The 115343-nt window shown below is 72.5% G+C and carries 89 protein-coding genes (2 of these 89 running past the window's edge); 20 read left to right on the top strand and 69 right to left on the bottom strand.

All coding sequences use genetic code 11. The annotated features are described in order from the left end of the window. The 19 genes from leuA to hrcA all read right to left on the bottom strand — a co-directional run. Positions 1-1662: the 5' portion of a 2-isopropylmalate synthase gene (gene leuA, locus J2X26_RS08900; RefSeq protein WP_307491541.1), read on the bottom strand. Its footprint begins 84 nt before the window's first position; the window shows 1662 of its 1746 coding nt (coding positions 1-1662); its start codon is at positions 1660-1662; the stop codon falls past the left edge of the window. A gap of 188 nt (positions 1663-1850) precedes the next feature. Continuing rightward, entirely contained in the window at positions 1851-3338 is a 1488-nt protein-coding gene (locus J2X26_RS08895; protein ID WP_307491539.1) for an outer membrane protein assembly factor BamB family protein, read from the bottom strand. A 5-nt stretch (positions 3339-3343) separates the two neighbouring features. Beyond that, the gene (locus tag J2X26_RS08890) at positions 3344-4801 is read right to left on the bottom strand and encodes an outer membrane protein assembly factor BamB family protein (RefSeq protein ID WP_307491538.1); all 1458 of its coding nucleotides are present in this window, start codon (positions 4799-4801) and stop codon (positions 3344-3346) included. A 9-nt stretch (positions 4802-4810) separates the two neighbouring features. After that, a complete protein-coding gene (locus tag J2X26_RS08885; RefSeq protein ID WP_307491536.1) occupies positions 4811-5959 on the bottom strand; it encodes an RDD family protein in 1149 nt (382 codons plus the stop codon). After that, a complete protein-coding gene (locus tag J2X26_RS08880) occupies positions 5956-8214 on the bottom strand; it encodes a transglutaminase-like domain-containing protein (RefSeq protein WP_307491534.1) in 2259 nt (752 codons plus the stop codon). The genes J2X26_RS08885 and J2X26_RS08880 overlap by 4 nt, the downstream gene beginning before the upstream one ends. Beyond that, the gene (locus J2X26_RS08875; protein ID WP_307491533.1) at positions 8211-9359 is read right to left on the bottom strand and encodes a DUF58 domain-containing protein; all 1149 of its coding nucleotides are present in this window, start codon (positions 9357-9359) and stop codon (positions 8211-8213) included. Before J2X26_RS08875 ends, J2X26_RS08880 begins: the two co-directional genes overlap by 4 nt. A gap of 2 nt (positions 9360-9361) precedes the next feature. Next, complete coding sequence (locus J2X26_RS08870; protein ID WP_307491531.1) at positions 9362-10318, bottom strand: AAA family ATPase; 957 nt, start codon at positions 10316-10318, stop codon at positions 9362-9364. 52 nt (positions 10319-10370) lie between these two features. Further along, a complete protein-coding gene (locus J2X26_RS08865; protein WP_307491529.1) occupies positions 10371-16457 on the bottom strand; it encodes an Ig-like domain-containing protein in 6087 nt (2028 codons plus the stop codon). Continuing rightward, positions 16454-18013, bottom strand: a complete 1560-nt coding sequence (locus J2X26_RS08860; protein WP_307491527.1) for a serine/threonine-protein kinase — start codon at positions 18011-18013, stop codon at positions 16454-16456. Before J2X26_RS08860 ends, J2X26_RS08865 begins: the two co-directional genes overlap by 4 nt. Next, positions 18010-19350, bottom strand: a complete 1341-nt coding sequence (locus tag J2X26_RS08855; RefSeq protein WP_307491526.1) for an FHA domain-containing protein — start codon at positions 19348-19350, stop codon at positions 18010-18012. Before J2X26_RS08855 ends, J2X26_RS08860 begins: the two co-directional genes overlap by 4 nt. After that, entirely contained in the window at positions 19347-20252 is a 906-nt protein-coding gene (locus tag J2X26_RS08850; protein ID WP_307491524.1) for a PP2C family protein-serine/threonine phosphatase, read from the bottom strand. The genes J2X26_RS08855 and J2X26_RS08850 overlap by 4 nt, the downstream gene beginning before the upstream one ends. A gap of 113 nt (positions 20253-20365) precedes the next feature. Beyond that, positions 20366-21922 carry an alpha/beta hydrolase family protein gene (locus J2X26_RS08845; protein WP_307491522.1) on the bottom strand — a complete coding sequence of 519 codons (1557 nt, stop codon included), beginning with the start codon at positions 21920-21922 and terminating at the stop codon, positions 20366-20368. A 35-nt stretch (positions 21923-21957) separates the two neighbouring features. Then, positions 21958-22872 carry a GTPase Era gene (gene era, locus J2X26_RS08840; protein WP_055913356.1) on the bottom strand — a complete coding sequence of 305 codons (915 nt, stop codon included), beginning with the start codon at positions 22870-22872 and terminating at the stop codon, positions 21958-21960. Continuing rightward, a complete protein-coding gene (locus J2X26_RS08835) occupies positions 22869-24203 on the bottom strand; it encodes a hemolysin family protein (protein WP_307491520.1) in 1335 nt (444 codons plus the stop codon). Before J2X26_RS08835 ends, era begins: the two co-directional genes overlap by 4 nt. Then, complete coding sequence (gene ybeY, locus J2X26_RS08830; protein WP_055913350.1) at positions 24200-24652, bottom strand: rRNA maturation RNase YbeY; 453 nt, start codon at positions 24650-24652, stop codon at positions 24200-24202. The genes J2X26_RS08835 and ybeY overlap by 4 nt, the downstream gene beginning before the upstream one ends. Positions 24653-24659: 7 nt before the next feature. Continuing rightward, entirely contained in the window at positions 24660-25658 is a 999-nt protein-coding gene (locus J2X26_RS08825) for a PhoH family protein (RefSeq protein WP_307491516.1), read from the bottom strand. A gap of 97 nt (positions 25659-25755) precedes the next feature. Next, positions 25756-26514: a 16S rRNA (uracil(1498)-N(3))-methyltransferase gene (locus tag J2X26_RS08820; RefSeq protein ID WP_307491514.1), complete on the bottom strand. Its 759-nt coding sequence runs from the start codon at positions 26512-26514 to the stop codon at positions 25756-25758. A gap of 25 nt (positions 26515-26539) precedes the next feature. Further along, on the bottom strand, positions 26540-27667 hold the full coding sequence (dnaJ, locus tag J2X26_RS08815; RefSeq protein WP_307491513.1) for a molecular chaperone DnaJ: 1128 nt from the start codon (positions 27665-27667) through the stop codon (positions 26540-26542). Between the two features lie 58 nt (positions 27668-27725). Next, positions 27726-28748, bottom strand: coding sequence for a heat-inducible transcriptional repressor HrcA (gene hrcA / locus J2X26_RS08810; protein WP_307491511.1), 1023 nt, complete (start codon positions 28746-28748; stop codon positions 27726-27728). 147 nt (positions 28749-28895) lie between these two features. Between hrcA and J2X26_RS08805 the strand changes: the two genes are divergently transcribed. Further along, entirely contained in the window at positions 28896-29753 is an 858-nt protein-coding gene (locus J2X26_RS08805; RefSeq protein ID WP_307491509.1) for a DUF3097 domain-containing protein, read from the top strand. Positions 29754-29801: 48 nt separating this feature from the next. Here J2X26_RS08805 and J2X26_RS08800 read toward each other — a convergent pair whose 3' ends face one another. After that, complete coding sequence (locus J2X26_RS08800; RefSeq protein WP_307491507.1) at positions 29802-30917, bottom strand: hypothetical protein; 1116 nt, start codon at positions 30915-30917, stop codon at positions 29802-29804. A gap of 178 nt (positions 30918-31095) precedes the next feature. Here J2X26_RS08800 and J2X26_RS08795 point away from each other — a divergent pair, with 178 nt between their 5' ends. Further along, complete coding sequence (locus J2X26_RS08795; protein WP_307491506.1) at positions 31096-31476, top strand: DUF4870 domain-containing protein; 381 nt, start codon at positions 31096-31098, stop codon at positions 31474-31476. A gap of 16 nt (positions 31477-31492) precedes the next feature. Here J2X26_RS08795 and J2X26_RS08790 read toward each other — a convergent pair whose 3' ends face one another. The 3 genes from J2X26_RS08790 to lepA form a co-directional block, all read right to left on the bottom strand. Further along, positions 31493-32506 (bottom strand): hypothetical protein, encoded by a 1014-nt coding sequence (locus J2X26_RS08790; protein ID WP_307491504.1) that lies wholly within the window; start codon positions 32504-32506, stop codon positions 31493-31495. A gap of 77 nt (positions 32507-32583) precedes the next feature. Then, positions 32584-33798 (bottom strand): radical SAM family heme chaperone HemW, encoded by a 1215-nt coding sequence (hemW, locus tag J2X26_RS08785; protein ID WP_307491502.1) that lies wholly within the window; start codon positions 33796-33798, stop codon positions 32584-32586. 5 nt (positions 33799-33803) lie between these two features. Continuing rightward, on the bottom strand, positions 33804-35684 hold the full coding sequence (lepA, locus tag J2X26_RS08780; protein ID WP_307491501.1) for a translation elongation factor 4: 1881 nt from the start codon (positions 35682-35684) through the stop codon (positions 33804-33806). A 111-nt stretch (positions 35685-35795) separates the two neighbouring features. On the opposite strand from lepA, the gene J2X26_RS08775 reads away from it, so the two are divergent. Next, the gene (locus J2X26_RS08775; RefSeq protein ID WP_307491499.1) at positions 35796-36515 is read left to right on the top strand and encodes a maleylpyruvate isomerase family mycothiol-dependent enzyme; all 720 of its coding nucleotides are present in this window, start codon (positions 35796-35798) and stop codon (positions 36513-36515) included. A gap of 3 nt (positions 36516-36518) precedes the next feature. On the opposite strand, the gene J2X26_RS08770 is transcribed toward J2X26_RS08775, so the two are convergent. Genes J2X26_RS08770 through J2X26_RS08760 form a run of 3 tightly spaced genes read right to left on the bottom strand, consistent with a single transcriptional unit; the run spans position 36519 to position 39870 of the window. Beyond that, a complete protein-coding gene (locus tag J2X26_RS08770; protein ID WP_307491497.1) occupies positions 36519-37358 on the bottom strand; it encodes a transglutaminase family protein in 840 nt (279 codons plus the stop codon). After that, positions 37355-38284 (bottom strand): alpha-E domain-containing protein, encoded by a 930-nt coding sequence (locus J2X26_RS08765; protein ID WP_307491496.1) that lies wholly within the window; start codon positions 38282-38284, stop codon positions 37355-37357. Before J2X26_RS08765 ends, J2X26_RS08770 begins: the two co-directional genes overlap by 4 nt. Continuing rightward, on the bottom strand, positions 38278-39870 hold the full coding sequence (locus J2X26_RS08760; protein WP_307491495.1) for a circularly permuted type 2 ATP-grasp protein: 1593 nt from the start codon (positions 39868-39870) through the stop codon (positions 38278-38280). The genes J2X26_RS08765 and J2X26_RS08760 overlap by 7 nt, the downstream gene beginning before the upstream one ends. Before the next feature lie 114 nt (positions 39871-39984). Here J2X26_RS08760 and J2X26_RS08755 point away from each other — a divergent pair, with 114 nt between their 5' ends. Continuing rightward, complete coding sequence (locus J2X26_RS08755; protein ID WP_307491494.1) at positions 39985-40488, top strand: type II toxin-antitoxin system PemK/MazF family toxin; 504 nt, start codon at positions 39985-39987, stop codon at positions 40486-40488. A gap of 193 nt (positions 40489-40681) precedes the next feature. Next, entirely contained in the window at positions 40682-40942 is a 261-nt protein-coding gene (gene rpsT, locus J2X26_RS08750) for a 30S ribosomal protein S20 (protein WP_056026454.1), read from the top strand. Between the two features lie 195 nt (positions 40943-41137). Here rpsT and J2X26_RS08745 read toward each other — a convergent pair whose 3' ends face one another. Next, entirely contained in the window at positions 41138-42460 is a 1323-nt protein-coding gene (locus J2X26_RS08745) for a helix-turn-helix domain-containing protein (protein ID WP_307491492.1), read from the bottom strand. Between the two features lie 90 nt (positions 42461-42550). Further along, positions 42551-42694 carry a hypothetical protein gene (locus J2X26_RS08740; RefSeq protein ID WP_307491491.1) on the bottom strand — a complete coding sequence of 48 codons (144 nt, stop codon included), beginning with the start codon at positions 42692-42694 and terminating at the stop codon, positions 42551-42553. Between the two features lie 214 nt (positions 42695-42908). Here J2X26_RS08740 and J2X26_RS08735 point away from each other — a divergent pair, with 214 nt between their 5' ends. Both J2X26_RS08735 and J2X26_RS08730 read left to right on the top strand, forming a co-directional pair. Then, positions 42909-43637 (top strand): EAL and HDOD domain-containing protein, encoded by a 729-nt coding sequence (locus tag J2X26_RS08735; RefSeq protein ID WP_307491489.1) that lies wholly within the window; start codon positions 42909-42911, stop codon positions 43635-43637. A gap of 88 nt (positions 43638-43725) precedes the next feature. Beyond that, a complete protein-coding gene (locus J2X26_RS08730) occupies positions 43726-44349 on the top strand; it encodes an EAL domain-containing protein (protein WP_307491488.1) in 624 nt (207 codons plus the stop codon). Between the two features lie 18 nt (positions 44350-44367). On the opposite strand, the gene holA is transcribed toward J2X26_RS08730, so the two are convergent. From holA to leuS, 5 genes are all read right to left on the bottom strand, one after another. Continuing rightward, positions 44368-45387: a DNA polymerase III subunit delta gene (gene holA / locus J2X26_RS08725; RefSeq protein WP_307491486.1), complete on the bottom strand. Its 1020-nt coding sequence runs from the start codon at positions 45385-45387 to the stop codon at positions 44368-44370. A 19-nt stretch (positions 45388-45406) separates the two neighbouring features. After that, complete coding sequence (locus J2X26_RS08720) at positions 45407-46945, bottom strand: ComEC/Rec2 family competence protein (protein ID WP_307491484.1); 1539 nt, start codon at positions 46943-46945, stop codon at positions 45407-45409. Between the two features lie 80 nt (positions 46946-47025). Next, entirely contained in the window at positions 47026-47967 is a 942-nt protein-coding gene (locus tag J2X26_RS08715) for a ComEA family DNA-binding protein (RefSeq protein WP_307491483.1), read from the bottom strand. A gap of 110 nt (positions 47968-48077) precedes the next feature. Beyond that, positions 48078-49043: a DegV family protein gene (locus J2X26_RS08710; protein WP_307491481.1), complete on the bottom strand. Its 966-nt coding sequence runs from the start codon at positions 49041-49043 to the stop codon at positions 48078-48080. A gap of 5 nt (positions 49044-49048) precedes the next feature. After that, the gene (leuS, locus tag J2X26_RS08705) at positions 49049-51940 is read right to left on the bottom strand and encodes a leucine--tRNA ligase (RefSeq protein WP_307491480.1); all 2892 of its coding nucleotides are present in this window, start codon (positions 51938-51940) and stop codon (positions 49049-49051) included. A 78-nt stretch (positions 51941-52018) separates the two neighbouring features. On the opposite strand from leuS, the gene J2X26_RS08700 reads away from it, so the two are divergent. Beyond that, positions 52019-53761, top strand: a complete 1743-nt coding sequence (locus J2X26_RS08700; RefSeq protein WP_307491478.1) for a helicase HerA-like domain-containing protein — start codon at positions 52019-52021, stop codon at positions 53759-53761. On the opposite strand, the gene J2X26_RS08695 is transcribed toward J2X26_RS08700, so the two are convergent. From J2X26_RS08695 to J2X26_RS08675, 5 genes are all read right to left on the bottom strand, one after another. After that, complete coding sequence (locus J2X26_RS08695) at positions 53699-54922, bottom strand: MFS transporter (protein WP_307492243.1); 1224 nt, start codon at positions 54920-54922, stop codon at positions 53699-53701. The genes J2X26_RS08700 and J2X26_RS08695 overlap by 63 nt on opposite strands. Positions 54923-55030: 108 nt before the next feature. Then, positions 55031-55708: a metal-dependent transcriptional regulator gene (locus J2X26_RS08690; RefSeq protein WP_307491476.1), complete on the bottom strand. Its 678-nt coding sequence runs from the start codon at positions 55706-55708 to the stop codon at positions 55031-55033. 19 nt (positions 55709-55727) lie between these two features. Continuing rightward, complete coding sequence (locus J2X26_RS08685; protein WP_307491474.1) at positions 55728-57281, bottom strand: D-alanyl-D-alanine carboxypeptidase family protein; 1554 nt, start codon at positions 57279-57281, stop codon at positions 55728-55730. Positions 57282-57378: 97 nt separating this feature from the next. Next, positions 57379-59004: a metallophosphoesterase family protein gene (locus tag J2X26_RS08680; protein ID WP_307491473.1), complete on the bottom strand. Its 1626-nt coding sequence runs from the start codon at positions 59002-59004 to the stop codon at positions 57379-57381. A 40-nt stretch (positions 59005-59044) separates the two neighbouring features. Continuing rightward, positions 59045-59821 (bottom strand): LLM class F420-dependent oxidoreductase, encoded by a 777-nt coding sequence (locus J2X26_RS08675; RefSeq protein ID WP_307491471.1) that lies wholly within the window; start codon positions 59819-59821, stop codon positions 59045-59047. Positions 59822-59930: 109 nt separating this feature from the next. Between J2X26_RS08675 and J2X26_RS08670 the strand changes: the two genes are divergently transcribed. Next, positions 59931-60299 carry a VOC family protein gene (locus J2X26_RS08670; RefSeq protein ID WP_307491470.1) on the top strand — a complete coding sequence of 123 codons (369 nt, stop codon included), beginning with the start codon at positions 59931-59933 and terminating at the stop codon, positions 60297-60299. Here J2X26_RS08670 and J2X26_RS08665 read toward each other — a convergent pair. Next, the gene (locus tag J2X26_RS08665) at positions 60289-60723 is read right to left on the bottom strand and encodes a MarR family winged helix-turn-helix transcriptional regulator (protein WP_307491468.1); all 435 of its coding nucleotides are present in this window, start codon (positions 60721-60723) and stop codon (positions 60289-60291) included. The genes J2X26_RS08670 and J2X26_RS08665 overlap by 11 nt on opposite strands. A gap of 57 nt (positions 60724-60780) precedes the next feature. Here J2X26_RS08665 and J2X26_RS08660 point away from each other — a divergent pair, with 57 nt between their 5' ends. Then, positions 60781-60996, top strand: a complete 216-nt coding sequence (locus tag J2X26_RS08660; RefSeq protein WP_307491467.1) for a hypothetical protein — start codon at positions 60781-60783, stop codon at positions 60994-60996. On the opposite strand, the gene J2X26_RS08655 is transcribed toward J2X26_RS08660, so the two are convergent. Then, positions 60983-62713: a hypothetical protein gene (locus J2X26_RS08655; RefSeq protein WP_307491465.1), complete on the bottom strand. Its 1731-nt coding sequence runs from the start codon at positions 62711-62713 to the stop codon at positions 60983-60985. The genes J2X26_RS08660 and J2X26_RS08655 overlap by 14 nt on opposite strands. Positions 62714-62849: 136 nt before the next feature. Between J2X26_RS08655 and J2X26_RS08650 the strand changes: the two genes are divergently transcribed. Further along, entirely contained in the window at positions 62850-63725 is an 876-nt protein-coding gene (locus tag J2X26_RS08650) for a CHAD domain-containing protein (protein WP_307491464.1), read from the top strand. Here J2X26_RS08650 and J2X26_RS08645 read toward each other — a convergent pair. Genes J2X26_RS08645 through J2X26_RS08635 form a run of 3 tightly spaced genes read right to left on the bottom strand, consistent with a single transcriptional unit; the run spans position 63722 to position 67705 of the window. Further along, complete coding sequence (locus tag J2X26_RS08645) at positions 63722-64363, bottom strand: hypothetical protein (RefSeq protein WP_307491463.1); 642 nt, start codon at positions 64361-64363, stop codon at positions 63722-63724. The genes J2X26_RS08650 and J2X26_RS08645 overlap by 4 nt on opposite strands. Before the next feature lie 55 nt (positions 64364-64418). Further along, on the bottom strand, positions 64419-66965 hold the full coding sequence (locus tag J2X26_RS08640) for an ABC transporter permease (protein WP_307491462.1): 2547 nt from the start codon (positions 66963-66965) through the stop codon (positions 64419-64421). Then, positions 66965-67705 (bottom strand): ABC transporter ATP-binding protein, encoded by a 741-nt coding sequence (locus tag J2X26_RS08635; protein ID WP_307491461.1) that lies wholly within the window; start codon positions 67703-67705, stop codon positions 66965-66967. The genes J2X26_RS08640 and J2X26_RS08635 overlap by 1 nt, the downstream gene beginning before the upstream one ends. A 215-nt stretch (positions 67706-67920) precedes the next feature. Between J2X26_RS08635 and J2X26_RS08630 the strand changes: the two genes are divergently transcribed. From J2X26_RS08630 to J2X26_RS08620, 3 genes are all read left to right on the top strand, one after another. Further along, positions 67921-69309 (top strand): DEAD/DEAH box helicase, encoded by a 1389-nt coding sequence (locus tag J2X26_RS08630; RefSeq protein ID WP_307491458.1) that lies wholly within the window; start codon positions 67921-67923, stop codon positions 69307-69309. 138 nt (positions 69310-69447) lie between these two features. Then, entirely contained in the window at positions 69448-70050 is a 603-nt protein-coding gene (locus J2X26_RS08625; protein WP_307491457.1) for a sulfite oxidase-like oxidoreductase, read from the top strand. Between the two features lie 2 nt (positions 70051-70052). Beyond that, complete coding sequence (locus J2X26_RS08620) at positions 70053-70850, top strand: ferredoxin reductase (protein WP_307491455.1); 798 nt, start codon at positions 70053-70055, stop codon at positions 70848-70850. A 51-nt stretch (positions 70851-70901) separates the two neighbouring features. Here the strand turns inward: J2X26_RS08620 and J2X26_RS08615 are convergent, their stop codons facing one another. After that, positions 70902-73586, bottom strand: a complete 2685-nt coding sequence (locus J2X26_RS08615; RefSeq protein ID WP_439897830.1) for a phosphoenolpyruvate carboxylase — start codon at positions 73584-73586, stop codon at positions 70902-70904. Positions 73587-73703: 117 nt separating this feature from the next. On the opposite strand from J2X26_RS08615, the gene J2X26_RS08610 reads away from it, so the two are divergent. Beyond that, positions 73704-74702 carry a ketopantoate reductase family protein gene (locus J2X26_RS08610; RefSeq protein WP_307491454.1) on the top strand — a complete coding sequence of 333 codons (999 nt, stop codon included), beginning with the start codon at positions 73704-73706 and terminating at the stop codon, positions 74700-74702. 73 nt (positions 74703-74775) lie between these two features. Here J2X26_RS08610 and J2X26_RS08605 read toward each other — a convergent pair whose 3' ends face one another. The 4 genes from J2X26_RS08605 to J2X26_RS08590 all read right to left on the bottom strand — a co-directional run bounded on the left by J2X26_RS08605 (position 74776) and on the right by J2X26_RS08590 (position 78975). Beyond that, positions 74776-76182: an endo-1,4-beta-xylanase gene (locus tag J2X26_RS08605; protein ID WP_307491452.1), complete on the bottom strand. Its 1407-nt coding sequence runs from the start codon at positions 76180-76182 to the stop codon at positions 74776-74778. Between the two features lie 266 nt (positions 76183-76448). Further along, entirely contained in the window at positions 76449-76871 is a 423-nt protein-coding gene (locus tag J2X26_RS08600) for a DUF3237 family protein (protein ID WP_307491450.1), read from the bottom strand. After that, positions 76868-77794, bottom strand: coding sequence for an alpha/beta hydrolase (locus tag J2X26_RS08595; protein WP_307491448.1), 927 nt, complete (start codon positions 77792-77794; stop codon positions 76868-76870). The genes J2X26_RS08600 and J2X26_RS08595 overlap by 4 nt, the downstream gene beginning before the upstream one ends. 158 nt (positions 77795-77952) lie before the next feature. Continuing rightward, on the bottom strand, positions 77953-78975 hold the full coding sequence (locus tag J2X26_RS08590) for a LacI family DNA-binding transcriptional regulator (RefSeq protein ID WP_307492240.1): 1023 nt from the start codon (positions 78973-78975) through the stop codon (positions 77953-77955). 272 nt (positions 78976-79247) lie between these two features. On the opposite strand from J2X26_RS08590, the gene J2X26_RS08585 reads away from it, so the two are divergent. After that, complete coding sequence (locus J2X26_RS08585) at positions 79248-81761, top strand: non-reducing end alpha-L-arabinofuranosidase family hydrolase (protein ID WP_307491446.1); 2514 nt, start codon at positions 79248-79250, stop codon at positions 81759-81761. Positions 81762-81849: 88 nt separating this feature from the next. On the opposite strand, the gene J2X26_RS08580 is transcribed toward J2X26_RS08585, so the two are convergent. Beyond that, entirely contained in the window at positions 81850-82251 is a 402-nt protein-coding gene (locus J2X26_RS08580; RefSeq protein WP_307491444.1) for a DUF4406 domain-containing protein, read from the bottom strand. A gap of 44 nt (positions 82252-82295) precedes the next feature. On the opposite strand from J2X26_RS08580, the gene J2X26_RS08575 reads away from it, so the two are divergent. Then, positions 82296-83048: a DeoR/GlpR family DNA-binding transcription regulator gene (locus J2X26_RS08575; RefSeq protein WP_307491442.1), complete on the top strand. Its 753-nt coding sequence runs from the start codon at positions 82296-82298 to the stop codon at positions 83046-83048. Between the two features lie 210 nt (positions 83049-83258). Here the strand turns inward: J2X26_RS08575 and J2X26_RS08570 are convergent, their stop codons facing one another. The 3 genes from J2X26_RS08570 to J2X26_RS08560 all read right to left on the bottom strand — a co-directional run bounded on the left by J2X26_RS08570 (position 83259) and on the right by J2X26_RS08560 (position 90603). Further along, positions 83259-87854, bottom strand: a complete 4596-nt coding sequence (locus tag J2X26_RS08570; protein WP_307491440.1) for a multicopper oxidase domain-containing protein — start codon at positions 87852-87854, stop codon at positions 83259-83261. Positions 87855-88198: 344 nt separating this feature from the next. Then, complete coding sequence (locus tag J2X26_RS08565; protein WP_307491438.1) at positions 88199-89854, bottom strand: copper resistance CopC/CopD family protein; 1656 nt, start codon at positions 89852-89854, stop codon at positions 88199-88201. Continuing rightward, on the bottom strand, positions 89851-90603 hold the full coding sequence (locus tag J2X26_RS08560) for a YcnI family copper-binding membrane protein (RefSeq protein WP_307491437.1): 753 nt from the start codon (positions 90601-90603) through the stop codon (positions 89851-89853). Before J2X26_RS08560 ends, J2X26_RS08565 begins: the two co-directional genes overlap by 4 nt. A gap of 212 nt (positions 90604-90815) precedes the next feature. Here J2X26_RS08560 and J2X26_RS08555 point away from each other — a divergent pair, with 212 nt between their 5' ends. Then, a complete protein-coding gene (locus J2X26_RS08555) occupies positions 90816-91043 on the top strand; it encodes a tautomerase family protein (protein WP_307491435.1) in 228 nt (75 codons plus the stop codon). A gap of 70 nt (positions 91044-91113) precedes the next feature. Here J2X26_RS08555 and J2X26_RS08550 read toward each other — a convergent pair whose 3' ends face one another. The 8 genes from J2X26_RS08550 to kduI form a co-directional block, all read right to left on the bottom strand. Continuing rightward, positions 91114-96570, bottom strand: a complete 5457-nt coding sequence (locus J2X26_RS08550; protein WP_307491434.1) for a LamG-like jellyroll fold domain-containing protein — start codon at positions 96568-96570, stop codon at positions 91114-91116. A gap of 247 nt (positions 96571-96817) precedes the next feature. Then, a complete protein-coding gene (locus J2X26_RS08545) occupies positions 96818-98314 on the bottom strand; it encodes an aldehyde dehydrogenase family protein (RefSeq protein ID WP_307491432.1) in 1497 nt (498 codons plus the stop codon). A 36-nt stretch (positions 98315-98350) separates the two neighbouring features. Continuing rightward, positions 98351-99343, bottom strand: a complete 993-nt coding sequence (locus tag J2X26_RS08540) for an ABC transporter permease (RefSeq protein ID WP_307491430.1) — start codon at positions 99341-99343, stop codon at positions 98351-98353. Continuing rightward, on the bottom strand, positions 99340-100890 hold the full coding sequence (locus J2X26_RS08535; protein WP_307491428.1) for a sugar ABC transporter ATP-binding protein: 1551 nt from the start codon (positions 100888-100890) through the stop codon (positions 99340-99342). The genes J2X26_RS08540 and J2X26_RS08535 overlap by 4 nt, the downstream gene beginning before the upstream one ends. Next, positions 100887-101891: an ABC transporter permease gene (locus J2X26_RS08530; RefSeq protein ID WP_307491426.1), complete on the bottom strand. Its 1005-nt coding sequence runs from the start codon at positions 101889-101891 to the stop codon at positions 100887-100889. Before J2X26_RS08530 ends, J2X26_RS08535 begins: the two co-directional genes overlap by 4 nt. Next, positions 101888-102973, bottom strand: coding sequence for a sugar ABC transporter substrate-binding protein (locus J2X26_RS08525; RefSeq protein WP_307491424.1), 1086 nt, complete (start codon positions 102971-102973; stop codon positions 101888-101890). The genes J2X26_RS08530 and J2X26_RS08525 overlap by 4 nt, the downstream gene beginning before the upstream one ends. Before the next feature lie 106 nt (positions 102974-103079). After that, a complete protein-coding gene (gene kduD, locus J2X26_RS08520; RefSeq protein ID WP_307491422.1) occupies positions 103080-103838 on the bottom strand; it encodes a 2-dehydro-3-deoxy-D-gluconate 5-dehydrogenase KduD in 759 nt (252 codons plus the stop codon). Next, positions 103835-104653, bottom strand: a complete 819-nt coding sequence (gene kduI / locus J2X26_RS08515) for a 5-dehydro-4-deoxy-D-glucuronate isomerase (protein WP_307491421.1) — start codon at positions 104651-104653, stop codon at positions 103835-103837. Before kduI ends, kduD begins: the two co-directional genes overlap by 4 nt. Before the next feature lie 169 nt (positions 104654-104822). On the opposite strand from kduI, the gene J2X26_RS08510 reads away from it, so the two are divergent. Continuing rightward, complete coding sequence (locus J2X26_RS08510) at positions 104823-105611, top strand: IclR family transcriptional regulator (RefSeq protein WP_307491419.1); 789 nt, start codon at positions 104823-104825, stop codon at positions 105609-105611. Positions 105612-105616: 5 nt separating this feature from the next. On the opposite strand, the gene J2X26_RS08505 is transcribed toward J2X26_RS08510, so the two are convergent. The 9 genes from J2X26_RS08505 to J2X26_RS08465 all read right to left on the bottom strand — a co-directional run bounded on the left by J2X26_RS08505 (position 105617) and on the right by J2X26_RS08465 (position 114950). Next, a complete protein-coding gene (locus J2X26_RS08505) occupies positions 105617-105760 on the bottom strand; it encodes a hypothetical protein (RefSeq protein WP_307491417.1) in 144 nt (47 codons plus the stop codon). Between the two features lie 140 nt (positions 105761-105900). Beyond that, positions 105901-106359, bottom strand: coding sequence for an SRPBCC family protein (locus tag J2X26_RS08500; protein WP_307491415.1), 459 nt, complete (start codon positions 106357-106359; stop codon positions 105901-105903). A 26-nt stretch (positions 106360-106385) separates the two neighbouring features. Beyond that, complete coding sequence (locus J2X26_RS08495; RefSeq protein ID WP_307491413.1) at positions 106386-107120, bottom strand: hemerythrin domain-containing protein; 735 nt, start codon at positions 107118-107120, stop codon at positions 106386-106388. A 128-nt stretch (positions 107121-107248) separates the two neighbouring features. Then, positions 107249-107818, bottom strand: a complete 570-nt coding sequence (locus J2X26_RS08490; RefSeq protein WP_307491411.1) for a TetR/AcrR family transcriptional regulator — start codon at positions 107816-107818, stop codon at positions 107249-107251. 34 nt (positions 107819-107852) lie between these two features. Beyond that, positions 107853-110660 (bottom strand): alpha-L-rhamnosidase, encoded by a 2808-nt coding sequence (locus tag J2X26_RS08485; RefSeq protein WP_307491409.1) that lies wholly within the window; start codon positions 110658-110660, stop codon positions 107853-107855. A 9-nt stretch (positions 110661-110669) separates the two neighbouring features. Further along, positions 110670-111494 (bottom strand): carbohydrate ABC transporter permease, encoded by an 825-nt coding sequence (locus J2X26_RS08480; RefSeq protein WP_307491407.1) that lies wholly within the window; start codon positions 111492-111494, stop codon positions 110670-110672. Next, entirely contained in the window at positions 111491-112411 is a 921-nt protein-coding gene (locus J2X26_RS08475) for a carbohydrate ABC transporter permease (RefSeq protein ID WP_307491406.1), read from the bottom strand. The genes J2X26_RS08480 and J2X26_RS08475 overlap by 4 nt, the downstream gene beginning before the upstream one ends. 66 nt (positions 112412-112477) lie before the next feature. Beyond that, positions 112478-113809: an ABC transporter substrate-binding protein gene (locus J2X26_RS08470; RefSeq protein WP_307491404.1), complete on the bottom strand. Its 1332-nt coding sequence runs from the start codon at positions 113807-113809 to the stop codon at positions 112478-112480. A 94-nt stretch (positions 113810-113903) separates the two neighbouring features. Then, positions 113904-114950, bottom strand: coding sequence for a LacI family DNA-binding transcriptional regulator (locus tag J2X26_RS08465; protein ID WP_307491402.1), 1047 nt, complete (start codon positions 114948-114950; stop codon positions 113904-113906). A 149-nt stretch (positions 114951-115099) separates the two neighbouring features. Between J2X26_RS08465 and J2X26_RS08460 the strand changes: the two genes are divergently transcribed. Next, on the top strand, positions 115100-115343 hold the 5' portion of the coding sequence (locus J2X26_RS08460; RefSeq protein ID WP_307491401.1) for a MarR family winged helix-turn-helix transcriptional regulator. Its footprint extends 176 nt past the window's final position; 244 of the gene's 420 nt are visible here — the first part of the coding sequence; the start codon lies at positions 115100-115102; the stop codon falls past the right edge of the window.

Here is a 115343-nt window from a genome sequence, read left to right as displayed (position 1 = left end):
GATCTCGTCGCCGATGGCGCACTCGACGTACGCGGCCGCGGTGGCGTCACCGCCCGAGGAGAGGGCGTGCTCGGCGTAGTCCAGCACCGCGACGTCGACGCCGAGGGTCTTCACGGCTGCGACGAACGCCGCCACCGGACCGTTGCCGGAACCCTGGAGCGTGCGCTGCACGCCGCGGTCGACGAGGTCCACCTCCAGGGTGTCCGGCCCGTCCTCGACACTGGTCCCGCGCGTGCCCCGCAGCGAGAACCGGCCCCACGGCGCGAACGGGCTGCCCGGCTCCACCGGCAGGTACTCGTCGTTGAAGATGTGCCACAGCTCGTCGGCCGTGACCTCGGTGCCGTGCTGGTCCGTGTGCCGCTGCACCACCTGGGAGAACTCGATCTGCAGCCGGCGCGGCAGGTCCAGGTCCTTCTCGGACTTCATCAGGTAGCTGATGCCGCCCTTCCCCGACTGCGAGTTCACGCGGATGATCGCCTCGTACGAGCGCCCCACGTCCTTCGGGTCGATCGGCAGGTACGGGACGGCCCAGACGACGTCGTCGATGGTCTTGCCCTGCCGCACGGCCGACGCCTCCAGGGCGTCCAGGCCCTTCTTGATGGCGTCCTGGTGCGAGCCCGAGAAGGCCGTGAACACCAGGTCCCCGCCGTACGGGTGCCGCTCGTTGACGGGCAGCTGGTTGCAGCGCTCGACGGTGCGGCGGATGTGGTCGACGTCGGAGAAGTCCAGCTGCGGGTCCACGCCCTGGCTGAACAGGTTCATGCCGAGGGTCACCAGGCAGACGTTCCCGGTGCGCTCGCCGTTGCCGAACAGGCAGCCCTCGATGCGGTCCGCACCGGCCAGGTAGCCCAGCTCCGCAGCCGCGACGGCCGTGCCCCGGTCGTTGTGCGGGTGCAGCGACAGGACGACGCTCTCGCGGTAGCGCAGGTTGCGGCTCATCCACTCGATCGAGTCCGCGTACACGTTCGGCGTCGCCATCTCGACGGTGGCCGGCAGGTTGATGATCACCTTGCGGTCCGGCGTCGGCTCCAGCACCTCCAGCACCGCGTTGCAGACCCGCAGCGCGAACTCCAGCTCGGTGCCGGTGTAGGACTCGGGCGAGTACTCGTAGAACACGTCCGTGTCCGGGACGAGCTCCTCGTACTTCCGGCAGAACCGGGCGCCCGACACCGCGATGTCGATGATGCCGTCCTCGTCCGTGCGGAACACGACCTCGCGCTGGAGCGTCGAGGTGGAGTTGTACAGGTGCACGATCGCCTGCTTGGCGCCCGCGATCGCCTCGTACGTCCGCTCGATGAGGTGCTCACGCGCCTGGGTCAGCACCTGGATGACGACGTCGTCCGGGATGCGGTTCTCCTCGATGAGCATCCGCACGAAGTCGAAGTCCGTCTGCGACGCCGACGGGAAGCCGACCTCGATCTCCTTGAAACCCATCTGCACCAGGAGCTCGAACATCTCGAGCTTGCGGGCGGGGTTCATCGGCTCGATCAGCGCCTGGTTCCCGTCGCGCAGGTCGACGGCGCACCAGCGCGGGGCCTGGGTGACGCGGTTGTCGGGCCACCGGCGGTCGGGCAGGTCCACGCGGATCTGCTCGTGGAACGGGCGGTACTTGTGCACCGGCATCGACGACGGCTGCTGTGCGCTCGTCTCCAGATAGGTCATGGTCTTCTCGTCCTTCGGGCGGTTCGGCGGGGAGTCAGCCGGCACACACGACACCGCGACGAGGATGCGGCCTAGAGGGCCTCGTCGCGGCAGCGAAGAAGGAGGGTGACTGCGAGCACGATCTCACCGTACCCCGAACGACCGGCCGTTCCGCAACCTCCCGGCCCGCCCGTCTCACCGCAGCCGTCTCACCGCAGGGCGACGAGGCGCCCGTCCCCGAGCGCGTACAGGTGCTGGCCGATGCGCAGGGGCCGGGGGGCGTCGGCGGGCAGCGGCGCGTCCCAGTCCGTCGCGCCGTCGTCGAGCGAGAGCGCCGTCAGCATCGGGAGCCCGCCGTAGCCCTCCCGCTCCACGAGGAGGTGCTCGCCGTCCGTGAAGGAGCGCCCGATCGTCGGGCCGAACGACCGGCGCCAGACCTCCTCGCCGCTCCGCGCATCGAGACCGACGAGCGCACCGCCACCACGCAGCACGACCCGTCCGGCGACGTCGGCGGCCACCTCGGGCGCCGGCGCCAGCGCCCGCCACACGGCCTCGGTCGACCCCGGCGCGTAGGCCCGCACCCGGCCGCCGAGCGGGCCACCCGTCAGGCCGCTCGCCGTGAACACGAGGCCCGACGTGCCGTCGCTGACACCGGGCTCGACCAGGGAACCTCGGACGGTGGACCACGGGTCCTGCCGGCCGAACGACAGCTCGGAGACGGCGTCGACGCCGGCCTCCCGGACCCGGAACCGGGTGCGCACGAGCGTGCCGTCGTCGAGGAGCCGGACCTGGTCTGAGGGCGCGGCGCCCGCGGGCCGTGGCAGCCGCTCCCCCGTGAGCGCATCCAGCAGCAACGTCACCTCGTTGCCGGCCGCAATCACGAGGTCACCCGCGGCGACCAGGGAGACCCGGCTGCTGCCCGCCGAGCGGAACGTCGACCACCGTTGGGTCTGCCAGCGCACGGCGCCCGTGGCCGGGTCGAGACGACGAACCGCGAGCATGCCCCACGAGTACGTCGCCACCACGAGGTCCGACCCCACCTGCTCGGTGGCCACCACCCAACCCGGCACGTCGCTGCGGGACAGCACGCGACCGTCGGCGGGGTCGATGCGGAGCAGCGCCGACGCGCCGACCTGTGCCGCCGACGCGTCGGGGTCGAACCTGCGAGTGTCCGAGGGTGCGTCCGGCCCGACGACGCACACGAGCTGCGCGTCGAGCGGTCGGCACTGCACGCGCTCCGGGACGAGGGCGTCGTCGAGGGGCACGGACCACCGCTCGTGCCCGGCGACGACGTCCAGCCCGACGATCCGGCGGCCGGTCGGCGAGGCCTGCGTCGCCGCGACGATGACGTCCCCGGCGAGGACCGGCGCGACGGTGCCGTCGACGTCCGCCGACCAGCGCACCCGGGGGGCCTGCTCGAGGACCCGGACCGCCCCGGGGAACGCGGCGGCGCCGAGCACCGCGTCACGTTCGTGGCGGCTGACCCACGACGGCACCCCCACCGACACGGTCCCGAGGACGGCGAGCGCGCACACGGAGGCGACGACCGCACGCGCGGGGCGGCGAGCGGCCCAGGAGCCGAGCCGAGCCACACCGGCACGCAACCGCTGCGGGCCCGAGCGGACGCCGTCCTCGACCGCCGCGTCGTCCTCGTCGAGTCCGACGCGCTGCATCACCGGCCGCAGAGCCGAGGTCATGGCGATCAGCCGTAGACGATCAGGTCGTTCTCGGTCCGGACGACGAGGTGGCCGCCGACGGAGTCGACGCCGAGCACCCCCTCCGGGAGCGGGACCGACCAGTACCGGACGCCGTCCTCGAGACCTCGGCCCCACAGCTCCGGTCGGCCGTCGGGGGACGTGCCCGGACCGAGGACGAGCGTGCCGTCCGAGACCGGGTCCCACGTCAGGACGGAACCGGTGTCGACGTCCCAGATCATCGAGCCGTCCGTGGCGTCCAGCACGCCGTAGCTGTCCGCACCCGAGACGACCAGCCGGTCCGAGACCAGCAGTCGCGGGTCGAGCTGGGACGGGGTGCGCCACCTCAGCGCACCGGTCGACGCATCGATGCCGGCCACCTGCGGGCCCTCGTCGACGATGATCGTGCCCGGCTGCGACCCGTCGTCGGCGGACAGCTGCGCGGGCAGGCCCTGCACACCGAAGAGCTCGGTGCCGTCGACGTCGTGGACGTGCCCGCCGCCGACGGGAGCCCACGTGGCGAAGCGGTCGCCGAGCGCAGCCACCTGGAGCCCGCCGAACCGCGGTCCCGTCATCAGCGTGCTGCCGTCCTCGACGTCGAGGACGATCGTGGCGCCGCCCTCGAGCACGATCAGCGGGGGCAGCACACGCATCGCCGCGGCGACGCTGATCGCCGGGGCGTTCATCACGACCGGGGTGACGACCGACCAGACGACGTCCCCGGTCCGGGCGTCACGCCGCTGCACGATCATCCGGCCCTCGGCGTCGAGCGTGCCGATGAGGAGGTCGTCCTCGATGCGGTCGAAGGCGACGAGCTCCCCCCGGACCTCCCAGTCGCCGAGCCGCTCGCCGTCCTGCGCCGACAGCGGGACGACCGAGACCCGCGGCGGCTCCTGGATCGACGCGTCGTCGGAGTAGAGCACCCGGGGATGCCGGACGAGGCACACCACGAGGTCGCCGACGTCGCCGCGCAGGGGCGGGCAGACCGCCGCGGTCGCCTCGAACCCGGAGCTCGACACCGGCACCACGTCGATCGACCACCGCTGCGCGCCGGACACCGCGTCGTGCGAGGTCACCGTCCAGGCCGTCTCACCCTCGGCGAGCACCACGAGCGCGCCGTCGGCCGCGAGCACGGTGCCGGGCAGCAGGGGCACGCGGGCCTGCCACAGCGCCTCCGGTGCCGCGTCGAGGGGGCGGACCAGGCCGGGCACCGCGGCGATGCGATCCACGAACGCGCGGTCCCGCGCCGACGCCACGACGCCGGACACGACGACGCCCAGCACGACGACGGCCGCGACGGGCCACCACCGGCGCAGGACGCGCCGGCCGGCTGGTGGCGGCTCGTCGGTGAGGGTGGCGGTGTCCTGCGGTGGCGGGTTGTCCGGCGGGCGCGACCGCTCAGCAGCGGTCGGGGCGTCCTCGACCTCGACGAGCTGCATCCGTGCAGCGGGACGGCGGTCCGCCATGGTTCGACCCTAGGCCATCGGGTCCGACCCCGGTGCGCGGGTCAGCCGGAGGGAGCAGTCGCCGAACGTCACCGTCGACCCCACCCGGAGGCGCACCTGCTGGTCCACCCGGCACACCACCTGCGCGCCGTCGGGCAACGTCACGACCGTGCCGTTGGTCGACCCGCGGTCGGCGATCCAGACCCCGCCGGGCTCGACCCCGATCTGCAGGTGGGTCTTGGAGACCGACCGGGCAGGGTCCACGACGCGCACCAGCTGCACGTCCGCGTCCGACGCGGGGTTGCGACCCACCAGCGCCGTCCGGGCGATCGTGACGCGCTGTCCGTCGCCCAGCTCGATCTCCGCGGCCGTGCGATCCACCACGACCGAGGCGACGGGTGCGGCGACGAGGTCGTCCCGGGGGCCGGCCGGTCGGGTCATCTCCAGCTCGGGGGCGAGCCCGTAGCTGAGCCCGACCTGACGGACGACGGGGGTCGCGCGGGTGTCCAGGTCGGGTCCGCTGCGCTGCGGCGCGAGGGGGGCGAGGACCAGCGCGGCCGGCCGCGCCTCGTCGAAGAGGAGGTTGAGCAGCGCGGTCCCCTCCGTGGCCGTCCCCGGCTCGGCGACGGCCCACCCGGGGACGCTGACGGGTCGGTGCCCGGTGCGCCGCGGCGTGGGCTCGGCAGCGCGCGCCCGCGGCGGCGCAGCCACCGGCACCCGCGCCGCACGGACGTCGAGCACCTCGTCGCGCGCCGCGAGGTCCTGCCAGCCACGCCGCCGTCCCGTGCGGTCGAAGGCCGGCGAGGCGAGGACGACGAGCAGCCCGACACCGAACGCGAGCACGCCCGCCGCGAGCACGGCGGTGCGCACCAGGACCCGGAGCAGGCCGATCGGGGTGCGGGACTCGACGTCGAGCGTGCGGATCCCGACCGCTCGGCGGCCGGCCGTCCAGCCCGACCGCCCGTGCGCCACCCACTGGACCAGCGTCACCACGAGAACGGCCGCGGAGCCGACCAGGACGAGGGCGTCGCGGCCCTGGACCAGGCCGAGCACCAGGACCGCGCCGCCGAGCACGAGCACGAGCACGAGGTCGAGCAGACCGGCGGACAGGCGGCGGCCCATCGTGGCGGGCGTCGAGCTCTCCCCGGCGGAGTACGGAGCGTGTCCGTGGCGTGTCATGACGAGCCCTTCGGGCGACGGTTGCGGTGGTTCTTCAACGAAGCGGTGGACACCCGGGCCCGCACACGCCGGCGCCAGCCGACGCTGCGCGTCATCGCCTCGACCGTCTGCTGGACGTCTGCCCAGTATGCGGTCGCGTGCGCGCCGCTCGGCTCACCGGCGCTGAACACGGCGTGGTCCGCCGAGCGCGCGAGCGCGCCGACGCGGGTGGCGACGAGCGCACCCCCGGGGGCGTCCGCGAACGACGCGGCGAGCGCGAGGGCCGACTCCTTGCGCGTCGCCATGGGGCGCGCCGGGCGGCGCAGGTCGCGGGCCGTGTCCAGCACCTCGTCCCAGCCGCCCGCCACGCGGGCCACCGGGTCGAGGCTGCGGCGCCGACGACGCCGTCGCCGGGCCTTGATCGCGATGATGACCAGCAGGGGCGACGCGAGCAGCAGCAGAGGGATCGCGGCGATCCCGGCCGCCCGGGCGATCCGCCAGAACAGCGCGCCGGCGTCCTCCTGCTCGTCCGGGTCGTCGGTCTGGGGCTGCTCGGTGTCCTCGTCGGGCGGCGTGACGGCACCCGGCGGCGGCGGCGGGGGCTGGACGACCTGCGGGTTCGGCTCGGACGGCTTCTCCTGGTCCTCCTCCTGCGGGGTCTGCTCCGGCGGGGGCGTCGGGTCGAACGGCACCCAGCCGTAGCCCTGGAACGCGACCTCGACCCACGCCTGCACGTCCTTGCCGGTGACCTCGACGGGCCCGTCGCCTGCCCCCCGCTCCGGGACGAAGCCCAGCACGACCCGCGCCGGCAACCCCATCTCGCGCACCATCAGCGCCATCGCCGCGGCGTACTGCTCGCCGTCGCCCACCATGAGGTCGCCGCCGAGCAGCGACGTGATCCGGTCCGCACCGTGGCCGGACAGCGACTCCGTGCCCGAGACCTGGACGCCGTGGCTGAAGAAGCCCTCCTCGGCGAGCCACGTCTCCAGGGCCTCGCTGATCTGCGCCGGGCTGCCGGCGTCGCGCGCCACGTCCGCCGCCGTCACGGTGGCGACGTCCGGCACCCCGGCGAGCGGAGGCTGGGCGACGTCGGACGCGGGCGCGCTGCCGATCTCCGTGACGGGCGGCACGCGCGGCACGACGACGTCGATGCCGTACTCGAGCCCGTCGTGCACGCCTCCGGTGAGCACGGCCCCGCCCGTCGCGTCGTTGTAGCGCAGGGCGCTCGAGACCGCGGGGTCGGCGATGTCGAAGGACGTGGCCTGACCGACCGTCGGGAGCCAGACGCCGGCCAGCTGGTCGACGGTGAACTCGACGTGCGCCCCGTCCCCGCGCACGGTGGTGTCGATCTCGGAGCCGACCCGGCGGAACTCGCCGGACGCCTCGGCGGACCCGTCCCCCGCCACGTTCCAGACGACGCCGTCGTACCGGTCCATGGTCGCGAGCCGCACCCGCGCCCCCTCGGGCAGCCCGGTGACCGTGAACAGCGGGGCGTCCTCCTTCACGAACTCCCGGAAGGCCGACAGCGGGCTCGGGTAGTCGCGCGGGTCGAACGGCGGGACGAGCTCGTCGCGCACCACGAGCCGGTCCGTCGCTCCGACCACGACCGGGGCGCCGACGACGCCTGCGACGACCGCCACCGCCACGAGCGCACCTGTCGCGACGACGCGCCGAGCTCGCAGCAGACCGGCCCGCCACGACGCCCACGGCAGCAGGACGACCGCGAGCAGCACGCCCGTCAGGACGGGGTCGACGATCGGACGACGGGTGCCCAGGATGATCGTCGCGATCGTCACCGCCACGGGGACGAGCGCCGCGGACGCCGCCGCGGCACCCGTGCGGGCGCGCAGGGCGATCGACACGGCGAGGCACGACCCGACGAGCGCCAGCAGGTAGGCCGCGACCAGCAGCGTGCCGTCGGACCCGACCGGCGGCTGGAGGGTCAGCACCTGCTTCCAGGTCGAGGCCGCACCGCGGGCCAGGGCCACGGCGGTCGACGGGGTGGGGACGACCCCGGCGACGGTGGTGCTCGGCGCGGCCAGCGCCCCGCCGGCCAGCACGTACACGACGACGACGGCCGCCACGACCACGATCGCGGACCAGCGGCGCGCCGCACCGACCACCGCGACCGCCGTGCCGAGCAGCAGACCGCCCGCAAGAGCGGGGAGCGCCGTCAGGCCGCCGTACACCTCGAGCAGGGGCGCGAGAGCCAGGCCGAGGGTGCCGACGAGGCACGCGACGTCGACGGCAGCACGGCCGGCCGGTCGCGGGGTCACGAGGTCACTCGTCGCAGCAGGCGCGGCAGGTCGTCCAGGTGGCCGATCGTTGCGAGGCTCAGCGACCCCTGCGTGCGCACCGACACGTCGGCGCCGCGCTCGCACCGGACGACGACCGTGCGGGTCCCGGCCGTCACGTGCCGGGCACCCAGCCGCAGGTCGGCGTCGTTGGGCACCGAGCCGGTGACGAGCATCGCCACGGAGGCCTCCGGCGCCTCGCGCACGACGCGGCGCCCGAGCAGGGTCACCCCCGCACCGGCGCTCGACAGCGCGATGGCCGAGCAGTCGTCCAGCAGGAGCGGGGGCGTCTCGGCGCGGAGCTTGCCCGGGCCGGCGAGCACCACGAGGTCACGCTCCTCGCGGATCGTCTGGACCCCGACGGACGCGATGACCGACACCGCGAGCTCCAGCTCGTCGTCGTCGGCGTAGTCTCGCGGGTCGGTGGCCAGGGCGAGCGCCGTCGTCGTGCGCCGCGTGTCCTCGAACTGCTTGACCATGAGACTTCCGCGGCGCGCGGTCGTCCGCCAGTGGATGTACCGCCGGTCGTCACCCGCGACGTAGTCACGCAGGGCGTGGAACGACAGGTCGGAGTCGGACAGGTCGCGCGTCGCCTGGCCCTCCAGGTCGCGCAGGAGGCCGGCGCTCGCACCGGCGAGGGACACCAGCAGCGGGTGGACGAACACCTCGGTGGGCCGGGTCCACCGCACGCTGCGTCGCACGAGCCCGAACGGGTCGCCGCGGACCGAGCGCACCGGCCCGACCACGATCACCGCACGCCGGGTGGTCGGGATGGCGAACAGGTCGTCGTGGCTCGAGCCGGGGGCGAGCGCAGGGACGGCGAGCTCGGCGACGACCGCACCGACGGGAAGCTCGATCCGGGACGGCAACGACCGGCGGCGCGCGATGTTGCGCACCTCGAGGCGGCCGAGGGCACGCTCCCCCACCTTGACCCGGCGGTCGGCCATGTCGAGCGTGACGGCGTAGCGGGCCCGTCCGGCGGTCATCAGCAGCGACACGAGGAGCACAGCCGTCAGCGCGGCACCGAGCGCCGCGAGCTCCAGCCACCCGAACCACCGGCCCAGCACGAGGCCGAGGGCCGCCACGGCGACGGCCCCCCACCCGACCGGTGAGATCCGCAGACCCACGATCAGCCCACCCGAACAGCCGGCGGTGCCGTCGTCTCGAGGATCCGGCCCAGGATCTCGATCGCCGTCACCCCGGCGAACTCCGCCTCCGTGTCGAGCAGCAGACGGTGTGCGAGCACGGGCTGGGCGAGGTCCTTCACGTCGTCGGGGATGACGTACTCGCGCCCGGCGGCGGCCGCCCAGACCTTGGCGGTCCGCACGAGCGCGAGACCGCCGCGCACGCTCGCCCCGATCGCGGTCTGAGAGTCGTCGCGGGTCGCCTCGATGAGCCGGGCGACGTAGTCGAGCACGACCTCGTCGATGTGCACGGTCTGCGCGAGGTCCGCCATGGTGCCGACCGCCTGCGTGGTGATCCGCGGGGTCAGGTTCGTGGTGCGGTCCTTCGCCCCCGCCAGGATCTCGATGGTCGACGCCCGGTCCGGGTAGCCCAGCGACGTCTTGATGAGGAACCGGTCCAGCTGCGCCTCCGGCAGGCGGTACGTGCCCGCCTGCTCGATGGGGTTCTGCGTCGCGATCACCATGAACGGCCGGCCCACCGGGTGCGTGACGCCGTCGACCGTGATCTGCCCCTCCTCCATGACCTCGAGGAGTGCCGCCTGGGTCTTCGGCGACGCGCGGTTGATCTCGTCGGCGAGGACGACCGACGCGAAGATCGGGCCCGGGTGGAACTCGAACCGGTGGGTGCTCTGGTCGTAGATGGTGACGCCCGTGACGTCGGACGGCAGCAGGTCCGGCGTGAACTGGATCCGGTGGTGGCTGCCTTGCACCGTCGCGGCGAGCGCCTTGGCCAGCGAGGTCTTGCCGGTGCCGGGCGCGTCCTCGAGCAGCAGGTGACCCTCGGCGACCATCGCGGTGAGCGCGAGCCGGACCGTGTGCTCCTTGCCGAGCAGCGCCAGGCCGACGTTGGACACGAGCGCGTCGAACGTCTCCGCGAACCAGATGCTCTGCTCGGGGGTCATCGGGGGCTTCTCCTTCGGTGTCGGGGCGCGAGGCCCCTCGGGTGCAGGTGGGTCATGGCGCCGTGTAGGTCGCGGAGGCCGTCGGCCCAGCCCCACGGGCGTTGCTGGGGGTCACGGTGACCTCGACGGTGTCTCCGGTCTGGGGCGTGGGCAGCCCGAGGTCGTCGAGGTCGATCGCCGCCGTGGTCCCGGAGGTCGTGCCGCAGGCCTGGGGGCTGCCGCCGTTGACCACCCAGCACACGCGGTAGCTGTCCACGCCGATGCCGCCGTCGTTCGCGGGGAGCGACCAGACGGCGGACACGCGCGTCGGCGCGGCCGTGTCGTCGGGCGTGATCGTCAGGTTCTGGACGAAGCTCGGCGGCTGGCCCCACGACACGTCCGTCGACTCGTCGTCGTCGGTGGACCCGAGCCCCGTGCTGGCGGTCACCGTGACCGTGACCCGCGCCCCGGAGAACGGGAGACGCCAGCCCGAGACGTCGACGGTGGCGGTGGGCCCCGTGAACGTCCCCGACGCGCGATCGCCGCGGTCGCCGACCAACGACCACGTGTAGGTCACCGTGCCGCCGCCACCGTTGCTGACGTCGGGACCGCGGCCGACCGTGATCGCGGTGGGCCGGCCGCCGTTGCCGTTGGCGGTCACGGCGACCGACGCGGTGGGCGTACCCGGCGGCGTGGTGGCGGTCGCCGTCGCCGGGCCGCTCCAGCCGCTGGACCCCGCGCCGTTCACCGTGCGCACCTGGTAGGTGTAGCTCGCCCCGCCGGTCAGGTTCTCGAACGTCCAAGACAACCGGTTCCCCACCTCGAGCTCGCTGCCGTCAGGCAGCCGCACGACGTAGGACTGGATCGGGGTGCCGTTGTCGTCGGCGCCGGACCAGCGCAGGTCGATCCGGCCCGCCCCCGCGACCGCCGTCGCGGTCACCGACGTCGGTGCGGTCGGGAGCCCGAACGTCGACGCCGTGGTGGTGCCGGCCTCGCCCCAGCCGGCCTTGTTCTTGGCCCGCACCGAGACCCGGTACGGGTACTTGGTCTGCGCCTGGTCGAACGTCAGCTGCTGGGTGCCCGCGGCGACCGGATAGGTGCCACCGCCAGGGCCGTCGACGACGACCTCGTACTGCGCCACGGCGTCGCCGTTGTCGACGGGCGAGGTCCACGTGATCACGATGACCCGGCCGAGCGTCGAGTCGGTCGGCGCCGCCGCGACCACCGGTGCGTCGGGGACGCGCGCCGGGACCATCGGTGCGGACGAGGGCGACCAGCCGCTCGGCTCCGGCGCCTTGTTGTGCGCGCGCACGCGGACCGAGTAGGCCGTGCCGTTCCGCAGGCCCGTGAACGTGTAGCTCGTCGTCGCGGACGAGACCGAGGCGGGCCCGCTCGGCGGCGCGGGCGAGATCTCGAGCGTGTAGCCGGAGATCGGCGAGCCGGTCGAGGTCGGCGCCTCCCACGTCGCCCGGACCGAGCCGTCGCCGAACTCCAGCGACGGTGCCGCCGGAGCGTCCGGGACCGCGTCAGGCCGGGCCGTCGCGGACGGGCCGCTCGCCTCCGACCAGTCGACGTCGTTCTGCGCCGCGACCGTGAACGTGTACTCGACGTCGTTGGTGAGGCCGTCGATCGTGCACGTCGTGCTCGCGCACTGCCGCACGATGTTGCCGGGGCTCGCCACGACGCGGTAGCCGATGATGGGCGCACCGCGGTTGTCCGGCGCGTCCCAGGACAGCACGACCGTCCTGTCCCGCACCTCGCCGATCCGCGGGGCCGTCGGTGTGGCGGGCTTCCCGCGCACGACGACCGTGACCCGGCCCTCGACCTCGCGGTCCGGGTCGCCGGTGACGTCCCGGACCCGGAACCGCGTGACCATCTGGCCGATGAACCCCTCGGCCGGCCGCACGCTCACGGTGCTCGCCGTCGCGCCGGCCGTGCCCGCACCCGGGGTCTCGACCGTCGCGCCGACCACCGTCATCGGGTCGGGCGCGAAGGGGTTGAACGCGCCCTCGAGGACGTCGACCGTGGTCTGCCGCCCTTCGACACCGTCGATCGTGCGGTCGACCACGCGCACCGTCGGCCGGGTGCTGGCGATGACCCGCACGTCGACGGCCGTCTCGAACGAGCCGGTGCGGCCGTAGCCGACCCGGACGGCCAGCGACTCGGTACGCCCCTTCGGGGTGGTCGCGTTGGCCGCGATGGTCAGCAAGCCGTCGGTGATGTTGCCCGAGAACCCCGCGGGGACCGCCGAGACCAGGGTGTACGCGTAGCGGCCGTCGGTCGGGTTCGCCCCCTCGGGTCCCGTGGTGAAGGACCGGAGGTCCACGACGAGGGCGGGCTCCCCGGGAGCCACGTCGATGGTCGACGGGTTGAACGTCGGGGGGTAGTCGTCGACGGCGTACACCGTGATCTGGAGCGTGATGACGGACGTCCGCGCGGAGGTGTCCCCCGGGGAGGACGCGTCCGTCACGGGGACCGTGATCGACGCCGGACCGGCGTACCCGGCGGCCGACGTGAACTGGAGGGTCTCGTCGTCCACGATCGGGCTGGTGCCGTCGGACCGCGTGGCGGACACCCCCAGGGGGTCGGCGATCCGCGCCGTGCGCCCGGGTGCCACCTGGACCTGCTCGCCGAGCGGGATGACGAGGCTCTCCCCCGACGCGACGCGCAGCTCGGGCGCCTTCGGACGCGGCACGGGCCGGAAGAACCCGAGCGCCGGCACGGTGATGAACGCGTAGGACGCGACCGGGCTGCTCCCGGTCCTGTTGGTGAGCAGGTACGGCACCGTCTGGGCGTGGTCGACGAGGGTCACGACGACCTGACCGCTGTCGCTGACCCGCGCGACGTCCGACTGCGACCCCGGCACGGAGACCTCGAGGTCGCTCAGCGGCCCGCTCGGGTTCTGCGCGACCGCGAGGACGTCGACGGAGACCTCGGTGCGGTCCAGCGTGTCCGTCGCGGGCACGACGATGTCGCGGGCGATGGGTGGCAGCACCGGGGCGTCCGCGGACACGGTCACGGTGAGGACCCCGGAGTCACGGCCACCACGCTCGTTGGACGCGGTGTAGGCGATCTGGAGCACCCCCGGCTCGTCGGGGGCCTGCACGACGATCCGCCGGTTCTCGACCCGTGCGTCGATGCCTTGGGCCATCTGCAGGTCGGTCCCCAGGGTGAGCTCGCCGCCGCTCGAGTCGACGTCGTTCGCCAGCACCCGGACCTCGACGCGTTGGCCCGGCTTCACCGTGACCTCGTCGTCGCGTGCCACGACGGTCGCCGAGTCGCTGGGCCGTGGGCTGATGCCGACGCGGATCGTGGCCACGGCGCGCTGCCCGACCCAGTCCTCGACGGCGTAGGTGAACTCGTCGGTGCCGACCTCGTCGGGGAACGCCTGGTACTCGAGCCAGTCCGCGCCCGTCGCCGTCACCCGGCCGCGCAGGGCGGACGACGCGATGCCGAGCAGCGTCACGCCGTCGCCGTCGGGGTCGATCCCGACGAGCGGGACGTAGATGCGGACGGTGTCGCCCTGGAACACCCGTGCCACCAGGTCCTGGGGCCGTGGCGGAGCCTTCGCGCTCGCGTCCGACGCGTGCACGCGGACGGTCACGGTGGCGGCGGTGAGGTTGCCGGTGGCGTCCTCCACCTCGAACGTCGCACGCGCCGTGAGTGGCTCGTCGGGTGCCTGGTAGCGCAGCACGTCCCCGGAGACGAACAGCAGACCCTGCCCGCTGGCCAAGGGCTCGGCGAGCTGGGTCCGGAGCGTCAACCGGTCGCCGTCGGGGTCGTACGCGTCGTCGAGCACCGGGATCGTCACGACGCCGCCGGTCCGGACGTCGACCTCGACGTTGGGCACCACCGGAGGCTGGGAGGTCGCGGACGGCGGCACCGGGTGCACGACGATCTCCCCGACCGTGCTGTCCTGCCCGTTGGAGACGGTGTAGCGCAGCGCCACGGGCGCGGTCAGCGTCCGCTCCGACGAGATCTGCACCAGGTGGTGCTCCAGGATGGCGACCCGCAGCCCCTCGGGCGCGTCGACAGACTGCAGGATCAGCACCTTGCCGGCCGGGTCGGTGTCGTTCTCGAGCGGGTCGAGCGTGACCTCGCCGTCCGCCGGAAGGTACGCCTGGTCCCGGACCGCGATCGGCGGCTGGTCCGTCTCGGGCCAGACGCGGACGTCGATCCGCGCCAGACCGGTGGCCTGCTGCGGCGGCGCCGAGACGAGGAACGTGACGTAGTAGCTGCCGGCGCGAGCGGCGCTGAACGTGAAGGTGCCCCCCTGCAGGTCCGTCGTGATGGTCCCGCCGACGACCTCGTCGACGCCCGCGAGCCGCGGCGGCTCGGCGGACGAGCTGCGGACCGCGTCGAGCGGGTGGACCGTGACGGGCTGGTCGACGTACGTCACGACGTGCACGGGGTCGATCTGCGGCGCCAACGAGCCCGCGGGTCGGACGTCGACGTCGAGCCGGCCCTCGGTCGTGGACGTCCCGTCCGACACGAGGAGGGTCACGCTCGTGCGGCCGAGCTGCGCGCCGTCCGCACGGAACGTGACCGTGCCGTCCTGGCGGAACCGGACGGACCCCGAGGTCGGGTCCGCCGTGGCGCCGACGAGCACCAGGTCGTCGCCGTCGGGGTCGAGGAAGTCCGCGAGGGCCTGGTGGTCTGCCTGCCCGCCCTGCTCGACCTGCAGCGAGCCGGTCCGCAGCTGGACCGGCGGCTCGTCGAGCGACCCGTCCCGGGCGGTGAGCACCACGCGCGCGGTGGACGGTGCGTTGGTGCCGTGGCCGTCGGTGATCGTGTACGTCAGCTCGGCGGTGCCGGTGGCCCCCTCGGCGACGGCCACCTGCAGCGAGCGTCCGCCGTAGATCGCCTCGATCCTGCCGAACTCGGCGGGCAGGGGGTCGAACTCGGAGATGACGAGGATCCCGCAGTCCGAGGACGAGTCGTTGTCGATCACCGGGAGGATCGTGGTCCGGCCCGGTCGCACGCCGAACGCGTCGTCGGCGGCCGTCGGCGGTGCCGACTCCGTGGAGCACTCGGTGACCAGGTCCTGGGTGGTGTCCGAGGCCTCGGTCTCCTCCTGGGCCTCGTCCGGCTGCTCCTCCGGCTCGATCTGCGTCCAGTCCGGCACCCGCAGGTCGGTGTCCTGCAGGGGCATCCACAGGCGGCCGCGCAGCGTGTCGTTCAGCACGACGACCTGCCGGTTCACCCGGAACGCGAGCTCGTCCGCGCTGGACATTCCCTCGAGGTTGCTGATCGTGGCGTCCTCGCCGTCGCACAGCTGCACGTACGACCCGACGGCGGACGCCCACGCCCCGTGCGCGCACCGACCGACCTGCACCGGGTCGGCGGGCACGCCGGACCCGTCGGTCGGGTGCTCCACCGGGGAGCCACCGTCGAGCGGGACCTCCAGCAGCGCCGTGCGGCTGGCCACGAGGACGCGCGAGGACTCCGGTCCCGGCTGCTGCAGGGCCAGGTCGTCGCCCTCGAGCTCCACCTCGCCGTCCAGGGTCCGGATGGTCTGGTCGGACAGCACGGCAGGAGCGTCGCCGACGGCGGTCAACCGGTCGACCGGGCCGGCGCCGAGCGTCCCGAGCGGCGTGCTCCGCGCGGCACCGTCCACGACGTCGACTCGCGTCACCTCGCCGTCCTCAGGTGCCACCGCCAGGACGGCGCCGCTGCGGGCGACCACCGCGGCACCACCCGTCCCGAGCTCGACGTCGGGGGCGTCCGTCGCGATCCGCAACGTGTCCAGGGCGGAGATCGGCCGGACCCACAGGTTCCCGTCGGGGTCGACCACCGCCACGACGCCCGCGGCCATCGTCACGTCCGCGCCCGGCACGGCGACCTGGGTGGTCAGCGTGACCGACGCCGGGTCGACCACCGCGATCGAGCCCGGCTCGACCAGCAGCACGTCACCCTCGTCCTGCAGCACGTCGAACGTGCTCCCTGCCGCCGACAGCCCGCCGTTGAGCTCCTCGACCTGCGCGTTGTAACGGCCCAGCTGCAGCTTGCTCGTGGCGGTCAGCCAGACCCCGCCGTCGTTCAGGTCCAGCCGGGCGAGCGGGAAGCCTTGGTCGAGCAGGGCAAGCACGAGTACCAGGACGGGGACGGTGACGACGGCCGCCGCCGTGGTCGCGCGCGAGCGCACCGACCCCCAGCTCATGGTGTGCACCCCTGCGCGGGCTCGGCCGACACGCGGCGGTCCACGCGCACGATCGCGACCTCGATGCAGACCTGTGGAGTCGTCGCCTGGTCGGCGGGGACCGTCACCGACGGGGTGTCGATCAGCGCGAGCACGGGTTCGCCCGTCGCCTGCAGGACGCCCCACACGTAGAGGTCGCCCTCCTGCGGCTCCGGGTTGTCCCACGTGAACAGGACCGACCCGTCCGCCTGGCGGGTGCCCTGCAGCCCCGACGGCGACGGGACGGGGTCGACGATGGTGGTGGGCTGGGCGTCCTGGGTGAAGTCCGACGTCGCCGTCGGGTCGTCGTCGGCCGAGCCGCCCTCCCGCATCGCGGCGGCACCGATGGCCACGACGGCGGCGAGCACGACCAGCCCCGACACGACGCCGGCCACCATGCGCGACCGACCGCGCTGGGCGGTCTCGGGCTCGGCGTCCTCGACCTCCGCGGGCGCGATGAACACCGGTCCGGGTCGGGCGCTCGCCGGCTCCGGCGCGACGTACGTCACCCCGCGCAGGCGGGTCGGCTCGTCCGCACCCGGCGGCGTCTCGGGAACCGGCGCGACGGGTGCCGTCGGGGCGACGGTGACGATCGAGCGCAGCCGGGTCGCGTCCTCCCGGTCCTCGTCGGCCGACGGGGCGGGCGCGTCCGGGTCGGCGCCGGGCGCATCCATGAGGTCGAGCGGGGTGATCGGCAGCCGGAGGTCGGCCTCGACCTGCTGGAGCGCGCGGGCGACGGCCGCAGCGGAGGCGAACCGGCGCGTCGGGTGCTTCGCCATGGCGCGCTCGAGCAGCTCCTGCAGGCTCGGCGGCACGTCCTCGCGCCCCGTGGGCGGCAGGGGTGCCCGTTCGATCCGGGCGACCAGCTGCTGCGCGGTGTTCTGCCCGCCGGCGATCTCGAACGGCGTCCGGCCGGCGAGCAGCGAGTAGATCGTCGCTGCCAGGGAGTAGACGTCGGAGCGCTCGTCGCCCGTCGGGTGCTCACCCAGCAGCTCGGGCGGCGACCACGGGATGGACATGCCGACCGTCGCACCGGCACCGTGACCGGTCGTCGCGGCGATCCCGAAGTCCGTGAGGGCCGGCCACCCGAAGTCCGTGGTCAGCACGTTCGCCGGCTTGATGTCCCGGTGCAGGATCCCGGCGCGGTGCGCGGTCTCGACCGCCGACGCCAGCCGGATGCCGATCCGCAGCGCCTCCGCGACCGAGATGCGCTCCGTCCGGTACCGCTCCGCCAGACCCGGCCGTGAGCAGTACTCCATGACGAGGAACGGGCGCCCGTCGGCCGCGATCGCCGCATGGTAGATCGTGACGATCGACGGGTGGTGCGACAGCTGGGCCATGAGGTTGGCCTCCTGCTGGAACCGGCGGCGCACCTCGTCGTCGAGGCTGCCCGCCAGCAGCACCTTGACCGCCACCTCACGCCGCGGGAGCTCCTGCTGGTACAGGAAGACGTCCGCGAAGCCGCCGAGGCCGAGGACCCGGAGGTACTCGTAGCCCGGCAGGCGAGGCGGCGTCGACGCTTCGCGGCGTGCGGTCACGAACCCCGCTCCACCGAGAACGTCACGCCGTCACCGAGGTCGACGACCTCGTCGACGCCGACCACGCTGGGCTCCCCCGGGTGCAGCCGTCGGGCACCCTCGCCGTGCCGGGACACGTGGATGCCGTTCGTGGAGTCCAGGTCCGTGACGACGACGTGCTCGCCCTCGACGCGCACCTCGGCGTGCGTCCGGGAGATGTCCTGCTGCGGGCTCGGCACCGTGATCAGGCGCGGCAGCTCGCGGTTGGTCACCCGGGCGACCTGCGGCGCGCGGCCCAGCAGCACGGCACGGTCGAGCGGGACGACGAGCCCGGTCGACAGGACCAGGCGCGCGGGCGGGCTGGCGACCACGGGGGTCCGGAACGGTCCGGGGAGCTCGTCCGAGGCCCACGACGGCAGCTGCTCGCGGATCTCGGCGAGGTCGGTGGACAGGATGGTCAGGCCGTCGTGGTCGTCCAGCGACGCGCCCCCGACCGGCAGCGGGGCGACCGCGGGATCGGTCCCGGGGAACTGCGAGGTGAGGATCGACTCGGCCGCCGCGACGACGCCCGACGGGTCGGGTTCGGTGCTCGTGTCCGTGCCCGTCTCCGTGTCCTCGTCCTCGTCGTCGCCCTCGTCGCGGGCGTCCTCGGTGAGCGGGACCAGCTCGACCTGCGTGGGCTCGTCCCACGAGACGGTGTCGACGATGTCGGCGGCCGGCGCGGACGCCGGCACCTCCGCCGCGGTGTCCCACGGGACGGTGTCGACGATCTCGGCCGACGGGGACGCGAGCGCCTCCACCTGCGGCTCAGGGGTCTCGTCCGCGACCGGCGTCACCGCCTCGGCCCCGGCCTCGTCGTCAGCGACCGGCTCCACCCCGACCGGGTTCGTCGCGGGCGCGCTCGTCGGCGCCGGCTCGGGGACGTCCCGCGCGGTCAGCGCGAGCCGGACCCGGGACGCGGCGACGACCCCGTCGGCGATCGGGAGGCTCGCTGCACCGACCGGTGCACCGTCGGCCTGCACCGTGACGTCGGCCACCCCGTCGAGCACCCGCTCGGTCCAGGTGCTGACCTCACCGGAGCGCCACACGTCCTGCCGACCGTCCACGTCGACGACGACCTCGACGTCACCGCGCAGGGCCGCGTGCACGCGCCGGCCGTCGACGGATACCACGACGAACGGCGGCAGACCGCCGAACCCGTCGCGCGCGAGCAGGGCCAGCGCCGCGAACACACCTTCGCCGCTGTCCTGCCAGAGCGCGCGGACGGTGGACTCGGCCGAGCCGGGACCGAGCAGCGCCACGAACCCGGGGCGCACCACGGCCGTCCAGTCGCCGACGGAGTACTCGGGCACGCTCATGACGGGAGCTCCTCGTTCGATGGGTTCGGGTCCGGGGTGCTCGGTCCCGGTGGCACGCGCGGGATCGGCTTGGTGGCCGTCCTGGCGCGGCGCGGGACCGTGACGCCGTTGAGCATCTCGTCCCACACGTAGGGACCCAGCTCGGCCCCCGTGCGGGGCACGGTGATGTGGACGTCGTCGTGCGCGCCGGCCGAGGTGGCGACGTCGACGACGACCGCGCTCACGTTGTCCCGGGCGCCGTGCTCGAGCGCGAGCCGGACCAGGAGCGCGGCGGCGTCCTGCGGGTCGGCGGTCTCCGCCAGCACGCGTGCCAGGTCGTCGTCACCGACCTCACGGGTGAGCCCGTCCGTGCAGATCAGCAGCCGGTCGTTCAGGCCGGCGGGCAGCAGCCAATACTCGGGCTCCGGCGGGTCCCCGGTGCCGAGCGCGCGCGTCAGGACGTGCCGCTCCGGGTGCGTCGCGGCCTCGGCGGGCTCGATCTCGCCCAGGTCCAGCAGCTCCTGGACCACCGAGTGGTCCACGCTCACCTGTTCGAGGACGCCTGCGGACCAGAGGTACACGCGCGAGTCGCCGACGTTGAAGACCAGCCAGTAGGAGCCACCGTCGTGCTCGGTCACGGCGACCCCGGCGACGGTGGTGCCGCCCTGGCGTCCGCCGGTGAACTCGGCCCGGATCCGGGCGGCGGTCCGGTCGAAGCACGCGTGCACGTCGTCGGCCGTCGCCGCGGCCTGCCCGGCGAGCTGCGCGAACTCCTCGACGGCGATCCGGCTCGCGAGGTCGCCCGCGTCATGACCGCCCATGCCGTCCGCCACCAGGAAGACCGGTGGGTAGGCAAGGAGGGCGTCCTCGTTCACCTCGCGCACGAGGCCACGGTCGGTCGCCGAACCCCACGACGTGCGCACGCGACCCCCTTGTCCTGGGAACGGTCCTGACTGTCCGTTCAGATCATCGGCGCACATCGTGCCGCACGTGAGCGCTTCCTACACAACGCGACCCGCTGCGGGGTCAATTCCGGTCAGATCCCGAGCTGGAACACGCCCCAGTACGCCAGGACCACGAGCAGCACGACGGAGCCTATGACCCCTGCCCACAGCACCGACGTGCGGACGATCCCCGGCGCGGGGACGCCGCCGGCGAGGCGGACCCGGCGGCAGCGTCGCAGCAGCAGGACCCCGACGACGACCACCGCGATGCCCAGGACCCGCACGACGACCCAGCCGCCCTGGACGACGAGGTCGTTGCGCTGGTAGTCGAGGGCGAGCCGTGCGACCGCGACGATGTACCAGACGAGCGCGAGCACCGTCAGGATCGCCCCGACGCCGAGGGCGAGGAGCCGAGGCAGCACGCCGCGCGCGAACCGCGGTCCGGCGACGGTCACCGTGGCTCCGCGACGTCGTCGGACCCGGTCCGTGGCCTCCTCGACGCCGCGCGCGAAGAGGACGACCAGGGGGCCGAGCAGGATCAGCGCGACCGACGTGCCGGCGAGGGCCAGGACGACGTCGCCGTCGCCGAACCACCGGGGCTCCGGGACGGGCGCTGCGACGTACGTCTGGACGGGCTGCGCCCCGGCGACCCGCGGTTCGGAGTCGCCCGTGGCCGGCAGGCCCAGCACCCAGCCGGACAGGTCGCGCAGGAACGCAGCGTCCACGTCCCCGTCGACGCGGATGCCGTGGTTGGCGCCCTCGTAGTAGCGGATCGTGACGTCACCGTTCCCGGCGACCGCCGTGTCCTCGAGGACCTGTTCCGCGCCCTGGATCACGGGCATGGACGCGTCACCCGTGCCGTACACGACGAAGACCGGCTGGGTCATCTGACGCTGGTAGGGGGTGACGTCGAAGTCGGCGTACTCGAAGCCACCGCCGGGCAGCGACATGCCGACGGCGCGCGGGATCGCCCGGAACACCCCGTGCGGCACGCCGGTGTTGCGCAGGTAGGAGTCGACGGCGAACGCGGCCTGCTCGCGTGGGGGCACCACCGGGGAGGACACCAGGACGACGAACCCGATCGACGGGTCCTGCGCGGCCATGATCGGAGCGATCCAGCCGCCCTCGCTCTCGGCGTAGATGCCGACGGCCTCGGGGTCCACCCCGGGGTAGGACTGCAGCACCCGGACCGAGGCGTCGTAGTCCGCCGCCATCGCCACGTAGTCGCGGTGCCGCGTCGTGTACGTGTCGAGCCGCTTGTTCGGCACCATCGCGACGATCCCCGAGGCCGCCAGCGCGCGCGCCTGCTCGATGAAGGCGGTGTCGAACCGGCCGGTGCCCGCACCGTGCACGAACACGACCCCCGGCTTGGGGTCGTCGAGCCCGACCGGCTCGCTGATCTGGGCCTCGACCGTCACACCGTCGAGCCGGACCGAGACGACGGACGTGCGCACGTCGTACTCCCGCACGGGTGCGGCGGAGCCGATCGCGGTCGACGACGTCTCCACGACCAGCGGGTCGGCCAGCGGGACCGGGTCCCACTGCGGCCCCATGACGGCGCCGAGAACCGCCAGGAGAACCACTCCGAGGGCCGTGCTCGCAGCGACCCGGTAGGACCGGCCCACGTGCCGGTCCACGTCCGCGCCCACGCGAGGCACTGCGCGTCCACCCGACCTCAGCATGCTCAGAAGCCCAGCTTTCCGAGCTGCTTCGGGTCGCGCTGCCAGTCCTTGGCCACCTTGACGTGCAGGTCGAGATAGACCCGCGCCCCGAGCAGCGCCTCGATCCCGCGGCGCGCCTGGCTGCCGACGTCGCGCAGCCGGGCGCCGCCCTTGCCGATGATGATGGCCTTCTGGCTGTCCCGCTCGACGAACAGGTGCACCCGCACGTCGAGCATGGGCACGCCGTTCGCGGCCGGCTCGTCGCGGGCCACGATCTCGTCGACGACGACGGCCAGCGAGTGCGGCAGCTCGTCGCGCACACCCTCCAGCGCGGCCTCACGGACCAGCTCCGCCACCATGACCGCCTCCGGCTCGTCGGTGAGCTCACCCTCGGCGTACAGCGGGGTGCCCTCCGGCAGGTGCCCGATCAGCACGTTCTCCAGCACGTCGACGTTGTATCCGGAGGTCGCCGAGACGGGCACGATGTCCGCCCACTCTCCCAGTGCCTGCACGGCCATCAGGTGCTCGGCGAGCTTGCCCTTGCCCACCAGGTCGGCCTTGGTGACGACCGCGACCACGGGCGTGCCGCGACCGTCCCGTGCCAGCTCGGACATCTGCTCGGCGATGAACCGGTCGCCGGGGCCCACCCGCTGGTCGGCGGGCAGGCAGAACCCGACCACGTCGACCTCGGTGAGCGTGTCCTTGACCAGGGCGTTCAGCCGCTCCCCGAGCAGCGTCCGGGGCCGGTGAAGACCCGGGGTGTCGACCAGGATCAGCTGCGCGTCGGGCCGGTGCACGATGCCGCGGACGGTGTGCCGGGTGGTCTGCGGACGCCCGGACGTGATGGCGACCTTCTGGCCGACGAGCGCGTTGGTCAGCGTCGACTTGCCGGCGTTGGGGCGCCCGACGAAGCAGGCGAATCCGGAGTGGAAGGTCATCGGGTGGCTCCGTGGGTGTCGGTCGGGGCGCGGCCCGGGGTCGGGGTGTCCGTCGGTCGGTCCGTGCTCTCGGCCATGCTGACCAGCACCGTCGCGAGCCGGCGGCGCCGACCCTCGACCCGGTCGGCGACCAGGTGCAGCCCGTGGATGTCGCCGGCGGAGCCGGGCAGCGGGACCTTGCCGAGCGCCTTGGCCAGCAGGCCCCCGGCGGTGTCGACGTCCTCGTCGTCCACCTCGAGGTCGAACAGCTCGCCCAGCTCGTCGCGGCCGAACCGGGCGGGGACCCGGAAGACCCCGGGGTCCAGCTCCTCGACGACGGGTGCCGTGGGGTCGTGCTCGTCGGTCAGCTCGCCGACGATCTCCTCGAGCGCGTCCTCGATGGTCACCAGACCGGCGATGCCGCCGTACTCGTCGACCACCATGGCCATGTGCGACGAGCCGCTCTGCAGCTCGCGCAGGAGCTCGTCGACCGGCTTCGACTCCGGCACGAACACGGCCGGCCGCGCCAGCGACGAGGCCGGTGCGTCGAGCATCGCCTCCTGCTGCTGGCGGTCCGACCGGCCGGCGGGTGCGATGGGCAGCCGCGCGACGACGTCCTTGAGGTAGAGCACGCCGCGCAGGTCGTCCACGGACTCGCCGACGAGCGGCACGCGGGAGAACCCGGAGCGCAGCAGGAGCGCGAGCGCCTTGCGCAGCGGCGTGTCCTCGGGAGCGGTCACCATGTCGGTCCGCGGCACCATGACCTCGCGCGTGAGCGTGTCGCCCAGCTCCAGGACGGAGCGGAACATCTCCCGCTCCTCGTCCTCGATGACGTCCGACTCGCTGACCCGCTGCACCATGTCCCGAAGCTCGTCCTCGTCCTCGGCCGCCGACCCGGCCCCGGGTCGCCCGGCGGCGCCCAGCGGACCGGCGACCGCGGTCACGGCCACGAGCACGCGGGACAGGCGGGTCACCACCGCGACGGGGTGCCTCCGGCCCAGCGTGCGCGGGCTCGCCCGCACGAGCAGGAACGCCACGAGCCCGCAGGCTGCGACCGCGACCAGCAGCACCGCCCACCACGGCAGGTCCGCCGACGCCACCACGAGCGTGATGCAGACCGTCGCCGTCATCTCGGCCAGGAGCCGCACGAACGCCGCCGCCGACGCGACCCGCGCGGGGTGCTCGGTCAGCGCGCGGACGCGGTGCGCGGCGGGATGCCCCTCCGCGACCAGCTCCGACACGGCCGCCCGCGAGAGACGGACGACCGCCACCTCGCCGGCGGACAGCGCGGCGGCCGCGGCGATGCCGAGCGCGGCGAACAGGACGAGCAGCGCGACGGGGACGTCCGTCATCGGGACGCCAGGAACGTCAGCAGCAGCCGGCGCTGGAGGGCGAACATCTCCTTCTCCTCCTCCGGCTCGGCGTGGTCGTAGCCGAGCAGGTGCAGGATCCCGTGCGTCGTCAGGAGCAGCAGCTCCTCGGCGGTGGAGTGACCCGCCGTGCGTGCCTGCTGCGCGGCGACCTCGGGGCAGAGCACGACGTCACCGAGCAGGCCGGCGGGCGTCACGTCGCCCTCGCGTCCCGGGCGCAGCTCGTCCATCGGGAAGGACAGCACGTCGGTGGGCCCGGGCTCGTCCATCCACTTGACGTGCAGGTCCGTCATCACGTCCGTCCCGACCAGCAGGATCGACAGGTCCGTCTGCGGGTGCACGTGCATCTCGTCCAGCACGTAGCGCGCCAGCGCGGCGAACTCCGCCTCGTCGACGTCGTACCCCGACTCGTTGTTGACCTCGACGCTCACGGCCGCCTCAGCTCCTGTCCCAGCGCGCGTACGCGTCGATGATCTCGCTGACCAGGCGGTGCCGGACAACGTCCGACGACGTCAGACGGCAGAACGCGACGTCGTCGACGCCTTGCAGGATCTGCTCGACCACGCGCAGGCCCGACGTCTGCGACGACGGCAGGTCCACCTGCGTGATGTCGCCGGTGACGACGACCTTCGAGCCGAAGCCGAGCCGCGTGAGGAACATCTTCATCTGCTCCACGGACGTGTTCTGCGCCTCGTCGAGGATGATGAACGCGTCGTTCAGGGTGCGGCCGCGCATGTACGCCAGCGGTGCGACCTCGATGGTCCCCGCCTCCATGAGCCGCGGGATCGACTCGGCGTCCACCATGTCGTGCAGCGCGTCGTAGAGCGGGCGCAGGTACGGGTCGATCTTGTCCGAGAGGCTGCCGGGCAGGAACCCCAGCCGCTCCCCCGCCTCGACCGCGGGCCGCGTGAGCACGATCCGGTGCACCTTGCGGTCCTGCAGCGCCTGCACGGCCTTGGCCATCGCGAGGTAGGTCTTGCCGGTACCCGCGGGGCCGATGCCGAACGTCACGGTGTGCCGGTCGATGGCGTCGACGTAGTCCTTCTGCCCCGACGTCTTGGCGCGGATGGTCCGACCGCGGCTCGTCAGGATGTTGAAGGACAGGACGTCCGCGGGCCGGGCGCTCGACGCAGCCGTCAGCATGGCGACCGACCGCGTCACCACCTCGGCGGTGAGCGGGGTCCCGCCGGCTGCCATCTCGACCAGCTCGTCGACGAGCCGCGACACCAGGGCCACGTCCCCGACCGGGCCGGCGAGGGTGACCTCGTTGCCGCGGACGTGGATGTCGACCCCGGTGAACCCGTTCTCGATGGTCCGCAGGACCTCGTCCCGCAGGCCGAGCAGCTCGACCATGGAGACCTCGGAGGGGACGCTGATCCGGTGCTCGACGCGCGCGGGTGCAGCGGAGGTACGCGCTGCGGATGTGGACTCGGCCATGTGCTCGGCGTGCGCCGTGCGCTCCTTAGATCGATCTGGGTGGGTCTTCCGTGCTCAGTCTACGAGGCGTCGCCCACAGCATTCCGCGACAGGCCGGTCAGCTCCAGCGACCCAGACGCTCGGCCAGCATCGCGAGGGCGACCGGTCCCGCGGTCGACGTCCGCAGCACGTGCGGGCCGAGCCGCACCGCGCGCGCCCCCGCCTCCACGAGACGGCCGAGCTCACCGTCGCCGATCCCGCCCTCGGGGCCGACGACGACGAGGCACTCGCCCGTCTCCGGCAGTCCCGCCGACGCGAGCGGCTCGCTGGCGTCCTCGTGCAGCACGAGGGCAGCACCGCCGGCTGCCACGACCGCGCGGACGCGCTCGACCAGCCCACGTCCGTCGAGCGCGACCTCCACGTCGGGCACCCGGGCCCGTCGCGACTGCTTGGCCGCCGCCCGGACCGTCCCGAGCCAGCGCGCCCGGCTCTTCGCCGCGCGCTCGCCACGCCACACGACGATCGACCGCTCCGCCTGCCACGGCACCACGGCGTCGACGCCCACCTCGGTGGCCGCCTCGATCGCCATCTCGTCCCGGTCGCCCTTGGCGAGCGCCTGCACGAGGACCAGCGCGACCGCCGGGGCCGGCTCGACCACCCGCCGCTGCACGTGCACGAGCACGCCCTCGGCGGTGACCGCACCGACCACGGCGAGCAGGCGCACCCCGGCACCGTCGACGACGTCGACCCGCTCGCCGGGTCCACGGCGCTGCACCACGCCGGCGTGCCGGCCCTCGGTGCCGTCGAGGAGGTACGTGGCACCGTCGCTGACACCGTCGAGCGTGCCGGGCTCGGCGAGGAAGACGGGCGCGCTCATGACGCCGCGGACGCGGTCGTCACGCTCAGCGGCCCGAGAGCTTGTCGCGCAGCTTGGAGAACACACCCGAGCTCGACGCGGACAGCCGCGCCTCCGGACGCTCCTCGCCACGGAGCGCGGCCAGCTTGCGCAGGAGCTCCGCCTGCTCGTCGTCCATCGCGGTGGGCACGTGCACCTCGACGTGGACGTGCAGGTCGCCGCGCCCGGTGGCGTGCAGGTGGCCGACGCCGAGTCCCTTGAGCGACACGATCTGGGAGGGCTGCGTGCCGGGCCGCAGATCGACCTCGCGCGGGCCGTCCAGCGTGTCGAGCATGAGCACCGTGCCGAGGGCCGCGGCCGTCATGGGCACCTCGAGCGTGGCGTGCAGGTCGTCGCCGCGGCGCACGAAGGTGTCGTGCTTGCGCTCGCGGACCTCGAGGTAGACGTCGCCGGCCGGTCCGCCGGCGGGGCCGACCTCGCCCTGGCCGGTGAGCTTGATCCGCGTGCCCGTGTCGACACCAGCGGGCACGTCCACGCTCAGGGTGCGGCGCGAGCGGACGCGACCCTCGCCGGAGCACTCGGTGCAGGGCTCCGGGATGACCGTGCCGAACCCGTGGCACGCGGCGCACGGCTGCGTCGTCATGACCTGGCCGAGGAACGACCGCGCGACGCGCTGGACGGAGCCGCGGCCGCCGCACACCTCACAGGTGCGCGGCGAGGTGCCGGGCCGGCAGCACGAGCCGCTGCACGTCGGGCAGACGACCGCGGTGTCCACCGGGACGTCCTTGTGCACGCCGAAGGTGACGTCCCCGAGGTCGAGGTCGAGCCGGACGAGCGCGTCCTGACCGCGACGGGCACGCGGGATGGGCCCGCGCTGCGCGGCGGCACCGGTGGCTGCGCCGAAGAACGTCTCGAAGATGTCCTGGAAGCCGAAGCCCCCGCCCATGCCGCCGCCCGGGGACGACGGGTCGCCGCCCAGGTCGTACGCGCGGCGCTTCTCGGGGTTGCCCAGCACGTCGTAGGCGCGCGACACGTCCTTGAACGTGTCCTCCGAACCGGCGTCCGCCCCCGCCACGTCGGGGTGGTGCTCGCGCGCGAGCTTGCGGTAGGCCTTCTTGATCTGCTCGGGGCTCGCGTCGCGCGGCACACCGAGGATCTCGTAGTAGTCGGTCACGGGAGGGTCTGCTCGCTTCCAGCGGTCGGTAAGAATGTGGCGTGAGTGCTCGGGCAGGTCATTGGGCGAGGATCCGGGTGAGGTACCGGGCCACCGCGCGGACCGCGGACATCGTGCCCGGGTAGTCCATGCGCAGCGGGCCGATCGAGCCGATGCGGGCCACCGACCCGCCGCCCTCGTCCCCGTAGCCGGTGGTCACGAAGCTCGTCTCGACGAGCCCGTCGTGCTGCGTCTCCCGGCCGATCCGGACCGCCACGGCGGCATGGTCCTCGGCCATCTCCGAGAACAGGCGCAGGAGCACGACCTGCTCCTCGAGTGCCTCCAGGACGGGACCGATGGACCGCACGTCCGAGCTGCCGACGCGCGCGAGGTTGGCCGTGCCCGCGAGCACCACCCGCTCCTCGCTCTCCTGTGCCAGCGTCTCCTCGACGACGGCGACCACCGCGTTGACGAGGATCTTGTCCGTCGGCGCAAAGCCCTCGGTCAGCTCGGCCAGGGCCACGGGCAGCTCGGAGAGGCGTCGGCCGGCGGCGCTGACGTTGAGCCGGGTGCGCAGGCGGCCGACGACGGACTCGTCCAGGTCGGAGCCGAGCTCGAGGGTCCGCTGCTCGACCCGTCCCGTGTCGGTGATGAGCACGACGAGCAGGTGCCGCAGGCCGACGGGCACCAGCTCCACGTGCCGCAACGCCGAGCGCCGCAGCGACGGGTACTGCACGACGGCGACCTGCTGGGTCAGCTGGGCGATGAGCCGGACGGCGCGGTCCACGACGTCGTCGAGGTCCTGCGCGGTCTCCAGGAACGTGCCGATGGCGCGGCGCTCGGGGCTGGACAGCGGCTTGACGGTGGAGAGCTGGTCGACGAACAGCCGGTAGCCCTTGTCCGTGGGCACGCGACCCGCCGAGGTGTGCGGCTGCGCGATGTAGCCGCCCTCCTCGAGCGCCGCCATGTCGTTGCGGATGGTCGCCGGCGAGACGCCGAGCGAGTGCCGCTCGACGAGCGCGCGCGACCCGACGGGCTCCTTGGTGGCGACGTAGTCCTCGACGATCGCGCGCAGCACGTCCAGCCGCCGGTCCTCGCTCATGTCGCCTCCTCCGTCGTCGTCGGTCTGCCGCTGCGGGGTAGCACTCCCCGCACAGGAGTGCCAATGCTACGCCGGGGGCGCGACACTCACGGGGCGACGGCTGCGCGCCTCGACGCCCGCCCCGGGACATGACCCTAGGCTGCCCGGGTGAACGACGACCGCTACGGCTCGGACGTGCTCGGGGGCTCCGGCTCGACGCACCACCGACCCACCCGCACCAGCCGCCCGCAGCCCGCCGAGACGGGCCTCGTCGTCGAGGAGGTCACCACGGGGTGGGTCGGCGCGGTGGTCCGCGTCGAGAAGTCCGGCGGTCAGCACGTGGTGGTGCTCGAGGACCGGCGCGGCAGGACCCGCACCTTCCCGCTCGGCCGGGGCTTCTGGCTCGACGGCGAACCCGTGGCGCTGACCGCACCGGTGCGCGCGCCGGCACCGGCCCGCCCGACGCGCACCGCGTCCGGGTCCGTCGCCGTGCACGACGCCCGCGCGCGGGTGGCCCGCGGCAGCCGGATCTGGGTCGAGGGAAAGCACGACGCCGAGCTGGTGGAGAAGGTCTGGGGCGACGACCTGCGGCTGGAAGGCGTGGTCGTGGAGCTGCTGGACGGCGTCGACAACCTGCAGGACGCCCTCCGCGACTTCGGCCCGGGTCCCGGGCGTCGCGTCGGCGTGCTGGTGGACCACCTCGTCACCGGCTCCAAGGAGAGCCGGATCGCCGCCGAGGCCGTCCGCGGGACACCGGCCGGGTCCGTCCTGGTGCTCGGTCACCCGTACGTCGACGTGTGGCAGGCGGTGCGGCCCGAGCGGATCGGGCTCGACGCGTGGCCCGTGATCGAGCGCGGCACCGAGTGGAAGCACGGCATCCTGCGCGAGCTCGGCTGGCCGGCCGACGAGCAGGCGGACGTCGCCCGCGCGTGGCAGCGGATCCTGCGCTCGGTGCGCAGCTACGCCGACCTCGAGCCCAGCCTCCTGGGCCGCGTCGAGGAGCTCATCGACTTCGTCACCGCATGACGGTGCCCGGCCGCCCACCGGGCGACCGGGCACCGTGCACGGCACAGGTCAGGCAGCGATCGGGTCCCCGAGCAGCCGCTTGAACAGGAACGCCGTGGACAGGAGCACGACGGGCACCGCCACGAAGAGGCCGATGCCGCAGAGGATCGCGCCGGCGAAGTAGATCGCGATGCTCAGCAGGTAGAACAGGACGGTCGTCGACAGGTTCCGGGTGACGAGCGCATAGCTGGCCTTCAGCGCGTCCACCGGCTGCAGGTGCTTGTCGATGACGAACCAGAACACGAAGATCAGCAGGAAGTTCACGACCAGCGAGGCGAGCGGCCCGATGATCGGGAAGATGCCCAGCACCGCGCTGATCAGCGCGAGGATCAGGGCGGTCAGGATGACCGGTCCGGGCTCGACGAACTTGAAGAAGTCACCGAAGCTCAGCTGCCGCCCTTCGGTCACGTCCAGGGCCGCCCGGATGAAGGCCGCCTGGATGAGGTACCCGAGGATCGCGGCGGCCGCGGAGAACACGAACCACCCGAACGAGAACCCGACCTGCAGACCGGGCCCGGGGCCGTCGCCGTTGCCGGTGCTCAGGAGCGCACCGAAGCCGCCGAAGATGGCGCCCACGATCGTGAGCACGATGGCCGCGATGACGAACCAGACCAGTGCCGCGCCGATGAACAGGCCGCCGGACTGCGTGAACTTCTTCCAGCCGTACGAGAACGCCTCACCGACCGGGGACGGCTGGATCATCGGCGCCCCGTAGCCGCCCGCGGGCGGCGGGTAGGCACCGGGAGGGGCCTGGCCGTAGGCGGGAGGCGGCGGGTAGCCGCCCGGGGCCGGCTGACCATAGGGCGCTGACCCGGCGGGCGGCTGGCCGTACTGCGGAGCAGGCGGACCGGCCGGCGGCTGACCGTATGCGGGGGCGGGCGGCGGCCCTGCCGGGGGCTGGCCGTACGCGGGCGCCGGCGGGACAGGGGGCGCCGCCGGTGGGACGGGCGGTGCAGCCGCGGGCGGGACGGGCGGCGCCGCGGGCGGCGGGACGGGCGGTGCGTCAGGCCCGGGAACCGGGTCCGGCGCGACGGGTGGCTCGACGGAGCCCGGTCCGACCGGAGCAGCCGGCTCGTTCGGCGGCTCGTCGTCGCGCGGCGGGGTTCCGCCGGGGTTCTCGCTCATGCGTGGCCTCCCTGGTCACAGGGCGGTCGTCGCCCACCGAGCAGCGAACCGGGGGCGGAGGTCACGTGTCAAGGAACCGGGCTTTCCCGGCATGTCGGGACGTCCGGCGCGTACCCGTCCCGATCGGTAGGCTGCGCCTGCCGTCAGGTCGGCGGCACCAGGACGAGGAGCAGCCACGATGTCGTACGAGCACCCGCAGAGCCCGCCGCCGAGCAGCGCGGACCAGACCCGGACCCTGGGCATGCTGGCGCACCTCGGCGGGATCCTCGCGTACTTCTACGCCGGCTGGGTGGCGGCGCTGGTGATCTGGCTGGTGCAGCGCGAGAAGGCGAGCGCGGCCGCCGACGAGGCTCGGGTCGCACTGAACTTCCAGCTCACCGTCCTGATCGCGCTCATCGTCTGCGCCATCGTCCGCTCGATCCCGGTCATCGGCTTCGTGGGCTGGCTCGGCTTCATCGCGGTCAGCATCGTGAGCCTCGTCCTGAGCGTCCTGGCCGCCGTCGCCGTGCAGCGCGGCGGCTCCTACCGCTACCCGTTCAGCCTCGAGCTGGTGCGCTGACCGCACCGGACCGCCGTCACTGTCGCGCCCCGCGCCGACCGCGCGTCGCGGCGGCGACCAGGGCGAGCGACAGGGCGAGCAGCACCGTGTTCTGCACGAACCCGCCGGGGGGCCGCGGCGTCATCTCGCTGACCGATGCGAAGCCGACGAGCGCTCGCGCGACGACCGCCGAGCCGGCGACGGCGGCGACCCGGCGCGCGTCCCAGTGCGCGGAGCGGGACCAGTGCGTGACCACGACACCGGTGAGCGTGAGGATCCCGACGCCCACGGCGACGCCAGCCCAGGTCGGCGGGACGAGGGAGTAGCCCACGGCCGCCACGAGCACGACTCCGAGCACGACCGACGGACGAGGCACGCGTGCGTCGGTTGGAACGGGTAGGGACCGGCGACCGAAGGTCCACGCCACGACGACGAGGAGCCCGGCGACCACGAGCGCGCCCGCCAGCTGGCCCGCCGAGGCCTGGTCGCTGCCGGAGTCGCGCACGTCGGACCAGACGAGCACGGCGGCCAGGACGTAGAGCACCGCCGCCGTGGCGAGACCAGGCACCCTCAGCCACGGCCGCCGAGTCCGTTCCATGCCTTCGACGAGCGCGATCGGCGCCGCGAAGCTCCAGACGGCATGCCCGACCAGGAAGTTCAGCGCGGACGCGGCGCCGAGACCGAGCGGCGCGACGAACGTGGGCATCAGCTGGTCGTCCCAGCTGTCGTAGCCGAGGTAGCTCGTGGCGAACAGCGACTGGTCGACGACCCCTGCCTGGAGGACCCCGAACGCCCCCGCCAGCGCGAGGATCCCGGTCCAGTGCAGGCCGGCTCGCACCGCGATCTCGCGGACGAGGAGCGCGGGCGCTCCGTACAGCGGAGCCAGCACGAGCAGCCCGGTGAGCAGGGCGGCGGCGTCCCCGGTGGACGCGGGGTCGTAGGCCTGCAGGTACTCGGCGCACACGGGCGACGCGACGAGCAGCAGGAGCGCCAGCAGCCTGCCCCGGGTGCGCGACGCGGGCTCCGGTGACGCGGTCGGCTCCGAGAGCATGACCGCATCGTCGACGGCCGGCTGACCGCCTGGCACCACCGACGGGCGGAGCCGGGTGCGTCGCTGGGTGGAGGGGCTCAGCCGGCGAGGGTGCGCACGACCGCGTCGGCCAGCAGCCGACCGCGGCGGGTCAGGACGATCCGGCGGCCCTGGATCGCCTCGCGCCCGTCGACGAGGCCGTCGGCCACCAGACCTGCGACGGACGGCCGCGCGTCCTCCGGCAGGGCGTCGAGCGAGAGGCCACCCGCCAGCCGGACGCCGAGCATGAGGCGCTCCAGGAGCGCTCCGTCGCCCGTCACCGTCTCTCGTCCGGCCGCGGGGCTCAGCCCGCGGTCCAGCCGGTCGGCGTACGCGCGCGGGTGCTTGACGTTCCACCAGCGCACGCCGCCGACGTGGCTGTGCGCACCGGGACCGATCCCCCACCAGTCGTCGCCCCGCCAGTAGCTGAGGTTGTGCCGGCAGGCGTCGGCGGGCGTCCGCGCCCAGTTGCTCACCTCGTACCAGCCGAGCCCGGCCGCCTCGAAGAGGTCGTCGGCGAGCTCGTACTTCGCCGCCTGGTCGTCGCCGTCGGGCAGCTCGAGCTCGCCCCGGCGCACCTGCACAGCCATCCGCGTGCCGGCCTCGACGACGAGCGCGTACGCGGACACGTGGTCGACGCCGGTCGCGAGCGCGGACTCGACGCTGGTGCGCCAGTCGTCGAGGGACTCCCCCGGCGTGCCGTAGATGAGGTCGAGAGACACCGCGAGGCCGGCGTCGCGAGCCCAGCGCACGACGTCCGGGATGCGTCGGGGGTCGTGCGTGCGGTCGAGCGTCGCCAGGACGTGCGGGACGGCGGACTGCATACCGAACGACACGCGCGTGAACCCGGCGTCGGCCAGCGCGGCCAGCGACTCCGGCGTCACCGAGTCGGGGTTCGCCTCGGTGGTGACCTCGACGTCGTCGGCGAGCCCCCACGCGTCCCGGACGCCGCCCAGCATCCGCGACAGGTCCGGGACCGACAGGACGGTGGGAGTGCCGCCGCCGACGAACACCGTCTGCACCGGCCTCGGCGGGAGCACGGACGCGGCGAGCGCGATCTCCCGCAGCGCGGTGTCCGCGTAGGCGTGCTGGCTCGCGCCGCCGCCCAGCTCGGTCGCCGTGTAGGTGTTGAAGTCGCAGTAGCCGCACCGCACGGTGCAGAACGGCACGTGCAGGTAGACGCCGAACGCGCGCTCGTCGGCACCCTCGAGCGCCGAGGCCGGCAGGCGGCCGTCGTCGGGGGCGACGTCTCCCTCAGGGAGGGCTGGAGACACTCAGCTCACTTCTTCTTCGCGTCCTTGCCGCCGGCCGACCCCGCGGGCTCGCTGGACAGGGCAGCGATGAAGGCCTCCTGCGGCACGTCGACCCGACCGATCGTCTTCATGCGCTTCTTGCCCTCCTTCTGCTTCTCCAGGAGCTTGCGCTTGCGGGTGATGTCGCCGCCGTAGCACTTGGCCAGGACGTCCTTGCGGATGGCCCGGATGGTCTCGCGAGCAATGATCCGGGCGCCGATGGCCGCCTGGATGGGCACCTCGAACTGCTGGCGCGGGATCAGCTCCTTGAGCTTGGCGGTCATCATCACGCCGTACGCGTACGCCTTGTCCTTGTGCACGATGGCGCTGAACGCGTCGACCGTCTCGCCCTGCAGCAGGATGTCGACCTTCACCAGGTCAGCCACCTGGTCGCCGATGCGCTCGTAGTCGAGGCTCGCGTACCCGCGGGTCTTGGACTTCAGCTGGTCGAAGAAGTCGAACACGATCTCCGCCATGGGCAGCACGTAGCGCAGCTCGACGCGCTCCTCGGACAGGTAGTCCATGCCCTGCAGCTCGCCGCGCTTGGTCTGGCAGAGCTCCATGATCGCGCCGATGAACTCGGCCGGGGACAGGATCGTCGCCTTGACCATCGGCTCGTTCACGTCGCCGATCTTGCCGGCGGGGAACTCGCTCGGGTTGGTCACCGTGACCACCGTCTTGTCCTCGAGCGTGACCTCGTACACGACGTTCGGGGCGGTCGAGATGAGGTCGAGGTCGAACTCCCGCTCGAGCCGCTCGCGCACGATCTCCAGGTGCAGCAGGCCCAGGAAGCCGACGCGGAACCCGAAGCCCAGGGCGACCGACGTCTCCGGCTCGTAGTTGAGGGCCGCGTCGTTGAGCTTCAGCTTGTCCAGGGCGTCGCGCAGGATCGGGTAGTCGGTCCCGTCGATCGGGTAGAGGCCCGAGAACACCATGGGCTTGGGGTCGGAGTACCCGCCCAGGGCCGCGGCGGCCGGCTTGCTCGCGTTGGTGACCGTGTCGCCGACCTTCGACTGGCGGACGTCCTTCACGCCGGTGATCAGGTAGCCGACCTCGCCGACGCCGAGGCCCTTGGTCGGCACGGGCTCCGGGGAGATGACACCGATCTCGAGCAGCTCGTGCGTCGCGCGCGTCGACATCATGACGATCTTCTCGCGCGGGTTCAGGTTGCCGTCGATGACCCGGACGTACGTGACGACGCCGCGGTAGGTGTCGTAGACCGAGTCGAAGATCATCGCGCGCGCCGGGGCGTTCGCGTCGCCGGTGGGCGGAGGCACCAGCTCGACGATGCGGTCCAGCAGCTCCACGACGCCCGCGCCGGTCTTGCCGGACACCCGCAGGCAGTCCTCGGGCTCGCCGCCGATGAGCTTGGCCAGCTCCTCCGCGTACTTCTCCGGCTGCGCGGCGGGCAGGTCGATCTTGTTGAGCACCGGGATGATCGTCAGGTCGTTCTCGAGCGCCAGGTACAGGTTGGCGAGCGTCTGCGCCTCGATGCCCTGCGCGGCGTCGACCAGCAGCACGGCACCCTCGCACGCGGCCAGCGACCGGGACACCTCGTAGGTGAAGTCGACGTGGCCGGGCGTGTCGATCATGTTCAGCGCGAAGGCCTTGTCATCGACGCCCCAGGGCATGCGCACGGCCTGCGACTTGATGGTGATGCCGCGCTCGCGCTCGATGTCCATGCGGTCCAGGTACTGCGCGCGCATCGCCCGGGAGTCGACGACGCCGGTGAGCTGCAGCATCCGGTCGGCCAGCGTGGACTTGCCGTGGTCGATGTGCGCGATGATGCAGAAGTTGCGCAGCAGGTCAGGCGCCGTCGCCGCGGGATGGATGCGCGACGAGGCGGCTGCACTCGGGATCGGGGACAAGCGGACTGCTCCTGGCGTCGGAGTCGGGCGGCGCAGGTGCTGGCGCCTTCCCGACGAACGGTGACCGGTGACCGCCTGTCGGCTGTCGGTGGTCTATCCCACCATGGTCCCATGACGACGGACCGTGCCGATGCGCCGATCGATGCGCCGACCGACCTGCTGACCGTGCTCGGAGGTCTCCAGGCCGACTTCCTCGCCACCATCCCGCTCGTCGACCCCACCACCCGGGTGCCCTGGTGCGGCCGCTGGCGCGTCAAGGACCTCGTCGTCCACCTGGCCCGCATCCACCACTGGGCGGCCGCGCAGGCGCGCCGGAAGCAGGAGACGCCGCTGGGCCGCGGTCCGTTCGTGCTCGAGGACCTCTACGCCACCTGCGCCGCCGAGCTGCGGGACACCCTCACCGAGCTCGGGCCGGACGCGCTGGCGTGGACGCTCGTCGAGAACGGCCCGGCGTCGTTCTGGCACCGCCGCCAGACCCACGAGACGCTCGTGCACCTGTGGGACCTGCGCACGGCGGGCGGGCTGAGCCTGAGCGTCGACCCGAGGATCTGGGCGGACACCGTCGACGAGGTGGTCACCGTGATGCAGCCGCGGCAGGAGCGGATGGGTCGCATGGAGCCGCTGCCCGCCCCGGTCGGGCTGGTCGCGGTCGACGCCGAGCGGTCCTGGTCGCTCGGCGGGTCGGACGCCCCCTCCGTCACCGTGACCGGGACCGCCGAGGCGCTCGCACTGCTGTTGTGGGGCCGCACGACGCCCGCCGACGAGCGCCTCACGGTCGACGGCGACGCCGCCGCGCTCGACGACGCCCTCAGCCGGCGCCTCACGCCCTGAGGCTCAGGCCTCGCGCGTGATCTGCACCTGGACCTCCGCCGCCTGCGTGCCCGCACCGGCGTAGATCCCCCGCATCGGCGGGACGTCGTCGTAGGACCGCCCCCGGGCGAGGACGACGTGGTGGTCGCCCGCGACGACACGGTTGGTCACGTCGTAGGCGCACCACTCGCCCACCCACCACTCGACCCACGCGTGCGAGTCACCGAGCACCGTGGAGCCGACGGGCGCCTCGGAGTCGGGGTGCAGGTAGCCCGAGACGTACCGCGCCGGGATGCCGATGGAGCGCAGCGCACCCGCCACGAGGTGCGCGATGTCCTGGCACACCCCCGCCCGGGCCGTCCACGCCTCCGACGCCGGCGTGTGCACCGTCGTGACCCCCGGGATGTACTCCATCTCGTCGCGCAGCGCTCCGGACACCGCCAGCGCGGCGTCCGCCGGCTCGAGGTCCCCCGCCACGCGCCGCGCCAGCTCGACCACGTCGTCGGGCGGCGCCGTCGTCGGCGTGTCCGAGAGGAACTCCGCCAGCCGGTCCCGCAGCTCCGCGCCGCGCAGCGTGTCCCAGGTCGCCGGGGACCGCAGCGGTGCCCGCTCGGCCACCTCGACCAGGTGCTCGGCGGTGATCACCATCGAGTCGTGCGGGGTCAGCACCTCGAACGCCGAGACCGCCGTCCCCCAGTAGTCGCGGTACTCGTGCCAGCCGGTGTGCGGCTGCACGTCGATCTTCGTCTCCAGCACCGTCTGCCCCTGCTGGGACAGCGGCGTCATCCGCGCTTCGTTGTACGACGCCACGACGGCGCTGTCGTACCGGAACGTCGACGTGTGCACGACCCGCAGCCTGCTCACAGCGCCTCACCCACCCAGTTCGTCGAGGAAGCACTCGGGAAGTACCGGCCGCGGATCGCGTCCGAGGCCGCGGAGCAGGCGCGCTGCACCCGTTCCATCTCCTTGGGCAGCGCGTCGAGGACCTCGATCAGCGGGCGGTACTCCAGGTTCGTGCGCACGTACCCGATGTGCCGCCGCGCGTCGTCGACGGCCGCCCGGTCGGACGTGCCCTCGAGGTTGGCCAGGCATGCCTCGGCCTGGTTGAGCGCGAACACGATGGACCGCGGGAACAGCCGGTCGGTGAGCAGGAAGCCGGCGGCTCGCTCGTCCGACGCCGCTCCCCGGTACATCCGCAGGAAGGCCTCGTGCGCGCCGCAGGACCGCAGCAGCGTCGTCCAGCTCGGTCCGGCCGAACCGGCGAGCGCACGCGTGGTCAGCAGCCTGGCGGTCATGTCGGCACGTTCGATCGACCGGCCGAGCACCATGAAGTTCCAGGTGTCGTCGCGGGACGTCGCGGAGTCCATGATCCCGGCGACGATGGCGGCGCGCTCCCGCACCCAGGTGAAGTAGTCGTGCGGACGCGCCGGCCTCATGTGCGACGGCAGCTGGTTCCAGGTCGCGTTGAGGCACTCCCACAGCTCGGTCGAGATGATCTCGCGCGCACGGCGGGCGTTCTCCCGTGCCGACACCAGCGACCCTGCGATGGACGACGGTGCGAACCGGTCGTACGCGAGCATGTCCAGCACGTACTCGCGGCCGACCTCGACGTGCGCGGGCGGCGGTTCCCGGTCCATCACGGACAGGAGCGACCGGCAGGCCAGGTCCTCCTCCGCCCAGGGGTCCTCGAGCAGGATCTGCACGTGCACGTCGAGCAGGCGGGCCGTGTCGTCCGCGCGCTCGACGTAGCGACCGATCCAGAACAACGACTCCGCGATCCGGCTCAGCACGGGGAACCTCCTGCGGTGGTCGCGCGGCCCTGCTGTTGCTGCTGCATCACCTGGGCGCGCACGTCGTTGGGGTTGGAGTCGATGGGCACCGCCGAGTCCTGCGCGACCGCCTGCGGCAGCTCGGACTGGTGGCGGACCGCGCGGCGCGGGACCGCCCCGCCGAGCACCCAGGTGTCCTTGGACCCGCCACCCTGCGACGAGTTGACGACGAGCTCGCCCTCGGGGAGCGCCACGCGCGTCAGCCCGCCCGGGAGCACGAACACGGACTCGCCGTCGTTCACCGCGAACGGGCGCAGGTCGGTGTGCCGCGGTCGCAGGCCGTCCTCGACGAGCGTCGGCACGGTCGAGAGCTGGACGACCGGCTGGGCGATCCACCCTCGCGGGTCGTCCCGGAGCCGCACCTTCAGCGTCGCCAGCTCGGCCGCACTCGCCTTCGGCCCGACGACCAGACCCTTGCCGCCCGAGCCGTCGACGGGCTTGACCACGAGCTCGTCCAGCCGGTCCAGCACCTCCTCGAGCGCGTCCGGCTCCTCCAGCCGCCACGTGTCGACGTTGCGCAGGATCGGCTGCTCGCTCAGGTAGTACCGGATCAGGTCGGGCACGTAGGTGTAGACGAGCTTGTCGTCGGCCACCCCGTTGCCCACCGCGTTCGCGATGGTCACGGTGCCGTTGCGCGCACACGTCATGAGCCCGGGACTGCCCAGGTAGGAGTCGTTGCGGAACACGACGGGGTCGAGGAAGTCGTCGTCGACCCGCCGGTAGATGACGTCGACCCGGCGCCGGCCCTGCGTGGTGCGCATCCAGACGCGCCCGCCGGAGCAGAACAGGTCGCGCCCCTCCACCAGCTCGACGCCCATCGTGCGGGCCAGCAGCGAGTGCTCGTAGTAGGCACTGTTGAACACCCCGGGCGTCAGCACGACCACCGTCGGCTCGTCGACGCCCGACGGCGCCGCCGCGGTCAGCGCGGCGAGGAGCCGCCGCGGGTAGTCGGCGACCGGCCGGATCCGCAGGGCGGCGAACAGCTCGGGGAACGTCTGGGCCATCGCGCGGCGGTTGGACAGCACGTAGCTGACCCCGCTGGGCACCCGCACGTTGTCCTCGAGCACCCGCCACCCGCCCAGGCTGTCCCGGACCAGGTCGATGCCCGAGACGTGCACCCGGACGCCGTTCGGCGGGTTGATGCCGCGCGCGGCACGCAGGAAGTTGGTCGACGAGAGGACGACGCTGCGCGGGATGACCCCGTCGGCGATCGCGCGCTGCGGACCGTAGACGTCGGCCAGGAACGCCTCCAGCGCCCGGACGCGCTGCGCGACCCCGGGTGCCACGTGCTCCCACTCGTCGCCCGCGAGCACGCGGGGCACGACGTCCAGCGGGAACGGCCGCTCCTCGCCCGCGAAGTCGAACGTGACGCCCTGCGCCAGGTAGGACCGGGCGAGCGTCTCGGCACGTGCTCGCAGCTCTCCGGCGCTGAGCTGCGCGAGCGCTCGGTGCAAGCCGGAGTACGCCGTGCGGGAGCCGCCACCGTCGGGATCGATCATCTCGTCCCACGCCGGTCCGGTCGGGTAGTCGTCGAACAGGTCGGCCATGATCCGGACAGTATCCGCCCGGTGATAACGCTGCGTTACGTAGAACTGCACCGGCGGGTCGGCCTCGCCCCGACGACCACACCTGGCGCCCGGGCGGCCGGTACGGTCGGCCCCGTGACGACGAGCTCGCGCTGGACCCGCGTACGACGAGCGTTCCGCGACGGTGTCGCCCGCCTGACGGGCGGTTCCACCCGACCGACCCCGGCACCGACGACCCTGCCCGACCACCGCGGCACCGTTCGGCTCCAGTACTCCCCTGCCCTGGACGGCAACGCCGACCCCGGCGAGATCGTCTGGGCGTGGGTCCCGTTCGAGGACGACCCGAGCCAGGGCAAGGACCGGCCGGTCCTCGTGATCGGCCGCGAGGCCGACGAGCTGCTCGGCCTGATGCTCACGAGCAAGGACCACACGCGCGACGCCGCCCTCGAGGCCCGCCGCGGCCGCGTCTGGATGGACATCGGCGCGGGAGCCTGGGACTCCCGGCGACGCCCCAGCGAGGTCCGGCTGGATCGCGTGCTCCGGCTACGACAGTCCGCGGTCCGCCGCGAGGGTGCGATCGTGGACCGGGCGCTCTTCGACGAGGTAGCTGCGGCCCTGCGTCGCACGCAGGGCTGGTGACGGCTGGTGAGACCCGTCACGCGGTTCGGCTCGATGCCCCCCGCCTGCTAACATGGTGAATCGCGTGTCCGCCCGGGTCGGCGGGCACAAGCCCAGTTCCTCTCCGCGGGTATCCCCACGCCCTAGTCCCGGAGCTGTGCGCGCCCTCTAGACCTGTCAGATCGCTTCGGCGAACGCACAAGAGAGTCCACACGTGGCCAACATCAAGTCCCAGATCAAGCGCATCACCACCAACGAGAAGGCGCGCCTGCGCAACAAGGCGGTGAAGTCCGAGCTCAAGACGCACATCCGTCGCGTCCGTGAGGCCGTCGCCGGTGGCGACAAGGACGCCGCATCGACGGCTCTCGTCGAGGCGTCGCGCAAGCTCGACAAGGCTGTCTCGAAGGGCGTCATCCACGAGAACCAGGCCGCCAACAAGAAGTCGGCGCTGGCGAAGTCGGTCGGCGCACTCTGATCTTCCGCTGAGCGGGTCACGGCACTGCCGTGACCGCCGGTCGCCGCGATCAGCGGCACGAGCACCAGCGAAGGCGTCACCCCGTTCGGGGTGGCGCCTTTCGTTGTTGGCTGTCGTGGCCCTCAGCCGGCGGAGGAGACAGTGAAGGCGTCACCCCCCCTGCGGGGTGACGCCTTCGCTGTTCTCCGACCTCGATCAGATCAGCGACCAGGTCTCCCAGGAGCTGAGCGGGATCGTGGGACGGAAGCCTGCCTCGCGCAACGCGCGGTCGTACGCCTGTGCCGCGGCGGCACTGTCGCCGTGCATCGCGTACCGGTCACCGAGATCGCGCCATGCCGACGCCGACTGCCGGGACGCCGACATCATGCCGAGCAGGTCCGCCGCCGACTCGTACGCCCGGGCCGCACCCACGACGTCGCCACGCGCGTGCAGCGCGTCGCCACGGGAGAGCTGAGCGAAGGCCGTCTCGAGACGGGGCGGGTCGCCCAGCCGCTCGAGCGCAGCCGTCGCGAACCGCTCCGCGGCGTCGACGTCACCGAGCAGGAGGTGCGCACGAGAGCTCTCGACGTCGACGCGCGCCAGGTCGAGCTCGGAGCCGAGGACGGCGAGTCCGGGCGTCGCACGCTCGATCTGGTCGAGGGCGCCCCGCGGGTCCACCGGGTCGGACCGCAGCAGCAGCCACGCGTAGTTGAGCCGCAGGCGCGGCAGGTCACGGTCCGCCTCACCCTCGGACAGGAGCCCGAGAGCGCGTTCCGTGTACCGCTGGGCCAGCTCGTAGTCACGTCGCTGCTCGGCGACGAGCGCGGCGTTCCAGTAGACGCTGCCACGACCACGCGGGCTGCCGAGCGACTCCGCGAGCCGCACGAGCTCCGCGGCCCGGTGCGTCGCGTACAGGAGGTCACCGCGCTCGACGTACGCCCACAACACTGTGGACGCCAGGCGCAGGTGCTCGTCCGTACCTGTGAGGTCGGCCGCCTCGAGCTCGTCGAGCGTGCGCTCACCGACCTCGACGCTGCGGTGCAGGTCGCCGGCCTCGAGGTAAGCCGCCACCAGCGCGTTCGCCAGCTTGGCCGACTCGACGTGGTGCGTGCGGCCCCGCGAGTCCGCCAGGAGCGGCTCGAGGATCGCGACGGACGACTCGAGGTCACCCAGGACCTCGAACGAGTGCGCCAGCGTGGTCAGCGCGTCGACGCGGACCGACGGCGAGACGATCTCGAGGTCCAGCGCCTCGAGCCTGCGTCGCGCACCGACGGCGTCGCCCTGCGTCATGTCGAGCTTGGCGTAGTCGATCTCGAGGCGCGTGCGCGCCTCGTTCGGACCGTCCTCGCCGTGCTTCAGGTACTCGAGGGTCGTGCCCAGGCGTGTAGCCAGCACGGCGAGCGCGGAGTCAGTCGGTTCACGATGACCCGCCTCGATCAGGGAGATGTAGCTGGGTGAGAACGCGGAGCCCGCGAGCGAGGTCTGGGACAACCCAGCAGCGAGTCGAGCGTCGCGCACCCGGTCAGCAATCGTGGTCATGGGCAGTCATTGTATGTGTGACGTCCCCCGGATGCACCACCCCCCGCAGAGACGGCGTGTTCGTGCCTCTGCTGTGCATCAGGGGGGTGGTCAGTTGATGATCTTGCAGCAGCCGCTGGCGCCGCCGGAGGTCACCGTGTCGTCGAAGCCGTCAGCGAGAGCCGAGCTCGGCGCGAGGGTCAGGAACCCCAGCACGGAGAGGACGACGAGGGCGGACTTGAGCGGTCTGGGCATGGGAAGTGCTCCATCTTCTTGTCGTACCGGTGTGCGGGTGCTGCCCATGATGGCCTGTGACTCGCATCGTGTCTCCCGTTACTCACCGGTCCGACCCTGAAAGGGTGAAAGATCCGGATATGCGCCCGCCTCGGAGCGGGGCTCTGACGGTCGCCCAGAATTCCACCCGCCCGAGAGCGGTTCACAGCGTGGAACATGTGGTGTCATAGATCCCATGACACCCGACGACGCCGACGGGCGGCTCGCTCATCTCGCAGCCGCAGTGGAGGACGCCATCCCTCTTGCCCTCCGGCAGGAGTGGGCGCAGCGGATCTCCCACGAGCCGGTGCTCGTCGCGCGACAGGGCATCTTCTCCGAGCACGGGCGCCCGTTCGCCTATCAGCTGTCGTTCCGCTCCCCCGACCAGCTCACCGCGAGCGCGATGTCGTGGAGCTCGCACCAGCACGAGCGGGCGACCGCCCACGTGCTCGGCGCCACCTTCGGCCGCGCCGATCTCGAGCACGTCGCCAACGGCCGGCTGCTCTTCGTCCGGTGCCCGCGCGCGTACCTCGTGGGCGATCTGCCCATCCCGCGCCGCCCGGATCGCCTGGTGATCGAGGTCAACGACGCGGTCACGGTCGACTCGGCCGTGCTCTCGGGCATCCGCCGGCTGCGCGAGGAGGGCTTCCGCGTCGCGGTCCCGGCCTTCGTCAGCAACCCGAACCAGCGTCGCCTGCTGCCCCACGCGGACTTCGTGAAGATCGACGTGCGGGACCTGGACGTCGAGGGGCCGCCCGTGGTCCACCTCGCCCGGTCGTACGGCGCCCTGCTGGTCGCCGAGTACGTCGAGACCGCGGACACGCTGCGTCACGCGCGGGACCTCGGTTTCACGCTCTTCCAGGGCAACCTGCTCGAGCGCGCCGGCGTGCTCGACCGCGCAGGCGCTCGCCGCGTCAGTCTCTGAGCAGATCCGCCGACGTGCCCGGTCACAGCCCGTTGCTCCACTCGGGTGAACCGCGTCATGAATCCGCGCCGCGTCTCTCTCATCCAGTGTGACCGCGTCCGTCGTCTCCCCCGCCGTTCCCTCGCGGCTTCCGATCGCGTCCCAGCCCATCTGGACGACCGACGGCCAGCTGTTCGGTAACGAGTTCCTCTACCGATCGCGCGACGGGCTCCCCGCACAGGTCGACCGATGGCGCTCCGACCGCCAGGACGTCGCGACCGCGTCCGTGCTCGAGGTCCTCTTCGGAGACGGTCCCCCCGCAGCCACCACCTACGCGTTCGTGAACATCACCCGCTCGTTCCTGGTCGACGACCGCCCGCTCCCCGCTCACGCAGGGCGTCTGGTGCTCGAGATCGTCGAGTCCGTCGCGGCGGACGACGAGGTCATCGCCGGTCTGGAGCGGCTGCGGCTGCGCGGGTACCTCATCGCGATCGACGACTTCTCGGCCGAGCCGAACCAGGTCGCGATGATGCCCTACGCCGACTTCGTGAAGATCGACTGCCGCGACGTCCGCCGGCAGGGCGCCACGCTCGTGCAGCACGCCCGGCAGTACGGCGCACGGCTGGTCGCCGAACGCGTCTCGGACTCGCTGCTCGTCGAGGAGTGCCGGGGGTGGGGATTCGACCTGCTGCAGGGGGACGCCCTCGGTCCCGCGATCACCCTGACGGCGTAGGACGCGTCCGCACGTTCCTCAGGAGCCGACAGCCGCGGCGACCCGCAGGACCGCGCGCTCCACCGCGAACTGAGCGTCGCGCCCCTCGCCCTTGACCTCTGCGTCTGCCTGCGCGACCGCCGAGATGGCGCTGGCCAGACCCTCAGGCGTCCACCGACGCAGGTCCGCCATCGCCCGGTCCGTCTGCCACGGAGCGAGCCCGAGGTCCCGGACCGCACCGGCGCCACGGCCGCGCACCGCGGCCACCTTGGCCAGCACGCGCAGCTTGGCGGCGAGGGCGGCGACGACGGGGACCGGATCCACGCCCGTCGCGAGCGCGTGCCGCAGCAGTGCCACGGCCTGGCCCGACTGCCCCGCGACGGCGGCGTCGGCGACACGGAAGCCGGTCGCCTCGATCCGTCCCCCGTAGTAGCGCTCGACGGCCTCCGGGCCGATCGGCCCGGTGGTGTCCGCGACGAGCTGCGCGCAGGAGGCCGCGAGCTCACGCAGGTCGCTGCCGACGGCATCGACGAGTGCGCGTACGGCTTGCGCGTCGGCGCGGCGACCGGCCCGTCGGAGCTCCGCGGTGACGAACGCGCTCTTGTCGCCGTCGGACTTGATCACGTCGCAGGCCACCGTGGGGACGCCGGCCGACCGCAGCGCGTCGAGGAGCTTCTTGCCGCGCTGGCCACCGGCGTGCCGCAGCACGAGCACGACCTCGGGCGGGGGCGCCGCGAGGTACGCCGTCACGTCGTCGAGCAGCTCTTCACCGGCGCGCTCGAGCCCGTCGACGACCACGACCTTGTCCTCGGCGAACAGCGACGGGCTGCTGACCACACCGAGGGTGCCCGCCGAGTAGTCGGCTGCGTCCAGCCGGGTGACCTCGACACCGGGGTCGGCGTCGCGGGCGAGGACGACGACCCGGTCGACGGCGCGGTCCGCGAGCAAGCCCTCGGCGCCGCTGACCAGCAGGACCGGCGCCAGCTCGACCGCTTCCCACGAGACACCGACCGTGCCCTTGCTGGCGCGGGCGGCGGGGCGGCGGGTGGCAGGAGGCACGGGCACAGCCTGCCAGACGTCACTGACGCTGCCTCGTCGGCACGGCACGGGCGACCACGAGCAGCCGGAGCACACACGCCCCCGCCACCGCGAGCACGGCCGCGCCCGTCCATCCGGGCAGCCAGGCGACCTGCGCGCCGGGCGCCGCGGCGGCAACGCGCCCGACGGCACCGATCCACCAGCACGCCGCTCCGGCGCCGAGCGCCAGCATCTGGGCGCCGGCGTACCACCACGGCGCGATGCAACCCGCCGCCAGCCCGAGCACGGTCGCGGGGGCGACGGCCGGTGCGGCCAGGACGTTCGCGGGGACCGCGTAGAGGGAGACCGCGGGCGTGAGCAGCAGGATCACCGGGGCGCACACCAGCTGGGCGGCGACGGGCAGGGCCAGCGCGGTGGCGAGCGGTCGGCCGATCGCCCCGGCCCAGCGGTCGACGAGCGGTCCGCCGAGCAGCACCAGGGCGGCGGTGGCGAGCACCGAGAGCACGAAGCCCAGCTCGCCGGCCAGCCACGGGTCCGCCACGAGCAGCGCGACGACCGTCGCACCGAGCGCGGCCGGTGCTCGGTGCGGGCGTCCGAGCAGGACGCCGAGCAGGGCGACGAGCCCCATCGCCGCGGCCCGCACCACGCTCGGCGACGGGTGCACGACGAGCACCATCGCCGCCATCGCCGCGACCGTGAGGCCTGCCCGGGCCGGCCGGGGCAGGCGTACTGCCGACGTGAGGGCCAGCACGAGGGCGGCGACGAGCGAGAAGTGCGCACCCGACACCGCCGTCACGTGCGTCAGGCCGGCCGTTCGCAGAGCGCCCGCGAGCTCGTCGGAGATCGCAGCGGTGTCACCGACAGTGACGCCCGCGAACAACGCTCCGGCGTCGCCCGGGAGCGTCGCGGCGAGCGACCGCACGCCGTCCCGGAACCTCGACGCGGCGGCGTCCGGGGCGGACGGTGGCGACAGCACCTCCGGCGCTCCGCCGCTCAGCAGCACCGCGACCGTCCGGCTGCCCGCCTCGCCCGGTCGCAGCCGCCCGGCGGCCGCGACAGAAGCACCCGGGGACACGGCTGCCCACGACGACGGGCCGAGCACGAGCACCTGGCCCGTGGCACCGGACTCGCGGCCACGAGCGGCCACGAGGTCGACGGCGACGACGGCCCGGACACGCTCCGGCGCTCCGGGCCACGCAGGTGGGAGGACGGTCGGGTCGCCGACGACGACTCCCCCGACCCGCGCCACCGCGCCGTCCCGGACCAGCGCCGGGAGGAGACCCTCGTCACGCGCGGCTGTCTGGCTCGCGCCCGCGCCGAGCACAGCCGCAGCCACGGCGAGGCAGAGGGCGACGACCGGGCCCACCGCGGTGCGCGACGGTGGCCGGTGCACACCGTGCCGCGAGTCGGGCACCTGCGCGAAGGTGTCGTCCCGCTGCGTCGGTCGACGGCTCACCACCAGGACGGCGAGACCGACGGCCAGGCAGACCACAGCGCCGGTCAGGGCAGCGCGCGGCGGCGCCCGCACCACCAGGAGGGCCGCGAGCCACGCCACGGCCGCACCCGGCAGCAGTCGCACGTCGACCGCGATGGGTGGGTCGACGTCCTCGGCGGGCGACCCTCCACTCGGACCAGATCGTTCGGACGAGCGGGTCTGCGTCATACCCGGACCAGGTCGCGCAGGCGTTCGAGCAGGGTCGGGCCGATCCCGGCGACGTCCGCGAGCTCGTCGATGGTCGTGAAGGGTCCGTCCTCGCGGTGCGACACGATCCTGTCCGCCAGGACCGGACCGATGCCGGGCAGCGCGTCGAGCGCGCCGGCGTCTGCCGTGTTGAGGTCCACCAGGTCGTCCCCACCGGGTGAATCGGCGGTGTACGCCGGCGCCTCTCCCGGTCCGGGGACCGCGATCTGCTCGCCGTCGACCAGCACCCGAGCGAGGTTGAGGGCGCTGACCTGGGCATCCGCGGTCGCACCGCCGGCCGCGGCGATGGCGTCCACCACCCGCGAGCCCTGCGCGAGCCGGACCACGCCCGGGGCGGCGACGGCGCCCACGACGTCGACCACGACGCCCGCTGCCACCGTCGGGGACGCGGGGGCGGCGGCGACGACGCCGCTCGGAGCCGGCGTCGGCAGGACCACCGCGGGGCCGGGCACGACCGCCGTCGCGCGCAGCGCGACCGCACCCGCCACCAGCAGGACCACAGCCCCGGCTGCCGCCGCGAGCCGCCACGAGATCGCCCAGCGGACGCGGCGCCGAGGTGCTGCTGTCCAAGTGGTCGGATCACCGTGGGCCGCGGTGTAGCCCGCCGCGGCGGTGTGCAGCGCGGCGGTCGTCAGAGCCTGCGGCGCGGGGACGGGTGGTCGGACTGCCGGCGTCGCGTCGTCGGGCGGGTGCGGCGGGGAGTCGAACCGGAGAGCCGGTGCCGGTCGCGGGATCCAGCCACTCTCGGTCTGGTGGTCGGGTGCCGTCGGGTCCGTCGCGGCATCGGAACTGAGCCTGGACGCTCCGGTCTCGATGCCGCCGCTCAGTGGATGCGGTTCGGCGATCGCGGTCAGGCGGTGCCGGGCGATCCGGGCGAGGTCGCGATCACGGCGGTGCACCCGGCGAACCTACGGTCGGCGCAGGAGCCCTTGCAGCCGGACCGTGAACGGTGGGTGCGGGGCCTCGTCGGGCGGGGCTGTGGGCGGATCGGGCAGACGAACGCGGAGGGTCAGGCGTCCGCGACCACGATCGCCAGGAGGCCGGGCCCGGCGTGCGCGGCGAGCACCGCGCTGGACTCGCACACGGCCGTCTCGACGAGGCGGTCACCGGCCGCGCCCGCCAGCTCGCTCGCGAGCGTCGCCGCGAGGTCCGGCTGCCCGAGGTGGTGCACGGCGGCGCGGGCGAGCGGGCGCTGCGCGATCTCGGCGGCGGCGAGGGCGACCAGCCGGTCGCGGGCAGCGCGCCGCGTGCGCACCTTCTCGATGAGCTCGATCCCGCCGTCGTCGAGAGTGAGGATCGGACGCAGCCCGAGCACGATGCCGATCGCCGCCACCGGGATGCTCAGCCGTCCGCCGCGGCGCAGGTGGTCGAGGGAGTCGACCAGGAACCAGACGCTCGTCGATCCCGCGACCGTACGGCCGCGCTCGGCCACCTCGGCGCCGGAGGGCAGAGGGGTCTCGACACGTCCGCGGCCGCGCCACCAGGCACGCGCCGCGGCGACAGGTCCGGCCACCGCTGGGGCGGGCTCGCTCGGCGGCGGTGGTCCCACCGAGAAGCGTGCAGCGTCCAGCACGGCGAACCCGAGCGCCATCGCGACCGCACGGGAGTCGACCACGTGGACGGGCACGGGCGACGTCTCGGCCGCGAGCTGGGCTGCTCGGACCGTGCCCGAGAGGTCACCCGACAGGTGGATCGAGACGATCTCGCGCGCACCGGACGCCGCTGCGCGGTCGTAGGCCGCGGCGAAGGCGGCGGGCGGCGGCTGCGACGTCGACACCTTCGCACCCGCGGTGAGGGCGGCGAGCAGGTCGCCCGGCGTCAGGTCGACGCCTTCCACGTGCCGCACTCCGTCGATCACCACGTCCAGCGGGACGACGCCGATGCCCCACCGCTCGGCCGCGCCCTCGGGCAGCGACGCGGTCGAGTCCGTGACGATCGCGACAGACGGCTGCTCGTCGTGGCGTCGTGAGGGCATGCGGGTCAGGCCGGCACGACGTTGACGAGCTTCGGCGCCCGCACGATGACCGTGCGGATCCCCCGGCCGTCGAGCGCGCGCTGGACCCCGACGTCGGCCAGGGCCAGCTCGCGCAGGTCGTCGTCCGAGGCGTCGGGAGCGACCTCGGCGCGGCCACGGACCTTGCCCTGCACCTGGAAGATGCACGTCACGGTGTCCTCGACCAGGTACGCCGGGTCCGCCACCGGGAACGCCTCGTGCGCGAGCGAGCGCTCGTGGCCCAGCCGCGACCACAGCTCCTCCGCGACGTGCGGGGCGACCGGGGCCGTCATCAGCACGAGGGCCTCGACAGCGGCCCGCGGCGTCGTCGGCAACGTGGTCAGGTGGTTGTTCAGGACGATCAGGCGCGAGATCGCGGTGTTCACGCGCATCGCGGCCATGTCCGCGGTCGTGTCGGCGATCGCCCGGTGCAGCACCTTGAGCGTCTCGACCGTCGGCGCCTCGTCGGACACGACGGTCTCGCCCGTGCCCTCGTCGACGACGTTGCGCCACAGCCGCTGCAGGAAGCGCTGCGACCCGACGACCGCGCGGGTCTCCCACGGGCGGGACAGGTCGAGCGGACCCATCGACATCTCGTACACGCGCAGGGTGTCCGCGCCGTACTCGGCGTACATGTCGTCGGGCGTCACCATGTTCTTCAGCGACTTGCCCATCTTCCCGTACTCACGGTTGACGGGTTCGCCTGCCCAGCGGAAGCCGGTCTCGGACGTGGCGTCCTCGACGACCTCCTCGGCGGGCACGTGCACGCCGCGGGCGTCCGTGTAGGCGTAGGCCTGGATGTAGCCCTGGTTGAACAGCTTGTGGAACGGCTCACCGCTGGAGACGTGACCCAGGTCGTGCAGGACCTTGTGCCAGAAGCGCGCGTACAGCAGGTGCAGCACCGCGTGCTCGACGCCGCCGACGTACAGGTCGACGCCGCCGATCGATCCGGGCTGCTGCTCGCCGTGCCCCGGACCCATCCAGTAGCGCTCGAGCTCGGGGTCCACCAGCAGGGTGTCGTTCGTCGGGTCCAGGTAGCGCAGGTAGTACCAGCAGGAGCCCGCCCAGTTGGGCATGGTGTTGGTGTCCCGGCGGTACTGCTTCGGGCCGTCGCCCAGGTCGAGCGTGACGTTCACCCACTCCTCGTTGCGACCCAGGGGCGGCTCGGGGGTGGAGTGCGCGTCGTCGGCGGCGAACGTGCGCGGCGAGTAGTCGGGCACCTCGGGCAGGTTCACGGGCAGCGCCGACTGCGGGACGGCGAGCGGCAGGTCGTGCTCGTCGTAGACGATCGGGAACGGCTCGCCCCAGTAGCGCTGGCGGCTGAACAGCCAGTCGCGCAGCCGGTACGTGATGGTGCCCTCGCCGACGCCCTTCTCGGTCAGCCAGTCGGTGATGGCCGCCTTGGCGTCGGCGACCCCCAGGCCGTCCAGGCTGATCTCCTCGTTCGAGGAGTTGATCGCGGCGCCCTCGCCGGTCCGTGCACCGGGCTCCGTGCCGTCCGGGGCGTCGATCGTGTAGACGATCGGCAGGTCGAACGCCTCGGCGAACGCGAAGTCGCGGGTGTCACCGCCGGGGACGGCCATGATCGCGCCGGTGCCGTAGCCCATGAGCACGTAGTCCGCGGTGAACACGGGCAGCAGCTCGCCGTTGACCGGGTTGGCGGCCAGATGACCGGTGAACACGCCCGTCTTGCGGCCGGCGTCGGCCTGGCGCTCGACCGCGGTCTTCGCGGCGGTCTCGGCGCGGTAGGACGCCACGGCGTCGGCCGGTGAGCGGTGCCCGTCGGTCCACACGTCCTTGGTGCCGTCGGGCCATGCCGTGGGCACCTGGTCCAGCAGGGGGTGCTCCGGGGCGACGACGACGAACGTGGCGCCGAACAGGGTGTCGGGGCGCGTGGTGAAGACCTCGACCTGGTCACCGCCCTGGACCGCGAAGCGGACGCGCGCGCCCGACGAGCGGCCGATCCAGTTGCGCTGCATCGCCTTGACCTTGTCGGGCCAGTCGATGTGGTCCAGGTCGTCGATCAGCCGGTCCGCGTAGGCCGTGATGCGCATGTTCCACTGGCGCAGGCTGCGCTGGAACACGGGGAAGTTGCCGCGCTCGGAGCGGCCGTCGGCGGTGACCTCCTCGTTGGCCAGCACCGTGCCCAGGCCCGGGCACCAGTTCACGGGGGTCTCGGAGACGTAGGCCAGCCGGTGCGTGTCCAGCACGCGACGACGGGCGACCTCGTCCAGACCCGCCCACTCGTCGCCGCGGGACCCCGAGTCGTACTCCGCGACCAGCTCCGCGATCGGACGCGCCCGGCCGACGCCGCCGTCGGGACGCGGCGCCGTCTCGTCGTACCAGGAGTCGAAGATCTGCAGGAAGATCCACTGCGTCCAGCGGATGTAGGCCGGGTCGATCGTCGCGAACGTGCGGCGCGGGTCGTGCGCCAGCCCCAGCCGACGCAGCTGGCGCTGCATGATCTCGATGTTCGCCTCGGTGGTGGTGCGCGGGTGCTGGCCCGTCTGCACCGCGAACTGCTCGGCGGGCAGCCCGAACGCGTCGAAGCCCAGCGCGTGCAGCACGTTGTCGCCCTGCATGCGACGGAACCGGCCCACGACGTCCGTGGCGATGTACCCGAGCGGGTGACCCACGTGCAGGCCCGCGCCGGAGGGGTACGGGAACATGTCCATCACGAAGAACGCCGGCTGCGCGGGGTCCGCGGGCCGACCGTCACCGTCGGTGAGGTGGCCCGCGGGGTCGGCGGCGAAGAACGTGCCACGGTCCGCCCACTCGTCCTGCCAGCGCAGCTCGATCTGGCGCGCGAGCTCGGGCGTGTACCGGAACGGGACGTCGTCGGTGGCAGTGGTGGCGGTGGGGGCGTCCGGCGAGGTCACCCGGCGAGTTTACCGACCACGCGTCCCGGCGCCGTACGCGGTCGGGTGCGCTGCTACGCCCGGTCGTATGCTCCGGACATGTCGGACAGCACGCCGTCGTCGGCCCCCTCCTCGTCCGCCGCCGACCTGGCCGCTCTGCGCGCCGCGGCCGCCCAGGCCGCCGCGGAGGCCGCGGAGGCGAAGGCACTGGCGGCCGCGGCCGCGCTCGCGGCGGCTGAGGCTGCGGCGGCGGAAGGTCCGGCGCCCACGCCGGCTCCCGCAGACGAGCCATCTCCGCCGCTGTCCGAGCATGCCGCGCAGATCGTCGCCGGCTACACGTTCACCGGGCCGATGCTCCCGGTCGGCGCCCTGGTCGAGGACGACGTCGCGATCCCGGGCGCCCCGGTCGGCATCCCGCTCGCGATGATGAACCGCCACGGCCTCGTCGCCGGCGCGACCGGGACCGGGAAGACCAAGACGCTCCAGGTGCTGACCGAGGGCCTGTCGGCCGCGGGAGTGCCGGTCTTCGTCGCCGACATCAAGGGCGACCTGTCCGGGCTGGCCGTCCCGGGAGCGTCGAGCGAGAAGCTGCTGGCCCGCACCGCGAGCCTCGGGCAGGAGTGGGTGGCGACGGCGTCGCCGGTGGAGTTCCTCAGCCTCGGCGGGCTCGGTGAGGGGTCCCCCGTCCGCACCACGGTCACGGACTTCGGGCCGCTGCTGCTGGCCAAGGTGCTCGGGCTCAACGCGACGCAGGAGTCGAGCCTCGGCCTGATCATGCACTGGGCGGACACGCAGGGTCTGGCGCTGCTGGACCTCAAGGACCTGCAGGCGACGATCGCGTACCTGGTCAGCGACGAGGGCAAGCCGCTGCTCAAGGGCATCGGCGGGCTGTCGGCGGCGACCGCGGGCGTGATCCTGCGGGAGATCGTGTCGCTGCAGGGTCAGGGAGCCGACGCGTTCTTCGGGGAGCCCGCGTTCGACGTCTCCGAGCTGCTGCGGACCACGCCCGACGGCCGCGGCGTCATCAGCGCGCTCGAGCTGCCTGCCGTGCAGGACCGGCCGGCGCTCTTCTCGACGTTCCTCATGTGGTTGCTCGCCGAGCTGTTCCAGGAGCTCCCCGAGGTGGGCGACCCGGACAAGCCGAGGCTCGTGTTCTTCTTCGACGAGGCGCACCTGCTGTTCACGGGCGCGTCCGGTGACTTCCTCACGCAGGTGACCCAGACGGTCCGGCTCATCCGGTCGAAGGGCGTCGGCGTCTTCTTCGTGACGCAGAGCCCGAAGGACGTACCCGGCGACGTGCTGGCCCAGCTGGGCAACCGCGTGCAGCACGCGCTGCGCGCGTTCACCCCGGACGACGCGAAGGCGCTCCGGGCGGCGGCGCGTACGTTCCCGACGTCGCCCTACGACCTCGAGCAGCTGCTGCAGTCGCTGGGCACGGGCGAGGCGGTGGTCACGGTGCAGTCGGAGCGCGGGACGCCGACGCCGGTGGCGTGGACGCGGCTGCGGGCGCCGCAGTCGTCGATGGAGCCGATGCCGGTCGCCGACCTGGTTGCGGCCGTGACGGCGTCACCACTGTCCGCCCGGTACGCGGTCGCCGTGGACCGGGAGTCGGCGTACGAGCTGCTCGCGGTCCGGGCGGCGACGGCGCAGGAGGCCGCGCGCAAGCAGCAGGAGGCCGAGGAGGCTCAGGACCGCGCCGACGAGGCGGCACGGGAGGCGCGCCGGTCCGCTCCGCGCCGGTCGACGAGCCGGACGAGCCCGCTGGACAGCCTGCTGCGGTCAGCGGGCACTCAGCTCGGGCGTGAGATCACGCGCTCGATCTTCGGGACGCGTCGGCGCTGACAGGACGGGCACAGGACCGCGCCCGAAGACGAGCACCACCACGAGCCCGAGCGCGGTCAGCGCCGCGCCGACCCATGCGGGTGCGAGGTACCCGAACCCGGCGGCGATGACCAAGCCGCCCACGAACGCACCGGCCGCGTTGCCCAGGTTGAGGGCCGAGTGGCAGAGCGCCGCACCCAGGGAGGGTGCGGCGGGCGACACGTCCATGAGCCGCGTCTGGAGCGAGAGCCCGAGCACCTGGGACGTGACGCCGAGCAGAACGAGCGCGAGCACGGCCGGCACCGGGTACGCACCGACGAGCGCGATGGCCACGAGCACGACGATGGTCGCGATCATGGAGCCGATGACCGTGCCGAGCACGGACCGGTCGGCGAGCCGGCCGCCGACCACCGTCCCGATCGTCATGCCGATCCCGTACAGCGCGAGGACCAGCGGCACGAGCGCGATGCCGAGGCCGGTCACGTCGGTGAGCAGCGGCTTGACGTAGGAGTAGACGGCGAACATGCCGCCGAACCCGACCGCGCCGGCACCGAACGCGATCCAGAGCCGCCGGTTGCGCAGGGCGGCGAGCTCGGTCCGGACGGTGGTCCCGGGGGGCGACGGCAGCGACGGGGTCCAGGCGTGCAGGGCGGCGAGCGTGACCAGGCCGAGCACACCGACCCCGACGAACGCCCACCGCCAGCCGACTGCGTGGCCGACGATCGCCGACAGCGGGACACCCACGGCGCACGCGACGGTCAGGCCCGCCATCATCGCGGCGACCGCGCGCCCCCGCCGCTCGGGCCCCACGACCGCCGTGCCCATGACCGCGCCGACCCCGAAGAACGCCCCGTGGGGCAGGCCTGCGAGGAACCGCGCGAGCACCAGCCAGCCCATGCTGGGCGCGAACGCGGACAGGACGTTGCCCACCGTGAACGCGACCATGAGCAGCAGGAGGAGCCGACGCCGGTCCAGGCGGGCGCCCAGGGCCGCGAGCGTCGGGGCGCCGACGACGACGCCGAGCGCGTACGCGGTGATGGCGTGCCCGGCGACGGGGATCGAGACGCCGAGGTCGTCGGCGATCTCGGGCAGCAGGCCCATCGTCGCGAACTCGGTGGTGCCGATGCCGAACCCACCGAGGGCGAGGGCGAAGAGCGCGGCGCGCGAGCGCGCGGGCGACAGCGGGACTAGGCGCAGCGAGATGAGAACAGCCTCCGGACGAATCGATTCGATCGCGGTGCGGAGTGCGCCGTCGTCAGCTCCGGTGGATGCCGACCAGCGTACGGGGTGTCAGCCGACGGGGACCAGCCAGATGGCGCGCGCCGCCACCTCGCCGAGGTCGACCGTCGCGCCGGCGACCCGCACCGAGATCACCCCGGCGACCGTGCGGCGCTCCACCACGGTGACCGGCGCGTCCAGCAGCAGGTCGACCGACTCCAGGTACCGGAGCAGCCCGGGGTCCGCGTCGGAGATCCGCGCGACCGCCCACTCCCCCGGCGCGACGTCCCACAGCACGCTGGCCGCGGGGATGTCGAGGGAGCCGTCGGGGCCGGGGATCGGGTCGCCGTGCGGGTCCCGGGTGGGGTGACCGAGCTGCGCGGCCAGGCGCTCCACGAAGAGGTCGGAGACCGCGTGCTCCAGCACCTCGGCCTCGTCGTGGACCTCGTCCCACCCGTACCCGAGCATCTCCACGAGGAAGGTCTCGATCAGCCGGTGCCGGCGCACGACCGCGAGCGCGTGCCGCTCGCCGGCGGCCGTGAGCTCGACGGCACCGTAGGGCTGGTGGGTGACCAGGCCGCTGTCGGCGAGCCGCCGGACGGTCTCCGAGACGGTGGACGCCCCGACGCCGAGGCGGGTGGCCAGCATCTTGGTGGTGACGGGCTGCTCCGACCACTCGCGCGCCGACCACACGACCTTGAGGTAGTCCTGGGTGACGGCGCTCAGCTCGGGTGTCGTCGGAGTGCTCACGGCGTCCAGCGTAGGGCGCTCACCAGCCGTCGACGCTCCAGTGCCACGGCTCGCCCGGCAGGTTCTCCAGCCCGTAGGCGGCCGCGTTCTGGGTCAGCCACAGGTACGCGGGCGACCCGGCGCGCAGGACCTTTCCGTCCACCGTGAAGTCGAGCGCGAGGCCGCGCTCGTGGCGGGACGTGCCCGGCGGCGCGGTCTGCGGTCGGCACGCGACGACGGTCGGGTCCGCCTCGGTGGGGCTGCAGTTGGCGGCGCGCAGCGCGATCTGCTGGCTGGAGCTGCGCCAGCCCCAGGCGCGCAGGTCGATGCCGTCGGCCTGCGCGGTGGTCATCAGCGAGTCGAGCGCGTCGGCGAGGCACGGGTGGACGCGCACGCCCTGCGCGGTGACCACGGTGTCCTCCTGCGGGACCGGCGCGGTGACGTCGTCGCAGTCCGTCGCCACCTGGTGGCGCACCATCACGTCGGCCGGCACGTCGACGCGCCACAGCTCCTGGCCCGTCGCTGCGTGCAGCAGCAGCGCACCCTCCTCGAGCAGGAGGGTCGCTCCCGGGTTGCCCGGGGTCGCGCTCGCCCACAGGGCTGCACCGTCCGCACCGGTCACGACCACGTTCCCGTCGTCCTGGACTGCCAGGCCCGCCGCGCCGGGCGCGTCCGCGGTCCACACGACCGTGTCGTCGTACTCGAGCACGAGCCCGTCGGCCACCAGCCGCAGGTGCAAGTGCCCGTCCGGCGAGCTGAGCTCTCCGCCGACTGCCATCGGGACGCCGCTGACCAGGGAGGACGGGCCGATCACCGTCTCGGTGCTCCACACCGCCGTCCCGGTGGCGTCGTAGAGGACGAGGTCACCGTCGTCCTGCAGGACGAGCGACGAGCCGGGGTTCCCGGCGGTCCGGCTGCGCCAGACGCGATCGCCGTCGGCGTCGGTGACGACGAGGTCGCCGTCCTCGCGCAGGGTCAGGCTGGCGCCCGGCTCGTCGGTGCCCGTCGACCACCGGGTCGTGGCGTCCGGGCCGAGCAGGGCGACGTCCCCGTCGTCGAGCACGAGGAGCGTTTGGCGTCCGTCGGGCGAGGACAGGGCGTCGCCGGGCTCCAGGACGCCGCCCGACGACAGGATCGAGGGCCGGACGGCCGTGCCGGACTCCCACACCCGCGAGCCCTGCGGGTCGAGCACGACGAGGTCGCCGTCGTCCTGCAGGACGAGTCGCGACCCGATGGTCGCCGGCGCGTCCGGGCGCCAGCTGACGGTGCCGCCGGGGGCGGTCAGGGTCACGTCGCCGCTCTCGGCGACCACCAGCGACGACCCGGGCACCGCGGGACCGGACACCCACCGGGGATCGGGTTCGGCGCCGAACAGCGCGAGCATCCCGTCGGGCTGAACCACCAGGGTCTGCGTCCCGTCCGCCGAGACGAGGCCCTCCCCCGACTGCAGAGTCTCGCCGGGGCGGAGCTCAGCCTCACCGGACGACGCGAGCGCCGACGGGGCGAGCACGACGGTGCCGACGAGCACGCAGGCGCTGACCAGCGCGGCGCGAACGACGGGACGCGCCTTCGCGTCCCGCCCCCGGCCGTTCACGACTCGGCTCCCCGGGCCACCTACCCACCCCCTTGCACGGCCCGACCTGACAGCCCAGGTGGGGTCGCTCTTCCACCCTAGGTCAGGGTGGCGCAGATCACACGGGTGAAGGACCGCCGACCGAGGGTGGAAGAGCGGCCGGCCACGTGAGGCGTGGCGAGACGGTCGCGGTGGCGTCCGGTCGCACCTGGATCAGCTGGTAGTCGACGAACCGTCGGAGGTCGGGATTCCAGCGCAGCACGGTCATCTCGGCGACACCGTTCAGCGGTCCGACGGTGGGCTGGCCGAGCGTCGCACCGGCGGTGCTCGAGCTGATGTAACGGACGGCGTCGTCCACCCGCTCGGGACCGTACCGGCGGTGCAGGTGGCCCGAGATCTGGGCCGGCGCGCAGCCGCTCTGCAAGGTCGGCTCGCCGACCGCCGGGGAGTGGATGAGAAGCAGGTCGACTCCGTCGTCGTCGTCGCACGCGACGTCGGCGAGGCGCTGCGCCTCCTCGGCCGAGGACTCCTTGCCCGCCTGGGCCGTGCCACCGGCTCCGACCCGTGTCGCGTTCGGGTCGCTGTCGCCCAGGATGCGCAGGCCGGCCACCTCGACCACGGCGCCGTCCAGCACGGTGGCCCCGGCCCGGGCGTAGTTCTTCGACGTCTCGGCGGAGTCGTGGTTGCCCGGCGACGTCACCAGCTCCACGCCGGCGGGCACCGCGCGCGCGAAGGTCGTCACGCAGTACTGCTCGACCGAGGTCCCGTTGATCGTCGTGTCCCCGGCGTCGAGGACGAGGTCGGCCTCCGAGGCCTCCACGACCGTGCGGATCAGGGGCGCCATCCCCACGTTGCAGTGCAGGTCGGACACGACGACGACCGTGACCAGGTCCGCGTCGTCCTCCGGCTCGCTCGCCTCAGGCGACGGGCTCCCGCTGCTGGTGGGCTCCGGGCGGGAGGTGAGGAGCTCCTGCCGCTCGTCCCAGGCGACCTGCAGCGACGTGTTCGCCTTCGCGTAGAACTGCTCGTTCTTGCGCAGCTCGGCGATGACCTGCCCGCCGTAGGTGTCGATGACACCGCCGAGCCGGCCCGTCACCCGAGCGCCTTCGAGCGGCGTGCCGTCGAACACCGTCGACGCACGCTGCGACACCGACGGCCGGTCGCGCCGCCCGATGCTCGACGTCAGGACGGTGCCCACGAGCCCGACGACGACGATCGCGACGACGACGGACCGCAGGTGCGGCCGCACCCGGTCGTGCAGTTCCGCCCGCCGGGCCGCGCCGACCAGGAAGCGCACGAGGTACCACCCACCGACCAGCAGCGCGAGCGCCAGCACGGTCCGTTCGAGCGCGTCGGCGCCGAGAGCCCGCGCCACGTCCTGGATCGTCGCCTGCGGACCGGAGAAGAACTGCAGGTAGCTCTGCAGGTCGCCGCTGAGCGCGGCCAGGGTGCGCGCCTGGTCCAGCTCGGTGACCGACGCCGGGATCTCCTGCACCGTCACCCGGACGCCGAGCGTCAGGGGCAGCGGCGAGTCGATCTGGAGCGTGCCGAGCGGGCCCAGGTCGATGGTCACCGTGTCGTCGGTGGTGACGTCGTACCTGGCCTCGTGCGGTCCGAGGCTGCTCTCGACCGACGCCGTCGTGATCCCGAAGGTGAGCGCGACGAGCACGGCGGCGACCAGCAGGAGGACCCGTGGCCACCACCGTCGCTCGGCGCGCACCTCGGGGCTGCTCGGGTCGCTCATCGCACCCGAGCCTATGCGGGGCCGACCCGGTCAGGCCGGGTCAGCCCTGCGCGTCGCGCCAGGCGACCCACTCGGCCGCCAGCGACAGGTCGTAGTCCGGCCCGCTCGTGCCGACCGTGAAGAGCGTGACCCCGGCGGCGACGAGCGCGTCGGCGACCTCGCTCGGGGGCGCCCCGACGCCGACGGACCGCTCGACCAGCCCAGCCGTGTCCCGACCGACGGCGGCGCCGTGCTCGTCGAGGATCGCGCTCTTGCGGACCAGCGTGTGGACGTCACCGAACGAGTGCCACAGGTCGGCGTGCTCCGCGACGACCCGCAGGGTCTTGCGCTCGCCGCCGCCACCGATCATCACGGGGATCTGCCGGGTCGGCACCGGGTTGGACGCCGCCCAGCGGGCCGTGATGCGCGGCATCGCCTGCGCCAGGTCCGCGATCCGCGAGCCCGCCGTGCCGAACTCGTAGCCGAACTGGTCGTAGTCCTTCTCGAACCAGCCCGCTCCGATGCCGAGGATCAGGCGGCCACCGCTGATGTGGTCGACCGTGCGGGCCATGTCCGCCAGCAGCTCGGGGTTCCGGTAGGAGTTGCAGGTCACCAGCGCACCGATCTGCACACGGCTGGTCTGCTCCGCCCAGGCGCCGAGCATCGTCCAGCACTCGAAGTGCTTGCCGTCCGGGTCTCCGCTGAGCGGGAAGAAGTGGTCCCAGTTGAAGATGATGTCGACACCGAGGTCCTCGGCGCGGCGCACGGCGTCGCGGATCTGGGCGTAGTCGGCGTGCTGCGGCTGGAGCTGGACTCCGATGCGGATGGGGTGCGTCATGGAGTCGAGCCTACGGAGGATCGGCCATGTGGGCCGGTTCGAGAAGCGGACAGGATCTGACCTGTTCGGCGCGGATGCTGGTCGAACACCCCCACCGAGGAGATCTCCGATGGACATGAAGCTCGAGCTCGTCTCCGTTCCCGTGACCGACATCGACCGCGCGAAGGCGTTCTACGTCGACCAGGTCGGCTTCGTCGCCGACCACGACATCCCGGTCGACGAGAACCTGCGGTTCGTGCAGCTCACTCCCCCGGGCTCGGCCTGCTCGATCGTGCTCGACGTGAACATGACCTCGATGGCGCCGGGCACGCAGCAGGGCCTGCAGGTCGTCGTCGACGACGCGGACGCCGTCTACGCAGTCCTGGTCGGGCGCGGAGTCGCCGCGGAGCCCGTGGTCGACTTCCCGTGGGGTCGGTTCACGTTCTTCGCGGACCCCGACGGCAACCGCTGGGCCGTGCAGCAGATGCTCAGGCCGTAGGGGCGGCCGCAGCGATCAGGAGCTCCGCCGCGCTGCGGATCTGCTCGATCTGCTCGGGCGTCAGGCCGAGGCCGTCCACCATCGCGCCGGGGATCCCGACGGCGGAAGCGCGCATCGCCCGGCCGGCGTCGGTGACGACGATGTCGAGCGCGCGCTCGTCGTCGGCGGCCCGCTCGCGCCGGACGAGCCCCATGGACTCCAGCCGCTTGACCAGCGGCGACGCCGTGGCCGGCTCGAGGTGGAGCAGCGCGGCGAGGTCCTTGAGCGACAGCCGCCCGTACTGCCAGAGGGCGAGCATCGCGAGGTACTGCGGGTGCGTCAGCCCGAGCGGCTCGAGCAGCGGACGGTAGAACGCGACCAGGCTGCGGGCCGCGGCGGACATGGTCAGGCAGACCTGGGCCTCGACGGCGAGCGGATCGTCCATGTCCGCGATCTTACGTCGTGTGCATATAGTTAGGGCACGAACTACCGAGGAGTGCTCGTGCCGAAGAAGCAGCGCCGTGACATGACCGAGTGGTGGCTGACGTACCTGGGCCCCGCGCAGGTGGGCAACATCCGCGGCCCCCGCAAGGTGCTGACCGACGACGAGGTGGCCCGCGACACCGAGCTCCAGCAGCAGTTCGACCGGGTCGTCGACGCGCGCGGCCGGACCTTCCTGGTGGAACGCGGAACCGGTGGCAGCACTACTGGTAGCTGACCAGGTCCGGCACCGGCTGGACCTGGTACGTCTGCGTCGGGTCCAGCATGGGGACGTCCTCGTCGAAGAAGTTCTTCCACCCCCAGTGCACGGGCGGCGCGTCCGTGCGCAGCGCGTTCCAGGTGCCCGCCTTGGCCGGCTGCGAGCCCTGGCCGTCGACGTGGATCACGATCGCCAGCTCGTCGCGGGAGACGTCGAGCCGGGCGCGGTCCTGGATCATCCGACCCGCGAACTGGTGCAGGACGAGCATCTTCTGCGGCAGGGCACGCTGCGCCGTGAAGTCCGCGAGCCAGGCCGAGACGCCGTTGACCTCGTCGATGCCGACGGAGCCGATCTGGCGCAGGTGCACCTGGTCGGGGGCCAGCCGCCACTCGGGGTCGAGCGCGAGCCCGACGTACGGGAGCGCCAGCAGGTCGGCGTACTGCTGCGCCTGCGTGAGGAAGTCCGTGCGGCCGGGCTGCAGGTCGAGGACGACCGCCATGCCCGCCGCTCCTGCGGCCTCCACCAACGGACGCAGCGCCTCGACGGGCCGCTCGTCGGAGTAGTTGCCGTCGTCGCCCGGTCCCGCTGAGGCGATCGTCGCGATGATCTCCACGGCAGGCACGACGGCGTCCGTGGTGAGGGTCCGGTACGGCGCCGCGGTCGCGTCGGCGCGAGCCAGCGTCGCGGGCACGTCCTGCTCCCCGAGCACGCCGAGCGCCGCCGAGCCCGGCGTGCCGTAGAGGGCGACGTACTTCTTCCCTGGCACGCCCGGGACCTGCGGGAACACCAGCTGCCCGCCGCCACCCAGGAGCACCCCGGTCGACGCGGTGGCCACCCGGCGGGCGAGCTGGTCCGGCGGTCCGAACGCAGCCCCGAGCGCGATCGTGTGCTCCGGCGCGGCCGCCGCGATCGCCTGGACCCCGGGCGTCGTGGCGCGCGGGTCGCCACCGGGGGCGTCGAGCACCGGCACCCCGGCTGCCCGGAGCGTCGCGAGCGCGGCGAGCGGGTCGACGCCGACGCCGGTGAGCGCGACGGTGCCGACGACGGCCGCCGGCGGGCGCGCCCCTGGCAGCGACGGCGTCGGCGACGGGGTCCCGGACGCCGTCGGAGCGCTCGACGTCGGGGTGGGGATCGCACCGGGGACGACGAGCACCGCCGGTCGCGGCCCGGTGAGCGCGCGGACCGTGCCGGCCTCCTGTCCGGCGGTCACCTCGGTGGGTGCCCCGAACCGCGCCCCGGTCGCTGCGCGCAGCGCATCAGCGCCCGCGCCGGCCGGCACGGGCACGACGGTGACGGCGCTCGGCGGCGTCAGGGTGACCGCCCCGACCGCGAGCACCGCCTCGGCGTCGAGCCGGACCAGCTCGGCGAGGAGCGGAGCAGGATCGGTCGCGGGCCCGATCAGCAGGACGGGGGCGCCGAGCGCCACGGCCGCCGAGGCGGCGGTGAGCTGCGCGGCGACGTCGTCGGTCGGCGCGACGACCACGACGGGAGCAGTCAGGAAGACGGCACGGGATGCCTCGAGCGCCGCGTCCTGCGGGGTGGCCGCCGGGAGGACCGTCGCGGCCTCGGCAGGTGCTCCGACCTGCGCGGACACCGGGGTCGGCGTCGGCGTGGGTGTCGGTGTGGGCGTGGCCGTCGTCGCCGAGGGCTCGACCGCTCCCCCGTCATCGGTGCACCCGGCGAGGGCGACCACGACGAGCAGGGCTGCGACGACCGCAGCACGTCGTCGGCCCATCGGCACGGGTCTACCTCCTGGTCGCGAACGACCGTCAGCATACGAGGGACTCACGGGACGGACCGCCTGGCGAGCGGCTCGCGAGAGTGACGCGGGGCTGCTCGCGGGACGCCGGGCGGCGTGACAGGCTCGACAGATGGGATCCGCGGGCGAGGTCGTGCAGGCGTACGTCTCCACCCAGACCGAGCGGCTGCTCGCCGCGGTCCCCGGGGTGCGGGACGGGGACGACGACGCCGTGCACGACGCCCGGGTGGCCACCCGACGGCTGCGCGCGGCCCTGTCGGTGTACCGACCGGTGCTGGATCGCGAGGTCACCGATCCGGTGCGCGACGAGCTGGCCGAGCTCGGGCACGTGCTCGGCACCGCCCGGGACGCCTACGTCGAGGGCCACGCGCTGCGGCGCCGGCTCGCGCACGAGGACCCCGGACTCGTCGTCGGCCCGATCGAGCAGCGGATCGACGAGGACCGCTCCGCCGCCCGCCTCCTCGCGCAGGACCGGGTGGACGCGTGGCTGGCGTCGGCGCGGTTCGCGGAGCTCGTCGCGACCCTGGCGCAGGACCTGCCACCAGGCCCGAAGGCCTCCCGCAAGGCCACCGCGGTCCTCCCTCGCCGCGCCCACCGAGCGTGGGACCGTCTCGATCGTGCGCTGGAGGTCGCCGCGGCAGCCGCTGCCGGGGAGGAGCGTGACGAGGCCTTGCACGAGGTCCGCAAGGCGGCGCGACGCGCCCGGTACGCCAGCGAGGTGGCGGCAGCGAGCGTCGGAGCGCCTGCGCGGCGCAGCGCGAAGCGGGCGCACCGCGTGCAGGAGGTCCTCGGGGCGCAGCACGACGCCGTGACCCGGCAGGAGACGCTGCGCCGGCTCGCCCACCAGGCCGAGCTCGATGGGGAGAGCACCTTCACGTACGGCCGGCTGCACGCCCTGGAGCAGAGGGCCGGGGAGGCGGCCCAGGACGCTGCCGCGAAGCCGCTGCGACGCGCGGCAGACCCGGGGCACCGCCGCTGGATGGGCTAGTCGCTGGGATCGCCCGCGCGGTGGTTGTGCCCGAGGCTCTCCAGGAACCGTGGACCGCGCGTGGCCAGCTCGGCCTCGTACGCGGCGGACCACGTCCCGTAGGGCGTGCCCGCCAGCGCGTCGTTGGAGAACCGCGGGTCCGAGGTCACCTCGGTGACGCAGAAGTCGGGGATGGTCAGGTCGGTGACCGGGCCGCCGCGTTCCACCTCGGCGATCATCAGCGGCGCGTTGCCGCCCGCGAACGTGTCGACCACCCAGCCGTCGTCGCCCAGCCAGACCGAGTGGCGGGTCTTGGCCACGCGGGCGCCGCCGCGCCGGACCAGCTCGATGCCGACCGAGACGTCGAGCTCGCGCTCTGCCTCGTAGCGGGTGCCCTCGTTCATGGGCCCCTTGACGGTGATCGCGCAGAAGTCCATCTGGTCGGCGTACCGGTCGAGGATCGCCAGCTCGTCGAGCCCGGGCTCCAGCACGAGCCCCTCGACGGTGGCCTGCACGCGGACGCGGATGGCGAAGCCGGCGTCGGCCAGGACGTAGCTCTGGACGATCAGGGCCGGGGAGGCGTCGAGCAGGTCCGCGGGCACGTCACCCGCCCAGAAGCGACGCTCGAACTCGAAGTCGCCGTACCCCGTGTCGCTCACCCTCCGAGGGTATCCGCCGAGGTCATCATTGATCTGCACATCGGGCGTGGCCTTGTCATTCCGTGCTCACCGCGTCCAGGACCGGCAGGCGCGCCGCTCTGACCGCCGGCCACAGCGCCGCGACGACCCCGACCACCACCGCGAGCGCGAGCATCAGCGCGAGGCTCGTCCACGGGATCGCGAGCGTCCGCAGGCCCACGTCCGCGAACACCGTCGGCAGCGTCGCGGCGAGCGCGACCCCCAGCACCAGCCCGACGGTGGTGCCGAACACGGCCGTGAGCACCGACTCCAGCGTGATCGTGGTCCCCAGCTGGAGCCGGCCCAGGCCGACCGCGCGGAGCAGCCCGATCTCGCGGGTGCGCTCGATCACGGACAGGGCGAGCGTGTTCACGATGCCGAGCACGGCGATGACGACGGACAGCCCGAGCAGCGCGTAGAGGATCACGAGCACCCGGTCCACCTGTGCGGCCAGGTCCGAGACGAACTCCTCGCTGTCCATCACCGAGACGACCACGTACGGGCGGACCGCCGCGGTGAGCTCGTCGCGCAGCGCCGTGACGTCGGCCCCGTCGGCCGCCGTGACGAAGACCGTGGTCACGCGCTGCTCGTCGGGCGGGAAGAGCGGGTCGAGCACGTCCTGCGACACGACGAACGGCACCCCGAACGCGGGCGAGTCGATGACGGCGCCGATCGTGAGCGTCTCCGCGCCCGACGAGCCGACGAGGTCCAGCTCCTGCCCGAGCGACCAGTCCTCGTCGTCCATCGTGGTCCGCTGCACGGCGACCTCGCCGACCGCGAGCGCGGCGGGGAAGTCGCCCTCGACCACCTCGGTCCGGATGCTGCGGCCGACCGCGTCGGGGTCGATGCCGGTGATCGCGAAGGCGGAGTCGCCGACGAGCACGTTGGCGGTCGCGAACGTGTCGGCCGCCCGCACGTCGGGCAGCGCCCGGACGGCGACGACGGCCTGCTCCGGCACCGTGCCCTGGGCGGCCCCGCGCAGGATGTAGTCGGTGGTGGCCTCCTGCGTGACGATGGCGCTGGTCGACGCCTGGGTGGTGGCCGCGATCACGGCGGCGGCACCCACGAGGGCCATCCCGATCATCAGGGCGCCCGCGGTGTTCGCCGTGCGCCGGGGGTTGCGGGTGACGTTGCCCCGCGCCAGCGGACCCACCGGGCGCCAGGCGGCGAACGGGAGGGCCGCCACCCGCAGGAACCCGCGCGCCAGCACCGGCGACGCGGCGAGCACCCCCAGGACCACCGCGCCAGCGCCGATCCCGAGCACCGCTCCGGCGTGGTCCGCGGTCGGGTCCAGCAGCGCGACGACGACCGCGGCGACGCCCAGCACCACCAGCGCGATCCCCACGACGGCCCGTCGGGTCAGGGAGCGCTCGGGCAGGAGGACCTCGTCGCGCAACGCCTCGACGGGCGGCACCAGCGCCGCCCGCCGGGCGGGCAGCGCCGCGGCGAGCACGCTCACCAGGGTGCCGACCAGCACCGAGACCACAAGCGTGAACCCGTCGAGCGGCACCCGGCCGGTGAGCTCCATGCCGAACCGGCCGAGCACCCCGCGGAGCACGACGACCAGGCCGAGGCCGCCGGCCACGCCGAGGACCGCGCCCACCACGCCGACGATCGCGGCCTGCAGCACGATCGAGGTGAACACCTGCAGCGGCGACGCGCCGACCGCCCGGAGCAGTGCGAGCTCGCGCGTCCGCTGCCGGACCCACATGGAGAACGTGTTGGCGATGATGAAGCCGCCGACGAACAGCGAGATCCCCGCGAAGACCAGCAGGAACGTCGTGATGAACCCGAGGACCGTGAGGATGTTCTCGGTGGACTGCTCGCGCACCTCGTCCCCGGTGACCGCCTCCGCCGGGACGCCCGACTCGGCCAGGACGGGAGCGAGCTGGTCCACCAGCTGCTGCTCGGTCAGCCCGTCGTCCGCGAGCACGGAGATGGTGGCGACCGTGCCGTCCGGCGCGAACGCGGCCTCGGCTGTCTCCGGGTCGAGGAAGACGACGGTGGCACCGGCCAGGGCGGCACCGAGCCCCATCTCGCCGACGACCGTGACCGGGCGGACCTCACCGCCGACGACCACGCTCGTCGCGTCACCGATCGCCAGCCCCGACGCGGCCAGCGACGCCGACTCCACCCCGATCTCGTCGGCGTCGGCGGGCGCCCGCCCGGCGACCACGTCCACGGCCGGGTCCCGCGGGTCGTAGGAGAACGCGAAGCTCGGCGCCTGCGTGCTCTGCACCGCGGTGCCGTCGGCGCCGACGAGGACGAGCGGTCCCTGCACGTCGGGGAGCACCGCGGCCACCCCGTCGACCGCCTCGAGCTCGTCCACCAGGGTCAGCGGCACCGGGTTGCGCACCTCCGGGCTGATCCGGTCCGGCCCGCCCGTTCCCCCGGCCGCCTCCGAGCCGCGGACGTAGGCGTCGCCGAGCGTCGTCGTCGCGACGATGTCGGTGAACGTGGAGCTCAGCATCGTGCGCAGCGCGAACGTCCCCGCGACGAACGCCACCCCGAGCGCGACCGCGAGCACCGACAGGCAGAACCGCACGAGGTGCGCGCGCACCCCGCGCAGCGCGACGCGAACCATCAGGGCGTTCCGACGCGGATCGCCGTCAGAGCGGCCAGCACCGTCTCCGCCGTCGGGTCCCGCAGCTCGCCCACCAGCCGCCCGTCCGCCAGGAACAGCACCCGGTGGGCGTAGCCGGCCGACGTGGGGTCGTGCGTGACCATCACCACGGACTGCCCGAGCTCGTCGACGCTGCTGCGCAGGAACCCGAGCACCTCCGCCGCGGACGTGCTGTCCAGGTTGCCGGTGGGCTCGTCCGCGAACACCACCGCCGGCCGGGCGACGAGTGCCCGCGCGCACGCCACCCGCTGCTGCTGCCCCCCGGACAGCTCGTTCGGCTTGTGCCCGAGCCGGTCGGTGAGCCCGAGCGTCTCCACCACGAGGTCGAGGTGGGCGCGGTCGACGTGCCGCCGGGCGATGTCGAGCGGCAGGGTGATGTTCTCCAGAGCCGTCAGCGTGGGCACCAGGTTGTACGCCTGGAAGACGAACCCGATCCTCGTCCGGCGCAGCGCCGTCAGCTTCCGCTCCGACATGCTGCTCACCGTCTGGCCGTCGACCACCACCGTCCCGGACGTCGGTCGGTCCAGCCCCGCGAGGCAGTGCATGAGCGTCGACTTGCCGGAGCCGGACGGCCCCATGATCGCGGTCAGCTCCCCGCGGACCAGGTCGACGTCCACCCCGTCGAGCGCCCGGACGGCGGTCGCGCCCGCGCCGTAGACCTTCACCAGGTCGTGCGCGGAGGCGATCACAGGAGCGGTCATGCGGGGGCGTTCCTCCTCGTCAGCAGGGTGTCTGCCACCGATCGTGCCTTGTGACGCTCACCACCGCGAGCCACGTCCCGGCATCCCGTGTGAGAGGGTAGGCGCACCAAGGGCTGCGCGAACCTGCGCGCCCCGCGTCGTGGAGGTCCCCCGGAGCACCCGCTCTGGTTGCTCTGGCGGCGGACCCCGACCAAGCCCCGAGAGGCTCTTTCTCTATGACGTCGTTCACCGATCTTGGCGTGCCCGCTGCCCTCACGGCAGCGCTCACCGCACAGGGCATCACCGCCCCCTTCCCCATCCAGACCGCCACGCTGCCCGACTCGCTGGCCGGCCGCGACGTCCTCGGCCGCGGCCGCACGGGCTCCGGAAAGACGCTCGCGTTCGCCCTGCCGCTCGTCGTGCGGCTCGCCGCCACCGCCGGCAAGGGCAAGGCGCCCCGCCGCCCCCGCGCCCTCGTCCTGGCCCCGACGCGCGAGCTCGCGTCGCAGATCGACGCGACCATCGCGCCGCTGGCCAAGGTGCTCGGCCTCAACACGACCGTGATCTTCGGCGGCGTGTCGCAGGGCAAGCAGACCTCCGCCCTCAACGGCGGCATCGACATCGTCATCGCCTGCCCCGGCCGGCTCGAGGACCTGCTCAACCAGAAGGCCCTCACGCTCGACGACGTGCAGATCACCGTGCTCGACGAGGCCGACCACATGGCCGACCTCGGCTTCCTGCCCGGCGTGAAGCGGATCATGGACAAGACCCCGAAGGCCGGCCAGCGCCTGCTCTTCTCGGCCACCCTGGACAAGGGTGTCGACCAGCTGGTCAAGCGGTACCTGACCTCGCCCGTCGAGCACTCCGTGGACAGCGCCGAGTCCCCCGTCGCCGCGATGACCCACCACCTGTTCGAGGTCCGCGACGCCGACGCCAAGAAGCAGGTCGTCCACCACCTCGCCTCCGGCACCGGACGCCGCGTGCTGTTCATGCGCACCAAGCACCAGGCGAAGAAGCTGGCCAAGCAGCTGACCATGGACGGCATCCCGGCCGTGGACCTGCACGGCAACCTGGCGCAGGGCGCCCGCGAGCGGAACCTCGAGGCGTTCTCCTCCGGTGCGGTCCGCGTGCTCGTCGCCACCGACATCGCCGCGCGTGGCATCCACGTCGACGACATCGAGCTCGTCGTGCACGTCGACCCGCCGGCCGAGCACAAGGCGTACCTGCACCGCTCCGGCCGCACCGCGCGTGCCGGGTCGGGTGGCGACGTCGTCACGATCGTCCTGCCCGAGCAGCGCGGCGACGTCCGCCAGCTCACGCGTGCCGCCAAGATCACCGCGACGCCGAAGCCTGTCTTCCCCGGTGACGCGACGCTCACGCGCCTCGTCGGCGAGGTCGCCGCGCCCGTGAAGTACGTGGCCCCGCCTGCTCAGCCCACCAACGGTGGCGGCGGTGGCGGCGGCGGACGTGGCCGAGGCCGTGGCCGCGGTGGCGCCCCCGCAACGGCCGCTCCGGCCGCCGGCTCCGGCCAGCGTCGCCGTCGCGGTGGCAGCGGTCGCGGCACCGGCAGCGGCTCCGGTGCGTCGACCTCGGGCGGCCCGCGCGTGGTGTACTCGCGCGGCTGACGCCGACATACGCACAGTTCAGAGGCCGGTCCGGATCGTCGGGCCGGCCTCTGGCGCATCCGCAGGGTGGGGCCGCATGATGATCCGGAGCGTCTCCGACACCCGGGAGTGAACCATGTCGAACCGCACGGCGTCCTGATGGCGATCATCTCCCGCGGGTTCCGCGGCAAGCGCGAGGTCGACCCCCGGATCCCGCCCGGTCAGTACCTCGAGCGCGGGTTCCCCGTGCTGTCGGCGGGCCCGACACCGCGCGCCGACCTGTCCACGTGGACGTTCTCGATCACCGCCGGCGGGGCGCCGCGCGCCAGCTGGACGTGGTCCGAGCTGACGCACCTGCCCCACGACGACATCGTCAAGGACATCCACTGCGTGACCAAGTGGAGCAAGCTCGACTCCGCATGGCGGGGCATCTCGCTGGACACGCTGCTCGACGGCGTCGAGGTGGCGCCCGAGGAGCAGTACGTGATGGCGCACTGCGACGGTGGCTACACGACGAACGTCCCGCTGGCGGACCTGCGCGGCGGCAAGGCCTGGATCGCCTACCAGTACGACGGCGCCCCGCTGCCCCCCGAGCACGGCGGCCCGGCCCGGCTGCTCATCCCGCACCTGTACTTCTGGAAGTCCGCCAAGTGGGTCCGCAGCATCGACCTGATGACCGAGGACACGTGGGGGTTCTGGGAGCGGCTCGGGTACCACGCCTACGGGGACCCCTGGAAGGAGCAGCGGTACTGGGGAGACTGAGCATGACCTCCACCGACACCTCGCCCGACACCGAGCTGTACGCCCTCCCCTGGATGGTCGGCACGCTCGTGGCACGCACCGCCGAGACGCCCACCGCCATGACGCTCGAGCTCGACGTCCCCGGCTGGCGCGGCGCCCTGGCGGGCCAGCACGTCGACGTCCGGCTGACCGCGGAGGACGGCTACTCGACGCAGCGCTCCTATTCCTTGGCGTCCGCCGGCACGATGGGACTGCCCGGCGTGCCGCCCGACCCCGCCCTGCACGACAGCCGGATCGCGCTCACCGTGCAGGTGGTCGACGACGGCGAGGTGTCCCCGTACCTCACCGAGGACCTGCAGGTGGGCGACGAGATCGAGCTCCGCGGACCCGTCGGGCACTGGTTCGTCTGGCAGCCTGCCGACCCGCACCCCGTGCAGCTCATCGGCGGCGGGTCCGGTCTGGTCCCGCTCATGTCGATGCTGCGCACGCGACGGCTCGCCGGGAGCACGGCGCCGTTCCGGCTGGTCGTCTCGGTGCGCACCCCGACGGACGCGATCTACGCCGACGAGCTCGAGACCCTCGGCGGCGACGTCGGGATCACCCGCGTCTGGACCCGCGAGGGCCCCGACGGCTGGACCGGCCGCGTCGGCCGGGTCGACGCCGCCCAGCTGGAGGCCGTCTGCTTCCCGCCGGACGAGCGCGCGCACGTGTTCGTGTGCGGGCCGACGCCGTTCGTCGAGTCCGTCGCCGACACCCTGGTCGACCTCGGCCACGACCCGGAGCGCATCCGCACGGAACGGTTCGGGCCGACCGGCCCGTAGAACGACGGACGGACCCGGCGTCTGCCGGGTCCGTCCGTGGGTCGGTTCTGGTCAGCCCGTGTTCTGCAGGCCCGCGGCCACGCCGTTGACGGTCAGCAGCAGGAGCCGGCGCAGGTCGTCCGCCTGCTCCGGTGCAGCACCGGTGCGCAGACCGCGCAGGGCGCGCAGCTGGAGGAGCGACAGCGCGTCGACGTACGGGCTGCGCAGCTGCACGGCTCGGCCGAGGATCCGGCGGCGGGACAGGATCGCCTCGCTCTGCGTGATGGCCAGCACCCACTGCCGGGTCAGCGCCATCTCCTCGAGCACCAGCTGCGCCAGGTCGTCGCGGTCCCCGAGCTCCAGGTATCGCTCCGCGATGCGCTCGTCGGTCTTGGCCAGCGACATCTCGACGTTGTCGATCATCGTGGTGAACAGCGGCCACTGGGCGTAGGCCTCACGCAGCTCGTCCAGGTCGTCCGTCGCCGCCAGCGCGGTGCCCAGGCCGTACCAGCCGGCCAGGTTGATCCGCGCCTGCGACCAGCTGAACACCCACGGGATCGCCCGCAGGTCGTCCAGCGACTCGACCGACAGACCGCGGCGGGCGGGACGCGAGCCGATCGGCAGCAGGCCGACCTCCTCGAGCGGGGTGACCTGGGCGAACCACTGCGGGAAGCCGGGGGCCTTGACCAGCTCGTGGAACCGGGTGCGCGACGACTCGTCGAGCTTCGCGGCGAGCGCGGTGAACCGCTCGGTGGCCGCGGCGTTGCGACGCTCGACCGAGGGCGCCCCGGCCAGCAGAGTGGCCGCGGCGACCTGCTCGATGTGGCGCGCGGCGATGACCGGGTCGCCGTAGCGGGCGAAGATGACCTCGCCCTGCTCGGTGAGCTTGAACCGGCCGTCGACCGACCCCGGGGGCTGCGCGAGCAGCGCACGGTTGGCGGGCCCGCCACCGCGCCCCAGGGCACCACCGCGGCCGTGGAAGAGCGTGAGCACGATGTCGTTGCGACGCGCCCACTCGGTGATGCGGCGCTGCGCGGTGTCCAGTGTCAGCGTGGCGGAGACGGGGCCGACGTCCTTGGACGAGTCCGAGTAGCCGAGCATGACCTCGACCCGGCGGCCGTTCTCCGCGAGCCGGCGCTGCACCTGCGGGAGCGCCAGGGCGCCCTCGAGGATGTCGACCGACGCCTCGAGGTCCGCGAACGTCTCGAACAGCGGGACCGCGTCGATGATCGGCGCGTCCACCCCGGCGAACGCGATCTCGGCCAGCTGGTACACGGCGGCGAGGTGCTCGGCGGACTGCGTGAACGACACGATGTAGCGACGGGCCGCCAGCACGCCGTAGCGGCGCTGGACGGCGCCGATCGCGCGGAACGTGTCGATGACCTCGACCGTGCGCGGCTCCAGGGTGCCGTCGATGCCGTTCTTCGCGAGGTCCGCGAGCGCGCCCTCGTGCACCTGGGAGTGCTGCCGCACCTCGAGCTCGGCCAGGTGGAACCCGAAGGTCTGCACCTGCCAGATGAGCCGCTGGAGGTCGCCGTAGGCCGACCGCGTCGCCCCGGCCTCGGCCAGGGAGCGCTGCACGACGGCGAGGTCGGCCTCGAGCTCCGACGCGGCGCCGTACCCGAGGTCCGCGTTGCGCGTCCGCGTCGCCGCGATGCGCTCCGCCAGGAAGTAGACGACACGACGGTGCGGCTCGTTGGGGGCGTCGCCTGCGATCCGCGCGGCCAGCGCCGCGGACAGGCCGCGCTGACGCTGCCACAGGGCGCTCAGCTCGGCGGAGCTCGGCGTGCCGGAGGCGTCGAGGGTGAGCCCGTGCGCGGTCTTGCGGGCCGAGGACTCGAGCTCCAGCAGGGCGTGCTCGGAGGCCATCGCCGCGGCGGTCTCGGTGATCTCGGCGGTGACGTTCGGGTTTCCGTCGCGGTCCCCGCCGATCCAGGTCCCCAGTCGCGCGAACGAGCGCACGGCCGGAGCCGTCGTACCGGCGGCATCGGCCAGGAGCCAGTCGTCGAGGCGGCGGTAGACGGCCGGCAGGACGTCGGCGAGCGTCGCCTCGAACACGTTGATGACGGTGCGGACCTCGTCGAGCACCGACGGCTTGGCCTCGCGCAGCGGGGCGGTGCGCCAGAGCGTGTCGATCTCGCTCAGCAGCCGCCGGTCGTTCTCCGCCAGCGACATCCCGCCCGTGTAGCGCAGGTCGCGCTCCGCGACGAGCTCCGCGATGCGGCGGATGGCGCTGGACACCGCCCGGCGACGGGCCTCGGTCGGGTGCGCGGTGAACACGGGCCGGAACTCGAGCTCCGCGAGCCGCTGCCGCGCGACGTCCTCCCCCACCTCGTCGGCCAGCTGCGCGACCGCGGAGGGCAGCGAGTCGTCCGGCGCCAGGTGGTGCGGCAGGAGGTTGGCCTCGCGGTCCCGCAGGACGCGCACGCGGTGGAACTCCTCTGCGGTGTTGGCCAGGTGGAAGTAGCAGGTGAACGCCCGCGCGACCTCTTCGGCACGGGCCAGGCTGAAGCCCGCGACGAGCTCCTCGGCCTGGGCCAGCGCGCCGGCGTCGGGCCCGTTGTGCGCCCGGATGGCGAGCTCGCGCAGGTGCTCGACGTCGGCCAGCAGGTCGTCGCCGCCCGCCTCGCGCAACACCCGGCCGAGGAACTCGCCGAGCACCCGGACGTCGTTGCGCAGCGGCTCGGGGACCTCGTGGCTGGCGGGGCTCGTGGTGGAGGCCTGCACGGTGTCGCTCGGGGGAAGGGGTGCGGTCACGGGCCAAAACTAAGGCACGCGGCCCGATCCGGTCCCGGGAGTCCGAGCGATGGGCAGTGTGACGTGATCGACCACGTCCGCAGGCGACGGTTCGTCCGGTCGTGCGACGGTGTCCGGGTGCGACACATCATCATCGGGACGGGAGCGGTCGGCGGAGTGATCGGCGGGCTCCTGGCGGGTGCCGGGAAGGACGTCGTCCTCGTCGCCCGCGGCCGCCAGCTGGAGGCTCTGCGCACGGGTGGGCTCGAGGTCACGACGGCCGTCGGCACCGTGCGCGTGCACCCACCGACCGCCGCGGGACCGCAGGACGTCGGGCTGCGTCCCGACGACGTGCTCGTCCTGGCCGTGAAGAGCCAGGACACCGCCGCGGCGCTCACGGCGTGGGCCGACCGCCCCGTGGACGGTGGCGGGACAGCGGCCGAGCGGCTCCCCGTCGTCTGCGCGCAGAACGGCGTGGACAACGAGCGGGCGGCGCTCCGCCAGTTCGCGAGCGTCATCGCGATGTGCGTCTGGCTGCCCGCCACCTACCTCGAGCCCGGCCGGGTCTCCGCGGGCGGCACTCCCGTGCCGGGCGTCCTCACGATCGGTCCGGCCGCCCCCTCGTCCGTCGACGCAGACCTTCTGGCCGCGTACGCCGGTGACCTGACGGCTGCGGGCCTCCGCGCGCCCGTGACCGCCGACGTGATGGCGTGGAAGTACCGCAAGCTGCTGTCCAACCTGGCGAACGCCGTCGAGGCGCTCTGCGGGACCACGCGCGACGCCGCCGCGGGCGAGCTGGCCGCCCGAGCCGATGCCGAGGGCCGTGCGGTCCTGCAGGCCGCCGGGATCGTCGTGCTCGACGAGGCGGTGCACGACGCCGCGCGTGCCGACTTCATGATGAGCCGCCTGCCTGGGCAGGAGGGCACCGGCGGATCCTCGTGGCAGTCGCTGGTCCGGGGCACCGGGTCGATCGAGGCCGACCACCTCAACGGCGAGATCGTCCTGCTCGGGCGGCTGCACGCTGTGCCGACCCCGGTCAACGCCGTGCTGCAGCGGCGTGCCCGGCAGGCGGCCGCGACGCGGGCGACGCCCGGCTCCGTCACGGCCGACGTGCTCCTGCGCGAGACAGCCGGATGACCGACGGGGCGGGTGCGACTCCTGTGGAGTGCCGCACCCGCCCCCGCCGGCCGTAGGGACTGCCGTCAGGCCGTCAGGAGGCCGAGCACGTGACGCTCGGCCACGTCCAGTTGCCACCGTGCTGGACGGTGAACCCGAAGGACGTGGTCTGACCGGCCGAGAGCGCACCGCTCCCGCTCGGTCGCATGGTCATCACGTTGCCCGAGGAGTCCCACGTCGGGGACCCGTTCCACGTCGCGATGATCTTCTGCGGGCTCCGCACCGTGACGGTCGACTGCCAGCCGCTGATGTTGGAGTTCGCCCGGATGGTGACCGTGCCGTTGAAGCGGTCGTTCCACTTCTGACCCTCGGAGTACGTCGCCGTGCAGCTGCCGCCACCGGTGGGCGGAGGCGTCGAGGTGGTCGGGCTGGGGGTCGGGTTCGGGGACGTCGGGTTCTGCGTCGGGGTGGTCGTCCCGCCGGCGTTCAGCTGGTTGAGCACGCTGGTGTAGGCGGCCTTCTTGTTGCCGGAGCCGTCGAAGAGCAGCGGGGTGCCCGACGCGCGCCACGAGTCGCTGTCACGCACGCCCCACACCGTGATGCCCGTGCAGCGGGCGACGGACAGGCAGGCCTGGACGACGCCCTGGTACTGCTGGGCCTGGGAGCTGCCCGAGCCCTCGATGTCGAGCTCGGTGATCTGCACGTCGACGCCGAGCGCGGCGAAGTTGCGCAGGGTCACGTCGTAGTTGGACGGCACCGGGTTGCCGGAGTTGAAGTGCGCCTGGAAGCCCACGCAGTCGATGGGCACGCCACGGGACTTGAAGTCGCGGACCATGTTGTAGACGCCCTGCGTCTTGGCGTGGGACCAGTTGTCGGTGTTGTAGTCGTTGTAGCAGAGCTTGGCGCCGGGGTCGGCGGCGCGGGCGGCGCGGAACGCGGCCTCGATCCAGTCGTTTCCGGTGCGCTGCAGGTTGGAGTCGCGACGACCACCCGAGGAGCCGTCGGCGAACGCCTCGTTGACGACGTCCCACGTGTGGATCTTGCCTCGGTAGTACGTGGCGACCTGCGTGACGTGGTTGAGCATCGCGTTGCGCAGCGAGGTGCCGGACATGTTCTGCATCCAGCCGGGCTGCTGCGAGTGCCACGCGAGCGCGTGCCCGCGGACCTGCTTGCCGTTGCTGCGGGCCCAGTTCACGATCCGGTCGGCGTTGCCGTAGCTGAACTGGTTCTGGTTCGGCTCGGTCGCGTCCATCTTCATCTCGTTCTCGGCGGTGACCATGTTGAACTCACGGTTCGCGATGGTCGAGTACGTCGAGTCGCTCAGCCGGTTGGCGGCGATGGCGGTACCGAAGTAGCGCCCGCTCTCGCCGGCAGCTGCCTGCAGGGTGCTGCCCGCGGCCGCAGCCGGGACTGCCAGCGCCACGGTGAGGGCGGTGACGGCGAGGCCGCTCACGGCGGCGACGAGCCGTCCGCGTCGGTGCCTGAGTCGTGGGGTCGTCATTGATCCTCCTGGGGGTGCATGCGTCGGCTGATCGCCGGCGCCACACCCTCGACCGGTAGCGAGAAGAGGGTCAAGAGCCCAAGGCGCTTCGGTAGTTTCGAAATCTGTTCCGAAACGTTTATCCACTCTTACGGGTGATCTGCACCGGTGTAAACGAGTCCGATATCGATATCGAAGCCGTCCGTCGTGAGCGCGCTCTCATAAAGCGTGAGACTGTGCCAGCGCAAGTATCGGAGCGCTCCCATGGGAGCGGACGGCTCGATCGGTCAGAGGTCCGCACTCAGCCGATGGACCTCGATGCGCACCCTGCCCTCGTCCAGACGCGGCGTGAGCAGTCCCACGTAGACCCCCGTGCGCAGGTCCACCGGCCCGCCGGCACCGACGTCGAACTGCGGGGACGTCAGGATCGGCGCCGGGACGTCGGCCGCGTGGACGGCCGTGTTCGTCACCGAGACGACCGCACCGTCGGCGAGCAGGAGCTCGTAGCGCGCCCAGAGCTCCGTCGAGCCGTCGGGACGCTGGAGGTTCCAGTCGGCGCCACCGGGCAGCACGACCCCGACCATCCCGTCGGACACCGTGCCCCCGACGATGGGGATCACGCGACGGTGGCCGGTCGGCGTCTGGCCGACGTCGACGACCGGACCCAGGAGCGCGTCGATGGTGAGCACGTGCGTGCCCCGCACCCTCACGGCCGCTCCCCCGCGCGCTCGTCGGCCAGCACCCGTCGCAGGAAGTCGGCCATGCGGGCCCACGCCGCGACGGCGTGCTCCTCGGGGCCGACGTGCGTGAAGCCATGACCGCTGCCGGGGACGACGACGTGCTCGACGACGACGCCCGAGCCCGCCAGGCGCGCGGCGAAGTGATCACCCTCGGCGCGCAGGAGATCGTGCTCGGCCGTGATCACGAGGGTCGGCGGCAGGCGGGAGAGGTCCGCCGCCAGGACCGGTGAGGCGAGCTCGTCCGAGCCGTCCCCCGGTGCCGGCAGGTACCAGGCGTTGAAGCGAGCGCCCACGCTCGCGAGCTCGGAAGCGCCGCGGGAGCCGGCGTCGGCGAGCTTCGCGCTGGGCGGGGTGGCCAGGTCCAGCGGTGCGTAGTCGACGATCAGGCCCCGCACCTGGGGGTCGCCGTGGCGTGCGGCGACGAGGCAGGCCGCGGCCGACAGGTTCCCGCCCGCGCTGTGCCCGCCGACGGCGATCCTCGAGCCGTCGGCACCGATCGTCGACGCGTCGGCCGTCAGCCACGCCAGGAGAGCGGCGGTCTGGTGGACGGCTGCCGGGAACTTGTGCTCGGGCGCCAGCAGGTAGTCGACGTTCACGACCACGCACCCGGCCGCGTCGGCGAGGTACCGGCAGTAGGGGTCGTCGTCCTGCCAGTCGCCCAGGACGAAGCCCCCGCCGTGCAGGTTGACGAACACCCCCGGCACGTCCGGTCCCCCCGCAGGTCGGTAGACCATGAGCTCGGCGAGCGGTGCGTCCGCCGGCAGGCGCACCCGTTCGTAGGTGCCGAGCGGCAGGTGGGGCAGCGCGCGCGGCAGCCGGCGGGCATGCTCCCGTGCGTCCGACCGGAACGTGGCGATGTCGTCCTCGATGGCGGGCTGCGCGTCCGGCTGCACGGCCTCCCCCTCTCGTCGTCGGCTGAGGCTGCCGCGTCGCGGACGACGGGGCCAGATCTCCACCGGTGTAGGGCCGGCGTGAGGCGTCACCCTGGCAAGGCGCGCGAGACGTGTCAATCGGCGTCGACGACGTGCCGCGGCGGCAGCCCGCCGTCGGGTCAGCCGTCGTGTCGCGGCGTGCTGTCCCGCTCGACGATCCGCATGCCGGCGAGGTAGAGCACAGGAGCGCTGTGCCCGCTCGGACCCGGCCCCTCACGCATCCGCCGACGCAGGATGTCGACCGCGACGCTCGCGATCTCCCGCCGGCCCGGGTCGACGGTGGTGAGCGTCGGCACGGAGAAGCGCGAGTCCTCGATGTCGTCGAAGCCGACGACCCCGACGTCCTGCGGGATCGCGAGGCCGCGCGACTGCAGCTCGTACATCGCGCCGATGGCCAGCGCGTCGTTGAACGCGACCACGCCGTCGACCGGTACGCCGGTGTCGAGCACGTCGGCCATCGCACGCGCCCCGTTGGCACGGTGCCACCCCAGGTCCGCCCAGCCGAGCAGTCGGGTGTCCACCTCGATCCCGCGTGCCTCGAGCGCCTGCTGGTAGCCGGTGTAGCGCAGCCAGGCAGACCCGGCGGTCTCGGCGTGCAGCATGCCGATCACGGCGATGTGGCGTCGGCCGGCATCGAGGAGCAGGTCGGTCGCCGCCCGCGCGCCGTCGATGTTCCGCATGGTGACGTGGTCGACGCTCGGCGAGAACATCTGCTCACCCAGCAGCACGAGCGGGTAGCCGAGCGCGTCCAGCAGGTGCGCGTCGGCCTGGACGAGCGCAGCGGGGCTGAAGATCAGACCGTCGACGAGGCCACGACGGGGCACCCGCAGCGCCGTGAGCTCACCCTCACGCGTGAACCCCGTCGGCTCGATCAGCACCTGCAGACCGTGCCGGCGCGCGGCCGCGAGGATCTCGTCGGCGAGCTCGCCGAAGTAGGGCTGCCCGAGCTCGGGGACGGCGAGACCGACGACGCCGCTGCGTCCGGACCGGAAGATCTTCGCCGTCACGTTGATCTCGTACCCGAGCGCGTCGACGGAGGCCAGCACGCGGTCCTTGGTGGTGTCCCGGACGTGGGGGTACCCGCTGAGCACGTTCGACACCGTCTTGACGGACACACCGGCGTGCCGCGCGACGTCGGCCATCGTCGCCACAGGCCCTCCTCACGTCGCCGCGTCGGGATCGTGTGCCGCTCGCAGCGAGCACCGTGACCTCGGCGGTCGCAACATACCGGAGAGCCGTGGCGCGTCGGTCGGACCGCGCGTCTACACCGGTGTAAATCGTTTCGCAGCCTGGAGGACGGTCGCGTGCGCGAGCAGTGTGAACGCTCACTACCGACCGAGGACGGTCTCTGCGACGCCGGCGTCGGTTGCCGCCCGCCTGCCGGCGACGTCAGGCGCCCGAAGAGAGGTGCCGCATGACCACCACACTCCGGCGAGGGCGACGCGCCCTCGTCGCCGCGACCCTGGCCGTCGCGACGGTCCTGACAGGCCTCGCCGCGGCCATGCCCGCGCAGGCCGCGGCCAGCACCCTGGGCGCCGCCGCCGCGCAGAGCGGTCGCTACTTCGGCACCGCGATCGCCGCCAACCGGCTGAGCGACAGCACGTACTCGACCATCGCGAACCGTGAGTTCACCATGATCACGGCCGAGAACGAGATGAAGATGGACGCGACGGAGCCGAACCAGAACCAGTTCAACTTCACCAACGGCGACCGGATCCTGAACTGGGCGCGGTCCAACGGCAAGCAGGTCCGTGGGCACGCCCTGGCGTGGTACTCCCAGCAGCCGGGCTGGATGCAGAACATGTCCGGCAGTGCCCTCCGTAGCGCGATGCTGAACCACGTCACGCAGGTCGCCACGTACTACAGGGGCAAGATCTACGCCTGGGACGTGGTCAACGAGGCCTTCGCCGACGGCTCCTCGGGAGCTCGTCGCGACTCCAACCTGCAGCGCACCGGCAACGACTGGATCGAGGCCGCGTTCCGCGCCGCCCGCGCCGCCGACCCCGGCGCCAAGCTCTGCTACAACGACTACAACACCGACGACTGGAGCCACGCCAAGACCCAGGCCGTCTACAACATGGTCCGGGACTTCAAGGCCCGCGGCGTGCCCATCGACTGCGTCGGCCTCCAGTCGCACTTCAACCCGCAGAGCCCGGTGCCGAGCAACTACCAGACGACGATCTCGAGCTTCGCCGCGCTCGGCGTGGACGTGCAGATCACCGAGCTCGACATCGAGGGCTCGGGCTCCTCGCAGGCGGAGAACTACCGCCGCGTCGTCCAGGCGTGCCTGAACGTCGCGCGCTGCACCGGCATCACGGTGTGGGGCGTGCGCGACTCCGACTCGTGGCGCTCCTCGGGCACCCCGCTGCTGTTCGACGGATCGGGCAACAAGAAGGCCGCCTACACCTCGACGCTCGACACTCTGAACGCCGCGTCGCCGACCCAGAACCCGACGACCCCGAACCCCACACCCACGACCCCCACCCCCACGCCGACGACGCCGACTCCCACCCCGACGCCGACCCCCACCCCGACCTCGGGACCGGGCACCGGCTGCTCGGTCGCCTACACCGCACCGAGCCAGTGGCCGAGCGGCTTCACCGCCAACGTCCGCATCACCAACCTCGGTCCGGCGATCAACGGCTGGACGCTGACCTGGTCCTTCCCGGGCAACCAGGCCGTGACCCAGGCATGGAGCGCTGCGGTGACGCAGAGCGGCTCCGCGGTCACCGCCCGCAACGTCGACTACAACCCGCGGATCGCCACGGGCGGCACGGTCGACTTCGGCTTCAACGGCTCCTGGAGCGGCGGCAACCCGGCGCCGACCACGTTCCGGCTCAACGGCACCCTGTGCAACGGGAGCGTGGAACCCACGCCCACCTCGACCCCGACCCCGACCCCGACCCCGACGGTGACGCCCACCACGACACCGACGCCGACCCCGACGCCGACCGCCACCACCCCGACGGGCACCCTCCCGTCGACCTTCCAGTGGTCGTCCACCGGGGCGATCATCGGCCCGAAGCCGGACAGCTCGCACAACCCGGCCTCGGTGAAGGACCCGAGCGTGGTGTACGCGGACGGCAGGTGGCACGTCTTCGCGTCCATCTACGCGGGCGGCTACAACCTGATCTACACCAGCTTCACGGACTGGTCCCAGGCCTCGTCGGCGACGCCCTACTACCTCGACCGGTCCGCCATCGGCACCGGCTACCGGGCGGCACCGCAGGTGTTCTTCTTCGCGCCGCAGAACCTCTGGTACCTCGTCTACCAGACCGGTGCCGGCGGCTCGTACTCGACGACGTCGACCATCTCCGACCCGTCGTCATGGTCGGCCCCGAAGAACTTCTACTCCTCGCAGCCGCAGATCATCCGCGACAACATCGGCAACGGCTACTGGGTCGACTTCTGGACGGTGTGCGACACGTCGAGGTGCTACCTGTTCTCGTCCGACGACAACGGCCACCTGTACCGGTCGGAGACGTCGCTGTCGAGCTTCCCCAACGGGTTCACCAACACGGTGATCGCGATGCAGGACTCCGACCGGTTCCGGCTGTTCGAAGCCGTGAACGTCTACAAGGTCGCCGGGCAGACCAGCTGGCTCATGGTCCACGAGGCCATCGGGACGGACGGCAAGCGGTACTTCCGGTCGTGGACGGCTCCGTCGATCACGGGCTCGTGGACGGCTCTGGCCGACTCGGAGTCCAACCCGTTCGCCCGGTCCACCAACGTCACGTTCCCGGCCGGCGCGTGGACCAAGGACATCAGCCACGGCGAGATGGTCCGGACCGGTACGGACCAGACGATGGAGATCAGCCCGTGCAACCTCCGGTACCTGTACCAGGGGATGGACCCCAACGCGTCGGGTGACTACAACCAGCTGCCGTGGCGGCTCGGTCTGCTGACGCAGACGAACTCGACCTGCTGACACTGCCCGTGCCCGACCGTCGCGCCCTCCCGCGGCGGTCGGGCACGAGCACGTCCGGCCCCGGTCCGTCCCGGCGGGCGGTACGCGGTCAGGGTCGTCCCGCTCCCGCGCTCTCCGGCTCGCGGACGAACCCGGGCACGTCCTCGACGCGGCGGTAGACCGGGAGTCCTCGTTCTTGCGCGATTGCGACGTCCTGGTCCGCGCCCGTCGAGGCTCCGTCGAGGCGCAGGACCGCGTCGCAGTGCTGGAGCAGCCGCTCCGCGGTCGGGTACATCACCTCCTCCGCCAGCGGGCTCAGCGGACCGTCCGCACCGGCGCTGCTCAGCACGGGAAGGGCCACCCACTCTCCGATCATGGGGATGTGACCAGCACGGAAGACGGGCCAGGCCGCCTCTTCCAGGCGGCGCAGGTTCCGGGCCATCAGCTCCGGGTCGTCGCCCGTCCCGGAGCGGTAGGGGCCGGCGATGAGGATCAGCAGAGGAGTTGTCATAGGGCATACTATGCACGAGTCGGAACAATCGCGGAGGATCGTGCATGCTGGCAGCGCAACGCAAAGAGCTCCTGCTCGACAGGCTCCGCGTCGACGGGAGGCTCGTCGCCAAGGACCTGGCGACCGAGCTGGACACGTCCGAGGACACGATCCGGCGCGACCTGCGTGAGCTCGCGGTCGCCGGGCTGTGCCAGCGGGTGTACGGCGGCGCGATCCCGGTCGCGCCCGCCGCGGCGAGCTATGCGCGTCGGCAGGAGATCGCGACGAGCAGCAAGCAGCGCGTCGCGGCCGCGTGCCTCCAGCTGGTCCAGCCGGGGAGCACGCTGATCCTGGACGGCGGCACCACCGCGCTCGAGGTCGCCCGTGCCCTGCCGCGCGACGACGGGCTCACCGTGATCACCCACAGCCCGACCATCGCCGTCGCGCTCGTCGACCACCCGGCGGAGGTCTTCCTCCTGGGCGGCCGGCTGTTCAAGCACTCGGTGGTGACCTCCGGTGCCGCCACCGCCGAGGCGGCCGCCCTGATCAGCGCCGACCTCTTCCTCCTGGGCGTCACCGGCGTACGACCGGACACCGGCCTGACGACGGGCGACGCCGACGAGGCCGCGATGAAGCGCACCCTCTCGCGCCGGGCCGCGCAGACGTGGGTCATGGCCAGCGAGGAGAAGATCGGCGCGGCATCCCCGTTCCCCGTTCTCCGGCTCGACGAGGTCGCCGGGATCGTCAGCGACGCCGACCCGCAGAACCCCGTCGTCGCCGAGCTCGAGCGCACCGGGGTGCAGGTGCTGCGCGCCTGAGACGCGCAGCCCCGGCTCCTCCGCCGTTCGCGATGTGGGACTCCCGGCGCAGGGGTTGACCGTCGGCCTGCGGGTTCCTGGCGTCCGCAGCCGTTCCCCTCGCAGGAGCCCCTCTCGATGCCCCCGCGGAAGGCCGCGGTCTCCCGACGCTGACGCCGGTGCGGCCGCACGAGTGGCTCGTGCGGCCGCACCGTCATGCGGTCGGCGTCGTCACGGCGCCGCCGGGACGGTCACCCAGCCGGACCAGGTGGTGCCGAGCGCGTTGGTCGCACCCACTCGGACGTACCAGACCTGGATGGCGAGGTTCCCTGTGGTGTAGCTCGTCGAGTTCGCCGCACGGGTCGACGAGCCCGTGACGGTGGTGCCGTTCGAGCTCCACTGGACGGTGTAACCGGACTCACCCGTCACGTCCGCCCAGGTCACCGCGACCTGCTCGCGGTTGGTGCTGACACGGGCCGCAGTGGCGGCCGGCACGGGTGCTGCCGGAGCGGCCACCGTGAGGTCCACCGCGGGGCTCAGGACGGTAGCCGCGACGTTCACGGCCCCCACCCGGTAGGAGTACGCCGATCCGAGCGTGACGCTCGTGTCCGAGTAGCTCCTGGCGCCGGCGGGGAGTGCCGCGAGCTGCGTCCACGCCCCTCCGCCCGTCGACCGCTGCACGACGTAGCCGGTCTCGTTGTTCGCCACGTCGTTCCACGCCAGCGCCGCTCGCGGTCCCGCCTGCAGCGTCGCCGTGAACCCGGTCGGTGCCGCAGGTGCGTTCACGGCCGCCGAGGCGGACGTGCTCTGCACCGTCAGGCTCGGGAATGCCCCGCCGTAACCCACCGCGTTGCGCGCGACGACCCGGTAGAGCGCCGCCGCTGACGCGTTCGACGTCGGATCGGTGTAGTTGCGCGTGCCGTGGTCGTTGCCGACGAGCGGCTGGACCCGTGGCGTGCCCACGGTGTTCCACGTCGACCCGTCCGTGGAGCGTTGCACCAGGAAGTCGGTCTCCGTGATCGAGTTGTCGAGCCAGGTGACGACGATGCGCCGGTTGTTCCCGTTGCCCGTCGTGGTGAACGTCGGCGCACCGGGTGCGATCGGTGGCAGCGCGAGGCTGACCGGTCGCATCATGTCCATCTCCTCGTGGCTGAGGATGTGGCAGTGGTAGACGTACTCCCACCCGAAGTTCACCAGCTGGTTCTGGATCGCCGTGGTCGGGTTCCCTTGGACGTCGACGTTGTTGAACATCGTGGTCGAGCCCACGGGCATCATCGGGTTGAGCAGCCGCACCGAGTTGGGCACCTCGAAGGGCACCTTCGGGATGATCGGCCGCAGGGCGACGATCGTGTCCTCGAGCGGAGCGATCCGGACGGTGTCCTTCCAGCCCAGCTCGTTCGGATCAGGCGGGATGATGATGTTGTCCCACGTCACCCGGTTGAGCACCTGCACGTCGTAGAGGTGGAAGTGGATCGGGTGGGTGTCGACGCCGTTGTGCGTGAACCGCCAGATCTGCATCCCGTCCGACGTCGACGACACCGGTGTCACCTTCACGTCCGCGCTCGGGAGCGCGGTGCCGTCGATGATCTCGGTCGCCGGGTTGACGTACGGGTACAGCGTGACGTTCTGCGCCCCCGGTGTCGGTGGCTGCGCCTCGACGCCGAGGTTGGCCTGCATGCGGCCGAACTCGTCGAACGTGGTCGCGTTCATCTCGTCGTGGATGGCCTTGGGCTGCAGCGTGACGGACGACTTCGTCGCCTGTCCTCGTAGCGTGTTGAACCCGAAGGCGGTCGTGTCGTTGACGCGGACGAGTCCGTCGCACTTCTGCAGCGGCGAGCCCTTCGCGTTGCAGTTGCTGCTCGCGGCGAACGACGACCCGTACGCACTGTTGTACGCGGCCTGGCCGACGATCACCGGGTGCTGCCCGGACTCGAACACGCCGGTGCCCTGGGCGTTGTGCTTGAACGCCGCCTGGAGCTTGACGAGGTCGAAGGCCGGAGCCGGATCGACCGCCGCGATCGTCACCTGCATGACGGTGCGGGTGTTGGGCCCGTACCCGGGCATGATCTCCGGTGCGCCGACCGGGCTGAGGTCGGGTGCGCCGGTGTAGTAGTCGTACGACGGCACGCGGGCCGGGAACGCGGCAGGCGCGTCGTTGTACAGGATGAGCGTGCGGCCCGCGAACTTCGAGAAGTCCACGATGACGTCCGCGCGCTCGGCAGGAGCGAGCAGCAGCGAGTGCTTGTCCACGTTCCCGACGTCGAAGCGCGTCGGGTCGGTGATCCACGTCGTCGGCTGCTGACCGTCGATGACAGCCGGGGCCGGCAGGAAGCCGCCCTCGCTGGCGATCTGCACCCAGTCGGGCCCGGCGGTGCTGGTGTTCGCGCCGACGGGCGTCGGGAACACCGTCGGGTCGGTCTGTGCGGCCGCGAGCGCTACCGGGTCGAGCGCCACCTCGGTGGTGCCGTCACCCTGCGTCGGGTCGGCGAGGTACCACTGGAAGTTGAAGAACCGGTCGTTCGCCGCGTTGAGCACGCGCATCCGATAGGTCTTCGGGTCCAGGGTGACCGTCGGGTAGGCCACGCCGTTGACGAGCGGCGTGTCGTTGAACTGCTCCATGCCCACCGAGATGTTCGGTGTGCCGGGGATCAGCTCGGGCTCGCAGAACGGGTCCACGTCGTACTGCCACGTCGACGGGACGTCGAGGTTGCAGGCGGGGTCGTAGTACGGGTTGGCGATCGGTCCGTACGTCGTGTCCGCGGCCGGCGGCCAGAACCACGGGCCGTACATCCAGCGGCCGTAGGCACTCATGCCGCCCGGGTCGCCGGGGTTCTGCGCGGGCATGTACACGTGGTGGTACCAGAAGCTTCCCTTCGTGCCCCACCGGTCGGTGTCCCACGTCGGGTCCTGCGCCGCGAGCTGCTCGGCGCCGGGCACGAACGTCTTGTCCTGGACGATGAGCGGGACGGTGTCGCCCGCTCCCGGGATCAGCTTGGCGTCGACCAGGGCCTTCTCGGTCGGGTCGCTGATCATGTACCCGGCGGCCTCGCCGGCGTACACGTTGAGGCGCGTGATGCCCCACGAGTGGTCGTGGTAGAACATCAGCCGCGCACTCTGCTGGTTGGTGTAGTAGAAGGTCTGGCACCCGTCGTCGTCCGCCGTGCAGGCGGCCGCGGCCATGTCGGGGACCTCGCTCACGCTGACGCCCTGCGGCCAGTCGGTCGACTCACCGGCAGGCGTGATCCACTGGTGCGGCGTGCCGTCGCTGATCCACGGCGTGATGCCACCGTGCAGGTGCAGGGTGGCGCGGTTGTCGGCGAAGCAGCGGTCCGGCTTGGGGTCCTGCGAGCACTCCGGGTTGCGCACCCCGTCGAGCACCGTCCCCTGGTCGGCCGGGGCGGCCATCGCCATGGGGCCCATGCCGGAGCCCATCAGGCTGCTGTCGGTCGGCAGGAACAGGTCACCGTCCGAGCCCGTGGGGAGCAGGTTGCGGAAGACGATCCGCACCGGGCGGTCCTTGGTGGCGGCGATGATCGGGCCGAGATACTGCGGGCTCGTCACGGCGAAGTACTGCTGGCCGTTGGCGTCCGTCGCCGGCGCCGAGGTGCCGTCCACCAGCTCGTTGGCCACCGGGACGTGCTGACTGACGGCTGCGTTGGCGGCGGTCTCGAGCTGCACGTAGCCGCGCACGAGCGACGGCGGCAGGTCGGAGCTGAACGTCGACCGGTACTGGACGAGTCCGATGACGTACTCGTCGGCCTCCTGGGTGCCGTAGGTCGTGGCTTGCGGGACCGCGACCGGCAGGAACTTGGCCGACGGGTCGGACGGGCATCCCGCACCGGCCGGGTCGCACGGGAGCGGCAGCGCGTCCTGGAACTTGCGCATGCCTACCGTGAGATAGCCGCTGCCCGGCTGGGTCACCTCGATCCCGGTGACGGCACCGACAGACGTCCGTGCGCTGACTGCTGCGCCCGCACCTGCACCGTCGGGGTCGGTCACCACCACCGTCGGCGCACTCGTGTAGTCGGCGCCCAGCTGGTCCGGCGTCACGGCGACGAGGGCGAGCGTGGATCCGACCTGGGCGGGCGTCGCCCCGGCGATCGGGTCGAAGATCGTCCCGTTGTGGATCGCGACGCCGGGCGCGCTCGTGTAGCCCGACCCGGGCTCGTCGACGACGACAGCGGTGATGACACCGTTCGCGTCCATGCCGTCGACCGCGTCGCCGTTCGCGATCATCGGCACGTGGCCCTTCGCCTGCGTGCCGTCCGGCATCGCGGGCAGGTCGAACTCGACGGTGGGCATCGTGTACCCGGTGCCGCCGTCCGCGAGGACGACCGCGTCCACTCCGCCGGTGGCGGTCGCCGTGGCACCCGTGCCTCCGCCGCCGTCGACCGTGACCGCGAAGCCGGAGTAGCCGGCGCCCGGGTCGTCGAGGACGTAGCGGGTCACGGCACCCGTGCTCGCGATCGTCGCGACCGCGGTCGCTGTCCCGTCGCCGCCGGAGATCGTGACCTGGGGCGCCGTGGTGTACCCGCTGCCCGACGCCGTCACGTCGACGGCGGCGATCCCGCCCGAGACCGGGTCGACGGTTGCCGACGCCTCAGCCCCCACGCCATCACCGGTGATAGCGACGGTCGCCGCCGGGAGCGTGAACGGGCTGTTGGCCCAGTTGGGCCACGGCCCGAAGTAGTGCGGCACCGTCGATGAGTCCGTCGGGCCGGACGGGAGCGCCACGGGAAGGACGGCCGGAGCGCCGACCGCGCCGCTCGGACCGGCCGGAAGGATCATGGCCGCCACGACGACGGAGAGCGACAGGGAGGCGAGCACCGCACGCGGGCGGTGGGGACGTCGTCGCGCGTTCCGACTTCGGGACTGCGCGACCAGTTGTGCAGACATGAGGTTCCTTCCACCTGCCGGACTCCCGGTGTCGTCGTCGACCCCGGGCCCTTGCCCACGACTGCGTGGGCGCAGTGATCGGCGGAACGCGCTCGCGGCCGCCGACGGATGCTCTTGGACCGCTGTTCAGTCGCTCCAGGACTACCCGGTTTGTCCTGGTTGCTGATACGGACCAAAGTCCCGACCGACGTCCTGGCGAGAACATCTCGGCGACCGGCGAGGAACTCACCGCACGAGTCGTCGTCGATCGAGGCGGGCCGGTCGGGCCCGGCCCGTCAGGGTGCGTCGACCCGGAGCTCGACGGTCGTCACCGGGTTGTCGAACTCGCTCGTCCGCAACGAGACCTGGACCCGCCAGGTGCCGGGAGACGGGACCACGACGTCGGCGGTGTAGCTCCCGGGTCCGACGTTCGTCAGCGCCACCGACCCGAGGTCGACGTCGTCCGAGGCGAGCCGCGCCCGGGGTGCGTCGAACCCCTCGAACGGCGCTCCGGAGGAGTCGGTCAGCTCGAGGGTGAGCGTGTTGGGACCCGGGGTCAGCGGCGTGAGACTGGCCTGCAGGGTGACGTCGCCGAGCGTCGCGGTCTGCACGCTGTTCCGTTCCCGGCCGACCGCCGAGGCCTCGGCCTGCGGGCTGCGGTCGACCATGAACCCGGTGATGGCGAGCACCACGACGAGCACGGACGCCTCCGCCACCAGGGCGCGCACCAGGAGGTCGGCGCCCGCACGCCGCGTGCGCTGCCGGGTGCTCGCCCGGAGCGCGGCCAGGAGGCGGTACCGGTTCCACGCGGCGATCGCGACGGCGGCCAGCGCGAACGCGACCTTGACCAGGAGCAGCCGCCCGTAGCCGGTGCTCACCAGGGCGTCCCAGGAGCCGACGATCCGCCAGGCGAGGACGGAACCGGCGACCACCAGGGCGACGACCACGCCGGCCGCGAGACCGGAGAACCGGGCGAGCACCACGGCGCCGACGTCACCGCGGTCGGCAAGCTCACGGAGCACCAGCGCGAGACCCACCAGGCCGCCGAGCCAGATGCAGCCCGCGAGCAGGTGGAGCATGTCGGCGCCGACCACCAGCGCCTCGGGGGTCGCCGCGCGCGTGTGTCCGGTGAAGGCCGGCGCCACGACCGCCACCGCGCCGGCGACCAGGGCCGGGAGACGACCCGACGCGGCGGGAGACCCGAGCAACCCCACGGCCGTCGCGGTCCCGAGCACGACCGCGGCGGTCACGGCGTACTCGGCCGTCGGCACGCCGGCCCACGTGCTGCTCCTGGTCAACGCGCCCGTGTCGACCCCGAGCTGGTACATCACGGTCAGGGGCAGCCCGACGAGCCATGCCACCACGGTCACGGCGGCCGCGGAGCGGGCGACGGTGACGAGGCGGTGCCGGACCCGGCCGGTGAGCTGGTCCGCGGGCACGACGAGGAGGCAGAACGCGACGAGGCCCGTCGACAGCAGCAGCCCGGCGTACCCCAGCCAGCGAGCCACGCTCAGCGCGAGGGGCGCCGTGGTCGTGCTCGTCGAGGCGGCGGGCGGGGGCGTGACGTCGGCGCTGGGGGCGCCGACCGAGAAGGTGAGCGACCCGCTGACCGGATGGCCGTCCTCCGACAGCACGCGCCAGACCACCATCAGGGTCCCGGGCCCGACCTGCTCGGTCAGGCTGACCGCCAGCTCGGACCCGGTGACCGCCGCCGACGACGCGACGGGACCACCCTCGGCGTCGAACACCTGGACGCCGTCCGGCACCGCGGCGACCGCCTCGTCGAACGTCAGCCGGACCTGTTCCGGGGCCGCCTCGAGGACGGCGCCCTCGACCGGGTCGCTGCTGATCAGCGTGGCGTGCGCGCCCGCCGGGGCTGCCGTGCTCAGCAGCAGGACGGCGACGCCGACGAGCAGCAGCAGCAGCCGTGCCGGCGAGCGGCGTCCGGTCACGTCCGGCGACGCCGGAGCACGAGCGCCGTCGCACCCAACGCGGCACCGGCCAGGCCCGCGACGAGGGCCGCGACCGTCCAGGCGTCCACGGCGCTCGACTCCCCCGCGGCGCCGCCCTCCGTGCTGACGGCCGCGAGGCTGGTGTCGACCGCGGAGGACGTGTCGTGGCCGCCGCCGTCCGCGGCGGTGAGGACGAACGCCGGCGCGGGCAGCTCGAGGTCCTCCCCGTCCTGCCCGTCGGCCGGCACCTCGATCCAGGCAGCCTCACCCTGCTCGCACGTCTGGATGGTCGGGAACACCAGGGTGTCGCCCTCCAGGTCGGGCAGCTGCAGCGACAGCGCGAGGACGTCGCGGTAGCCCTCGGGGAGCGGGGTGTCGGTGCGGAAGGTCACGGAGGCGACGCGTTCGGTGATCTGGCGGCCGTGGCTGTCGGTGACGGGCGGGTCGAGCGTCTCCATCGTCTTGTCCACCTCCCACAGGGCGTGCCGGGTCGGTGACACCGAGGCCACCTGGTCGGGCATCTGGATGGTGACCTGCGTGGTCGACGAGCCCGCGCACCCGTGGGGCACGGTCAGCTCGAGGACGGCGTAGGCGCCGGCCGCCGTGGTGGAGGGCGTGATCGTGACGTGCGCGTGGGCCGGCGTCGCCACGCCCACCAGCACCAGACAGGCGGCGACGACGGCGCCCAGTCGCGCGAGGAGGCGCCTGCCCCTCGGGGCCCCGTCCGCCATCCCGGCGTCTCGCTCCATGTATCCGTCCTCATCTCGTCGCCGAGCCGGGGCGAATTGTCGCCGTCGACGAACGTCACTGAACCAGCCTGCCGAATCACTGTCAAGGATGTGAACTCGCTACACATTGTTGAACCGCAGAGGGCTCGCGCCTAGGATGACGTTCATATGAGCGAACCATGGTCGCGGATGTGGACGGCCACGCTCCCGACGAACGCCTGAGAGGGACCCCCATGCCCAACATCACCGTCGAGCTGCTCCGGGGCCGGACGCTGGAGCAGCGCCGCGCCTTCGCCCAGGCCGTGGCCGACAGCGCCGTCGAGCTCCTCGGCGCCCGTCGTCAGGACGTCCGCATGGTGTTCACCGAGATCACGCCCGACATCGTCGCCAACGGCGGTGTCCTGGCGAGCGAGGACGCCAGCCGCGCCGGGGTCGTCGCCGCCCTCGACACCGGAGCCTGAGCACGACGATCGCAGAGCACGACGACGCGGGCCCGGAGGAGTTTCCTCCGGGCCCGCGTCGTCGACCGGGCTACTTGATGACGCTGATGGTGAGGGTCTTCTCCACCTTCCTGGCCACGCTGCTGCCGTTGTAGGTCACGGTGACGTCCAGCACGCCGACCGTGGTGGCCTTGGGGAGCTCGACGGCCGCCCTGCCGTCCACCAGAGGGGCGGTGATCGAGACGCCGCCGGCGATCGCGACGGTGACCGTCCCGGTGACGAGCACGTCGTCATGGGCCAGGAGCGTCACGCTGACCGTGGGGCGCTTCCCCTTCTTCACCTCGGCGGGCGCCTTGACCTCCATGACCGGCAGGACCTTGCGCACCGTCACCGGCACGGTCCCGGTCGAGGCCGCGTGGGTCGGGTCCCCGGAGTACTGGAGAGCGAGCTCGTGATCTCCCGTCGGCAGGGACTTCGCCGGCAAGGGGATCGTGACCGAGCCCGCCGACACCGCGCCGGACCCGATGATCCGGTCACCGAGAAGCACGGTGACCGTCCCCGTGGCCGTGGCCGGGGTGACCGTCGCGACGACGGCACCGGCCTTGCCGAAGGTGAAGGTCTTCGCCGTCCCCGCGACCGTGGTGGTCACCGGTCCGGGGTCGACGTCCGCCTCCACCGTGAGGGTCACCGTCACGGGCGGCGAGCTGAGCGTCCCGTCGCTCGCCGTGTACGTGAAGGTGTCCGTGCCGGAGAACCCGGCGTCGGGGGTGTAGGTGAAGGACCCCGAGGCCGCCAGCAGCAGGTCACCGTGACTCGGCTGGGTGGCGTTGGTCGCCGTGAGCGGGTTGCCCTCGGCGTCCGTGTCGTTGGCCAGGACGCCCGGTGGAGCGACGAACAGGGCATCGTCCTCGCTGGCCGTGTAGGAGTCGGCGACCCCGACCGGAGCGGTGTTGGAGGGCGGCGGACCGGCGAACAGGCCGTCGATCTGCTCCTCGGTCAGCGCGTAGCCGAACATCTGGAACTCGTCGACCAGACCGTCGAACCGTCCGTCCGGCCAGCTGGTGCCGCCGATCAGGTTGGCGGTCGTGCTGCCCGCGACCCCGACGTCACTCATGTCGAGCGTGAAGTCGGTCCGGGTGCCCCTCAGCTCACCGTTGAAGTAGATCTTCCCGGTGGTGCCGCTGTGCGTGTAGACCACGTGCGTCCACTGGTTCAGCGGGAGGTCGTTGCCCCCGCCGAGCGTCAGGCGCTCCTGGTTGGCGGCCCCGGCCTTCTTGAAGGTCGCGGCGAAGCCGGTGGCACCCGCGGCGCTGGTGTTCGACTGCAGCAGGAAGAACGTGTCCGTGCTGCTGCCGATCTGCACGAGAGGGACCCACGCCGGCAGGACGTCGGGCCGCGCCCACACCGACAGGCTGAACTCGTCGTCCATGCCCGCCTGGACGTCGTCCGGCAGCCGCACGTGGTTGCCCGTGGCCGAGCCACCGCCGGGCAGGGACAGCGCGGGCCCGAACTTGCCCCCCGCTGCCCAGCCGGTGCTGCCCTGGAGCGTCGCCGCCCCGATCGACTGGTCCAGACCGCTGTTGGCGGCCGTGGCGCCGGTCCCCTCGTCGAACGCGTACCGGATGGGCACACCCGATCCCGGGGGTGGCCCCTGGACCGTGTGCGTGAGGGTCCCGGTCGAGTCCCGCCATCCGTCGGCGGCCGTGAACCGGGCCTCGACCTGGTGGTCGCCCCGGGTCAGGGTGACCCCGGGGAACGTGGCCGTCCCGGCCGCCAGGGTGACCGTCGAGCCGACGGCGACGCCGTCGACCCACAGCGCGACCGTGCCGCTGGCCGGCTGGTCGTCCTCACCCTCGACCGTCGCGGTGAAGGCCACCGGCTCCGCGAACGGCGACGGCGAGGCCGGGTCGGCCGTGAGCGTCGTCGTGGTGCGCAGCGCGGTGCCGTCGTCGTACAGGGCCGCCACGTCGTCCGCCGAGAGCGTGGACGTGTAGAGGCGGACGTCGTCCATGAGCCCGTCGTACGCCGGGTCGGGGAACCCGTTACGGCCCAGCCAGTTGTTCGACGTGGGCCCGACGTCGGCCATGTCGATCGTGAGGTCGGTGCGGCTGGCAACCGCCACTCCGTTCAGGTACAGCGTGCCGGTCGCACCCTGGCGGGTGAATGCCACGTGGTTCCACTGGTTGGCGACGACGTCCTTGGTCGGCGTCGCGTAGACGCGTTCCTGCAGGGCGCTGCCCTTCGCCTTGAAGGTCGCCGCCAGACCGGTGTTCCCCGCCGCCTGCGTCTGCATCTGGATCTGGAAGAAGCTGCCCGCCCCCTCCAGCCCGTCGCCGAGGTGGAACAGGCCGATCCAGTTCGCCTTGGTGTCCGGACGCACCCAGAACGAGGTGGAGAAGTTATCCTCGCCCTGCAGGAGGTTGTCCGGCAGGTCCACGGCGTTCGCGTTGGAGCCGCCCGACAGGTCGAGCGCCCCGCCGAGGGCACCGGCGGTGGACCAGCCGGCGTTGCCGGTCAGGGTCGCCGCGCCGACCGTGGAGTCGGTGCCGGTGTTGGCCGCCGCCGTCCCCTCGCCCTCCTCGAACTCGTAGTGGACGGGGATGTCGCCGACGCCCGGGTCCACGCCGATGACGACGAGGTCGTCGATCACGAGGCCCGCACCTGCGCCGGCCAGCGTGAGCGTCTCGGTGCGCGCCGAGGCCGTGAAGGTCCCGACGTACGTGCCGAAGGTGATCGGTCCGCTGCTCTGCGACGGCGTGTCCGTCGTCGCCGTGAGCGTGGTGCTCAGGCTGCCGACCGACAGTGCCGCCGTCCCGGGGCCCGACCCGGCCGCCGACCGGCTGTCGCGTGCGTAGCGCAGCGAGACCCGGTACTCCCGGTCGGGCTCGAGACCCGTGAGCGTGCGCTCGAGGCTGCCGGAGCCGCCGAGAGCCACGTGGTAGCCGGTCAGCCCGAGGCCACCCTGGCCGGGTGCCGTGCCACGCACGAGCTGCACCTGGTTGTCGACGGTCCACGGCGCCATCCGGCCGTTGCCCGCTGCGACGTCGATGACCGCGGCGGGGTTGCCGCCGCGCCAGTCGGCGGGCAGACGCGGGTACTCGAACTGGTCGACGACCTGCGGGGTCCGCTTGTCCATCGCGACCTCGGGGTCGATGTCCACGATCGAGGCGACCGACGGAGTGCCGTCCGCGTCGAAGACGAACAGCATGTACGCGCCCGGAGGGGCGTAGGTGCCGTCCTGCGGTGCCGTGATGGTGACCTCGCCCGAGCCGGGCACCTGGGTGAACTCCAGGTCCTGGAAGTTCTGGTCGTTGTTGAAGCCGTGCGTCACCGACCCGTTGCGGACCAGGGTCACGCGAGAGACGTCGCCGGACGTCCCGATCCCGAACGTGCCGTCGTAGCCGATGGCCTCGGGGGCGTCGGTGATCTCCGGTCGCTGGGCCGGCTCCTCGCCGTCGAACAGGTACGCCGGGGAGTAGTACTCGACGTCCGTGTAGTTCCGCGGACCAGGTGCGCCGCCGCCGCCGACCATCACGCGACCGTCGGGCAGGAGCAGCGCGGCCGAGTGGTACAGCCGGGCGTGCTCGTAGGGCGCCGCGACGGTGGTCCACTGCCCCGTCTCCGGGTCCCAGATCTCGGCGTTCGTGACGTAGCCGCCGTTGCCGTTGTTCTCCCGGCCGCCGCCGGTGATCAGCACGTCACCGTCGGGCAGCACGGTCGAGGTCGCCCAGTGGCGCTGGAAGGCCATCGGCTCGGTCGCCGTGATGACCGGCGTGGCCGCGCCACCCGTGATGTCGACCGTGAAGCCGGCGCGCGCACCGTCCGGGCCGCCACCGTTGCCCCACCAGCCGCCGCCGACCTGCAGGATCTTGCCCGGCCGGTACATCGTGGCCGTCGAGGTCGCGCCGACCGGGTTGCCGCCGGCGCCCTGGTTGGCGATGGCGGCCGGCAGGGTCCCGCGCAGCGTCAGCTCGCCGGTGCCGTCGTTGCCGCTCGGGTCGAGCTCGAACATCTGCGTGCCGCTGATGTTGAACAGGGTGCCGCTGCCCGGGGTCACGAACGCCCGCGGGTACCACCACCGGTTCTCGTCCGCACCGGCGTGGTCGGCGCCGCCGTCGCCGTACGCCGCCGGGCTCCGGGCCCCGTCGAGGGTCTTCCAGCCGCTGCCCTCGTCCGGCGTGTAGATCTCGGGCGTGAGCACGCCGGGTCCGCCCGGCCCGCCGCGGAGGCTGCCGCCCTGGACGACGATGTCGCCGTTGGGCATGGTCGTCCCGGTCGGGTACCACCGGGGGTAGTTCATGGGCGCCTCGTTCTGGAGCCCGTTGTTGGTGGTGTAGCTGGTGACGCCGATGGCCGCGTCGTTGGGCGCGTTGCCGCCCAGCCCGTCGTCACCGCCGACCGTCATCGTCGAGTGGTCGTGCGGGTTCTGCACCTGCATCGAGCAGAACAGGTCGGTGTACGTGGTGTTCGGCAGGATCCCGGTGCGCAGGTTCGCGAGCGTGCGCTCCTGCGCGGGGTCCCAGACGTCGACCTCCATCTGGCCGCCCTGCGTGATCGAGCTGTTGCCCGTCCAGTCGTAGGGCGCGGCGTCCGTGCCCCAGCCGCCGACGCTGCCGAAGGACTGCACGGTCCCGTCGGACGTGAGCGCCATGTTGATGGGCATCAGCGGCCACGGCGTCACGTCGCTCCAGGCGCCGTTGGCCTCCTTGGACGGGGCCGAGCAGTCGGCCTGCAGCAGCCCGGAGGCGTAGGCGAGGCCGTTGCGCATCTGCGTGCGGATGACCGGCTCGGAGTACGCGGTGCCCTCGTGGCCCATCGCGGAGTACCAGGACCGGCCGGCGTCGATCTCCTGGCACCACGTGATCGGGTGCGAGGTGCCCTGCCGGCCGCCGCCGTACGACGCCTCGTCGGCCAGGAGGAGCGTGCGCACGTCCGGCGCGGGGTTGACCGTCCAGTCGTACCACTCGTCGCTGCGCGTGAAGCTCGTCGGGACGCCGGCCGTCAGCGGGTGCTGCACGTCGCTCACGACGACGCGGCCCGGGCGGACGGCGGGGTTCTCCGGGTGCCCCTCGGACATCGCGCCGACGAGGCGGGCGTAGAACGGGTTGACGTCGTGCTCGCTCTGCCCCACGGACCAGCCGGTGTAGTGCAGCCCCATGAACCCGCCACCGCCGCGGATGTAGCCCTCGAGCGCGGCGCGCTGGGCTGCGTCGAACAGCACGCCGCCGGTCTGGGCGAACACCATCGCGTCGACCGTGGCCAGGTTCGCCGTGGTGAACGCGGCGGGGTCCTCCGTCTCCTGGATCTCCAGGGTCTGGTCGTACTCGCCGGCCAGCTCGGTCGCCAGGTCGCGCACGGCCTGACGCGCCTGCACGTGCGAGGCGTGGAAGTTGGGCTTGTAGAAGAGAAGGACCTTCAGGACGTCGTCGTCGACGGCCGCGGCTGCCGGGGCGGCGGCCGCCGGGACGGCGACGGCGAGCGCGGCAGCCAGCGCGACGAGGCGTAGTACCGAAGGTCGAGGACGAACAGATCGGCGTCGCAGGTTCATCGTTGATCCCTTGATCGTGGACTCAGATCGACTCAGGACGGATCCGGCGGTGCACCAGCGGGTCACGTCTTCAGGGACCGTACTGTCGGATATTGCACATATGCAAGAACCTGATCCTGATTTGTGAACAGAAATTGATTGTGGTTCATATGCGTGAATTCACGTGCTGTTTCCGGGCGCGCGAACAAGCACGACGGACCCCCCGTCGTGCCTGCGGCGCGCCGGCGTCAACCGGCGGTGGAACGCCTCACCGGAGCTCGGCGATGACCGTCTTGAGCTCCGTGTAGTCGTCCAGCCCGAACGAGCCGAGCTCGCGCCCCCACCCGGACTGCTTGAAGCCGCCACGCGGCAGCGTGACGTCGTCGGCGTGCCAGGTGTTGAGCCACACCGTGCCCGCGCGCAGCCGCGCACCGACGCGGTGGGCCGTCCCGATGTTGTTCGACCAGACCCCGGCCGCCAGGCCGTACACCGTGTTGTTGGCGGCCGCGACGACCTCGTCCTCGGTGTCGAACGGGATCGCGGTCACGACGGGACCAAAGATCTCGTCGGTCTGCACCGCCATCTGCTCCGTGACCCCGGTGATCAGGGTCGGGCTGACGAAGAAGCCGCGGTCGCGGGCCGGGTCGGCGCTGCCGGCGCTGAGCACCGCACCGTCGGCGACGGCGCCACGGATGTAGCCCAGCACCTTGTCGAACTGCTCCTGCGACACGAGCGGGCCCATGTGCGCACCCGCCTCGAACCCGTCGCCCACCGTGATCGCGCGGGCCGCCGCGGCGACCCCGTCGACCACCTGGTCGAAGACGGCGCGCTGGACGTACAGCCGGGAGCCGTTGACGCAGCACTGGCCCTCGTTGAAGTAGCCACCCAGGACGGCACCCGCGATCGCGGCGTCGAGGTCGGCGTCCGCGAAGATGATGTTCGGCGCCTTGCCGCCGAGCTCGAGGGACACCTTCTTGAGGTTCACCGAGGCGGCGGCCGCGATCTTCTTGCCGACCTCGGTGCTGCCCGTGAACGCGACCTTGTCCACGCCGGGGTGGTCCACCAGCGCGGCTCCGGCGTCGCCGTAGCCGGGCAGGATGTTCACCACACCGGCGGGGAGGCCCGCCTCGAGCAGCAGCTCGCCCAGCCGGAGCGCGGTCAGCGGCGTCTGCTCGGCGGGCTTCAGGATGACCGTGTTCCCCGCGGTGATCGCAGGGACGATCTTGAAGCAGGCCATGAGCAGCGGGAAGTTCCACGGCACGATGCCCGCGACGACGCCGATCGCCTCGCGGCGCGTGTAGGCGTGGAACGAACGTCCCGGCACCGACATCGGGATGGTGGTGCCCTCCATCTTGGTGGCCCACCCGGCGAAGTAGCGGAACAGCTCCGCTGCCGTCGCGACGTCCCCGTCCCGGGCGGCCTCGACCCGCTTGCCGTTGTCCAGCGCCTCGAGCTGCGCGAACTCGTCGGCGTGGGCCTCGATGAGGTCGCCGATGCGCCACAGCAGGTGCGAGCGGTCGCGCGGCGTGAACTGGGACCACGGCGACGGCGCCTCGAAGGCGTTGCGCGCCGCCGCGACCGCACGGTCGACGTCCACCGCGGACGCCTGCGCCACCTGGACGAGGACCTCCTCGGTCGACGGGTTCACGGTGGCGAAGGTCTTCCCGTCCTTGGCGTCCACCCACTCGCCGTCGATCAGCAGCTGCTTGGGCGAGGAGAGGAACGCGCGGACGGCGGGCAGGAGGGTGGAGCTGTCGAGCGACATGGTGGCCTTCCAGGAGACGTGGAGCGAAGGAGACAGTTACTTGATGACCAGGACTTTCGACCGGTCGAGGGTCAGCGCCACCGCAACGATGATGATCGCGCCGTAGAGGATCTGCTCGTAGGCCGACGACACGCCGACCGTCGAGAGCCCGACCCGGAGCAGCGTGACCACCAGGGCCCCCGCCAGCGTCCGCCACAGGCTGCCGTGGCCCCCGGTGATCGCGGTGCCGCCGACGACGATCGCCGCGACCGCGGGCAGCAGCAGCGAGTCGGCCACGGTGGGGCTGCCGCTGTAGTTGCGCGCGACCAGCAGCACCGCCGCGAGCCCGGCGCACGCGCCCGAGACGCAGAACGCCCCGATCTTGACGGCGTCGACCGGCACGCCACCCAACCGGGCGGCGGCCTCCGAGAAGCCGGTCGCCTTGATGTAGCTGTCCAGCGGCGTCACCTTGATCAGGAGTGCCAGCACCGCCACCAGGACGACGGCCACCACGACGGCGGTCGGCACGCGGCCCGCGACGTACAGGTTCGCCCAGCTGATCGACGTGTCGTCGGTGACGGGCACGGTGCCGGCCGAGGAGACCACGAGGGCGATCGCGGCGAAGACGCTCATCCCGCCCAGCGTCACGATGAACGACGGGATCCGCAGGACGACGTGCAGGGTGCCCTGGAGCGCACCGATGGCGGCGGCCACGCCCACGACGGCGAGCGTGCTCAGACCGCCCAGGCTGGGCAGCCACAGCGCGAGGAAGACGCTCGACAGCGAGGCCAGAGCCGCGATCGACAGGTCGATGCCGCCGCACAGCACCACGATCGTGGCGCCCGTGGCCAGCACCGCCAGCGGCGCCGCGGTGTTGATCACCGCGGTCAGGCTCCGCTCCGTCAGGAAGCCCGGGTCGGCGACGGCGAGCGCGACCACCAGGGCCACGAGCGCGATCACCGGCATGAACGACGTCAGGCGGGAGCCGAGCGTCGGCCCGCCCTTGACGGGGGTGTCCAGCGCGGGCTTGGTCATGACGGGGGTGCTCACACCATCTCCTTGACGAGGTCGAGCGGGGTCGGCTTGCCGCCCGACGGGCACGCGACCTCGGCGGTGATCCGGCCGTCGCTCATCACGACGATCCGGTCGGCCATGCCGATGGCCTCCTCGAGGCTGTCGGCGAGCAGCAGGGTGGCCACACCGGTGTTGGCCAGCTCGCGCATGAGCTTGTAGACCTCGGAGCGTGCGCCGATGTCGAGACCCCGGGTGGGGTGGTCGAGCAGCAGCAGCCGGATGTCGCCGCCCACCAGCCAGCGGGCCAGGACCACCTTCTGCTGGTTGCCGCCGGAGAGCCGCTGGATGGCGGTCCCCCGGTGCGGCGTGCGGATCGAGAGCCGTGCGATCCAGCTGTCGACGACCGACGCCTGCCTGACCGGCATGACCAGCGGCCCGACGCACCGGACCCCCTGCTTGGTCAGGGTCATGTTGTCGGCCACCGACATCGGGCCGACCATGCCTTCGATCTTGCGCTCGGCGGGCACGTAGCCCACCCCGGCGGAGCACGCCGCGCGGCTGCCGGACAGGTCGAGCTTCTTCCCGTCGAGGGTGACCTCGCCGGCGAGCGTCTCCTCCGCCCCGAACAGCGCGCGACAGACGTCCTCGCGCCCCGACCCGTGGACGCCGACGATCGCGAGGATCTCCCCCTCGGCGATGTCGAGGTCCACGTCCCGGAACGACGGACCGCTCAGCCCGCGCACGGTGAGCCGCGGCCGGGGCTCACCGGCCGGACGCTCGATGGAGTTGTCGTGGTAGTGGTCGTCGGACCCGGTCGACCCGATCATCAGGCGGTGCAGGTCGCCCGGGACGGCACCGGCCGTGGCGACGTCCCCGACGGACTGCCCGCCGCGGAGCACCGTGACCCGGTCGCACACCTCGAGCACCTCGTCGAGACGGTGCGAGACGAAGATGACGGAGGCGAACTCCCGCAACCGGCGGATCTGGGTGAACAGCGTCTCGACCTCACCGGACTCCAGCACCGACGTCGGCTCGTCGAGGATGATCACCGGGGCGAACGTGGTGCGCTGCTCGATGCGCAGCACCTTGGCGATCTCGACCATCTGCCGGTCGGCGAAGGTGAGCGTGTCCGTGCGGGCCAGCGGGTCGATGGTCGACCCGATCTTGTCCAGCTGCTCCTGCGCGAGCCTGCGCATGGTGTCCCAGCGGTACAGGCCGCGACGCACGCCGGGCCCCTCGCTGCCGAGGACGATGTTCTCGGCAGCCGTGAGGTTGGGGACCAGCGACTGCTCCTGGAACACCATGCCGACACCGTGGTTCGCGGCGTCGACGACGCTGCGCATCTTGACCTTCTCGCCGCGCACGTAGATCTGTCCCGCGTCGGGCCGGACGAGCCCCACGAGCGCCTTGAGCAGGGTCGACTTGCCGGCGCCGTTCTCGCCGGCCAGGCCCAGCACCTCGTTCTGGTTGACGTAGAAGTCGACGCCGTCGAGCGCCTTGACGCCCGGGTAGTGCTTGACCAGACCGCGGACCTCGAGGGCCGGCGAGAGGGGACTCGGCTGGTTCGCCAGTTCGATGCTCACTTGACCACCTGGTTCCTGTGCCGCAGCGGCAGCGCGGCCGCCGCCACGGCGATGACGACGATGAGTCCCTGCACGCCACCCTGCCAGTACGGGCTGACCCCGATCTGCACCAGGCCGTTGGTGAGGACCACGATGAGCAGCACGCCCACGGTGGAGTGCAGCACCCCGCCCCGGCCGCCGGTCAGCAGGGTGCCGCCGACGACGGCCGCGGTGATGGAGGAGAAGGTGAAGTCGGCACCGGCCTGCACCAGCCCGGCACCGAGCTGGCTGGTCACCATGACCGCGCCGAGCCCGTAGAACGCACCGGCCAGCGTGAAGACCGCGACCTTGTACGGCGCGACCCGGACACCCGACAGCGTGAGCACCTCCTCGGCACCGCCGATCGCAAACGCGTACCGACCGAGCCGGGTGTACCGCTGGATGAGCCAGCCGACGAGCACGCAGGCCGCCGCGATCCAGGTGAGGTACGTGAAGCCGAGCAGCCGGTCCGTCGCCCAGCTCTCCAGGGCGGCGTCGGCGATGTTGGGCTGGACGCCGGCGAACATCAGGATCGCGATCCCGAGCCCGATGGCGGAGACGCCGAGGGTGACCATGAACGAGGGCACCTTCAGCGCCATGAGCAGGACCCCGCTCAGGCACCCGAGCGCCGCGCCCAGGGCGATGGCGATCACGATGCCGAGGAAGCCGAAGTCGTTGCCGTTGCGGTTGTTCTCCACCAGCAGCGCCACGGCGATGGCCGAGGCGGCCATCACCCCGCTGGCCGACAGGTCGATGGAGCCCATCAGCAGCACGAAGGTGGCGCCGCACGTGACGACGGCCAGGACCGAGGCCGCGTCGAGGATGTTCTGGAAGTTGCCCAGCGTGCGGAACTGCGAGCTGAGCAGGGAGAAGACGATCACGATCACCACGAGGGCGATCGGAGGACCGGCGTCCCGGAAGGACACCCCCCGCCGAGGCTGGGGGCGCGCCGCGACGACCTCGGCGGGGGATGTCACGGTCACGACAGCGGACCTGCCACACGGTTGAAGACGTTGTCGCACTCGAAGTCGGCGGGGTCGGTCTTCGGGGTGAGGTAGTCGGCGACGTTGTCGTCGGTGATGAGGAACTGCTCGGCGAAGAACGCGCGGTTGTCGTCGGCGATGTCCTCGACCGCGAGCTCACCGGTGGCCACGCAGTAGCCGATCGCCAGGCCGATGCCACCCTGCCACGGGCCGTCGCTCGAGACGGTCGCGGTCATGGTGCCGTCCTTGATGGCGGTCAGCGCGTCCGGGACGGCGTCGATGCCGACCACGGCGACGTCGGTGCGGCCGGCCTGCTCGAGGGCCTGGAGGGCACCGAGGGCCATGTCGTCGTTGGCGGCCCAGATGCCCTTGACCTTGTCCCCGTGCTTGGTCAGCAGGGTCTCGGTGACGGCCAGCGCCTCCTGGCGGGAGAAGTTCGCGGTCTGCTGGTCGAGGAGCTCGACGCCCGTGTTCTCGGCGAGCGACTCCTCCAGGCCGGCGAACCGGTCCTTGGCCGCCCCGGTGTCGAGGATGCCCTGCAGCGCGATGATGCCGCCCTCGCCGCCGATCGCCTCGGCGAGCGCGTCGCCGATCTGCTTGCCCGACTCCACGCCGTTGTAGGTGATGTGGCTGAGCCAGGTGTCGTAGTCGAGGGGGCTGAGGTCGGCGGGCTTGTTCCACTGGGTGACCAGGAACGCGCCGGCCGTGTTGGCGGCCTCGACGATCGGCTTGGTGTCGGCGTCCCCGTTCGGGAGGACGTTGAGCACCAGGCAGTCCGTGTCGCCCGCGAGGACCTGGCGGATCTGCTCCTGCTGCTTGGTGGACTCACCGTCGTAGGTGAGCCGCTGCTGCTCCAGGCCGACCGACTCGGCGAACGCGTCGCCGCCGTCGAGCCAGGAGGCCTCGTAGGGGTTGGACTCGTTGCGGACCTGGCCGACGAGCTTGACGTCGGCGGGGTCGCAGGAACCGGCGGCAGCGGCGCCACCGTCGTCGGCGCTGGACGCCTCGGTGCAACCCGCGAGGGCGATCGATGCCAGCGACAGACCGATCAGCGCAAGGGCGGGGCGAGACTTGCGAATCATCGTTGATCCTCTTCTCTAGTGCCAGAAACTCCGGCGGGACAATTCCGAGAGGGTGGTGCGCGACGCCGCGGGGGCGGCGTCAGGAACGTCGGGAGTGCCAGCTCGGTCAGCGCGCCATCCAGCCCCCGTCCACGACGAGGACGTGCCCGTTGACGTAGTCGGCCGCCGGGGAGCTCAGGAACACGGCCGCACCGGCGACGTCCTGGGCGGTGCCCCACCGACCTGCCGGGATGCGCTCGAGGATCGAGCGCGCGCGGTCGGGGTCGTCGCGCAGCGGCTGGGTGTTGTCGGTGGCCATGTAGCCGGGTGCGATGGCGTTGACCTGCACGCCGCGCGGTCCCCACTCGTTGGCGAGGGCCTTGGTGAGGCCGGCGACCCCGTGCTTGCTGGCCGTGTAGGAGACGACCCGGATCCCACCCTGGAACGACAGCAGGCTGGCGATGCTGACGATCTTCCCGTGCCCGCGCTCGACCATGGGCCGGCCGAGCTGCTGGGTGAGGAAGAAGAGTCCCGACAGGTTGACGTCGAGCACCGCGTTCCACGAGTCCTCGGTGACGTCGACCGCGTCGTGGCGGTCGATGATGCCGGCGTTGCTCACCAGGATGTCGACCTCGTGCTCGGCGGAGATCTGCGCGCCGACCGCTGCGACGGCCGCGTGGTCGGCGAGGTCGAGCTCAACCACTGACACCTCGCGACCGAGGTCGCGGACGAGCTTCTCCGTGTCGGTCTGGCTGTCCGGGCGGCCGACGAGCACCAGGTCGGCGCCCGCCTGCGCGAGGCCGAGCGCGACGCCCTGGCCGAGCCCGCGACCGGCACCGGTCACGACGGCACGCTTGCCGGACAGGTCGAAGGGCGAGCTGGTCACAGCTCCTCCAGCGCGACGGGCGCGAGGTCCGTGTACTGCGTGTTCTCGCCGGACATCGCCCAGATGAAGGCGTACGAGCTGGTGCCGGCGCCGGCGTGGATGGACCACGGGGGCGAGATGACGGCCTGGCGGTTGCGCATCACGAGGTGCCGGGTGGCGCCGGGCTTGCCGAGGAAGTGGAAGACGCGGCTGTCCTCGGCCAGGTCGACGTACAGGTAGACCTCGGTGCGGCGGTCGTGCAGGTGCGGCGGCAGCGTGTTCCACACCGAGCCGTCGGCGAGCACGGTGACGCCGAACTGCAGGGTGGCCGTCTCGAGCTCCGAGCCCCAGGCGTAGCGGAACAGCGTCCGCTCGCTGGCGCCCGTGGCGGTGCCGATGGGCACCCCGTCGACGTCGCCGTGGACCAGCGCCGTGGTCGGGTAGGTGGCGCCCGCGGACGCGGACACGAAGTAGAAGGCGGCGTCGGCGCCGGTGAAGGCGACCTCGCTGCCGCGACCGACGTAGAGCCCGTCGAGGTGGCCCAGCTCGAACTTCTCCCCGTCCACGAGGACGTGACCGGTCTCCCCGACGTTGACGACACCGAGCTCACGACGCTCCAGGTGCGACTCGACGCCGAGCACCTCGGTCCACGCCGGCAGCTCGAGGCGATCGTGTCCGGGGACGGCTCCCCCGATGACCATCCGGTCGTCGTGCGTGTAGACGGCGTGCACCTCACCGGTCTCGAACAGGTCCTCGACGAGGAAGTTCTCCCGCAGGTCCGCAGCGCGGGCTGTCTCCACGCTCGACGGCGACGTCGAATACCGGACCTGGATCACATGTGCTCCTCGATTTATGAACTGTGTTCGTCTATGTGAATCGAGAACGTACACGTGACCCAGTTCCATGGTCAAGGGAGAGAAGTCCGTCCATATATGTGGACGACCGAGTACAGTCAGGCGAAGCCCCGGGCGTGCGAGACGCCCGGACGATCAGGAGGCGTCTGCGATGCAGTCCGCGAACCCCACCGCCACGCTCGGCGCCGCCGGCCCCGTGAAGTCCGCTGCACGCGCACTGGACCTGCTCGACGAGATCGCCGCGGGCGGGCCGGGGACCCAGCTGCAGCTGTCGACGCGCCTGAACATCCCCAAGAGCAGCCTGCACGCGCTCCTGAAGACGATGACCGACCGCGGCTGGCTGGAGACCGACCAGACCGGGAGCGTCTACCAGCTGGGGATCCACTCCCTGGTCGTCAGCTCCGCCTACCTCGCCGGCGACCCGGTGCTGTCGCGCGCAGCCGCGATCATGGACGAGATCGCGGGCGCGACGGAGGAGACCGTCAACCTGGGCCGGCTCGCCGGCAACCAGGTCATCTACACCGCGAAGCGGGAATCCGTGCACCCGCTGCGGATGCACTCCCCCGTCGGCCGCCGCCTCCCGGCGTTCTCCACCGCCCTCGGACGCGCGATCCTGGCCGAGCGACCCGCCGACGTCCGGGCCGAGCTCGTGCCCCACTCGATCGCGCGCATCACCGCCCAGACGGTGACCGACCGGGACTCGGTGCTCGAGATCATCGACGACGCGGCGCGGCTCGGCTACGCGACGGAGAGCGAGGAGTCCTGCATCGGGGTGCGCTGCTTCGGCGTGGCGCTCCCGTTCGCCCGCCCGGCTGTCGACGGCGTGAGCGTCGCCGTGCCGATCAGCCGCCTGGCGGGTCGGGAGGACTTCATCATCGAGACGCTGCTGAGCGTCAAGGCGCGCCTGTCACCGGAGTACGGGCACAGCATGGTCCGCTGAGCGGGTCAGACGTCCTCACCCTCGGCCGGCTCGCTGGCGTGCTCACGCACGTCGGCTCCGTCCGTCGCCGCAGTCCCCTCGGCACCCTCGGCCGGCTCTGTAGCGTGCTCGCGCGTCTCGTCGTCCGGGAGCGGGGTGTCGGTGCTCATGCCTGTGTCCTCCTCCGAGAGACGCCCGTCGGACGGGCCTTCCAGGCGACCGTACGCCCGGGTCTTCGACCTGTCCTGGCGAGGGGCGCCTCACCTCGGCGATCCGCGACCGAGGTCCGCCGTGGTGGCGGGTGCGCCAGTCACCCGCCGGACGCACGCGCCCGGTCAGCTGCCTCGAGCACGCGGCGGAGGCCGGTGAAGTCGCGCAGCAGGATCCGCGCGAGCACGAACGTCGGCAGGAGCGCCACCAGCCGGAGCCAGGAGGCGACGTCGCCGCCGTAGTCGGCACGGACGCGGGTGCCCCCGGCGTCGGGCGTGCACACGTACTCGACGCGAGAGTTCCACGGCGACGTCGAGTGCCACACGACCCGCCGGTCGGGCTCGACGACTTCGAGCACGTCGGTGAACCGGATACGGAACGGGCCGATGCGGTCGACAGCGGCCCACCGGTTCCCCACCTGGAGCGGACCACCGTCCAACGGGCGACGCGAGTCGACCGCGGGCGCGAACTCGGGCCACCGACCGGGATCGGCGAGGTACGGGTAGACGCGCGACGGCGGGTGATCGAGGTGGACGTCGAGCGTCACGCGTCGCCACATGAGTTCCTCCGCCTCGGGTCGCCGCGTCACACCATCGTGGGCACGGGTCGGTCGGGGTAGAGCTCCCGCATGGCGCTGTCGTATCTCCGCTTCATGAGGAGGAGGTACAGGACCCGGATCGGTGCGGGCACGTTGGCACGGACCCACTCCTCTCGCTCGGCCTCGGGGACGCTCGCGATCAGCAGGCCGAGCTGGAGCGCCAGGACGTCCTTCCCGAGCTCCTTGCGGTGGGCCATGAGAGTGGCGCGCGTGTGCTCCTCCATGAAGTCCCACTCCTGCTGCGACATGACCTCCCCGGCGACAGGGAGGATGTCGTCCTCCTCCTGCCCGAGGTGCGCCGACAGCAGGTCGCGGAGCTCCTCGATGTCGGCGGCGAAGGCGTCGCGAAGCCGGGGATCGGCGGTGCCCACCCAGGGCTCGAGCTGTGGCTCGATCCGCGCGAGCCGGACCGCGACCTCGGCGTGCTGGGCTCGCATCTGACCGACGTGCAGGGTGCAGGCGGGTTCGCGCGCGACCAGCCGGTCCCACAGCACCATGTCCTCGGTCTCGTGGTGCATGTGCAGGGCGAAGAAGTCGAGGTGGGCGTAGCGGCCGACGACCGCGGAGCGCGCGGTGTCGCCGGGCTCGACCTCGCGCACCAGCTCAGGAAGCTCCCGATACAGCCAACGGAAGATCCGGTGGACGAGGATCATCCCCGACGTGTCGCAGCCGGGGTGCTGCCCGGCCGCCAGCGGCCCGGGGGGCGGCAGTCTCTTGGCCATCCCGTCCTCCACCCGATCATCGACATCGACGTCATCGCGGCGCGAGGCGAACGCTACTCCCACCCCGCCCCACGCCACATCACCCTCCGCCGCGTCCAGCAACGATCAGGACGACGACGAGCCGTGGCTCAGTCCCGCCGCATGAGCTCCCAGGACTCCATGAATCGCCCAACGACGTCGATCGTCGGATCGAGCAGCCACAGGACCCGCAGGCCGTCGGCGAGCGCCAGCAGGGCTACGGCCACTGCATCCGGGTCCCGGTCGGCGGAGAACTCGCCGCGGCTCTGGCGGTCCCGCACCGACTCGGCCAGACGCGACCGCAGCCGGGCATAGCGGTAGGCGAAGTAGGCGTGCCCAGGGTGCTGGGCGTCCGTGCTGTCGACGCTGACCGCGGCGAAGAGCCGCGCGAGACCCGGGCTGTCCGCGCTGCGCCGGACGCTCTCGACGAGCGTCTCGATCGGGTCCCGCCCGTCGAACTCGTCGAACAGGGCGTCGTCGCGCCGTCGCACGACCTCGACGAAGAGCTCTTCCTTCGTCTTGAAGTAGTGCAGGAGGCCGGCCTGGCTCAGCCCCGACTCGCGTGCGATCTCGCGCGCAGAGATGCTGTTGTACCCCTCGCGCTCGATGACCTCGAGAGCTCGATCGAGGATCTCGTGCCGCTTCGCCGAGCCTTTCGCGTACGGACCTCGCTTCGACACGGCGCGATCCTATCCGCCACCTGCGAGGCGCCCGTCAGCGCCGCCGTCGGCCGTTGAGCTCGTCGAGCGCGGACTCCACGCGCGACTCGAGGTTCGGCGCGCCGAGGAGGAACGCCTCACTCAGCCGGCGCTCCTCGACCCACTGGGTGTGCCGTCGAAAGGTTCTCGACCACTCGGGGTCTGCCGCGTCGAGCACTGCGACCACCGTCTCGTAGGCCTCGCGGTCCTCGACGATCGCAGCCAGCGAGCTGTGCAGACCCAGCTCGACGGTGCGGTGGTCGTCCCTGCTGTCGTCGAGCGTCCAGCGGTGCTGCCCCGAACCCACCTCGAAGGTCTCCGAGCGACCCGGGAGGAGGACCTCGGCACGCGTGTTCGGCGGGACCGTCGCCGACACGGTGATCTGTCCCGCGTCCGCGGACCAGGCGACGCGGGCACGCCCGAATGGCGTCTCGTGCTCCGTCTCCGCGTGGTCGAGCCCGCGCAGCGGGACCGGCGCGACCCTGATCCGACGGTATCCGGGTTCCGCGGGGGCGAGCCCGGCGACGCGTCGGTGGAGCCAGTCGGCGATCGCACCGAGCGCGTAGTGGTTGAACGACGTCATCTCGCCGGGGTTGATGGTGCCGTCCTCGAGCATGCTGTCCCAGCGCTCCCACACCGTGGTGGCGCCCATCGTCACCGGGTAGAGCCACGACGGGTTCTCGGTCTGGAGGAGGAGCCGCGACGCCGCGTCGTCGTGTCTCGTGCGGGTGAGCGCGTCGGTGACCAGTGGCGTGCCGACGAAGCCGGTCCCGATGCGGTAGCCGTCGCGCCGCACGAGACCCGCGAGGCGGTCGCCCATCATCTCCAGACGGATCGGGTCGGTCTCGAGGTCGAACATGATGGCGAGCGCGTAGGCGGTCTGCGCGTCGGAGACGATGCGCCCCGCCGGCGTGACGTACTCGTCGAGCCAGGCACGCCGCACGACCTCCGCCTCGGCCGCGTACCGGTCGGCGAGCTCGTGCCGGCCGAGGACCCCGGCTGCCTCCGCGAGGAGCCTGGTCGACCGGTAGAGGTAGGCGCTCGCGACGATGTCCGCGTCGGTCTTCGCGTGGGCCGGCCGGTCCGACGGCGCGTCCGGGTCGAGCCAGTCCCCGAACTGGAACCGCCCCTCCCACAGGTGACGTCCACCGGCGATCTCGAGCACCTGGTCGACCCAGCCGCGCATGCTGTCGAGCTGCGCCTCGAGCACACCGCGATCCGCGTACCGCTCGTAGAGCACGCTCGGCACGACCGTCGCGGCATCGCCCCACGCCGCCGCCGGCATCGCCGCCGAGCCGAGGACGTCGGGCACCACGAACGGCACCCCTGCGCCGCCGCGCTGCTCGAGCAGCAGGTCACGCAACCAGGACGCAAGGAGACCGCCGGCGTCGAAGAGGTAGGTCGCGGCCGGCGCGAAGACCTGGATGTCCCCCGTCCAGCCGAGGCGCTCGTCGCGTTGCGGGCAGTCGGTCGGGAGGTAGAGGAAGTTCCCCCGCATGCCCCACACCACGTTCTCGTGGAAGCGGTCGAGGAGCGGGTCGGAGCTGCGGAACCACCCCGTGCGTTCCATGTCGCTGTGCACCACGACGGCGACGATGTCGGCCGGGTCCAGCTCTCCCGGCCAGCCGTCGACCTGCACGTACCGGAATCCGTGGAACGTGAAGGCGGGCTCCCAGGTCTCGACGCCGGCCCCGGCGAGGACGTACCGGTCGGTCGCGTCGGCGAGGCGGAGCGGCCGGGTGCCGAGCTCCCCGAACTCGAGCACCTCCGCGTGGCGCAGGACGATCTCCTGGCCGGCCTCGCCCGAGACGGTGATCCGGAGGCGGCCGACGACGTTCTGGCCGAAGTCGAGGAGGGTCGCACCGCTCGGCGAGGTGAGGACCTCGCGCACGGCCAGCTCCTCGATCCGCCGGGCGACGGGCCCGCTCCGCGCCTCGGGCTCGACGGAGCCCTCGTGCACCGAGACCGGCTGCCAGGCCGAGTCGTCGAAGCCTGGTGCGGACCAGCCCGCCTCCCGGCGGCGGGCGTCGACGTGCTCGCCGACGTAGATGCCGCTGGTGACGATCTCGCCGTCGCCGGTCGCGGACCAGTCCGGCCCGGTGACGACCGTCTGGACGCGGCCGTCGACGTACTCGACCACCAGCTGGGCGGCGACCGCCGGCTGCTCGCCGTAGAACGTCCGCGCGTTGCCCTGGAAGCCGTACCGCTCGGTGAACCAGCCGCCCGCAACCGCCGCCCCCAGGGCGTTCCGGCCGCGGCGCACGTGCCGCGTGACGTCCGTCGTCTCATGGATCAGTCGGTACTGGTACGACGTCCACCCGGGCTTGAGCACCTGGTCGTCGACCCCGCGGCCGTTGACCTCGAGCTGGTAGACGCCCTCGGCGGTCGCGTACAGGGTGGCGGCCCGGACGTCGCCGTCGACCTCGAACTCGCGGCGGACCAGCAGGGGGTGCGCGGGGCGCTCCGGTGCCGCGAGGCCGATGAAGGCTGCGCGCCACTCCCCCGGTGCGAGCATCCCGCCGGTCACCGCCACCGGGTCGCTCCACACGCTCCGTGCGCCGTCGGTCCCGGTGGTGCGCACGCGCAGCACTCCGCTCCGGCGGGGGCTGAGCGCGGCGAACGGCCACGCGACGAGGACGGACTCCCGACCGGCCACCGTCGCGAACGACTCGACGCCGTCGGTCGTCCAGCTCAGCTCGGCCGACGCCTGTTCCCAGTCGGGGACGTCGGTCGCCGTCTTCCAGGAGATCCGAGGGCGCTCGACGCCGACGAACGGTGTCGCGGACCCGTACTCGAGACGCAGGGACGTGATTTCGGTGGTCATGAGATCCGCTCAGCCCTTGATGGCACCGGACGTGAGCCCGGCGACGATCCGACGGTTGAAGAACATGTACATCAGCAGCGGCGGGATGGTGATCAGGAGGATGTCCGTGAACAACAGGTTCCGCATCTGGTTGAACTGGGACTGGAAGTTGAAGAGCGTCAGCTGCACGGTGGCGTTCTCGTTGCCGGGCAGGAAGTAGAGCGGGTTCTGGAAGTCGTTGAACACGAAGACCGACTGCACGACGACGACCGTGATGATCACCGACCGGAGCAGCGGGAAGACGACCTGGAAGAACAGCCGGAGCGGCCCGGCGCCGTCGATCAGCGCCGCCTCGTCGAGCTCCCGCGGGATGTTTGCGACGAAGGCGCGGATCAGCAGCACGGTGAACGCCAGGCCGAACGCGATCTCGATCATCACGAGCCCGGGCAGCGTCTTGTAGATGCCCAGACCCTGCATCACCCAGATCGTCGGGACGACCGCGGGCGGGATGATCAGGCCGGCGAGGATGAGCACGTTGGCGACCGGCGTCCACCAGCCCTTGCGGCGCTGGAGCACGTAGCCCACCATCGCGCCCAGGACGACCATCCCGGAGACGCTCGCGACCGTGAGGATGACGCTGTTGATCATCGCAGTGAGGAACATGCCGTCGCGCGTGTTCCAGACCTCGACGACGTTCTCCCACAGCTGCCAGTCGGTCGGCCAGGTGAACTCGAGCTGGTTCGCCTCGGCCCTGCCCTTGCCCGCGGTCAGCAGGATGAAGACGAAGGGGACGACGAAGACGACGAGCGAGGCCAGGATCGCGATGCCCCCGGCGACGTAGCGGCGGGTCTTCACAGCTCCGCTTCCTTCCGGCTCAGGAAGCGGCTGACCGGGAGGACGATCGCGGTGACGACCACGAACAGGACGACGTTCCCTGCGGTGGAGATGCCGTAGAAGCCCGCCTGGTACTGCTTGAACACGACCGACGCGAGCACGTCGGACGAGAATCCCGGACCGCCGTGGGTCATGGTCCAGATGAGGTCGAACGTCCGCAGCCCGCCGATGAGCGACAGGATGATGACCGTGGAGGTCGCCGGCCACAGCAACGGCACCGTCACGTACCAGAACGCCTTGACCCCACCGGCACCGTCGACGCGAGCCGCCTCGACGTACTCCTGCGGGATGGACACGATGCCCGCGATGTAGATCAGCGTGGCAAGTCCGACGCCCTTCCAGATGTCCACGAGCGCCACGGAGATCAGCGCGAGCGTCGGATCGGTGAGCCAGGCCGGTCCGGAGATCCCGACGAGGGCCAGAGCCTGGTTGATGAGCCCCTCCGTGGGGTTCATCAGCACGGAGAACGTGATCCCGACACCCACCACCGAGACGAGCACGGGGAAGAACACGACGTTGCGCAGGTAGCCCCGACCGATGATCTGTGAGGTCAGCAGCACGCCCAGCCCCATCCCGAGGACGACCTTCGCCCCCGAGGTGAGCACGGCGTAGACGAGCGTGTTGGTGAGGCTCCTGGACAGCGACGGCTCGGTGAAGAACGTCACGAAGTTCTCGAACCCGATGAACTCGATGTCGAACAGCGACCAGCGCGTCAGGCTGAAGTAGAAGGACGACATCGTGGGGACGAGGAACAGGACCGTGAAGATGACGATCGCCGGGAGCAGGAACCAGAGCGGGTAGGCCGCCTGGTGGTGGGTGCTCGTCCGCGCGCGTTGCCGCCTGCGCGTCGTCGCCCGCGGGCGCGTGATCGTCGTCATGTTCGACTCCCCGGTGCGACCGGGTCCGGCCTGCGCTGCAGGCCGGACCCGGTGATGGTCGGATGCTTACCAGCCCTCGAGGCCGAGCTGCTGGGCCTGCTTCAGCACGTCGTCGTCGTAGAGCGCGGCGCCCTCCGCTCCGGTGTTGATCCCCGAGCCGACCGCCACCGTGATCTGCTCGAGGGACGGGCCCTTGACGGGCGAGAGGAACTCGAGCGCCGGGAACGTCTTGCCGCTGTCGAAGTACGCCTGCAGGTCCTGGACCGCGGGCGGCAGGTCGGCGGGCAGGTCACAGCCGTCGATGAAGTACGGGCCTGTCACGCCGACCGCCTCGGTCTGCGCGTCGCACCCCTCCGGCGAGGCGACGAAGGCGAGGAACTCCTTTGCGGCTGCCTCGTTCTCGCCACCCTGGGGGATGTAGAGCGCGGCCGACAGCCAGGTCGTCATGCCCACGTCGGAGGCGTCCTCTCCCGGGATGGCGAAGAAGCCGACGTCCTGCAGGTTGTCGGGGAAGTTCGCCTGGATCTCACTGACCGCGAACGTGAGCATCGGGTACTGGGCGCCGGTCCCGGTGGCCAGCTTCTCGAGGGCGTCGGCGTAGGTCGTGGTGCCGAAGTCCGCGTTGTACAACCCCTTCTCGAAACCCTCCTGGAGGTGGTCGAACCCGAGCTGCGCGGACGGTGTGTCGGCGAAGTGCGCCTCGTTCGCGGTGAACTTCTCCGCCCAGCCCGGATCGGCCGCCTCGACGTTGTAGTAGTCGCCGAGGACGAACAGCTGGGAGGTCCACGTGGAGTCGGCGCCGTAGCTCTGGATGATCGGGTCGATCCCAGCTGCCTTGATCGCCTCGCTGTTGGAGATGAAGTCCGCCCACGTGGTCGGGACCTCGAGACCGAGCTGCTCGTAGACCTTCTTGTTGTAGAGGACCCCGCCGCCCATGGCGTTCCCGACGGGGACGCCGTAGACGCCCTCACCCGCGGTCACGCCGGCCTTGAACGTGTCGGTGACCGCGTCCATGAACGACTCGCCGCTGAGATCGACGAGCGTCTGCTCGGGAGCGAGCGCCTGCAGCAGGGAGCCCGAGTTGTACCAGAACAGGTCGGGCATGTCGCCGGTCTGGAGCCGCGTCTTGACGACGTTGTCGCCCTCGGAGCCCTGCGGCCGGTTCTCGAGCTCGATCGTGACGTCCGGGTTCTCCGCTGTGTACGCGTCGACGAGGCCCTGCATGGTGCTGACGGTCGCTTCGGTGCTGTCGATCAGGATCGTCAGCTCGACGGGGCCGGACGCGGACTCGTCATCGGTGGCACCACCGCCGCCGGAGCAGCCCGCGAGCGCAAGACCCGCGATCGCAACCGTCCCCACGGCGCCGAGCCGTCGGGCCCGGATCTTCCTGGAAAGCATCATTGACCTCCATGGACGGGAACCCCGTCGCGCGCTGCGACGAGCGATGAATGGATTCAAGCACGAAAACCTGTCATGACTGGTTTCTCGTCTATCACGATCGCGTAACACCCTTCGTCCGGATCCTCGGCCGGGTGGAGCTCCGGGGAACCAGCCGCGGCGTAGCGACCTCGTGGACCGCGTCCGTGCGTCCGGCGAGCCGCTCCAGGAGGAGCGAGACCACCGACGCGCCCATCTGCTCCCCGGGCTGGTCCACCGACGTGAGACCGATCAGCGGATGGCCGGCCTGCTTGATGTTGTCGTAACCGGCCACGGAGATCTCCGACGCGTCAGGACGCTGCGTCAGTGCACTGAGGACGCCGATCGCGAGCTCGTCGTGCGCCGCGAAGATCGCCGTCGGACGCGCTCCGCTCGCGAGCAAGCGGAGCGTGGCCTGGTGAGCGCTGTCCTCTCCGCCGTCGCACCGGGCGACCTGGATGGAGCTCTCCAGCCCGGCCTCGCGCATCGTCGCCTCGTACGCCGCGAGCCGCAGCGAGTGCGGCGTGCCCGACCCCTGGCGCGTGTGCTGGTCGTCGAGGGTGAGGTGGGCGATCTCGCGGTGACCCAGCTCGAGGAGGTGCTGCATCAGCATCCCGACCCCAGAGACGTCGTCGCCCACGACGGTGTCGTAGCCGACAGAGCTGTCGTGGCGCCCGAGCATGACGATCGGGATGCGACGCGACATCTCCTCCAGCCAGCGGGGGTCGACCCGGGGCGAGACCGCGATCAGGCCGTCGACCTGGCGATCGGCCAGGGCCTCGAGCGCCCGGTAGCCCTCGGAGTGGTCCGGGTCGACGGGCGCGATCACCAGCTGGTACGGCTCGGTCTCGAGCGCGGTCGTGGCACCCGAGAGGATGCGGGCGAAGAACTGGTTGGCGATGTCGGGTAGCTCCATCCCGAGCGTGAACGTCGCCCCGCGCATGCCGCGTGCCGAGATCAGCGGCCGGTAGTCGAGCTCCTCGATCACGGCCTCGACCCGCTCCCGCATGGAGGCGCTGACCCCGTACGCACCGCGGATCACCTTCGAGACGGCGGCCCGAGAGACACCCGCCCTCCGGGCGACGTCCTCGATGGTCGCGCGCTTGACCGCCTCAGGCGTCATCACAAGCCTCCGCTCCGTTGCGTGTAGAGCAATCTACAGATTCGTAGAGCGATCTACAACGCCTCTACGGAGACTACTGCGGGGCCACTGACTCGCATCGATGATGGATTACCAGGAATATAGTTCCCCGGCATCCAGTTGCCACCGACATGGACTTCTTCGACGCCCTGGTCCGGTACGAGACCTACCTCTGGAACCACCTCGACGACCGCCTGGTGGCGGCCGGAGGGGTGTCGCTGGCGAACCTGACCGCGCTGAGGGTGGTGCGCCGGCATGCGGGGTCGGCCAGGGTGCAGGAGCTGCGCACCCACCTCGGGATCACGGTCGGCGCGGCGAGCAAGCTCGTCGACCGGCTCGAGCGGGACGGGCTCGTCGTCCGCACCGCGAACCCGC

Source organism: Cellulomonas humilata (assembly GCF_030814415.1).
In the GTDB taxonomy this organism is placed as follows: Bacteria; Actinomycetota; Actinomycetes; order Actinomycetales; family Cellulomonadaceae; genus Cellulomonas; species Cellulomonas humilata_A.
The sequence above is the reverse complement of the archived record's forward strand: the minus strand, read 5'-3'. Positions and strand labels throughout refer to the sequence as shown.

Coding starts and splice junctions, on each gene's coding strand:
- J2X26_RS08895 (WP_307491539.1), bottom strand. CDS start 3,338: ATGACCTCGGCTCTGCGGCCGGTGATGCAGCGCGTCGGACTCGACGAG.
- J2X26_RS08890 (WP_307491538.1), bottom strand. CDS start 4,801: ATGGCGGACCGCCGTCCCGCTGCACGGATGCAGCTCGTCGAGGTCGAG.
- J2X26_RS08885 (WP_307491536.1), bottom strand. CDS start 5,959: ATGACACGCCACGGACACGCTCCGTACTCCGCCGGGGAGAGCTCGACG.
- J2X26_RS08870 (WP_307491531.1), bottom strand. CDS start 10,318: ATGACCCCCGAGCAGAGCATCTGGTTCGCGGAGACGTTCGACGCGCTC.
- J2X26_RS08865 (WP_307491529.1), bottom strand. CDS start 16,457: ATGAGCTGGGGGTCGGTGCGCTCGCGCGCGACCACGGCGGCGGCCGTC.
- J2X26_RS08855 (WP_307491526.1), bottom strand. CDS start 19,350: ATGAGCGTGCCCGAGTACTCCGTCGGCGACTGGACGGCCGTGGTGCGC.
- era (WP_055913356.1), bottom strand. CDS start 22,872: ATGACCTTCCACTCCGGATTCGCCTGCTTCGTCGGGCGCCCCAACGCC.
- J2X26_RS08835 (WP_307491520.1), bottom strand. CDS start 24,203: ATGACGGACGTCCCCGTCGCGCTGCTCGTCCTGTTCGCCGCGCTCGGC.
- J2X26_RS08825 (WP_307491516.1), bottom strand. CDS start 25,658: ATGGCCGAGTCCACATCCGCAGCGCGTACCTCCGCTGCACCCGCGCGC.
- J2X26_RS08820 (WP_307491514.1), bottom strand. CDS start 26,514: ATGAGCGCGCCCGTCTTCCTCGCCGAGCCCGGCACGCTCGACGGTGTC.
- hrcA (WP_307491511.1), bottom strand. CDS start 28,748: ATGAGCGAGGACCGGCGGCTGGACGTGCTGCGCGCGATCGTCGAGGAC.
- J2X26_RS08800 (WP_307491507.1), bottom strand. CDS start 30,917: ATGAGCGAGAACCCCGGCGGAACCCCGCCGCGCGACGACGAGCCGCCG.
- J2X26_RS08795 (WP_307491506.1), top strand. CDS start 31,096: ATGTCGTACGAGCACCCGCAGAGCCCGCCGCCGAGCAGCGCGGACCAG.
- J2X26_RS08790 (WP_307491504.1), bottom strand. CDS start 32,506: ATGCTCTCGGAGCCGACCGCGTCACCGGAGCCCGCGTCGCGCACCCGG.
- J2X26_RS08775 (WP_307491499.1), top strand. CDS start 35,796: ATGACGACGGACCGTGCCGATGCGCCGATCGATGCGCCGACCGACCTG.
- J2X26_RS08760 (WP_307491495.1), bottom strand. CDS start 39,870: ATGGCCGACCTGTTCGACGACTACCCGACCGGACCGGCGTGGGACGAG.
- J2X26_RS08745 (WP_307491492.1), bottom strand. CDS start 42,460: ATGACCACGATTGCTGACCGGGTGCGCGACGCTCGACTCGCTGCTGGG.
- J2X26_RS08740 (WP_307491491.1), bottom strand. CDS start 42,694: ATGCCCAGACCGCTCAAGTCCGCCCTCGTCGTCCTCTCCGTGCTGGGG.
- J2X26_RS08735 (WP_307491489.1), top strand. CDS start 42,909: ATGACACCCGACGACGCCGACGGGCGGCTCGCTCATCTCGCAGCCGCA.
- J2X26_RS08710 (WP_307491481.1), bottom strand. CDS start 49,043: ATGCCCTCACGACGCCACGACGAGCAGCCGTCTGTCGCGATCGTCACG.
- J2X26_RS08700 (WP_307491478.1), top strand. CDS start 52,019: ATGTCGGACAGCACGCCGTCGTCGGCCCCCTCCTCGTCCGCCGCCGAC.
- J2X26_RS08680 (WP_307491473.1), bottom strand. CDS start 59,004: ATGAGCGACCCGAGCAGCCCCGAGGTGCGCGCCGAGCGACGGTGGTGG.
- J2X26_RS08675 (WP_307491471.1), bottom strand. CDS start 59,821: ATGACGCACCCCATCCGCATCGGAGTCCAGCTCCAGCCGCAGCACGCC.
- J2X26_RS08670 (WP_307491470.1), top strand. CDS start 59,931: ATGGACATGAAGCTCGAGCTCGTCTCCGTTCCCGTGACCGACATCGAC.
- J2X26_RS08665 (WP_307491468.1), bottom strand. CDS start 60,723: ATGGACGATCCGCTCGCCGTCGAGGCCCAGGTCTGCCTGACCATGTCC.
- J2X26_RS08655 (WP_307491465.1), bottom strand. CDS start 62,713: ATGGGCCGACGACGTGCTGCGGTCGTCGCAGCCCTGCTCGTCGTGGTC.
- J2X26_RS08650 (WP_307491464.1), top strand. CDS start 62,850: ATGGGATCCGCGGGCGAGGTCGTGCAGGCGTACGTCTCCACCCAGACC.
- J2X26_RS08640 (WP_307491462.1), bottom strand. CDS start 66,965: ATGGTTCGCGTCGCGCTGCGCGGGGTGCGCGCGCACCTCGTGCGGTTC.
- J2X26_RS08635 (WP_307491461.1), bottom strand. CDS start 67,705: ATGACCGCTCCTGTGATCGCCTCCGCGCACGACCTGGTGAAGGTCTAC.
- J2X26_RS08630 (WP_307491458.1), top strand. CDS start 67,921: ATGACGTCGTTCACCGATCTTGGCGTGCCCGCTGCCCTCACGGCAGCG.
- J2X26_RS08625 (WP_307491457.1), top strand. CDS start 69,448: ATGGCGATCATCTCCCGCGGGTTCCGCGGCAAGCGCGAGGTCGACCCC.
- J2X26_RS08620 (WP_307491455.1), top strand. CDS start 70,053: ATGACCTCCACCGACACCTCGCCCGACACCGAGCTGTACGCCCTCCCC.
- J2X26_RS08605 (WP_307491452.1), bottom strand. CDS start 76,182: ATGACGACCCCACGACTCAGGCACCGACGCGGACGGCTCGTCGCCGCC.
- J2X26_RS08590 (WP_307492240.1), bottom strand. CDS start 78,975: ATGGCCGACGTCGCGCGGCACGCCGGTGTGTCCGTCAAGACGGTGTCG.
- J2X26_RS08585 (WP_307491446.1), top strand. CDS start 79,248: ATGACCACCACACTCCGGCGAGGGCGACGCGCCCTCGTCGCCGCGACC.
- J2X26_RS08580 (WP_307491444.1), bottom strand. CDS start 82,251: ATGACAACTCCTCTGCTGATCCTCATCGCCGGCCCCTACCGCTCCGGG.
- J2X26_RS08575 (WP_307491442.1), top strand. CDS start 82,296: ATGCTGGCAGCGCAACGCAAAGAGCTCCTGCTCGACAGGCTCCGCGTC.
- J2X26_RS08560 (WP_307491437.1), bottom strand. CDS start 90,603: ATGGAGCGAGACGCCGGGATGGCGGACGGGGCCCCGAGGGGCAGGCGC.
- J2X26_RS08555 (WP_307491435.1), top strand. CDS start 90,816: ATGCCCAACATCACCGTCGAGCTGCTCCGGGGCCGGACGCTGGAGCAG.
- J2X26_RS08550 (WP_307491434.1), bottom strand. CDS start 96,570: ATGAACCTGCGACGCCGATCTGTTCGTCCTCGACCTTCGGTACTACGC.
- J2X26_RS08545 (WP_307491432.1), bottom strand. CDS start 98,314: ATGTCGCTCGACAGCTCCACCCTCCTGCCCGCCGTCCGCGCGTTCCTC.
- J2X26_RS08525 (WP_307491424.1), bottom strand. CDS start 102,973: ATGATTCGCAAGTCTCGCCCCGCCCTTGCGCTGATCGGTCTGTCGCTG.
- J2X26_RS08510 (WP_307491419.1), top strand. CDS start 104,823: ATGCAGTCCGCGAACCCCACCGCCACGCTCGGCGCCGCCGGCCCCGTG.
- J2X26_RS08505 (WP_307491417.1), bottom strand. CDS start 105,760: ATGAGCACCGACACCCCGCTCCCGGACGACGAGACGCGCGAGCACGCT.
- J2X26_RS08500 (WP_307491415.1), bottom strand. CDS start 106,359: ATGTGGCGACGCGTGACGCTCGACGTCCACCTCGATCACCCGCCGTCG.
- J2X26_RS08495 (WP_307491413.1), bottom strand. CDS start 107,120: ATGGCCAAGAGACTGCCGCCCCCCGGGCCGCTGGCGGCCGGGCAGCAC.
- J2X26_RS08485 (WP_307491409.1), bottom strand. CDS start 110,660: ATGACCACCGAAATCACGTCCCTGCGTCTCGAGTACGGGTCCGCGACA.
- J2X26_RS08475 (WP_307491406.1), bottom strand. CDS start 112,411: ATGACGACGATCACGCGCCCGCGGGCGACGACGCGCAGGCGGCAACGC.
- J2X26_RS08470 (WP_307491404.1), bottom strand. CDS start 113,809: ATGCTTTCCAGGAAGATCCGGGCCCGACGGCTCGGCGCCGTGGGGACG.
- J2X26_RS08465 (WP_307491402.1), bottom strand. CDS start 114,950: ATGACGCCTGAGGCGGTCAAGCGCGCGACCATCGAGGACGTCGCCCGG.